Genomic DNA, 113,405 nt, shown 5'->3' with positions numbered 1-113,405 from the left:
CATCAGCTTCCTCGTCACCGCCGACGCCTTGGGCCGGTGGGCCTGGCATTGCCACCTGATGTTGCACATGGACGCCGGGATGTTCCGCGAAGTGGTGGTGGCCTGACCCTAACCGATATGCACATGGAAAAACCAACAAGAACAGTACTTGCCGCCGTGCTTGCTTCCGCTGGCATGAGCGCAGCTTGGGCCCAGCACGCCCACACCGAAGCGGTTCCAACGCAAACTTCGTCGCCCGCCGTCGCGGAAAAGGCGAAGTCCATTCCGAAAGCAAAGTCTTCGGGCAAGGTTGGCGGCACCGCTGCCACCGACGGCCAGATGCAAGGCATGGACTCGATGCAGGGCATGGACCACAGCCAGATGCAAGGCATGGACTCGATGCAGGGCATGGACCACAGCCAGATGCAAGGCATGGACTCGATGCAGGGCATGGACCACAGCCAGATGCAGGGCATGGACTCGATGCAGGGCATGGACCACAGCCAGATGCAGGGCATGGGTTCGATGCAGGGCATGGACCACAGCCAGATGCAGGGCATGGGTTCGATGCAGGGCATGGACCACAGCCAGATGCAGGGCATGGGTTCGATGCAGGGCATGGACCACAGCCAGATGCAAGGCACGGGTTCGATGCAAGGCATGGATCATGGCGACATGCAGATGCAAGGGGGGAGCGCGCCCGCGGATGCGCGCGACCCGCACGGTTACTCAGGGGGCTATCAGCTCGGCGTGGGTCAATACGCCATTGGTCCGCACCGTTCGCTGCACATGGCAGACGAACACCTATTTGCCTCGGTACTCGTTGACCGGCTGGAATGGGTCAAGGGAAATGAGAGCAATGCCGCTGCCTATGAGGCGCAAGCGTGGATTGGCAGCAGCTTTAACCGCCTCGTGATCAAGGCCGAAGGCGAATCCGAGAGGCGCAAGATCCACGAGGCGCGGACCGAATTGCTGTGGGGTCATGCCATTGCCACCTATTGGGACACGCAGCTGGGTATCCGCAACGATGCCGGCTATGGCCGGCCAACCCGAAACTGGCTGGCCTTCGGTATCCAGGGCCTGGCGCCATACTGGTTCGAGGTCGACGCTACTGGCTATATCGGCACCGAAGGTCGCACTGCGCTGCGCCTGTCAGCCGAGTATGAATTGCTAATTACCCAGCGCCTGATCCTGCAACCCCGAATCGAGGCCAATCTTTATGGCAAGAACGATCCCGAGGTCGGCGTGGGCAGCGGGCTTTCCAGCGGTGCCGTGGGTCTGCGCCTGCGCTATGAGTTCAGCCGTCAGTTCGCTCCCTATATCGGCATTGAACGGTACCAAACCTTTGGCAATACCGCCGACATGGTTCGCACCGCCGGCGGCCGAAGTGGCGAAACCCGTTTTGTAGCGGGTGTTCGCATGTGGTTCTAACCACGTATTTCAATCCACACTCATATTTGGAGTTCACCATGCAAGCGCCCCGCTTCACCATTCGTGCCGCTCTGGCAGCCGCCGCTGTGCTGGCTAGTACTGCAGCCTTCGCCCATCCAAAGCTGGTATCGTCCATGCCCGCCGACAAGGCCGAGGTGGCGGCGCCGCAGAAGATCGAGCTGAAGTTTTCAGAGAACCTCGCGACCCAATTCTCCGGGGCCAGCCTCGTCATGACCAGCATGCCCGGCATGGCCAACCATGCGCCGATGAAAATTGCCGCCAAGGTTGCCGGCAGCGACGACCCCAAGACCATGGTGATCACCCCGGCCCAGACGCTGGCGCCTGGCAGCTACCGCGTCGATTGGCGTGCAGTGTCGTCCGACACGCACCCGATTAATGGCAACATCGCGTTCACCGTGAAGTGATCCGCCGATGGACTGGGCAACTGTTGCAGTGCGTTTCGCACTCTATTTCGACCTGACTGCACTGTTTGGTCTGCCGCTGTTTGGCTTGTACGCACTGCGCCGTGAGGAAATGGCGTCGCCAACGGGTGCGCGCTTTTTGACGCTTGGCGCGGCGGTCGCGGCCCTGGGCATCGTCCTGTCGCTGGCCAATATCACCATCATGGCCAAGGGCATGACCGGTGCCGCATCCTACGCCGAACTGCAAGGCCATGTCTTCGAAATGATTGTGACAGGCACCGCGTTTGGCGCGGCCTGGGTCGTGCGACTCGTTGCCCTGGTCCTCTGCGTGCTGGTCGCGTTGTTTGTCCGCAAACGGCCAGAACTTCAATTCTGGGTTCTGGCTGCAGCGGGCGGCGTCGCGCTGTCCACGCTTGCCTGGGGCGGCCATGGCGCCATGGATGATGGCATTCGACGCTACATTCACCTTGCCTCGGATATCGCGCATCTAATGGCCGCCGGCGCATGGGTCGGCGCTCTGCTCGCGTTCGTGTTGTTGTCGCATCCCTCTGCCACACCTGCCAAGGTTGCCCTACTGAGCCGCACCTCAAACGGCTTCGCTCAGGTGGGTATGATCGTTGTCGCAACCTTGGTCATTACCGGCGCAGTGAACTATTGGTTGATTGTCGGTCCGGTCTTGCCAGAACTGTCGCTGAACTCATACGGTGGACTGCTGGCGTCCAAGCTGGCGCTGTTCGGTACCATGCTCGCCCTTGCCGCGGCTAACCGTTTTCATCTGAGCCCGCGCCTGGAGCATGCCCTACGGACGGGCGACCATGCCGTCGCCGTTCGTACCTTGCGGCGCAGCCTGATGTTCGAGACCAGTGCGGCAACGCTCATTCTAGCTCTTGTCGCCTCGCTCGGCATCCTATCCCCCGCGGGCATGTAGCCACGTTTTCACGAACCGCGCAGCAAGGCTGCGCTTGTCTTGCTCTCAAACAACCGCCAAGGAGATGCCATGAAGACGCTCAAGTCGTTGCTGCTGGTGTTGGGGCTGTCGCCGATGCTGGTGTGGGCTGCCGGCAGCATGGAGGGCCATGCGAGCCCAGCTAGCGCCAGTAAGTCCGCTGCCGGTCAGCCGGGCAAGCCGGCCAAGGTCTCACGCACGGTTAACGTGACCATGAGCGACACGATGCGGTTCGCGCCCGACTCGATTCAGGTCAAGCGCGGTGAAACCGTGCGTTTTGTCGTGCGGAATGTCGGCAAAGTGGAGCACGAAATGGTGATCGGTACCGCCGCTGAGTTGAAAGAGCACGCGCAGATGATGCGCAGCATGCCTGATGCTAAGCACTCTATCCCGAACCAGATTATGCTCGCACCTGGCAAACAAGGCACACTGGTGTGGCAGTTCGACGGTCCTGGGACCGTCGACTTCGCTTGTCTGGTGCCGGGCCATTTCGAAGCCGGCATGGTCGGCAAGGTGGCCGTCAAGTAAAAAGCGCGACGACGGGTGCGTCCGGCGGCGAACAAAACGGCGCACCGATGCTGAGGGTTCGACAGCGTAGGTTGGGTCATGGTGCCGCCGTGGCGGACCCGTTTTCTTGCGCGTGATCCTCCCCACTTGGAAGCGTTGACTTGTGGGGCATGACGTGGACCACATTGTTACCTGTCCAGAATGTAACGTTTGGGCAACGTTATCGTTGGAATGCCCTGATTAGACTAGATCGTGCGGCAACTCGCGTTTGGGTGCCGGTAGCCTTGCCAGTTGCCCACAGATCAGCGCAGCACCAAGCTGCGTGCGTCCTTGGCGCGGGTGGAAGTCGGGTTGTCGCAAAGGCGGGTCCGTTAGACCTTGCCGCACATCGACAGGGAGTCTCATTATGACTACCACGCAGGCTTTACGGATCGCACTGGCACTCTCTGCCTTCGGCATGGCGTCGGCGTGTGCGCCTTTGCCACCTGCTAGGGCCGATTTGTATGGTACCGTCGCTGCCGTCGAGACGGCGACTCGGTCGATCACGCTGCGGCCAGGTGCGCGATACGTTAATGTCACCTCTGGAGAAACCGTTGCTTTCCGGGGCGCCAACCGCACGGTGGCTTGGACCTTTATGACCACAAGTAGTGGACGATCGGCAGTTGCGCTGAACTTCCTTTTGCCGGATCTGCCGGAAGCCAAAGGCATCACGGCCATCATCGCGCCAAGCCCGCTCTATCGGGGCAGCTCATGACGTATTGGTTGCTTACTGGACGCTGTGCCAGACGACCACTTCGACAGCCCTCCCCCACGCCGCATCCGGACCAGTAGGCGGTGGAACGTCCGCCTTGGTCCGCTGACTTGGCGCTTGCAGACCCGAGGGGCACCGCCGGGTCTAGCCATATCGCGGCATACTGCGCAACGCGCAACGCATAGCCTTCAGTGCGCAAGTGCGTTTGCAGACCAGCCTAATGCAATTTAGCGAGAGCATGCAAAAAGTCACTGCCCCGCGGCGTGATGTGCAGACGATCGCCGTAAGCCAATTTTTCCAGATGCACCAGCTGCCGCTCAATCAATGCCTCGATCGACGCGTGATCGAGGTCGGCGAGATTGGGGGCTGCGTCGTCGATCAGCATAAGGGTGGCCACTTCATGTGGTGTCAGCATCGTAGTCTCCAGGACCCCTAGAAGTGAATCGGCGGATGGTTCCGCTCTCGTGGCGACGCGTTTCAGCATTCATTCAATGACCGCCGTGCAGACACGTCAAGGTAAATCACCGGCGCTGGGTCTACCATATGGCAATGCTCGACTTTCCATAACGGCTATGAGACTCGTCTTTCACCGGCGAGGCCATCCAGACCAGCCCCTGCATGGCATGCGCTACTACTCGATCATTGGGGCGGCGCTGGTCGTGCTTGGGCTTTTGTATCTCTTCTGGACGACGTAAGGGGATTAGTGCGGCGCAGCGTTCGCCGATCTTCGCCCACGACGAGTCATCGGCGTAGCGGCACGCGTGTTCGAGCCGTTTCGACGGCGCGCGACCGCTGCTCGCATACAGCTGTGTGCCACGCGCGAGCGGGCAGGCAGGCAAGAGACAGAAATTACCAGGCGCGATCCAAGCGCCTGAATACCAGCAAGCCGGCCGCTCAACGCGACATGTTCGTCAGCTGTGGCGTACACACCGCGACAGCTCGTGCAGGGTCACTGCAGCAGCCCAGGCTAGGCTCGAAACGGACGTAGGCGCCATCGCTGACCGGAGCGCCTGCTTGCGGTGTTTGCTTGGGTCGCTACTTCGGGCTCGCATACTGCGCGGTCGCTTCGCGCTGCGCTACTGCCATTTTCTCAGGCCAAGTGCTCTTGATGTACGCGAGCACGGCAATGATGTCGTCATCCGACATCGACTGGCCGAAGGCTGGCATGTCACTGACATAGCCTCTCGGCGCGGTCACGCCGGCAACGAGCCCGTTCTTGGTGATGGCAAACAGCACCGCGTCCGCATGGTGCCAGGTATGACCCGATGCATCATGCGGGGGCGCCGGCATCCGGCCATTTGCGAGCCGCTCGCGCCAGTTAGGCTGGCCTTCGAGCTTGACGCCATGGCACGACGCGCAGGCCTGTGCGTACAGCTGCCTGCCGCGACCGAGCTGCGCGGCATCCGTGGCATCGATGCGCAGTTGGCGCCCTTCCCTGAGCGTCTGCGGTCCACCGGAGGGTGGCTCCAGATAGCGTTTCGCCTTGAGCGCGACCCCGGTGGCCGCCGCGGCGGCCACCACCAACACGCAGGCCACGATCCAGCGCGACTGAGTTGACTCTTCCATGTCCTTTGTCTGGCAGTTCTGAAGTTCTGGCAACGCTTACCCGCGCAGCCCCGCTGCAGTCCTAGTCTTTCGAGAATGGCTTGCCGCTAAAATCCACTGTCACAAGCTTTCCGTCCATCTGCCCCATGCCTGGCGAGTTTGCCGGCATGCCGGGCACTGCGACCCCTTTCAAGGTCGGCTTCGCAGCGAGCTTGCGCACCGCTGCTGCCGGCACGTGCCCCTCCACCACCTGCGCGCTGCCATCGATCACCGCGGTATGGCAGGAGCCGAACTGGGTCGGGACGCCGAGCCTGGCTTTGACCGCCGTCATGTCGGACGAATCAATGACCTTGGTCTGGATGCCGGCCTGGTTCACGTGTTTGACCCATTCTGCACAGCAGCCACAACTGGGATCCTTGTACACCGTTAGCGTCGGCGAGGCCGCTTGCGCGCCGGTGGCGGCCGCGAGCAATGCGGCAGTGGCCAAGAAATACTTCATGGATTCTCCGAAAAACATCATGTCAATAGACAAGTCAGCACCGGTCGAGTGCCTCATCGCCAGCTTAAATCTCTGCCTGCCGCAGGCGTAGCGCATTGGAGATCACCGAGGCCGAGCTCAGGCTCATTGCCAACGCGGCAATCATAGGCGAAAGCAGCAAACCGGTGAACGGGTACAGCACCCCTGCCGCTAACGGTACCCCGAGCGCGTTATAGATAAACGCGAAGCCAAGGTTTTGTTTCATGTTGCGAATGGTTGCCTCGGATAGCTCGCGTGCGCGCGCAATGCCACGCAGGTCGCCTTTGACCAACGTCACCTGCGCACTGTTCATCGCCACATCGGTGCCGGTGCCCATGGCGATGCCCACATCCGACTTGGCCAGCGCCGGGGCATCATTGATGCCGTCACCGGCCATGGCGACCACCGCTCCGCTTTGCTGCAGTTGGCTCACCAGTTGAAGCTTGTCCGCGGGCTTCACTTCGCCGTGGAACTCCGCAATGTCCAGCCTTGCGGCCACCGCCTTTGCCGTGGCCACGCCGTCGCCGGTGGCCATGACCACGCGGATGCCCTCGGCCTTCAGGGCCGCCAGCGCTTCGGGCGTTGAGCCTTTGACGGGATCCGACACCGCCAGCAGGCCGGCCAGACGGCCCTCGACGCCAAGATACATAACGCTCGCGCCTTGTGCGCGCAGCGTATCGGCTTGGGCGCGCAGCGCCTCGGTGTCGATGCCGTCGGCTTGCATCAGCGCCGTGTTCCCAATGGCGAGTGTCTTCCCACCGACCGTACCGCGCACACCGATGCCCGTGCTCGATTCAAAGTCCTGTGGCTTCTCCAGCGCCAAGCCACGAATGCGGGCCGCCTCCACCAGCGCCGCGGCCAGCGGATGTTCGCTGCCCTGGTCCAGGCTCGCCGCCAGCCGCAGGACCTCGTCGTCGGCATAGCCATTGGCGCCAATTGCACGCTCGAAGGCTGGCCGCCCCTCGGTCAGCGTACCGGTCTTGTCGACGATCAGGGTGTCGACCTTGCGCAGGTTCTCGATCGCGGCGGCATCGCGGAACAGCACGCCATTGGTGGCGCCCTTGCCGCTGGCAACCATGATCGACATCGGCGTGGCCAGCCCCAATGCACAGGGACAGGCGATAATCAAGACCGCAACTGCATTGATCAGACCGAACACCCAACTCGGCTGTGGACCGAACAGGCCCCAGGCAAAGAACGTCACCACGGCGACGCCGATGACGCCGAGCACGAACACGCCCGCGACCTTATCGGCCATGCGTTGCATCGGCGCCTTTGAGCGCTGCGCCTGCGCCACCATCTGCACGATCTGGGAGAGCACCGTTTGTGCGCCAACCTTCTCCGACCGGATGATCAGGCTGCCTGAGGTATTCATGGTGGCGCCAATAACGCGGTCGCCTTCGCGCTTGGTGACCGGCATCGGTTCACCGGTGATCATCGATTCGTCCACCGAACTGCTGCCTTCGGTCACGATGCCGTCGACGGGCACCTTTTCCCCGGGCCTGACGCGCAATAAATCGCCGACATGCACATGAGTGAGAGGCACATCCTCCTCGGCGCCATCGCGCCCGATGCGGCGCGCCGTCTTGGGCGCGAGCCCGAGCAACGATTTGATCGCCGCGGAGGTTTGCGATCGCGCCTTGAGTTCAAGCAGCTGGCCGAGCAGCGTCAACGAGATGATGACGGCCGCGGCCTCAAAGTACACGCCGATGCGGCCGTGGGCGGCAAAGGTCTGCGGGAACGCATCCGGTGCCACGGTTGCGACCACGCTATAGGCATAGGCCGCACCCGTGCCCAGACCGATCAGCGTCCACATATTGGGGCTGCGATGCAGAAACGACTGGATGCACCGCACGAAAAAGGGCCAACCCGCCCACAGCACCACCGGCGTCGACAGGACCAGTTCGACCCAGCTCTGCGTCGCCGCCTCCATCCACCCAAATCGATGCCCGAGCATGGCCAACACCGTGGTCACCACCGTCAACGGCAGCGTCCACCAAAAACGGTGCCGAAAATCCACCAGCTCCGGATTCTCGGTCTCGTCCAGGTCCGGCAACAGCGGCTCCAGCGCCATGCCGCATTTCGGACAGTTGCCGGGATGATCCTGCCGGATCTCGGGGTGCATCGGACAGGTGTAGATCGTGCCGGGAGGCCCCGATTCCGCATCGGGGGCGGCTGAAGGGGCCGCGGTAGGAGCCGCCGGAGCCGCGGCGTGCTTGGCCGGGTCCGCCTCGAACTTGCGCTGACACGATGCGCTGCAAAAATAATAAGGGTTGCCAGCGTGTTGGGTCTGGAATGCCGAGTCAGCCGACACCACCATGCCACAGACCGGATCTTTGGCCGTGCCGACACTTGACACAGGGCTCTCGTGCGGCGCACCGTGGCCATGGGAATGGTGCTGGTCAGCATGCGCGCCATGACCGGGGCTTGTTGCGTTGTCATGGTGGCCCGCTTTCGGTGGGTGGCGCTGGCTGCTGGGTTCATTCATGGAAGGCCTCCTGTTAGTCGTGGCGCTGTCCGTCCACTGGATCGCCGCCCTCTTTCGAAGGCGCGCTGCGCCCGTGGCCGCCATGGAATAGATGCATCAACGGGCACAATAACACTAGCGCAAACGGCAACCAGGAAGCAACCGCACTCCAACGCGGCATCCCGAGCGCGATGGCGGCGATCATTGCCACGGCAGCAAGGACGATCCCCCAACGCAGCGACCAGCGAAACCGACGGACTTGGCCGGCGTTGGTGCCGTGATGCGTCGATGGGGAATGACATGCTTTCATGACAGACTCTTTACTTGACCATGACGGGAAGCTGACCGGCAGTCAATCGCCGCGCCCAGCTTTCTTGTGATAACGGTAGAGCTTCCGATAATGGGAAGGTCAAGCCGGTTCGCGTCAACATTGCGCCAGGTCAAAAGGCCTCACGGTGATACACTGCCCGGCAAAAATGCACACCATGACCGACACCATCCGCATCCTCATTGAGCGCTGGAAGACCGATCCCGCCGGCGCCTATCAAACCTGGTTTCTTTGGCCGGAGCGGCTGAAGAATTTCCGCTCGATTCGGCGTGGCATCGGCGCGGTGGTCGACGAGATCCAGGCCGGTACATTCGGCAACGCGTATCGGGGGTCATCGCTCGAGACCGTGGTGTCTTCAATCGCAGAGCAACGGCAGATTTTCAAAGGCGCGGATCACGCCTTTCTGTGGAAGCCAAAACTGCGCATTCCAGACATCTATGAGCATGCCGACAATCAGCGTGCTTTTGCCAGACTGCTCCATACCTGCAACTGCTGTGACACCGAATCCGAAGTCCTTGATGCGATTCGCCAGCTGAGCAGCCTCGGCATCAAGGGTCTCGGGCCGGCGGCGGCCAACCTGCTGTATTTCATTCATCCCACGCTGGTGATGCCATTCAATACCGCGATTGTCAATGGCTATAACGCCCTGACCGGATCGGCGGTCAAGCTTGGCAAATGGGATCACTATCTGGCGATGCGCGAGGGGGTGCTCGCCCTGAATCAGCGTTATCGGGATTTGCTCTCCAATGACCTTGGCGCGATCGCGGGCCTGCTGTTTGACATCGGCATGCAGCGCTATCCGCTGCCACCGCGGCAAGCGCAGGCCCACGATGTGGCCGTCTGGCAGCAGGAACTGGCCAAGGTGCGCGAGCAGGCTGCCGCGCTTGCCAGGCAGATTCAGCTGGGGCAGGCCGAAGACGCCACCCATACCGAAGTGCAGGGATGGCTGCGCGATCTCGGCAAGTCGCTCGGCTTTGCCGTTTGGATTGCCACGAACGACCGAAGTCGGCTGTACAACGGCGAGCCCTTGAGCCAGGGCTGTCTCTCAACGTTGCCGCCGGCGCTGCTGGTGGCGGGAGGCGATACCGTTCCATGGATTGACACCGTCTGGCTAAATGCCACCACCCTTGAGGTCGAAGCCGCCTTTGAAGTCGAACATACCACCTCGATCTATTCCGGTATCGTGCGCTTGCTGGATCTGGCCCTCGGCTCCGACCCGTCCGCCCGCAAGCATCTGTTCCTGGTCGCGCCGGATGATCGCGAAGACGACGTGCGCGCGCAATTGAGCCGCCCGGCTTTTAGCCGCGTCTCGGCACTCAATATCCGCTATGTCCCCTATTCCAGCCTGCGCGAGCATCGCGAAAGCATTGCGCGCTTTGGCAGTGGCTTAAAGCCGATCGAGGCCATCGCGAGACAGTTGTGAGTCCGGTCCTGGCGGTGGTCGGCGACGGCGCGAGCAAGCTTTCGGGCCCTGGTGCGGCGCGGCGCTGCCTAGCCGCACGTCGGCCCGCAGCCCCCACGCGAGTAGCAAGCTGACCGCCCACGCCACCCAGAGGGTTGCGAGCGTGTGCGACAGGAAGTGCGCGCCCTGCGCCATGCGCGCCGCGCCAAGCGTGCCGCCCAGCAGCAGTCCGCCAGCCAGCCCAACCCACGCCCAGCGACGGCCGGCAGGACGCAATGCGATCCCCCAGACGACCCAGAGAAAGCCGGTGGCCGCATGACCGGCAGGAAAGCATTGTCCCGGCTTGACGTCTGCCGGCAGCGGATCCAGCAACCGCATATAGGGCAAGCTGCCGCCGAATTGAGCCATGTCCCAGGGACAGTGGCGTCCCGTCATGAGCTTCAGGAGCGTGACGCTCAACGGGATCACCACCATGCCCGCACCGGCAAGCAACGCATTGCGACGCGGCAGCCAAGGCAGACGCCCCCGCCAGCCCAGCCAGCAGACACCCATGGCCGCGGCTACGGCGACGTAAGTGAGCCACTTCGCGCCCTTGTGGAGCACCGCTTCAAATAGCCAGTGCTGGCGCAACGGGAAGACCGTCCGACCGACATCGTAGAAACGGCCCTCGAGCCAGAGGTCGAGTTCGGTGCGCTGGAACACGTAGGCCAGCACCAGCGCGGCCGATGCCAGCATCCACCATTGCTGGCGCAGCCAACGCTGACTGGCGGGCGTCTGAACCAACGGCATTTCTCTCATGGGGGCATTATCCGTTGCGGCAGCGTGCCGACAAATCCATGGTGGCATCCCGGGTCTGGGTGCGGATATCCAGCAGGCCCAAGACCGTGGAGAATAAGTGGTCATGCGTGGCGGGTTCGCGCGCACGCGCCCGCAGGCAGGAGACATCGAGCCGCATGCGCTGGGCGAATGAGGCGGAGAACCACATCACCATCGGTACCTCGGTCTGCTCCCGCGGAGCAATCGCGTAAGGCATGCCATGCAAGAACAGTCCGCGCTCTCCCAGCGACTCGCCATGGTCTGATACATAGATCATGGCCGTGTCATAGCGCGCCTCGAGTTGTTCGAGCCAGTCGATGGTGCGTGCGAGCACATGATCGGTGTACAGCAATGCATTGTCGTACGCGTTGCGAATTTGCTCTGGGGTACAGCGCGAGAGATCATCGGTGTCGCAAGTCGGACCGAACTGCGCGAATCGGGCCGGATACCGCCGGTAGTACGCGGGACCATGATTGCCAAGTTGGTGCAGGACCACGACCAAGCTGCCAGGTAGCTGGTGCCGCAATGCTTCCGCCCCGGCTAACAACACTTCATCCAGGCAGCGGTCGCGATCGCATAATGCCGACATAGCCTGAGGATCCGGCTGCCACGTGGGCACACCTGTACAGACGCCTTTGCATCCTGATTGATTGTCTGCCCACCCCACCTTCATTCCCGCTCGTCCGATGACGTGTAGCAAAGACTCGCTGGCCTTGATCGCATCTTCGTCGTAATTGCGCCGTCCCTGGGGCGAGAACATACAGGGCAACGAGACCTCGGTATTGGTGCCGCAACTGGTGACTTGAGCGAAATTGATCACAGCGCGCTGCGACAGGTTCGGCGTCGTGTCATGGGGCGACCTGCCACTGAGCCCCCAGTCCGCCGCTCGTGCGGTTTCTCCCACGACCACGACGAAGAGCAGGGGCTTGTTGTGCTCGCTCCAGCTAGCGCCGAGCCGGGCGTCGGTGCCAACCGGCCGGCGCGGCCGGTTCGCGGTACTGGCATCGCGTGCCAGCGCCCCGGTGAAGGCGTACACCACATTGACCGGCGCGAGCAGATAGCGGATCTCTTTATGATTGCGCATCTGGGCTGCGAAGTCCTTAAACACCAAGGACAGCGTCCCCACGCCGGCAACAATCGCCACCAAAATCGCGACCACGCGCAGGCCGACGCTTCGTGTCAGTGAGCGCTGGCGCAGCGTCACCCAGGGCAACAACAACAATGGTGGTAGTGCCAAGAGCGCGATGCTGCACATCATACGCAGCGTTAGCAACTCGCGAGCTTCCGCCACGTCGGTGCGCAGCACATTGCGGGCCATGCTGGGGTCAAGGTAGATGCCGTATTGACCCATGAAATAGCTGGCACCGGCGGCCACTACGACCAAAATTGTCAGCAACGGTTTGGCCGTCCAGCGGTTTATGAACGGCGCCAGCAGCACAAAATGCGCCGTGACCAGCGCGGTGCCCACTGCCACGCCGTAGCCCAGATCACGGAGCCCGCTCAACGTCCGTTCGGCGAATAGCGCCCGCCAGAACGGACCGTTCAGGACGAGAACAAAGTATAGGCAGAAGCCGAGTAGCAAGGTCTCGACGCCGACCTCCAGACGCCAGGGGCGACCCACCTTTGCGCGCGCGCCGCTTGGTGGTGTGTCGGGCGAAGCCGGGTCACGGCGCGACCGGTTTAGATTCGGTTCCATCATTGGCGCATGGCGCGAAAGGCGGGACATTACCAGCCCCAGGCGTTGCAGTACGCAACGCTGTGTTGAGCCAGTGGTGGACAAAAAGAATCGCGCCGAAGGCGCGATGATGACTCGCTGGGCTGGGTGCGGTCCGACCGCTGCAGCCTATGCCGTCTGCCTAGATCAGGGCCTGGTCCGACCCGAGCCGGCGCATCGGCAAGGCTGAATCTCGGCGCGTGCGCAAGCACGATAACGGGTATCGGGACAGTTTCCCCGATACCCGCCCCGCGTCAACGCACCGGCCCACCGAGCGGCCCATCGCCCCGGCGAGTCGGCGCGTTGCCGAGATTTAGGCGCCGTCGCTGAACGTGTCGCGAGGGCCTACGGCGTGGCTACCGTCTGTGAACGGGTCCCGCGTGCCCATGGCGTGACTGCCATCGGTGAACGGATCGCGCGTGCCCATGGCGTGCCCGCCGTCGGTAAAGGGGTCTCGCGGCGAATTGACGCCAGCATTCGCGATGCCCGCGACGCCACCAAGGGTTGCCACGGTCAATGCCACCAAGGCAGTCTTCTTCAATGTACGCATTCTATTTCTCCTTGTTTCGATAGTGGCTCAGTGAGCCTGCACTTGCAGTGTAGAAAGATGTACCCCACCAGGGCCTGACGACAAAATTACAAATGTGTCATGTTTTCACTCCTGGCAAACCGGCCTTTCTTAGCCACCGGTATAGAGCTTGCTGCGCTCGATATAGACGCGCACGCCTTGGGCGTTGGGCATCGCTGGGAACAGGACGCCAAGATCCACGGATTTTCCTTGAACAAGCTCGGCGAATGTCCAGGTGGCTTCCTGCGCGCCGCTGCGAAAAGTAACGGTGTCGCCGGAGGCCACATTGACAGACTTCAGGCCGGGAGCGAGCGTCACCGCGCGTGCAGCCGTGTTCGCTGGCGCCAGGCTACCGAAGAGCGTCGCCTGCGGCCCCAATGGAGTAGCAGCCTGCGCTATAGCCATCGCGCTGGGCACTGTGAGCGGTGCCGATGAGCTGGCTTGGTCGGCGGCTTGCCGCCGCACGTGCTCCGCCCAGTTGTCGCCCGCATTGGTTCTGGTCTGGTCCGCACTCCACGCCGGTGAACTGGATAGGACGGAGAGGGCCGCCAGCGCCAATGCAGTCAAAGCGGTCAAAGCGGTCTTCTTGGTGTTCATGATGCGCTCCATAACGTTTCGAGGCATAACCTCTTAGGTGTCATGGTAGGCGGCTGGGACTCACGACGACGTTACTCGCGAATTACATCCCCGTAAGCTTTCCCGCATCCATCTGCGTTGCAGAAATGGGTACGTCGTCGCGGTTAACGACCTGGATTGTCAGTCGCGAGGGCCGCGCCTGCGACGCTTGCCCTGACGGCAGCGCGAGCCAAGGCATTCCGGAAGAAGGTCCGCTCTTGCGCACAGACGAGCCTGGCGAGCGCTTGAGACGCGGCCCGCGGCGTCCTCGTCGTTGACGCTAAACGCCGCGATGGGCCCATGCGTGACTGCGCTCTCTACAAAGAACATCCCTTCTTCCTGGCCACCAGCAACAGCGAGCCGCCTGCCGGGAAACGCAAGCCGGCCCGTATTAGGTTGTGCTCGAGGGTGCAAACACACCCGAGCGTGCCGTTCATGGCCGCCCCAATGCGAAACCCGTCGTCCATGGCATCGCCGGGCGGCTTGGCGCGCTGCCACAACCGGGAGATGGCCATCGCAGGCAGCAGCAGCGTCATGAAGGAGGTGACGTCCACGATTTCGAATCCGGCCGCCTCCACTTTCTTCACCAGTTCTTGGCGGGTATAGCGCCGCTTGTGCTTGGCCGCATCGTCCATATGGCTCCACAGCGACGGATGCTGGGGCACTGTCAATACGATTCCCCCATCATTCCTGCAGGCACGGTACATCTCCGCTAGCACTTGGGCGTCGTCGTCGACGTGTTCGATGACGTCAAACGCCCCGAGGACATCGAAGGCGTCGCTGTAGGGAATTGCGCGGGCATCCATCTGCAACAACTGAGCTTTGCATTTGCGCTGCCCCTTCATCAGTGCGCGCAACGAGGCCTCGCCGCCGACCAGGCGTGCACGCGGGAAGCGGGCCTGGACTGCGCGCAGGTTCTCCGCGGTCCCGCAACCGACGTCCATGAACGAGCGCAAGGCCGGAAAGTAGCGCTGCAGTGCGTCCAGGATCAGTTTGCGGCGATAGACGAACCAGAAGTGCGTCGCTTCGAGCTTCTCATACTCGACAAAGAGCGGTTCGTGAAACCCATCATGGTCGACCATCATGGCAGGTGCCAGGCAGAGCACGCCGGCGAGAACACGGGGCTGCCAACCGCACGCGGTGCACGCCCACACGTCAATTTTGAGCGGGGCCTTACATTGATTACAGATGCGCATCGCTGTCTCCAATATCGTGCTGCGCGCGCGACCGCCAGGCGACATCGCACGCCGCACCATAATTGCCCTGCCTTGCTCTCGCACAGGGACGAGCGCAGGCAGGTTTGTTTCGTCTTCGGTCAGGCCGAAGGACGACATCTACGAAGGTGGAGGTAGCCAGCCCAGGAGTTGCGTGGGCGGCGTCAGAGATGGCGGGAAGGCGGGCGCAGCAACGTCTCAGGCGTTGTGCTGGCAAATATCCACAGAAGAGACGCAGGTAGTGCGCCGTTCATGGGCAACGCTTGGGTCCCCAAGAAGGCAAAGATGGCAAGTGGCGAGGCGGCCGAGCAGGCAGAACACGCCTGACAACCGCGCGCCTTGCCGCGCGCTTTGCTTGCTGGACAGTGATGCGACCTCGGATCGCAGTGTGCGTCGGCCTCGTCGGCGCTCGCCTCGTCAGCGACGTCGATGGTGGCAAGGGTGGCAAAGAGACCGGCGCCCTGCCGCAGCTCGGTCAGCTCGCCGCACGAAAGAGTAGCCGCTGCGCCGACGTTCTGCATCGGCAATGCAAATACAACGAGCCAAAGCAATAGGTGGCGCAACAGCCTTCTCATCCGGCGGCATCAAGCATCAATTGAGTCGGGAGTCTATACGAGCCGCCTGTCAGTAGAATGACGGGGACATGACAGACGCAGCGCTTCCCCTGACTTTTTCCAACGGACGCCGGCGTCACTACCGGCGTCGGCACGCCTGCGGGCAATCAATATGACAGGCGAGTGCGTCAGTGGCCGCGTGAACCGTGAGCGGCATTGTGCCGGCGGCGCTCAGGCTCACGTCGCCCATGTTCGATGCCGTGGCGCGGCTGGCGATGCGCCTCGCGCAGCGCAGTGCCATGCCCGTACGAGGGCTGCGCATCATGTACCACCGCAACCGCGGGCACGACGTGCACAGCGGCAGGCGCCGGCCGTGACGGGTAGAGGCCTGCCCGACCATAGCCATCATGCGTGTAGACATGCGTCTGCGCATTGGCGTAACTGAACCCGATGACCAGCGCGGTGCCGACCAGGATTGGAAGCTTTTTCATGTTTTCTCCTTTGCATGTGTAGAGGGTGGGAGCATACGACTTCTGCATTGCCGGCAGTGTTCGCGTTTCCCTACAAATGTGAGCGCTTGTAACGCTATTGCCCTGGCAATGACGCGCGAGTCGAATTTGATGACTGCCGCGTAATGCTCGGGTAATGATGGCGGCAATTTCCAAACGGAAACGCTTGCTGCCAGGCCAAGACAACACAGAAAAAATTTCCTGCACGTAATGGTCGCGTAATACGAGCTGGTCGTGAATGTCAGCCGAGGAACATCATTGGGACGAAAGCCCAACCGAACATGGATGACCAGCTTGAAATGGTTGGGTAATTGCATAGCAATCTGAAGTAAGGTCGCTGAAAGATGGCCCGCAGCGGGCCATTCTGCAAAGGCAGATCTTGGTGCAAAAGCAATCAGAACCTAGATTCACGATAACGGCATCGCCGTTTGCACACCGCTTCGCTGGTTCCCGGTCGTGTCGCGCCCTGGACCACCGCAACGGACTCCCTTCATCTAGGAGCAAAGGAGAAATTCATGCGTGTCTTATTACTCATTACCGTCATGTTGTCCGGGTGCGCGACCGTCGCTGAACGTACCGCGCACGCCGAGCGCGATATGGAGACCTCATTACGCGTTGAGGGGCCTGCTTGCGAAAAGCTCGGCTATCAGAAAGACTCGGATCCGTGGCGTGACTGCGTGTTACGCCTCAGTGCCGGAAGTGGACCGTGTATGCATCGACGGTTTTGAAACGCATGCGCCGCGAATGCCGGGGCGATTCACGGCGGGTTCGCTCTCTACACCAGCCTGACGCCTAGCGCCTGCGCATGGGTGGCGCTTACCGGTCGTCTTCAATCGACGCGCGACGCCAGCCTACGCACTGCTTGACCTTACCCCCGTGGGAAGGTCCATAGTGCAAATGAGGACGGCATCGCGGCGATCACGCCTTGGCCGAACCACGCATCCAGCGGGGAATGCATGACGACTGCAACGCCAACGTTATTTGATGACGTGTTCGCCGCGTTCCGTCTGGCATGCGCACAGCAGCAGTACGGCGTGGCCGAGCACCTCCTGGCTGCCCTGGAACAATTGGCCGGCGACAAGCATCGCATGCTCGACGAGGTCTACCTGTCGTTCGCGTCGAACTGCCCTGCGGGCAGCGCCATGTCGGACTCAACCGTGTCTCGCGCAAGATGAAGTTCCATACTCAATATGGTTCCCGCGACGGCGCTACCGCACGTCGGCTCGGAGGGGCCCAATGTGTAAGCCCATGAATCGCCTTTGGCGTCTCGTCGTGCTGCTGACCCTGGCGCTGGCTTTGCCCCTGCGGGCTCAGGCCGGGCCGTTGGACAGCTGCTGTATCGCTGGCATCGCTCAAATGCCAGCACACATACCTGCTCAAGCGGCGCAAGCCAGTGTCGAGAGCGGCAGTCCCCATGACTGCGTCAGTCAATTCAGTTGCGCCGATGACCGACATGTCAGCGGCCCATCTCGTCTTCCCTGCACGATTTCCGCTTGTGCAATCCTCGCGGGCACGCCGTTGGCCACCGCCGCCGCCACGGATGCATGGACCAGCGTGTTGGTCGCGCATCCGGAGTTCGCATATCGCTCCGTCGTTCCGCCTCGCCTCGAGCGCCCGCCCAAACGGTTCTGTCTGTAGGGCGGTCCCGCACGGCAGGGTGCCGCACTGGGTGCCATCGCACCAACGTGCTCCTGTCTGATTTCGACATTTGCAGTGTCGCCTGCCGCTCGCTGGTGGGTTTAGGCGGCGCGCTGCATACCCAGAACGAGGAACATCATGAAATTCTTTCTTCACGCGCTAGGGGGCGCCGTCGCCCTGGGGCTCTCGCTGTCAGCGGTCGCCGGTCCGGACTGGTATGTGATCGAAAAGGCTCGTAATGCCAAGCGGGCTGAGGCGCAACAACAAAAACAGCAGACGGAGGACCACGCGGCGATGATGCAAAAGTGCCGCGAAATGTTGGGGCAGCCCAAGTAACCGAGCCTGGAAACCGGCGAGCTAGTTTGCGTGGCTCGCCGGAACGCTCCCCGGATGGGCTACCCCGTCTGCATTTGATCTGCGGCAAACGGCCGCGAGGGCAAAGTGCCGAAAGCGGCCAAACGCTGCTACCATTCGGCTCAAATCGGACATCTTCAACGTGCGTACCCGTTTTCGCCGGCTTTGGCTTGCCGCCTTCCTGCTGAGTACATTCCTGACAGTTCAGCTGGCAGCGGCCGCCTACGCCTGCGCGGGCAGCCGGTATTCGATGGACGGCATGGCGGACATGGCCGGGATGACGGAGTCCTGTCCCGAGATGACGCAGAAGGCCGAAGCGCCGGCTGCCCATGATGGCTTGTGCCTGGAGCACTGCCAGCTTGGCTCCAAGTCGGCCGACCACCCCAGCCCGCAGATTCCTGCGTTCCAGCCCGTGCTTGTCAATCTGGTTGAGCCGGCGATGGTGCCGATATTCGTCAGCCAGCGAGCGGTCTACGCCGACGCGGTGCCGCGCGCGCCCCCTCGCCCCCTGCCCATTCTCCACTGCTGTTTCCGAAACTAGCCTCCGAAGCAATGCTTGCTATCGTGCCCTGAAACCATGGTGTTCAGGGTGGTCGTTGCTTAGCGGAGGCTTTATGCATTTGCGTTTTCCCTTTGCGTATGGGTGCCATCTGACGCTCGCCCTTACGCTGTTCGCCGCTGCCCATCCCGGATGGGCGCAACCCGCGGCCGCACTCTCCTTGCAGGAAGCCGTGGCGCTCGCGTCTTCCCACTCGACGGATGCCGAAACATCGCACTCGGCGGTCCAGTCCGCCATCGAGATGGCGGTGGCTGGCCGGCAGTTACCTGACCCAGTCCTGAAGGTTGGCGTCAATAACGTGCCGGCGAACGGACCCGACCGGTTTTCCCTCGGCACGGAATCGATGACGATGCGCTCGATCAGCCTGATGCAGGAGTTCACGCGATCGGCCAAGCGTGAGGCTCGCGCCCAGCGCTTCGAAGCCGAGGCGTCTTCGGCAGAGGCCCAGCGTACGGCGGCGCTGGCGACGGTGCAGCGCGGCGCCGCGACGGCCTGGCTGGACCGCTGGAACGCCGAACGTGCCTACAGCGTGCTCAATGAGCAAGCGCAATCCATCAAGCTGATGGTAGACGCGGCGCAGGCCGCCTATCGCGGCAACCGCGGCTCCCGTGCCGACATCCTGGCCGCCGAACTGGAGCTCCGTCAACTGCAAGATCGCGAAGACGAGGCCCGCGCCGCACTGGTATCAGCCCGAGCGATGCTGCGACGCTGGGTGGGCGAGGCTGCAGAACTTCCCCTGGCCGAACCCCCTGGCTTTGAGGCGCCGGCCTGGCTCAATACCTTGGATGCCGGCGGCGTGGCGCAACTGCCGGAGGTGGCGGCGGCCGAGGCACAGGTTGGCGTCGCCGAGGCGGAAAGCCGGGTCGCTCGGGAGAACAAGATCCCGGATGTGAGCGTGGAACTGATGTACAGCCAGCGCGGCCCCGCCTACTCCAACATGGTTTCGCTCAACGTCTCACTGCCGCTTCCCTGGGACCAGAAGCATCGCCAGGATCGGGAACTGGCCGCAAAGCTTGCGCAGGCCGACGCCGCGCGCGCGCAAGCCGAAGTCGTACGCCGCGGCTTGCTCGGGCAGTTGCGCGGCAAGCAGGCAGAGCTGGCGCTCAGCCAGGCGCGGCTCGAGCGCTATCGGAGCACCACGGTGCCGCTGGCCAAGGCACAGACCGAAGCGGCCCTGACTGCCTATCGAGCGGGTGCCGGCACCCTGACCGCCGTGGCCGATGCCAGCCGCAAGGCGCTCAATATTTCGCTTGAGCGCCTCAAACTTGAGGCCGCCACCGCCCGACTCTGGGCGGACCTGACCTTCCTGATGCCGTTACCCACCGCAGTCCAGCCCACGTCACTGCAAGGAGCTCAACCATGAACAAGACCACGATTGCACGGACGGTGGCAGGCCTGATGGTGGTGGCAAGCGTTGGGGCTGCCTATTACCTCGGTCAACAGCAAGGGCGCCAGCAGTCGCCCGCGTCGGCAACCTCTGGCAGCAGCGCCAGCGGTGCCGCCCTCAAGGCTGGGGACATTGACCCGAAAACTGGCAAGCGCATTCTCTACTGGCACGACCCGATGGTGCCCGGACAGCGCTTTGACAAGCCGGGCAAGTCGCCGTACATGGATATGCCGTTGTCGCCGGTGTACGAAGAAGCCAGCGGCGGCGCGGCCGTCACCATCGACAGCCGCGTGACACAGAACCTTGGCATCCGCACGATCGAGGTGAAGACCGGCCGACTCGAGGCCGCACTTCAAGTGCCGGGCAATGTCGCGTTCAATGAACGCAGCATCGAAGTGCTGCAGGCCCGCACCAGCGGATTCGTGGAGCACGCGTACGCTCGGACCACCCTCGATCCGGTCAGCAAAGGTCAAGCGTTGGCGCAAATCTATGCGCCGGAATGGGTCGCGGCGCAGGAGGAATATCTGGCCGTGAGCCGGATGGACGGCAGCCTCCAGCGCGAGCTGCGCGAGGCCGCCATTGCGCGCATGCGTCAGGTGGGCATGACCGAGAGTCATATCCGGTTGGTGCAGTCCACCGGCAAACTGCAGCCGCGGCTGACGGTCACCAGTTCGGTCGACGGCATCGTCACCGAAATCGGTGCGCGCGATGGCATGACGGTTTCGCCGGGAACGACCCTGTTTCGCATTGCGAGCCTAGCAACCGTTTGGGTGATCGCCGAGGTGCCTGAGAGTCAGGCCGCCCCGTTGCGGCCCGGCCAGACCGTGTCGGCCACCGCGGCAGCCTTGCCCGGCCAGACGCTGTCGGGCAAGGTCGACGCCATCCTGCCAGATATCAGCGCCGGTACCCGCACGGTCAAGGTGCGCATCGAATTGCAGAACAAGGCCCGTCAGCTCTTGCCCGGCATGTTTGTCTCGGTGCGCTTTGACGCCGCTCCTGGGCCGGATCGCCTGCTCGTGCCCACCGAGGCGCTGATCCGTACCGGCACACGCACGGTCGCGATGGTGGCATCCGGCCAGGGCGGGTTCAGCCCCGTGGAGGTCAAGACCGGCGCGGCTGCAGGCGGCCAAACCGAAGTCATTGAGGGCCTCAAAGCGGGCCAGAAGGTGGTCGTGTCCGGACAGTTCCTGATCGACTCGGAGGCGAGCCTGCGCGGCACCGCGCAGCGCATGACCGCGCCCACGGCCGCCTCTGCAGCCGGCGCGTCGGCGCCTGGCGCCGCTGCAGCGCCCGGGCCGGAACATCAAGGCGTCGGCCGGATCGAGACCGTCACCGAGCAGAGCATGACGATCTCCCATGGCCCCATTCCGTCGGCGCAGTGGGGCGCCATGACGATGGAGTTTGCCGCGCCGCCAGCCGGCATGCCCAAGGGATTCAAGCCAGGGGATCAGGTCCGGTTCCGCTTCGGACTGGACAAGGACGGCGTGGCGACCCTGTCCGCGGTCGAGTCGGCCGCCGCCGTTGCAGGAGCGAAGCCATGATTGCCCGGCTCATCCTCGCCTCCATCCGCAATCGCTTCCTGGTGCTGCTCGCCACGGTCATGGTGACCGCCTGGGGGCTTTGGGCGGTACAGAGTACGCCGCTTGACGCGCTGCCAGACCTGTCCGACGTGCAAGTGATCATCCGCACGCCCTTCCCTGGCCAGGCGCCGCAGATCGTGGAAAACCAGGTGACCTATCCGCTCACCACGACCATGCTATCGGTGCCCGGCGCCAAGACCGTGCGCGGCTACTCGTTCTTCGGTGACTCCTATGTCTATGTGCTGTTCGAAGACGGCACGGACCTGTACTGGGCGCGCTCGCGCGTGCTCGAGTACCTGAATCAGGTGCAGTCGCGGCTGCCGGCGGCAGCCAAGCCCGCGCTCGGTCCCGATGCAACCGGCGTCGGCTGGATCTATGAGTATGCCTTGGTGGACAAGACCGGCCAGCATGACCTCAGCCAGCTACGGGGGCTGCAGGACTGGTTCCTGCGCTTCGAGCTCAAGTCCCTGCCCAACGTCGCCGAAGTGGCCTCGCTCGGCGGCATGGTCAAGCAATACCAGATCGTGCTGATGCCGGATCGACTGCGCGCCTATAACCTATCGCAGGCCAAGGTGCTGGCAGCGCTCAAGGGCGCCAACCAGGAAACCGGCGGCTCGGTGCTGGAGTTGGGCGAAGCGGAGTACATGGTGCGGGCGACCGGCTATCTGAAAACGCTGGACGACTTTCGCCAGATTCCGCTGGTCACCAGCGACGCCGGCATCCCGGTACGGCTGGGTGACGTTGCCACTGTGCAGCTCGGCCCCGAGATGCGGCGTGGCATTGCCGAGCTGAATGGCCAGGGCGAAGTGGCCGGCGGCGTCATCGTGCTGCGCTCGGGCAAGAACGCCCTGGAGACCATTGAAGCGGTCAAGGCCAAGCTCGCCACCCTACAGAAGAGCCTGCCCAAGGGCGTCGAGATCGTTACGACGTACGACCGCTCGGCACTGATCAAGCGGGCGGTGGCCAATCTCACCACCAAGCTGATCGAGGAATTTGCGGTCGTGGCGCTGGTCTGCCTGGTGTTCCTGTTTCACCTGCGCTCGGCGCTGGTGGCCATCGTCTCGCTACCGCTGGGCGTGCTGGCCGCCTTCCTGGTGATGCGCTACCAGGGCGTCAATGCCAACATCATGTCGCTGGGTGGGATTGCCATCGCCATCGGCGCGATGGTCGATGCCGCGGTGGTCATGATCGAGAACGCGCACAAGCATCTCGAGCACTGGCATGCCGACAATCCGCAGCGCGAACTCAGCGCCCATGAACACTGGCGCGTCATCGGCAAATCTGCCGCCGAGGTTGGGCCGGCCCTGTTCTTCTCGCTGCTGATCATCACGTTGTCGTTCATTCCGGTGTTCACGCTGGAGGCGCAGGAGGGCCGGCTCTTCTCGCCGCTGGCCTTCACCAAGACCTATTCCATGGCAGCCGCTGCCGGATTGTCCGTCACCTTGGTACCGGTGCTGATGGGTTACATGATCCGCGGAAAAATTCCGTCGGAGCAGGCCAATCCGCTCAATCGCTGGCTGATTCGCGGCTACCAGCCATTGCTCGGCAAGGTGCTCACGTATCCGAAGACCACGCTGGCGATCGCCGCCGTGCTGCTGATCGCCACCGCGTGGCCCATTATGCGCATTGGCGGCGAATTCATGCCGCCCCTGGATGAAGGCGATCTGCTCTACATGCCCTCCGCGTTGCCAGGTCTCTCTGCAGGCAAGGCCTCCCAGCTCCTGCAGCAGACTGATCGGCTCATCAAGACAGTGCCAGAGGTCGCGACGGTGTACGGCAAGGCGGGCCGCGCCGATACCGCCACCGATCCGGCGCCGATCGAGATGTTCGAGACCACCGTCCAGTTCAAGCCCAAGGACCAATGGCGTGCCGGCATGACCACCGACAAGCTGGTGGAGGAGCTCGATCGGGTCGTCAGGGTGCCAGGGCTGTCCAACATCTGGGTGCCACCGATCCGCAACCGCATCGACATGCTCGCCACCGGCATCAAAAGCCCGGTGGGGATCAAGGTCGCCGGTACGGACCTGAAGGAAATCGATCGACTGGCCACGCGCATCGAGGAGGCCGTCAAGTCGGTTCCCGGAGTCACCTCCGCGCTGGCCGAGCGGCTCACTGGCGGGCGGTACATCGACGTCGATATCGACCGGGCGGCTGCGGGCCGGTATGGCCTGAACATTGACGACGTTCAGGCGATCGTCTCGTCGGCCATCGGTGGCGAAAACGTCGGCGAAGTGGTCGACGGGCTTGCGCGCTTTCCGATCAATGTCAGGTATCCGCGCGACTATCGGGACTCCATCGAGCAACTGCGCAGACTACCGATCGTGACCGACAAGGGGCTGCAAATCACGCTGGCCGACGTTGCGCGCATCCAGGTTGTGCAAGGGCCGCCCATGTTGCGCAGTGAAAATGCGCGGCTCTCCGGGTGGATCTACGTCGACATTCGCGGCAGGGACCTGCGCTCTGCCGTGCAAGACATGCAGGTGGCAGTCGCCAGAGCCGTCCCGATGCCAGCCGGGTACTCCCTGAGCTGGTCGGGACAATTCGAGTATCTCGAGCGCGCCACCGCGAAGCTGAAGGTAGTGGTCCCGTTCACCCTGCTGATCATCTTCGTCTTGCTCTACCTGGTATTCGGCCGGCTGGATGAGGCGCTGCTCATCATGGGCACTCTACCGCTGGCCTTAATCGGCGGCTTCTGGCTACTCTATCTGCTGGGATACAACCTGTCGGTGGCCGGGATTGTCGGCTTCATTGCACTGGCCGGGGTCGCTGCGGAATTCGGCGTCATCATGCTGCTCTATCTGAAGCATGCCTGGCAGGAACGGCTCGAGGATGGGCAAAACAGTCTTGCGGCCCTGCTCGATGCCATCCAGGAAGGCGCCGTGCTGCGTGTGCGCCCGAAAGCGATGACCGTAGCTGTAATTCTGGCCGGCCTGCTTCCGATCATGTGGTCGCACGGAACCGGCTCAGAAGTGATGCAGCGCATCGCTGCACCGATGGTCGGCGGCATGGTGACGGCGCCGCTGCTGTCCATGTTTGTGGTCCCGGCGGTGTATCTGCTGCTACGCCGCCGTCAGATCAAGCAGGCTTCCCTTTCCCCCAACCTCACACCTCAGGAGGAATCACAATGAAACACCTCAAGACCCTCGCCGCCGCCCTGGCCATCATTGCCGCGCCGGCCGTGTTCGCCGCGGGTTCGATGGACGGCATGGACATGAAGGCGCCCGCCGCCTCGCAACAGGCAGCTCGGCCGGTGCCCGCAGAAATCAAGAAGATTGATGCGCAAACCGGGAAGGTCACGCTCAAGCACGGCCCGATCGAGAATCTGGGCATGCCCGGCATGACCATGGTGTTCCCGGTCAAGGATCGCGCCTCGCTTGGCAAGTTCAAGGAAGGCGATGCCGTGTCGGTGACATTCGACAAGGTGGATGGCGCGCCGACGGTCGTGGATATGCAGCGCAAGTAATCGCCCCATGCGCGCACGGGTTCGCCGCCGGCGGCCGTGCGCGTCACGGCATGGCCTAGCAACGTCACGCTGGCAGCCATGGGCGCCACTGCGCAACGATCCTGGCAAGCCAACTCCGAATCGAATCAGACCGTGCGCCACAACCCTTTTGATCTGCCCCACGATGTCCTCGTCGTCGTCCTGAGCTCACTGGCCATCCTCCTTTGTATGCTCGGACTGTTTGCTTGGTATCTGCGACGACGGCACGGCCCCCGGCGAATTCGCGACCAGCATGGCACGGTCTCGCGCAAGCGCACCAGGAAGTCGAGCAGACGGAGCAAATAGCGGTCGGAAAGGGGGCGTCCACTGGTTACCTCCTTGCAATGGCTCGCACGGCTGGGGGCTTCCATTCCGGTGCCCAGGCGCCGCTACGTTGCTTACCCGGACTAGCAACAGCTCAGACCGCCCATCATGCGCTGATGCATCAAAAGCATCCCTACCACACCAAGGATGGCAATCACGCCGACGGCGGCGCACACAATCAAGATGACTTTCCAAATTGACGATTTGTTCATACTCTCGCTCCTAGCGGCCTGTGTACGCTTTCGCGCCAATTGATGTGCCGCACCTGGTGCTGATCGTCGCCCCTGATTTCCTTGACAAGGATCTTTTGTATGACTGTTTGGTAAGCGGTCTTTTGAGGGCGTCCCTTGCGGCCGCCGGCGGTATCCGCTAGGCGTCTGAGGACTTGAGCGTCCAGGGCAGCAGAGCCTCGTAGTCGTCGGCGGTCTGTGCGTGTGGCAACGCCTTGAACAAGGCAACGAGATACTGATACGGATCGACGTCGTTGGCCTTGCAGGTTTCCACCAGTGAGTAAAGACTTGCGCTGGCGTTGGCACCGGCCACGGTGTCGCAGAAGAGGAAGTTTCTCCGTCCGATCACGAATGGCCTAATCGCGTTCTCGCAGGGATTGTTCGAGATCGGCCAAGTTCCGTTCTCGATGTAGCGCACGAGCTTTGGCCACTGCCCATGCAGGTAGTGCAGCGCCTTGCCGAACAGGCTTTGCGGCAGTACGGTATGCAGGTGTTGCAGCAGCATCGTTTCGATCTCGGCCAGCAGCGGCTGGCTTTGTTCGGCGCGAACTTGCTGCCGTTGTTCCGGCCTCATCTCGAGCGTGTGGCGTTCGATGGCAAACAGCTTGCCGATGCGCTGCAGGAATCCGGTGACCGTGTGGTCGGCGCGCTTGTCCTTGGGCAAGGCTTGCTCCGCCTCGACCAGGTAGCGCCGCGCGTGCGCCCAGCATCCGAGGTGCACCAACTGATAGGTGTTTGCGACGTCGTCGTATGGTGCATAGCCGTCGGTCATCAACACCGACCCAGGCTTGATGCCGGCATAGAGAGCCGTAGCCTGCTTTGTCTCGCGTGTGGGGCTATAGGCAAACAACCGTACCGGCGGGCCCGTGCCATTCATCTGCGCCCATAGGAAGCTCTTTCTCTGGGCAGGCCTGCCGGACTCCTTGAGCACCTGTACCGTTGTCTCATCACCGTACACGACGTCTGCTTCCAGCAGATGGTCACGCAGCAGGTTGATGATTGGCTGCACCGCTTGGCCTACTCGCACTATGCTTGCGGCCAGGGTGCCGCGAGAGAGGTCCCCGCCGAAGCGATGCAGCAGCGCTGCCTGGCGGTACAGCGGCAGGCCATCCTGATACTTCGAGGTGATGCACCAGGCCAGCGCCGATTCGGTAAGGAGTCCCTTGGGAATAATGCGTGCCGGTGCCGGCGTCGTCTTGATGCCGCCGTCGCAGCATGGGCAGGCGTACTTGACCCGCTGGTGCTGGATCACGCGGACCTGTTGCGGCACGATGTCGAGCTGTTCGCTGACCTCAACGGCAATCTCGACCAGAGTCTGGCCATCGAGGGGGCAGACGCGTTCCGATTCGGGTAGTTCGTGACGAACCTCGACACGGGGCAGCGCCGGGTCGAGCGGCTTACGGCCACGCTTCTTGCGTGTGTGCCCGGCCACTTCGGTCTCGGGCGTACCTTCTTCTTCCTGCGCCGGCTGCGCGGCCGCTGCCGCCATGGCTTCGGCCTCATTGAGGAACAAGTCCTTCTGCTCCGAGCCTCGCGCCTCGCTCTTGGCGGCGAACAGCTTACGCTGGAACGCCTTGAGCTGTTCCAAGAGCAGGTCTCGCTGGACCGTCATCACACGCAGCTCGCCCTTGATTGCCTCGCGTTCCGCGAGTATTGCCTTGAGCTCGCGCTCGGCGTCTCGCAACAGTTGCAGCTCGGCGGCGGTAACGGTGACGGGCGTGGATGGCATGGCGGGTTAGACCGCTGCCGCCAAGCAGCGTTCACGCAGCGCGATGGTATTCTCGGTGCGGGTGCCGGCGCATCGCCTCGATGTCGATTCCCTCGAGCAGCCAGTGCAACTGTTCGACCGTCAGCGTGGCCACCGACGCCTCGCGTGGCCAAGCAAACCGGTCCGCCTCCAATCGCTTCAACAGTAGCCAGAAGCCGTTGCGATCCCAGCCGAGAATCTTGATGCGATCGGCCCGCTGGTTGCGGAACACAAATACAGCAGATGCAAACGGATCCAGCCCGAGCGCCTGCTCGACCAGCAGTGCCAGGCCGTTGATGTTCTTACGGAAGTCCACAGCGTCGCGATGCAGGTACACCCGCAGCCCAGCGTCGAGGCGGAACATCAATGGCCTCCATTCAGGGCTTCGATCATTGCCCTTACGAGCGCCACGTGTCGCTCGTCGCATTCGAGCTCGAGTGATACCCCGTTGGGTAGCTTCGCGCTCAAGAGTGCCAGCGGTAGCGCTCGCTGCGGTGGCGAATCGGCAGTCGCTGAGGCCGCTTCGCGGCGAGGCACCACGACCTTTGCAGGTGTCTCGATCGGCCGCGAATCCAGAACCTCCTGGACAACCGGCACGAATGCCGGCAATGCACCTCGCGCCTGCGCTGAATCTCGGTACTCCCGAATCCATTTGCGCAACTGATTAGCGTTGATGCCAGCCTTGAGAGCCGTGCCCGAAACCGATGCTCCCGATTGAAGGCAGAACTCAATCAGACGCCGCTTGGCCGCTGGCTCGTAGTCGCGCTTCCCATTGGAGCGGACTCGCACCGCCTGCAGCGGAAATAGGTCAATCTCGTCTTGGATCATGTTTGCGTCCGCAAAGTCTTTGCGGACGCAAGCCTGCCAACGTTCAGCCTTCAATACCAGACGTCGTCAATTGAGCGCTTACACTGTTTGCCTGGTATCCGCGACGCCCACAAGCCCGACCGAAGGCTGCCCAATCAATGCGGCGCCGACTCACTGGCGCGCACCAGAAAGTCAGAAAAATAGCTGCAATTTCCTACACCAACCTCGACTGTACACATCTGATGATGTCCGAGCTTGTTCGCCTGCCATGCCCGACAGGCAATGTACTGCCAGTTGATCGCATCGCTGCAAGCGGAAAAAGTGCGCCGAAGGGCCTAATGGACGCGGCTAAGTTGCTCCGGCTATCGTACTGACTTTTGTCCTGCTGCTTCGTCGGAACCGGCCTCACATGCGCCGTCTCGACGCGCAAGCGACCTAGCCGAGTCAGCTATCGTCGCGAGGGCGAAGCGGCTCCAGCGGGCGCAGCGCTTGAACGGCGCGCTTGAGCAGCAAGATCCAGTCATCCAACTCCTCTATGATGGCCTCGGTTTCGTCCACGAGGGTCGGGCCAGTGGTTGGATACGACAATGCGGCGCCGTTGATCAGAGTATGTGCCATGCCGTGCAAGCGCAGCAGATCGTCGCGCAGTCCGGCTGGCTCACAGCAACGCGCGCGGATCGCATCGAGTTGTTCCACCACGCGCAGGATGGTGGTCGTGTCGAACGTGTCCCGAAGCGCTTGCAACGCCTCAGCGTCGACCCTGCCGTAAGGTGTATCGGTATCAGGCATGGCGAGGCTTGCGGACGGAATGGGCGGGAGCGGCAAAGAGGCTGTCGCGAATCCAGGCTTCCGGCACCCGCTCCAGGTTGAGTTTATAGTCGCCGAAGCGCTTGATGTTGCTAGTGAGGTAGGGACTCAGGAAGCCGATGTCGGCCACGTCGACTTTGATCCCTTCCTTCACCATCGCGCGCAGGGCCTGCATCATGTCCGCCGTGTTCTGAAGAATCACGGCCGAGGCGATCAAGTCGTTGTAGCGCAGACGCTTCTGCTGCTCATCGGGATCGTTCTCGGCCAGCACATCGCCGCCGAACGAGAACCATTTGGCAAAGCCATTGTAGGACTCGATCTTGTTGGTGGTGGCGGTGATCTCCTGGCGCAACTCGCGGCTGCCAATCCATTCGAGCAGGAACGCCGTGCGCACGACCTTGCCGAGTTCCTGCGCCGCCAGAAACAGGCGGTTGCGGCGGCTTTCCGAGCCGAACCGGCGCAGCAGGAGCGGCGAGGAGATTGTTCCGGCCTGAATCGATAGCGCCACCTGCATCAGGTCCTTCCAGTGGAAGGCGATCAGGTCCCAGTCCACGGTGTCCGAGAACAGCCGGTCGATGTGCTTGTATTTGATGTTCGCATCGGCACGGTAAAGCTTCAGATCCTGCCAATTGCGGATGCGCGGCATCAGGTTGATGCCCAGCAGATGCGTGAAGGCGAACACCGCGGCCGACTGACCCTGGGTGTCGGCATGCACGGTATCGGCCTCGACGCTCAAGCCGGCCTTGAGCAGACCCTCGATCACGTAGATGGCTTCCCACACGCCGGGCGGAATGAAATGCCGGAACACCGCGATGTAGTTGTCGGCCACATGCCGGTAGGCCACCGCGCCCATCTTGCGGTACCGAAAGTGGTAGCCGGCCAGGAGGTTGTTGTCGTAGAAGTCGTACTGGGTGCCGTCAGCCGCGACGGTCTTGCCATCCCCCCAGTGCTTGGGCAGGTCGAGCCGCAGATACAGCTCGATCAATTCCCGCTGCGCGGTTTCGAGACGCTCCAGGCTCAGATGCCGGCGGTTGACGAACGACATCATGTGCGGCGTGACCCGTTCCCCCATATGGCGGGCCGCCTGGGTGGGTCCCAGGTTGCAGCCCATGGCGAAGATGGTCAGCAGGTAGCGCTCGGCCGCATTGCGGATCTTCGGGTCGCTGCCGGAGAGCGGGCCGAAGTGCCGTGTGAAGCGGGTCCAGTGCTCGATGTTGGCCAGCACGTCCAGCAGGTTGCGCGTCGGCATACGTCGGATCAGCGCCTGCTGCAAGGCAACGGCGCTGGCCGGAATCTCCCGGGCGACGGTGCGCTTGAGCACCGGCTCGCCATCCTGGCCGATGGTGACGTGCTGGCGCTTGTCGGGAAAACCGGCATCCAGCGTGCGCGCCGTGTCGGCGAGCCACTGGCGCAGATACACCACGAAGTCCTGCGCGTTGGCTGGCATGTCCAGCTTGGCGCAGTATTCCGGCAGGCGCCGTTCGCATTCGCGCCAGGGCAGCAGGTGCGCACGGTAATCGGCAAAGGCATCCGAACCCACCACGCACAAGTCGCCGGATCGCAGCTCGTTGACCATATGCGAGAGCACGCACAGTTCCAGGTAGCGCCGGTTGGTAGGGGCGCCCTGGTCGTGGGGGCGACGCACCAGCTTTCGCCAACGTTCCGAGGCGAAGCTCACATCGACGTCGGCGGCGATCCATTCGCGATGCAGGGATTCATTGTCCAGCACTACCGCAAGTGCCGCCAGCAGCGTGCGCGACTGGCTGGTCGACTCCCATTCCAGCACCTGCGCCAGGCGCAGCATGACGGAGCGATGCGCGCGGAAATGCCGCCATAGTAGTGGCAGGTAATTGTTGCCGCTGAAGGCCCGCACCTCGGCGCAGCTCTCGCGCAGCGGCTCCAGATCGCCGGACGGCGCGAGGAAGCGGCGCACCTGCCGGCCGATCAGCGCGTCGTCCTGGCCATCGGCGACGATATCGACCACGCCGTCGAGCAAGCTGACCAGCTTCTCCATCTGGGCGCGCTGACGGGACTGGATGCGCTCCATCTCGTCGCGCGCTCGCTTGTGGATGGAGCCCATGCGACGGATGAACATTTCCGCGAGATCGTCGCGGGTGGGCACGCGCATATGGTTGAGCAAGGCAACGATCAGCGTGTAGCGCTTCTCAGGTAGAATCTCCCTTAGATTGGCCGCGTCCAGGCTCATGGCCTGGCTGGCCAGCGAGCGCAGCTTCGAGGCTGGCACGCCTGCGATTGCGCGAGAGAAATCGCCAAGCCCGTCAAGTAAGGTCAGGTGTTCTATGAGTAGGTTGAGATGCTTGCGTGATGGACGGCGCGCGTGGCGCTTGATGTTGTTGTAGGCGGTAAGTCGGTTGGTGAATTCCCGGGTGAGAAGCCGGTCCAGCCGCTGCCGTTCCTCGTCCGACAAACGCCTTGCAACGCTTCGAAACAGTGCGGTCTGCGTGCGGGTGTGAATCTGCTCGGCAATGTTGTCTAGGGTGGAGAACGCTGGCAACTCGACCTGGCGCAGGATCAGCGCATCAATGGTGGCATTGATGATGTCCACTTGCTGGTCCATAGTTTCCGCGGCTTCGCGCGCGGCGCGGATCGTGACCTCGTTGCCATCGGTGCCGATATAGGGCTGGACGCCGAGAAATTCGCGTACCGCCGTGTAATGCCGGTACAGCGTGGGGGATAGCTTGCGGTCATAGCCAAATGCGGCATCTGGCGCCAGACCAGCGCTGGCGCGCACGTGGTCAATCACGACGACGGGAATGCTGTCCAGGTTGGGGAAGTAATGCAGTTGCTGGAAGACCTTCAGCAGCACCAGCAAGCCAAGTCGCGGCACTTGTCCACGTGTTGAGCGGGTGGCCCACTCCAGTTCCTCGGCATCCGGCGTGTAACACGCCTGTAGCTCCTTAGTGGAGAAAACCTTCGGGAAACGCGGGTAGGCGGTACGCTCGACGGTGGCCATACAGGATCTCGACAATCTCTGAAGGGCCAGCCAGTCTAGCCGAGGACGATGGCAAAGTTCTAGACCAAAGTTATAACTAAAGGGAATGTTTCTTCTTGTTTATATAACCCAGCGGCTTATGATAGCCGATTGCCCGAATCTTGGCATGACCCCCGACTGGAACACTTTGAGGCGTTCGATGTGCTCGCGCATGTAGCGGGAATTGGGCTTGAGCGGCGACTGGCGGAGCCACACGAGCCAGGTAATGCTCATGTCAGGCGCGACGTTGAGCAGGTTGTCCAGGGAGCGCTTGTGGTGGCGCTCCAGCGGCTCGATCAACGTGCGATAGAGCCGCCGGTTCGCCCTCGTCACGGCCTCGGCGCAGGCGCGCTCGATGACGGTCAACGCCGGCAGAATGATGCGCTTCTGGCGCAGCGTTTCGAGGGAATGCGCAGCCAGGATCATGGCCTTGTCGGTCTGCATGGCGAGGTCAGCCAGGCTGTGTACCAGCTTGCGGAAATCAGGCAGGCCAAACACGGACAGCCCGAGGTAAGCGCGCAGCTCGTGCAGGTGCTCGTTGCGCGTTTTCTCCCGTCCGCCATATTCCGGCCAGGCGCCGGCGTCGCCGCGCACCTGCTTGGCAACCCAATGGATCACAGGATCTGGCAGCATGGTGTCGCTGGCCAACGCGTAGCCAGGGTAGCGCAGCAGGCACATCTGCACGGCGAAGCCGAGGCGGTTTGCGGCGCCACGGCGTTGCCGGATCAACGCCAGGTCGGCGTCCGTGAAGCTATATTGTTGGATCAGATCATCCTGACTTTCGGGCAACACGAGCAGGCTGTCGCGTTCAGTATCGGAAAGCAGTGAGCGGCGTGGCATTTGTTCGATTTCTTGGAAATCTGATGAAAGAGAAGCACATGGAGCAGAGAATCCGGGCTCAGGGCTGTCCGATCATGAGTGCATGAACGTTCATACGGTGCGCGTTTTTAGGTACTGGTAGAGGGTTTCTCGACTGATGCCAAGGTCGCGGGCCACGACCGCTTTCGGCTCGCCGGCGGCGACCCGAGTGCGTAGCTCAGTCACACGCTCGGGCGCGAGCGCTTTTTTGCGGCCACGGTAGGCCCCACGTTGCTTGGCCAGCGCGATCCCCTCGCGCTGCCGTTCACGGATCAGGGCGCGCTCGAACTCGGCAAAGGCGCCCATGACCGACAGCATCAGGTTCGCCATTGGCGAGTTCCTCACCGGTAAAGGCCAAACACTCCTTGGCGAACTCGATGCGTACGCCGCGCCTGGTCAGGCTCTGCACAAGGCGCCGGAGGTCATCCAGGTTGCGGGCCAAGCGGTCCATACTGTGCACGACCACGGTATCCCCCTCGCGCACGAAGCCCAGCAGCGCTTCCAGCTGCGGCCGTTGAGTGTCTTTGCCCGATGCCTTGTCGGTGAATACCCTGTCGACTTGTGCATGTTCGAGCTGCCGGTCCGGGTTCTGGTCGAAACTACTGACCCTGACGTAACCGATTCGTTGGCCCTTCAAGGAACCTCCTTGTTGTGAATGTCAGGCTGAAATCTATGAGCCTTCCGGTCAGGTGTCAATAAAATGTTTATATGACTCTATCCTGACGCATTTTGCAGGGCCCTCCTGACGCCTAATTGGGGTGTAGCCTAAGCTCACATGCTTAGGTGACGGCGAAAATGCGAACGGGGTTTCTTAATGCTGTTCTACGAACGAGTGATTCTCTGGCCAAGAGAGCCAGCAGGAGCATATGGGTTGTGTTATCGATCGTTTCCTCTACAGTGATTTAAAAGTCATCATTGCAGCGACCCCGAGACATATCACCCCGAAAGCAGCTTTCAGATACTTTTGCGGAAGCCGCGAGGTGAGCACACTGCCGACTCCCATCCCGACTATGCTTCCTGCTGCGAACGGGAGCGCGACACCAAGGGGAAATTTTCCTGTAGATAGGCTGGCCGCTACGCCAGTTAGCGAAACAAGTGCGATAACACCGAGCGAGGTAGCGACGACCGATTGCACCGCTAAATCCGTGAAACGCTGCAAGGCCGGCACCATGACGAACCCGCCGCCTACCCCGAGCAAACCGGACAGAATGCCCGCAATGGCACCTGCGATCGATAAGGCGCCGGCGCACTTGCTCGTCCAGATAAACCGTCCACTCATGTCGTCCCGAATGCAGGGTCGATCCAGAGTAAGAGAGGTGGACTCGACACTGCGGCCGACGATTTCACGGAAGATTTTATATGCGACCCAGGCGAGAATAGCGGCAAACAACAGGCTGAGCAGTCGCGTGTCCAAACGGTGAGCCAACCATACACCGAGTGGCGCGAGCAGGATGCCAGTGCCGGCAATGAGCACGGTCGCGCGGTAGCGCACAATCCCAGCCTTTAAGCCCATCAAAGCACCTGCTGCGGCAGAAACACCGACGGCGAGCAGGCCAACGGGGCCGGCTTCGGCGATCGTTAAGTGCATGCCGAAGACAAGAAGTGGGACCGCGAGAATGCCTCCCCCAGCTCCTGTCAGACCCATGACAATACCTACCACCGCCCCCAAGAGAAGACCCGTAATCATCACAGCCCCGGTTACGCGGCCGGTGATGCGGCTTTGGCTTTTGCTCGTTCGAGCAGTTCAAACAACGCCATTCCGACCAGCATGGCGATGAAGAACAGCAAGGGTTTGGCGCCGCCTTGTGCGAGCGATGCGAGCGCAGGACCGGGACAATAGCCGGCCAGGCCCCAGCCGACGCCGAACGCGAGTCCGCCGAGCACGAGACGGCGGTCAATTTGCGTAGCCGTCGGCAAGCGCATGGCGTCGCCCAGGATCGATCTCGGACGTTTGGCCGCGAACGGAAACACCAGCGCGCCGACGACTACAGCGCCGCCCATCACGAACGCAAGCGACGGGTCCCAGTTTCCGGCCAGGTCCAAAAAGCCGAGCACCTTCGCGGGGTCGCTCATGCCGGACAAAATAAGCCCCAAGCCGAACAACAGGCCGACCAACAGCGACATGAAGATTTTCATTTTTGCTCCCTTAGCCGACAAGATGGCGAACAACGTAGACGGTCACGAATCCGGCGGACATAAAGGCTACGGTAGCCACCATCGAACGCGGGGAGCGACGCGACAGCCCGCACACGCCATGTCCGCTAGTGCAGCCCGAACCGTAACGGGTACCGATCCCTACCAGCAGTCCGGCCAGGATCAAGACCGGGTAACCGGCCTCGATGTGCACTTGGGGCAGGGGAGCGATGCTTGAAAACACGAGAGGAGAAAGCACTAGGCCGCCCACGAACGCAAGACGCCAGGCGATATCGCCCCTTGCGGGCGTTAACAGGCCACCCACGATGCCACTGATGCCCGCAATTCTTCCGTTAAATACCAAGAACAGTGCCGTGGCTATTCCGATCATCAGCCCACCCGCCAGCGACGTCCAGGGCGTGAAATTGTTCCAGTCAATCATCATTACAGCCTCCTATTACGTTGGGCAGTAAAGTTGGTACAACACCTGTAGCACTGCCAGTGCCTCACTACTGGAGATGCTGTAGAAGATCTGCTTGCCCTCACGGCGCGTATTCACTAGTCGCTCTTCGCGGAGCACGGTCAGCTGCTGTGAAAGCGTAGGCTGCAAGATCCCAGTGATGGTTTCCAGCTCTTTGACCGAGAACTCGCCCTGCGTCATCTGGCATAGCAAGAGCATACGGTCGGGGTTGGACAGTACCTTCAGAAGCTTGCTAGCCTCCCCAGCTGCGGCATGCAGTTTCACTAAATCAATTTGCTTTGGCATGGCCACGTAGATCCGTTTAAAAGTAACACTTTACACGAACATTATACCATAACATAATATATTAAACGTAGAGACGATGATCCATGTGTCGAACTCTGATCACGACGACTATTAAGGAGCGCCCATGATTTTTAGACAACTGTACGAACCCCTGTCGAGCACTTATACCTATCTGCTGGGGGACGAGGACACGGGACAGGCAGTCCTCATCGATCCCGTGATTGCGACCATGGATCGGGATCTGGCCGAGGTGCACAGGTTAGGTCTGACCTTGGCTTACACGGTCGATACCCATATCCATGCCGACCACATCACCGCAGCTTTGGAAATGAAGCGTGCCGTGGGTAGCAAGATTGCCGCGCCTGCCTACGATCAGTTGTCATGTGCCGATGTCGGCATCGAAGAAGGCAGGCCATTTCAGGTCGGGGGTATTACTTTGCAGCCCCTGCATACCCCCGGCCATACCGACGGGCACTTTGCCTATCTTTTAAATGACCGCGTATTCACAGGCGACGCCTTACTTATCGAGGGGTGTGGCAGGACTGACTTTCAAAACGGTGATGCCGATGCGCTCTACAAAAGCGTGCGAGAGAAGCTGTTTGCTTTGCCCGACGAAACCTTGGTCTACCCGGCGCACGACTACCAGCAGCGTTTTGTCTCCTCGATCGCGCAGGAAAAGAAGCGTAATCCCCGCCTGGGCGGGGAAAAGACGCTCGAAGAGTTCAGGGACATCATGGCCAAGCTGAACCTTCCATACCCTAAGTTCATTGACTACGCTGTCCCGGGGAATAAGCAATGTGGCGTCTGTCCCCCAGACCTGCCAGAGAACTTGGCCAGCTATTGCCGCCAGATGACCCAGAGCCCGCAGGGCTGACGTGCCGCTAACCAACGGAGAAATTGAAATGACAAACTTCAAGCAAATAGGGGATGGCCTGTTCATCGGTCCCCAGCCTTCGGGGCAGGATTTGGTGGAGGCGAAGCAGCAAGGCATTCACACCGTAATTGACATGCGTACGCCTGGGGAAACGGCCACCTCGAACGCCGAGTTGGTCAGGAACAGTGGACTGGATTACTTCAATGTACCAGTCAACAAGACAGCCCTGTCAGAGCAGCAGATTGACGAGTTAAGTCAAGTAATGCAGAGAACACAAGGGCCGCATTTACTGCATTGCGCCACTGGCACGAGGGCCGCGTTGCTGCTCGCGCTTAGTCGTGCAAAGCAGAATGGGTGGACAGCGGAACGCACGTTCGAGGAAGCGCAAACCATGGGGTTCAACCTTCAGGGTTCCGCTGATTTCGCCAGCTTCGTCAGGCAAGTCACGGCCAAATAGATGTTCATTCGCAACTAGAACTGCAAGTTAAAGTTCACAAATTTCGATTCAGGGAGCCACTTTTTGGATGCTGTACGATTTGGGCCGCTCGTCGTCCCTGTACAAGTAGCACTACTCTTAGCAGGCATAACGCTTGCCCATTCTGTTGCCGCGTGGTTCCGCACGAGGCGCGGTGTCGATCCGGGCCCCGTTCTTTGGAAGATGATCGTGTTCGGTTTCCTCGCCGGACGCTCGATCTTCGTATTAAGACATCATGAGATTTATTCCAATGCTCCATTGTCGATCATCGACTTTCGTGATGGAGGCTTCGACAACCTGGCCGGTTTCGCGACGGCCGTTTTGGTTGGCATGGAATTGTCACGGCGCTCGACGACACTACGTAGGCCGCTTCTGACTGCAACCTTGACGGGTTGCTTTGTCTTTTTCGGAGGAAGTGCGCTGAATCATGCCCTTACGCCGGTGGGTGTGCCTGTCCCGACAATTGAGGTACGCCGCCTCGACAACACAACTGTGCCGCTCAGTGCCTTTGTGGGCCGCCCCTTGATTATCAATCTTTGGGCAACTTGGTGTCCGCCGTGCCGACGTGAGATGCCTGTATTAAAGGCTGCACAGCTAGCCCATCCAGAAATCCACTTCGTGTTTGCGAATCAAGGAGAATCAGCAGCAACCGTACAAAGCTACCTCGACGCGAATGGGTTACAAATGCCAAATATCGTTCTCGATCCGGCCAAGCAGGTAAGTGCCCGAACTGGTTCGTCTGGTTACCCCACAACGCTGTTCTATGATGCTCAAGGCCGGCTATACAAGCGGCATATGGGTGAGCTTTCGCGCGCAACACTAACCGAGAAAATCGACAGCTTCTTCGGCTCTCGCTGAGCACTGGGATACCGCTGCTGTTTTATGTCAGCTCTGATGTTCGAGATGATGACATGGCCAGGCTGCCGCCGTTACTGCATGAGCACATCAACATGCTTGGCCAGTATTCCTACTCTGTGTTGGAAGCAGTAGCCAAGGGCTGGCTGCGGCCAATGCATAACCCAGCAAGCAACGAAAAAGTCAGGAGTGGCCTTAACCTGGTTTGCCGTTCCGCTGCACCTCGACCCCTCATTATGTCTTAGCGCCTGATTTTTTCCGTTTTCCCTCTTCACCCCTCGGAAGCCGACAAGCGAGCTTTGGTCGCATACGAACAGCTTGCAGCTCTTGTGCCAATTAGCAGGATGTCGGACCAGCAAGCATGGGCAACCATGCCCACGTATGAGCGTTGGCTGAACGGAGAACGGATGCCGAATCTCATTCCGACGGTAAGGTGAATCGAGGGTCAAGGCGTCCTGACCTGAGCGAGCGGTGCGACTGGGCCACCTCAGAGGTCATCTGCTCGTAACCGCGCGGCCATGGATTCAGCGAGGATCTGTGCCAGCTTCATTTCGAAGGAAGTTCTATGCCACGCAAGCTGCAAGGATTTCATACTGCCTACCCTGACATGGTGTCCAACCCTAATGGGCATCCCCATTCCGACCTCGTAGCTTGCCGGGTCTGCGGAATGTGGATCGCCATGAGCGAGCCGAAGGACATCCGGGCGCACGACGCCGAGCATGAAGCCTTGTCTCACGGTGGAGCACCCCTGGTCGTGCGTGAAATCCTTAAGACAGTGGGCTGGAATCTGGCACATCAGGATCGCCCATTGGATCTCGTCCGTTACACGTCGGATGATGGCAAGCTAGCCGTTGTCTATGGCTGGTGGATGCGTGCGCTCTATCGCGGGGTACCCCACACCGATTTTGATGCCTACATGGCTGAGCATCTACGCCTTGTGGACTCGATGGTCGCGGGCACCGATGGTGACCTAACGCCCCAGCGCCTCGCAACGAAGCGCTGGGAAAGGTATGCAGGTTGATCAGTTGTACGTCCGTGCTTACACGCGTGCGCTGCTGCACGGGTACGCAGCACTAAGGCGATGTCGGCCCTTCACCAGAGGCGGGCGGCGAACGCCGCCATACCTTGCAGAAGCCAGTCGCTGCCGCAAAGCAATACCAACATACCGGCCACAGCAATAGAAGGACCGAACGGAAAAGGAGCGTCGCGGTCTAGACGGCCCAGGAGTACGAACGCCAATGCACAGGCTAGACCGCAGAGCGATGAAATCAGCAGTAGCGCGGGCAAGGCCTGCCAGCCGAACCAGGCGCCCAGCGCTGCCATCAGTTTGAAGTCGCCGTAACCCATACCCTCCTTGCGCCGCAGGAGCTTGAAGAGCCAATAGCCGCCCCACAGCATCAAGTAGCCACCGGCTGCGCCGATAATGGCGTCCTTCGCCGGCACGAAAAAGTCGCAGACGTTGAGGAAGAGTCCAAGCCATAGCAACGGCTGCGTCATTTGGTCTGGCAGCACAAGGCTTTCCGCGTCGATCAGCGCCAGCGCCAGTAGCGACCAGCCAAGCACCATGCCGGCCAAGGCCTGCCAGGTCGTCCCTAGCAGCCACAGTGCAGCCATGGCAACCGCTGCACCCGTCAGCTCGACCGCCAGGTAGCGCCAGCCAATCGGCGCTCTGCAGGCCCGGCATCTACCTCGCAGCAGCAGGAAGCCGATAACGGGGACATTGTGCCAGGGTGCCACGGGAAGGTGGCAATGTGGGCAGTGGGAGCGCGGCACCGCTAGATCATAGGGGGCGGGATAAGGCAGCGGTTCGTTGCGTAGCGACGCAATATAGTTGGCCTCACTCCGTTCCATCATGAGAGGCAAGCGATGGATCACGACGTTGAGAAAACTGCCGACTACCAGTCCGAGCAGCGCGGCCCCGACGAACACAAGCCATGGCGGCAGCGCCGACAGCGCGGAAACGTCCCATGTCCCGTACGCGCCAGCGCCTGGAAAATGTATATTCACCACAATAGGAACTACACCTTCATGCGCGGGCGAGCGCGAGTGTTCGCCACTCCCTCTTCCTCTTGCACAACGGGCTCAGAAATCTGTAGCGGCGGATCGCCATAGACCCGAACACCGCAGCAAGGGTCGAAATCCGGATCGTCGGGCCCTCGCCCACAGGCATCAACAGTGCACGTGGTGTATGCGTACATTTCCGCGCAGTCGCGGCGAAGTCTGTCCAGCGATAGCGTGGGATCCTCCGAGACCGGGTCATACCCGACGGTGTCCACATACCAAGCCACGCATTCGGCCTGGCTCATGGTTGCGAAGTCCGGATTGCTCATTGGTGCTGCTCCTTTACATCCTCAAGGCAGGCACGTCCTTGGTCGCGTCCTTCCAGAACGCACTGAGCTTGCTGAGCTTCTCCTGTGCCGTGCGACAGAACTCACTGAAGTCCCCGGGGGAATGCGCCTCCAGGCGGTCCACATCCACGCGCAGGCGGACGACACCCTGCTCGAAAGCTTCCCGAATACCTTTCATCACGCCGTCGATGGCGCTTGAGGTGTCGTGGCTGATGACACTTGCGGCCTTTGCGCCGTCCTGGATCTCCTGGAGGGCGCGGAAACTGGCCACGAAGGCCTTCACCAGTGCTCTAACGGACGAAGAAGGCGCGCGCTCCCCGGAAACGGAGTGATCCACCACTCTGGCAAAGGCCTGAGTTGTGGCCGCTATCGCATCGACCGCCGTCTCCACGCGCCAGAGGCGAAACGCCGCAATCGCATCGGCCGGATCCGGCACAACACTGTTTGACACACCGGCTACCAGACTATGGTTGCTCTCTTCGGCAGTTTTCATGTTGCTTAGGTCCATTGGCCTATCGGGCATTCGTACTCTGAGCGCGCAATAGCTGGGCCTCGATAGACGGGCGCATCTCTACTCGTGTCTGGGCCGCCAACAGCTGGCCAAGAGCTACGCCAACCTTCTCCATCATTCGCAGATTCTGCAGTTGCAACTCGTTGGAGTAGGCCTGCATGAAAACCATCTCGCGCTGCAGCTTCTCCGGGCTCGCCTCCGCTGCCATGGCGATTACCCAGTAGGGGTTACGGAAGCGCCGACCCGACTCGAAGTCCATCATCTCCGCGAGGCTCATCGCGCCATTCTTGGCTTGCTTGGATGCGGTCATGTCGAAGTACTTGGCGGCGTGATCTGCCTTCTTGATCTCCTGCACCAACTGGTTGCTGCCGGGGAAAGGCATCCGAGAGGCGATCAAATCGAACTGGATCTTTTCGGCTGCGCTCATGTTCGCCTGATACATCTTCTGCAGGGCGATATAGCTCTTGCCCTGCTCGCTGGCCGCCTCGGCTTTGGTTATGTTCTGCGGAGGGTGTGGATCGAGCGACAGCCTGGCGTAAGCGCGTGCCGCCTCCTCCTGTTCCGCCGAGAATGTCAGCTCAGGATCCTTGCCCGGCTTGCCGGCCCCCGTGAGGATCGATTCGACGTTCGCGTCGGCATCTGGCATGGTTGAAGCATTACAGCCCGCGTAACCCAAACGCTGTTCAACTGCGTTGCAGTACTTCGCCATATGGATGGCGTGCGACTGCCTACGTGCAACCTCGGGCGACGGGAAAGGATCGTTCAGCGCTTTACTAAGCACGGGGCTCGTTACCGCGGCCCCCCCGCCGCGCTTGTACCCTGACGATTTGCCACCCGTCGCAATCGTTGCCTGGCCCGCGTAGTTACCGCTCGAGTTCGAACATGGGTCAATGGGCAGCTCCGTCTCCCGTTCCACACGCTCCTTCTCGGCTCGTCGGCTCACCTCGACCTCCAGTTCGCGCTGCTGGTTGGCCGATTGCACAACAGCGTCGGAAACCTTCGATCCCACATTCGCCAAGTTGGTACTGAGCAGATTGATGGCATTAGTAATTGTTGCCCCAAGTGAGCTTGACGTACTAGTGATCGTCGTAGAAATCATGGTACTTGCCGCCTGGACTGCACCAACGACGCAGCGGGCGGCACTAGGTAGTCCTCGAAGTCCTTGAACTGGCGCGACCCCTGTAAACCATCGAGTTGTACCCAATGTTCGAGTATGCATGGCTGCCTCCTGAACAGCGTTGTCGCGCCAGCTGGCGGCCGACGGCATTCTAGGTGCAGACGACGGCGCCTCCATGCGGCGAGCGGCCCATGCGGCATAGTCGGCTACGTAATCGGCAAAGCGGGATTGATCCACGCAGGCCAGCACTTTGTTTTCGTTCTTCATGATCGTGTCTCCTATCAATGGCCCATCAGCATGTCGTCGGCACCGTCTTTGTCATGCACGGCGAACTTGTCCACCAGTGTGGCGCTGGCTTCGTTCAGGCCGATGACTTCGACCTCGGTGGCTTCACGGCGGAACTTGATGACCACCTTGTCCAAGGCGCTGACGGCGGTGATGTCCCAGAAGTGGGTGCGGCTCACGTCGATACGCACCTTCTCGATGACTTCTTTGTAGTCGAAAGCATTGATGAAGCGTTCCGACGAGGCGAAGAACACCTGGCCGGTGATGGTGTAGGTGCGCACGCGGCCTTCGTCTTCCGTGCGAGAGGTGACGCGCAGAATCTGGCCTACCTTGTGCGCGAAGAAGAAGCCCGACAACAACACGCCGACCAGCACGCCCTTGGCCAAGTCGTGGGTGCCGACCGTCACCACCACGGTGGCCAGCATCACCATGCTGGAGCTTTTTGGGTGCTCGCGCAGATTGCGGATAGAGGCCCAGTTGAAGGTGCCGATGGACACCATGATCATCACCGCGACCAATGCGGCCATCGGAATGCGGGCCACCCAGTCACCGATGAACACCACCATCAGCAGCAAGAACACGCCAGCGGCCAGCGTGGAGAGACGACCACGGCCACCGGATTTCACGTTGATGACCGACTGGCCGATCATGGCGCAGCCCGCCATGCCACCCAGGAAGCCGGTAGCAATATTCGCCACGCCCTGACCCACGCATTCGCGGTTCTTGTTGCTGTTGGAGTCGGTCAAGTCATCGACGATGGAGGCCGTCATCATGGATTCCAGCAGGCCGACGACCGCCAAGGTGGCCGAGACCGGGAAGATGATTTTGAGCGTTTCGAGGTTCAGCGGCACATCGGGCAGCAGGAACACTGGCAGGCTGTCGGGCAGTTTGCCCATGTCGCCCACGGTGCGAATGTCGAGGCCAAGGAAGATTGCCACGCCGGTCAGCACGACGATGGCGACCAGCGGCGACGGCACGGCCTTGGTGATGTAGGGGAAGCCGTAGATGATGCCAAGGCCTGCCGCCGTCATGGCATAGACATGCCAAGTCACATTGGTTAGCTCGGGTAACTGCGCCATGAAGATCAGGATGGCCAGCGCGTTGACGAAGCCGGTGATGACCGAGCGAGAGACAAAGCGCATCAATGCACCGAGCTTGAGCCAGCCCGCGAGAATTTGCAGCACGCCGGTCAGCACCGTGGCAGCCAGCAGGTATTGCAGGCCGTGGTCTTTGACCAGGGTCACCATCAGCAGCGCCATCGCACCTGTGGCCGCAGACACCATGCCAGGGCGACCGCCTGCAAAGGCAATGATCGCGGCAATGCTGAATGAGGCGTAAAGGCCGACCTTGGGATCGACGCCTGCAATGATCGAGAAGGCAATTGCCTCGGGGATCAGTGCTAGCGCGACGACGATGCCCGCTAGTAAGTCGTTTCGGACATTGGAAAGCCAGTCCTGGCGTAAGGATTTCATCATTCTTCTATTCCGTGTGGTTGCCAGCCAGTGGTGGCAGTTGGGGCGAACGCAAGCGCGTCTTACCGGCCAACGGAATAGAGAACGAACCCCGAGTGATCCGGGGCCAGCAAGACGCAGTGAATCGGACGTGCAGCCTCGTGCGAGCGTGTGTGTATTTGAAGCTGGCTCGCAGCGAGAAAGAGGCTTACACGGGTAGGAACTCCGATAGTCGGTTTGCTGGTTCTTTTGGGAGGGGACATTTTACCTTCTTTGCGGCGGTGCAGCAACAATAATGTCAGTCTGAGCTATGCCTCAATCTGACGGTAGCGAGTCGCAGGCGTTCGGATCGGCATCGGTTTCGTTCCCTGTCTTGGCACGCGCTTCGAAGCGTTGATAACACTCCAACCCGCAGAAGTGCTCGACGTATTCCGCGCCTTCCGGGGTGAAGGCGGCATCGAGCGGGATTTCCTTGCAGCACACGCAGCAACTGGTGGTGGTCGAGTCACTTGCATTCATGGTGGCACCCCTCCATTGACTGACGAAGACGGCGAATGCCGCCGCCGGCATTGGCTTCGCGAACAGGAAGCCTTGTCCTGTGTCGCAGTCCGCTTGTCGCAATAGATCAAGACTCGCCGATGTTTCCACGCCTTCAGCCACCACATCCATGCCCAGCCCGTGCGCAAGCTGAATCACGGTGTGCACGATGGTTTGGTCGCGGCGGTCGTTGGCGAGCCCGGCGACAAACGATTGGTCGATCTTGAGCGTGCTGATTGGGCAGCACTTCAGATGTTGCAGACAGGAATACCCCGTCCCGAAGTCATCGGCGGCGAAGCGCACACCGATCTGCCGCAAGGCGTCCAGGGCGGGGAAGATCGCCGGATCACCAAACGCGACCGATTCGGTCAGCTCGATTTCGAGATACTCGGCGGGCAACTCGGCATCAGCCAGCACGCCCTTTACCCACCCGTCGAAGTCCGGTCCCACTTGGCTCGCCGAAACATTGACGGCCAGCCGGAACGGTCGCCATGCCAGCATTCGCCAGTCACGCATCTGGCGGCAGGCTTCGCCCAGCACCCAAGCGCCGATTTCAGGCATCAGGCCGGACGATTCGACCACGGGCAGGAACTGGCCCGGTGGCAATAGTCCAAGCGTCGGATGACGCCAGCGCAACAGGGCTTCCGCGCCGACAATCCCACCACTGCGCAGATCGACGACGGGCTGGTAGTGCAGTTCAAGCTGCCCGCGCTCGACCGCTTGGGCCAGTTCCGGCGTCGTCCATCCATCCGGCCGGAAAGCGCTCATTCTCTTTCCCTGAATGCCCGCAACGCCCGCGACAGGGACAGAAGGAACAGGCCGGTCAAACCGAGCGCCGCGATGACCCAATGCTCGCCGAGGAAAGCACCGGCGGTTGTGCCGGCCAGCACGACAGCGAGGATGGGCAGGTGGCAGGGGCAAGTCAGCACAGCCAGTCCGCCCCACAGGTAGCCGGTGATCGGTTTGTGCGTCTCGGACGGCAAGCGCTCGGGGTTGTTCATGGCAGACTCTCCGCGTGCTGTGCCGGCTCGGTCGGCAGGGTGGCCAACTGCACTTCCAGATCGGCCAACGCTTCGCGCCGACGCTCGACGAACTGACGCAGCAGGGCAAGCTGCGCGGCCGCTTCGTCGCCGTCCGCCGCATCCAGCGCCCGGCACAGCCGCGCCAGCGCGTCGAGGCCGATGCCCGCCTCGAAGGCCGCCCGCACGAAGCACAGCCGTTGCAAGGCGGCGTCATCGAACAAGCCGTAGCCGCCTGGTGTGCACGCCACCGGGCGCAGCAATCCGCGCAGCAGGTAGTCGCGCACGATATGCACGCTCACCCCGGCATCAAGAGCCAGCCGGGACACCGTGTAGGCGTTCATTGAACACCTCCTTTTTCTCACCCGGCGCAGCAGGAAAGCTGCTTCACATCCTTGTTGAAGGTCTGCGCCGCGAGCTTCAACCCCTCGACCATCGTCAGGTAGGGGAACAACTGGTCGGCCAGTTCCTGCACCGTCATGCGGTTGCGAATGGCCAGAGCCGCCGTCTGGATCAGTTCACCCGCTTCCGGCGCGACCGCCTGTACGCCGATCAGCCGATGGCTGCCTTCCTCGATAACCAACTTGATGAAGCCGCGTGTGTCGAAGTTGGCGAGCGCACGCGGCACGTTGTCCAAGGTCAAGGTGCGGCTGTCGGTCTCGATCCCGTCGTGGTGGGCTTCCGCCTCGCTGTAGCCCACGGTCGCCACTTGCGGATCGGTGAACACCACGGCCGGCATTGCGGTCAGGTCGAGCGCCGCATCGCCGCCGGTCATGTTGATCGCGGCACGGGTGCCGGCCGCTGCCGCCACATAGACGAACTGCGGCTGGTCGGTGCAGTCGCCGGCCGCGTAGATGTTCGGGTTGCTCGTGCGCATGCCTTGGTCGATGACGATGGCACCTTGCGCATTGACAGTGACCCCCGCTGCGTCCAGCGCGAGGCTGCGCGTGTTCGGTGTCCGACCGGTGGCAACCAGCAGTTTGTCGGCGCGCAATTCACCGTGCGTGGTGGTCAGCACGAATTCACCGTCCATATGGGCGACCTGGCTGGCTTGCGTGTGCTCCAGCACCTCGATGCCCTCGGCACGGAAAGCGGCTGTCACCGCCTCGCCGATGGCCGGGTCTTCACGGAAGAACAAGGTATTGCGCGCCAGGACCGTGACCTTGCTGCCCAGCCGGGCAAAGGCTTGCGCCAGCTCCAGCGCCACCACCGACGAGCCGATTACGGCAAGGCGTTCGGGAATGGTGTCGCTCGCCAGGGCCTCGGTGGAAGTCCAGTAGGGTGACTCTTTCAAGCCCGGAATCGGCGGGACCGCCGGGCTGGCACCCGTGGCGACCAGGCAGCGGTCGAACATCACGACGCGCTCGCCACCCTCGTTCAAACGGACGGTAAGGCTCTGGTCGTCCTTGAAGCGCGCCTCACCGTGCACAACGGTGATGGCCGGATTACCGCCCAGGATGCCTTCGTACTTGGCGTGCCGCAGTTCGTCGACGCGGGCCTGCTGCTGGGCCAGCAGCTTACTGCGGTCAATCGTAGGCACAGTTGCCGCAATACCGCCATCGAACGGGCTTTCCCGGCGCAGATGGGCGATGTGGGCGGCGCGGATCATGATCTTGGACGGCACACAGCCGACATTGACGCAGGTGCCGCCGATGGTGCCGCGCTCGATCAGCGTGACCTGCGCGCCTTGCTCGACGGCCTTCAGCGCCGCCGCCATCGCGGCTCCACCGCTGCCAATGACCGCTACCTGCACCGGGGGCTCGTTGCCACTGTGCTTTTCGGCGGCGGCCATCCATCCCCGCACCTTGTCGAGCAGTCCGACGCGGTTGTCCGCCAGTGGCGCATCGGCTAGCGTTGCCTTGTAGCCCAGTCCGGCCACGGCGGCAGTCAGCGCGTCCGGCGATGTGCCCGGCACGATGGCGAGTTGCGCTGTGCCCTTCGGATAGGACACCAGCGCCGACTGCACGCCTGGCACTTTTTCCAGCGCTTCCTTGACGTGCGCCGCGCACGAGTCGCAAGTCATGCCGGTGATTTTTAGATGGGTCATGCAACAGATCCTTTATCGTTTGTGGCGCCAGACAATGACGTCCGTTGTGCTGCGGTGCCGTTTTCAGTGACTCACTGCTTGACGCTGGACGGATAGCCCGCGTCTGCGGTTGCCTTGGTCAGCTTCTGCACGCTGGTCTTGGCATCGTCGAAGGTGACGACCGCTTGGCGTGTCTCGAAAGTCACGTCAACTTTGCTGACGCCTTCGACCTTGGAAATCGCCTTCTTGACAGTGATCGGGCAGGCGGAGCAGGTCATGCCCGGTACGGACAGCGTGACGGTCTGGGTGGCGGCCCAGACGGGGGCAACAACGGCGGCGAGGGCGAGGGAGGCAAACAGTTTCTTCATGGTGAACTCCGATCAGTAGAAAAATGGCATGACGTAGGGAAATCCGAGCGCGACCAGAACCAGCGCGGCCACGATCCAGAAAATGAGCTTGTAAGTAGCTCGCACTTGGGGAATCGCGCAGACCTCACCCGGTTTGCAGGCCGCTGCCTGCCGGTAGATGCGCCGCCAGGCGAAGAACAACGCCACCAGCGCCACGCCGATAAAGATGGGGCGATAGGGTTCCAACACCGCCAAGTTGCCGATCCAAGCGCCGCTGAACCCCAAGGCGATCAGAACCAACGGCCCGAGGCAGCAAGCCGAGGCGAGGATGGCGGCAAGCCCTCCAGTGAAGAGCGCGCCGCGCCCGGTTTTTGGTTCAGACATGCGCTTGTCCTTTCGAATTGAAATTGGATAGCGTAACCTTACTTCCGTACTCATGTACGGAGTCAAGCGATATGGAAAACAATTTGGAGAACCTGACCATTGGCGTTTTCGCCAAGGCGGCCGGGGTCAATGTGGAGACCATCCGTTTCTATCAGCGCAAGGGCTTGTTGCTGGAGCCTGACAAGCCCTATGGCAGCATCCGCCGCTATGGCGAGGCGGATGTAACGCGGGTGCGCTTCGTGAAATCAGCCCAGCGGCTGGGCTTCAGCCTGGATGAGATCGCCGAGCTGCTGCGGCTGGAGGATGGCACCCATTGCGAGGAAGCCAGCAGTCTGGCCGAGCACAAGCTCAAGGACGTGCGCGAGAAAATGGCTGACCTGGCGCGCATGGAGGCCGTGCTGTCTGAGTTGGTGTGCGCCTGCCATGCGCGAAGGGGGAACGTTTCCTGCCCGCTGATCGCGTCACTACAGGGTGGAGCAAGCTTGGCAGGTTCGGCTATGCCTTAGCGTGCTTTATTTTCCGTTTTCTGAGACGACCCCCTGACGGCAGCCCGGCGCTGGGTACAGTGGCGTAACCCCTTGCTAAGCCCACCGGAGGCCGGGATTGCCGCTGACGGCATGAGCGCGCTTGCCCCGCTTGGCAACGGGGGCACGGTATAGTATCGACGGGGTGGCAACGTCGGGAGCATCGGATGCGAACAAGAATACGGAAGTCGGGCAAGGGCGCCTCGCTCCGGCTCCCGGCCGAGATCGTGGCAGCGACCAGGGATGAGTATGACGTAGAGGCTCTGATCACCGGCATCACACCTGAAAACCGCCACGGTGAAGTGGATTTCGGCCCGGCCGTGGGCCAAGAACGGCAGACATCCGGCCATCAAACGACGTCTGCCAAGCCCCATTCACCGAGCAGACGCCGGCCATGATGGCTGCGGGCACAGCGGCTCCTCTTCCAGGCTGCTATACAATCGATGCATGAAACCCGTGGATGGCTCGCGCATACGCTATGGCGACCAAGTGCGCCTTGCGTTGATTGATGGCCATCACTATTCGATGGCTGAGGCGACGCGCGCTTGTGGTTTGTATGGTCGGCTGATTGAAACAGGGCACCGCCTCGCCAGCCCGGCGTCACTCGTAGCGGTGCAGATCGCGCGCCGCGACCGCGCTGCCGCCAGTGCCCTGCAGCTGGAACGGCGCGTCAAGGCGCCTCCGCGTCGACCGTTTTAGCCCGCCTGCCGTCACAGGCGGCTTTTTTGTCGCCCCACCGTACCGGCAGCCGATCGGTGCGCTTCATCCCTGGCCGCACCAGCCTACTCGCTACGGCCGGCTGTCCCAGAACATCCGCGGAACGCGACCACGATGCCCAACTGATAGCTGCCGGCCCGGTCGGTGCCCTGATTTCGGGCTGGGATTTGACCGTAGAGGGTTGGCGGCCGCCGGCGGTCCCTCGTGCGCCCGGCCCGCCAGCGCCGCCCCCTCACCCTCGAGCCCGGTGGTCGGCCGATCGCCAATGCAGAAGCGAGGCTCCCTGCTCATCACTGCGCAAGCGCACACAGTAGAGGGGATCCTGGCGGTGGGAAGGGTGGCTGCCGGCTTCAATATCGTCCAACCAGCGCGTGATGGCGCGATGCTCGCTGTCGATCTCCCAACGCGCGGCAGTTCGGAACAGGTCAAGCAATGGGGAGTCCCGATTCCATTCGCAGCAGGGCCATACCCGTTGCATGAGGTAAAGATAACCGTCCGGAGACACCTGCGCTCCCTCCTTATAGGAGAGCACGCCAGCATCGCGCATCGCGTGCGATTCCTTCAGAAAGCGATACATCTCTTGCTGCGCGAGCCGCGACGGCAGCGCCCTGCCCCGGCGTCCCCAGTCCAGCTCCAGGTCCTGCAATGCCACTTCAAACGGACACTGCCGTGATGCTTCGCCCAACTCATCACGTTGGGTCTTGATCCAAAAGACCTCGCCGAACCCGGCCTTGACGCGCTCCCACCGACACCCGCAGGTGCCATGGCGCTGCCGGATCTGCTGCTGGACGGACTGGCAGTACCACGCTGGCGAGCCGTCGGACGTATCGCCGCTGTCCTTGTAGAACGCAAACAGGGCGTCAAACCGCAAGCCACGCTCGCCAAGGCGCGCCAGCTCGCGACTGACTGCGCGCGGAAAACGCGCCTGATGGACGACCCAAGCGTCACCGCGGTCGGCAAGCAGTGGCTCGAGCGCGGTGGGCAGGGGGGCAAGCGTGTGCAGCTGGCCAAGGGCCTGCGCCACCGTGACTGCGCCACGATGCGTCCCTGCCTCGGACCGCCACAACTCGCCTGCCTGCATCCGCTTGGAAGCGTCGCACGCGTCGTGCACCCACGCTGCCAAGGTCAGCAGCGCCCCGGGCTCGCGCGTCGGAAATCCGTCCGGGGCGAAGTGCGGCCAAGCGGCGCAATGCCCCTGCATCAGGCGCTTGAACGCCCCCAGGCGGCGCTCACCTATGTTCCCGCTCCGATTGGCCGGCACGGTGGTCAGCGCTGTCAGGTGGACGGGGCACTTGGTTAGCCAGGGCACCTCATGCAGGTAACTGTGATAGCCCTGTTGCGCACAGGCTGCGCAATACCGGACGCTCGACCCCTGACTGTAAGCCGGAGGGGGCGCATAGGTGCCGCACTGCCGAAAATCGAGGGCGTGCTGGAGGACATCGGCCAACCGAGCCGGATCCTCGCCCAAGAGCGATGACACCCGCGCGACGTCATCATCAGAGATGAATCCCGGATGGCGTGGCTCGACTCCCAGGAACGCGGTGCCGGCCCGCGCGGGGACGCCATTGAGCGCACAAAACCTGGCGACGAACGACAGCGCCGACTCGTAGGGGCGCAGATTGCGTGGCCACCAGTTGACCGAAGGATAGCCCGCCACTGCTAACTGCCCGCGGCGATGATTCTCATGTGGTCAGAGAAGTTGGTCTTGGCCAATTCTCTGAGCCAATTCTCGTAGCAGGTCGCCTCGTCCCAGTCCATGCCGCGGGCCAGTTGGAACAGCACGCTCTCGGTCGCCTTGGCAACGTGTTGCATCGGAAACTCATGCCGCCGTCGCGCCTGCTGCGGTGACAACTCGACCAGGGCGTTCCAGAGAAGCTTGGCGCTGCCGGCCAGCCGGCGCCCGCGGGCAAAGTCCTCTGGCGCAAAATACGCCAGAAACGGCACCCCGCTGTCGACGGGCCATTCGGAGTCGACGTCATAGCCGTTCAGCACATACTCGATCTCCTGCACCGAGCGCAGACCGTGAAAGCGCGCATGGGCTGCCATGAAGCGGGCGGCCACATGCGCGTTGCCGGTGCTGGCCATGTATTCATGTCGATAGTTCAATTGATGCGTGCCGACCGAGAAGACGCTGAGCAGGTAACCGTCGTAATCGAGATCGTTCTGCAGGCCCACCAGCCACTTCCACTCGCGCAGCGTCAAATCCTGCGCTTCGTCAATCAACAAGACGACATAGTTGCGACACGCATTGTTGGCGATGGCAATGAAGCGTTGCCGACAGAGATAGGCCGCCTCGACCCGCTTGGGCACCTTGGCCGGGTTGACGAACTCGAAGTGCGACGCCATCAGAATCTGATGCCAGAACGCCGCTTCGTTGGAATGACTGTCGGGGCGTCGGCTCCATACCACCAGGGGCACGACTGCGCTAAATCGCTCCTCCAGCACCTTGCCGACATACCACTGCACGCAACGCGACTTGCCGAGCCGCGACGCACCATAGATATAGCCGCCCGGGCGCTGCTGATCGATCCATTCGCCCATCTGCTCGATCATGGCATGCATCGGCGGCGTGTAGATCGCATACTGCTTGGTCACAATGCAGTGACGCGGATCGATGCGCTCGGGCAGCGAGAACGACACGTTCTACTCCGTTCGCGCCATGCGCCGCGGGGGAAGCTCACCCTTCCCATCCGTGCCCGGGTCACCGGTTGTGTCAGCCCGTGTCACGGCCGGCGCGACCTCGGGCGCCTCCCCACCTCGGGATGACCCGCCGCGACCGCGCTCCAGCGCGGCATCAAGCATCACGGCGCCAATGGAAAGCTGGGAGGCCGCCGCCAAGATGCGCCTGGCTTCCAGGTACGCCGGATGAACCGGGAGCTTCTTGTGCGGCTGCATCTCGACGTACTGGATGAAGGCTTCGATCGCATCGCCGCCGGGGGAAATCGCAAACTGGCCTCTGGCACAAGCGCGGCAGATGGCCGCGCGTACCGCCAGGCTATGCGGCGATAAGTGCCATGGCGGCGCTGCGCGCAGCACCCCCAACGGCACACCATCGAGCGTTGAGGCCAGCGCAACGCGGCAATCGTCCTCTTCATGGCAGATCACCCAGATCTCGGTGCCCACCAGATCCTGCCGGTTGTGCAGTACCTCGTTGCTGTAGCGGCCATAATGGAAGTTCACGTACGGTGCCCGCCCCACCGCCGCGCCGCCCCTGACCACACAACGCCTTCTCACGCTAAACAAGCCTTGCATGGCGGCGGCATCCACCCGGCGCCACGTCTCGCCGCCATGCCGATGCAGGAAGGCCGCATACTGCAAGGGCGTCCGGTTGCCAATGCCGCGGTGAGGGGTAGCGTTATAGTTGGCGATCAGCACGCCCAACAGCTCTTCGGCATATTCGTATTGGAAGCGGCTGGCCAGCGCCACGCCGTCTGGCTCACGGCCCTGCCGATCTTGCGGCTTCGCCCCGGTCGTGTTCGTCAAGCGCTGAAAGCCACGTCCGGCGAGGTTGCGGAAAAACGACTCAATGAACGGGCGATCGTCTTTGCTTCGTCGTGCCGCGAACGAATTGCGCGGCTCCAGCAGTGTCGAACCCACGGCCTGTTGGAGCGCAGCGCGAACGTGCTGGCAGGTTTCCGCCAGTGCGCCGTCGACGCTGGTTTCATCCCAACACAGCCCCACAAAGTCCTCGCCGAGCGAGCCAAGCAGCCCTGCGCCAGGCAAGTATGGGGTGTCGGAAAAGGTCACGGGACGCAGCTTCGGCCGGCTCAGTCCGGTCTTGATTGCCCGCAGGACATCGTCTTTCGAGACTTCTCGCCCGGTGCTGAAGTAGTAGCCAACCACCGCGCGCGAGACCACCTCGAGGATCACAATCACCCAGAGCCGGTGCACGATCTTCTCCGTGAAACCGCCGCCGGCGAGCGGCAGCGACACGCAGAAGCGACCGTCCAGTTTGTGCGCGTCCATTTCGACCCGCTGCATGAACCGCAGGGCCGGCCGACCGGATCCATCGCCGGCCTTCAGCTTGCGCACCAGATCGGCTCCCCCGATGCTGGCCGCGAGCGATTTCGGGTCCGAGGACAGCACCTGTTCAACGAAGCGACAGATCGTGAAGTAAGCGCGAGTCGATGTATTGAACGGCCAGTCGCCGCGCGCCTCATAGCCGCGCTCGCGCAGTTGGTCAAGAAACCACAGCCAATGCCGTCGGGGCGATCGCTTGGCCTCGGATAACCGTTTGGACGATGGGCTGGAGCGAATCCGGGATTCGAATGACAGGCGCAGTTCCGGGTGCGCATCCAGCGTGGCTTGCAGCGCTCCGGCTGCCCCGCCGCCGAACCGGTCGACACGGATTTTCGTGCGGCGGCGGTATGGCCGTACTCTTAGCCACGGCACCAAGCCACGCCAACCATACGGCTGGCCATCTGGATGCGCCTGAAGACAACGCTCGGAAATCAAACGATAAACTTGCTTGTCACTGAACGAGGTCAGACGCTTGATGGTGTGGGCGTCGGCGCCGGAAAGATAAAGCTGGACCGCGTGTTTTCTGGAAAAGTATAAGGCGCGCCGCGGATCGTCGAGCGCGCCCTCGTCTGGCGTTGGCCAACCCGACGTGTCGACGCGTTGGCCACGAACGACTCGCCCGCCGCCGTAATGTTCATCGTTGCCTGGATCCATGAAGCGGTCCTCGACTTGGCAGGACGGGCGACATTGCCTAGGAAAACGTTTGAACGATAGAAGGCTTGCACGAGAATGCAAGCGACGCATCGGGCCAGGGCTGACACGCAGTCAGGCTAGGCGCGTCTCACAGGAGAAGTCCGTAGTGAACTTGCTACAGCCTTTCCCACCCCGTCTGCCGACCGTCGCTGCGGTCCTCTTCCCGACAGTCGCGCGAGGCTGGCAAACTTCCCCAGGACACCAGCAAGCGAGCGTCGTGCCGGGCGGATACGCCCAGTTCATCGCCTGCCGCTCGATCTCTGCACAGATTTGTTACAATTTTTAACTCGATGAGCCAGCCCTCTTTTCATTGTGAGCGGCAATGGGAAACCCCGACGAACTAAGCAGAGAAGAGCTGTTGCTCCGCCTCATCGAGCGCTACGTCATGATTGGTGGCCGTTACTACCGTGACATACCGGCGGAGCAACAGGCGCAATACCTACCCGACGTCTGCGAGAGCGAATCGTATCGATGTGAACGGTTGCGACAGCTGCTATATGAGCACGGCGCATTTCGAGGAGTGCCCTTCCGAAAGGGACCGATCGAGGTGATGGACGCCTTTATCGCCGAGGGTCCGCAGCGGCTTGCGGCAGAGCGCGAGAGACAGCGCGCCAGTGCCGAAGAAGACGAGCAAATGCGGAACCGACTTCTTGCACGGCAAAGAGAGCGCGAACCTCAGATTGACAAGACCGCAGACAAGCACCGCCGGCTGAGCTGGCTACCTTATGAGTCGGGGCCCGAAGGCCAGATTCTCGACCTCGTCAGTGCAAGCGTCAAGAAGTTGCACGCGGTCCAAATCGCCAAGCAGCTCGAGATGGAAGTAGCCGATGTTCTGGAAGGACTGGCGTCGCTGATCAGGTCAGAACGCATTATTGCGAGGGGCGACGGCACGTTTAAACTGGCAGACGAATAACCTGCCGGGGAGACACGCCCCTTCGCACGCTACCTGACAGACTGAAGATGTAACATGGCCGCCGTACATCCAAAGAACACTTTAAGTTGAACCGTTCAACGCAGTAACAATTTTCTGCAACGTTTGTTCAACTAAATTTGTTACTAGGCAAGCGACAAGCAGCGTCACGCCGTCAGTGCGTGAGTAACAAAATTACGCAAAACAACGGTTGGACGCAGATATGCTGGCTACCGCCATAGGGACTCCAACCGCGCACGATACCGAGCAGCGCCGACAAAGTTTGTCCGGTAAAATGCTCAAAAGCGCCAATGTTGTCTAGAATACTGAACATGCCATCCTTCACCGATACCACCTCTGTTCTGGAACGTCACTTGCTGTTGCAGCTCGGCGATCGCATCAAACGCTTGCGCAAGGCACAAGGCGTCAGCACGGTCGAGATGGCAAAGCGCGTTGGCATCTCCCGGACCACTCTCGCGGCCGTTGAAGCGGGCGACCCGGCGCCTTCCATGGGCACGTATCTTCGCGTCATGTCCGTTTTGGGCGTGGCCGCCGATCTTGCCCTGTTGGTTAGCGATACGTTCCAGCCGCCACCGGAGCACTCCGCGGCCGCGTCATCCAGGCGTCCTGCGCCACAGGTCGAAGTCCGGGTCCGGACGGACTCCAGCCGTCACGAGGCGCAGGACCTCCAAAGCATGGCGCTTCACAAGGAAGCGATCCGGCTGATACAGGATGACCCCGCTCTACTAGCTCGGGCTCAGGAAGTCCTCCAGCGATGGCGCGCACAGGGTGGGTCACGGTCCGATTCACTGTGGTCCGAGTGGGAATCGATCCTTGCGAAGCGATCCTGGCGCAAAGCGCTTGGCCGGACGCGGCGTGCTCAGGAACTCCGCCAGGCCTCTCCTCTGCCCACGGTGTTACCAGACGACGTGCGGCGCAATGTGTTAGCGCAGGTCCAAGCATTGAAGACCGGCGTTATCCTCGGAGAGACGCATGAACCGTGAAGATCTGGAACACATCATCCGAGCGGCTGCCGACATCACGAACGAGTACGAGTTCGTCGTTGTTGGCAGTCAATCGATTCTGGGCCCGATCCCTAATCCCCCGGCGATTTTCACCATGTCGGCGGAGGCTGACATCTACCCGCTCAATGCTATCCACAAGGCGGATGAAATCGATGCCGCCATCGGCGAAGGCTCCCGCTTTCACGAGACTTACGGATACTACGCGCAAGGAGTCGGACCAGAGACAGCGTGTCTGCCGGCCGGATGGCAGAGCCGGTTGCAGCGCATCCAGACGTCCGGCACCAACGGGCGCGTAGCCTATTGCCTGGACGTCCTGGACCTTTTTATGGCCAAGGCTGCCGCGGATCGCGACAAAGATCGCGTCTTTTGCATGGCCTTGATTCAGCACGGCTATGTTTCGCCGGACGCCGCTATCAATCGCGTCAACGACATGCCGATGGAAAGGGCTGCTCAGGGACGGCTACGTGCCCGCATCAAGCGCTGGACAAAGGCCTTGCGCGAACAAGGTCATGAGATTCCCGGCGACGCCGCCTAGATTCCACCATCAGGCAATGCGCTGTGAACAAGTGCGGCTTCGCGCCGGCGCTCCGAGGCCGGCGCAATGGGCAAGCAACATGCTTGTCCCGTGCTGACGTGTGGCGCTACCGCGGACGTTGATGCCGGCGAACGGGCGGGCCAGGACGCAGCGCTGCTGCACGAGCCATCGGAACATCGCACCGGGGATCGACAATGCATTTCATCAGCGCCGCTCATCCCCGCGCCGCTCATCCTCCTCCCGCCATTGCCGGCGCTGCCGCCGCAGTCGCCTCAACGCCGGCATGCCAACCCGCCATGCACGCCGGGCCTGCGCTCCGGGATGGGGATCGACCAGCAGGCTTAGCGCGCGCGCGTAGTCGCGCACCAGACCGGGCGTCCATGCCATGGTCTTGGCCCGCTTGCGGATCTGCGCGGCAAGCCACAATTCGGGCGTCAGCATCGTCTTGAGCAGCAGGCCCCAGCTGTGGCGATGGCCGTGCCGGCGCATCAGCGCGCCCTCCAGGGCCGCTTCCAGCCCCCGTGCCACGCTGACCGCGCAGTTGCGATATGTCAGGTTGTAGGTCGTGTCCGAGCGCCACGCATTCCAGAATCGCTCCAGCCGCGCCGGATCATAATTGCGCAGGTGCACGCGCGCTGTGGAATCGCCGCGGCGAGCCGATTCCGTGGCGTAGTCAGGTTCGAACCGCCCTGGCACATCGTTGTCGCTGGACGCACGCAGCGCTTGCGCGACGCGGTCGGGGGTACGGTTCAATGGCGTGGCCGGATCGAAGCTGATGTAGATGCCTTCCGGCGATTCCAGCGCGGCATGGCCGGTCCAGATCGCGCCGTTGGCGTCGACGGCGGCGATATAGCGGTCAACCACCGGGCGCCGCCGCAGCGGACGCTCGACCGAGCCGGATGGCGTCCAGACATGGACCGTCAGTGCGGGGCCATCCTTGGCAGGAAGCGTGGCGGATGGCTCGGGCTGCTGAAACAGCAGCGTCTTCGTGACCTTGTGCACCGGCTCGTGCGCCGCGCCCGTACGAACCGGCGGAGAACCGGCTTTCGTCCTACCGCCCTCCTCTGCCCCGGCGCGCCGCCGTCGCGGACCATGCATGAGGCTTTCGATCGTTGCGCTCTCGGGAACGCGCATCGCGCGGTAGGCCAGCATGACCATGCCCCAGCCGCCGAACAACAGCCACAGCGACAGTGCGTAAGGCACGGTGCCCCGATAGTTCGTCGGATAAGGCTGAAAGAAGAACATCGCGATCAGGATCTCGATCGCCCCCATGCCCACGGCGATGCGCCAGCGCGGAAACCGCACCACGCTCGCCGAGACGCATTGCAGCAGGCCATCGAGCAGGAACAGCGTGCCGAAGAGCATCGACAGCCAGAAGTGGCCATGATGATGGCCTGCCAGAACAAGGGAGGCCGCGATTATCAGGGACAGTCCCTTGAACACGCGCATGCTGCGCATGCCGCCCGCGCCGACGAACGCGACCACCAGCGTACCGATGCCGCCGGCCATCAGCAGCAGCGCAAACAGCTCGAGCGGAAAGTAGACGGCGCCGTCCAATCCGTCGATGAACAGCACGATGCCGGCCAGTAGAAAGGCGATGCCGAGCCAGAACATTCCGCGTGCCCGTTGGCGCAGATAGTCGAATCCCAGCATGATCAGCGCGAGCCGGATCATCGTTCCCCCAAGGACGATATGCTCCACGGGGATTCTAGTCACTATGTTGCGCCTGCGCGACCTTGTACTACTATCCTCATCGACGCATGCCGGCCGCGTCCGCGGCCCGCTCCGGCAGGGATTCGGATCTATGGGGGATACCGATGCAGTCTGCAGGCACCCGCTTCATCGTCGTGGCGATCCTCGTCGCCATTGCCTATCTGGCCGTGGGCATGCTGTCGCGCGCCATGGCCGCGAGCGATACGCAGGCTGTCGCCGTATGGCTGGCTGGCGGCGTCAGCTTCGGCGCCTGGCTGGTGAGCCCGCCAGGCATGCGGGCGGCAATACTGGCCGGTACCGTCGTTGCCGCAGCCATCTGGGGAATCGCGGGACACGCCCTGCCCTTCGGCGCCGCGCTCGCATTCTCCGCGATCGAGACTGCCAGCATTGCGATCGGCGCCTGGATCGCCTCCCTTCGCCAACAGGCCGCCCGGCCGCTGCAGGCCGCGGCGCTGCTCGTGGCAGGCGCCATCGTCACCAGCGTGGCAGGCGCGACGCTCGCCGTGGAACTCTGGCGCTGGCTGCAACCGGGGGGCGCTATCGATCTGGCTCGGGAATGGCGCGCCTGGGCGTTTTCCACGATCGTCGGCATCCTGCTCGTCGCGCCCGTGATCGTCGGCTTCAAGGGATTTGCCGTCAAGCGTTCCGGCGGCATGCCGATGAAGCAGTTCGGCGCCGGTGCGGCCATGTTCGCGCTGTTCCTGCTGACGACCCTGATCGTCTTCGATCGCAGCGTGCATCAGCGCTTCGGCGACGTGGCGGCGACGCTCACTTACCTGCCGATGCCGTTCCTGCTGCTGGCATCGATGTTCTGGGGCCCGCGCGGCGGCGCCGTTGCCACGCTGGTGGGCGCGCTGCTGATCATCTGGCTGACCGCGCACGGCGGCGGACCGTTTGCGATCCGCGAAAGTTTTCCGGGCGAGTCGGTGGTGGAGGTGCAGGCTTATGTCTGGGTGTGGGCAGTGCTGCTTCTCGCCGGTCGCGCGCTCAACGAGGCGCGACGAACCGCGCTGGCCAAGGCACGCGACTGGCAGCTGCGCTACGAGCGGACGCTGCAGGCCAATGGCGTGGCAAGCGTCGAGTTCGATGCCGTCACCGGCGTCGCGTGGTGGGGAGAATCGGCCGAAGCCGTACTCGGCGCCGAGGCGGCGCAGCTGCGCAATATCCGCGACTGGCTCGACCGCGTCGACGATGCCGACCGGCCACTGGCGCAGGCGGGCTGGGAAGCCGTGTCAGCCGGCCATCGCGACATGAGCACCGATGCGTATGACATCCGGCTCGACGGACGCGATCTGCATGTGCAGGCGCGCCTTGCACCGGTAAGGGGGCCGGATGGCGGCGTCGAGCGCGTGGCATGCCTGCTGCGCCTGGTCACGCCCGTGGGCGCGGAACGCCATGCGTGAGCCCGGCGTCTTCCTGATCCACGGTCTGGGCGGCACCCAGTACGACCTGGGCTCGATGCACAAGCGGCTCAAGAACGCGGGATTCGTCACGCATTCGCTGACCTTGCCGGGTCACGGCACGAAGCCGGAGGACCTCGTCGACGTGCGCGCGGAGGACTGGCTCGAAGCGGTGCGGGCGAAGTACCACGAAATCATCGGCCAGCATGACGTGCTGCATCTGATGGGCATGTGCATGGGATCGCTGCTGGCGGTGGAAACCGCCAAGCGGGAACGCCATGCCAAGGGGAAGCTCGTGGTGCTGGCGCCGCCGGTCTACATCGACGGCTGGGCCACGCCTTGGTATCGCGGTGCGCGCAGCCTGCTCTATCGCGTACCGGGCGTGCCGGCGCGGATGAAGGTCATGGAAGAAGACCCGTACGGCATCAAGAACGAGCAACTGCGCGCCATCGTCAAGGCCAAGTTCGAACGCGGCGAGAATTTCCACTATGGATGGGTGCCGCTCGCCTGCATCCGCGAAGTCGACCGGCTGCGAGGCTTCGTCATGACGGGCCTGGACCGGATCGCCTGCCCGACGCTGGTTGTCCATGCGCGCGAGGACGAGCTGACCAGCCTGCGCTCGGCCACTTACCTCGTCGAACATATCGGCGGCAGCAAGCGCGCCGGCCTGGCCCGCATGGTGGTGCTCGAGGACAGCTACCACATGGTCTGCGTCGACAACGATCGCGAAATCGTCGCCCGCAACGTGCTGGAATTCTTCGATGTCACGGCCGCGGCCTCGCTCGGCATGGGACCGGTGGACGCGGCCATGACGCCCGCCGAGGTACTGGCGCTGCTCGAAACCGCCCGGCGCCTGCTCGAATCCGGAGACTTCGCGGGCCTCTACGCCGCCGGCATTCCGGACTTTGCGTGGCTGCAACCGGGTGCGAACCGCGCGACGGGCGTCTATCGCGGCGGCAAAGGCCTCGCCCGGCTCAAGGGCTGGGCGATGGGCGAGCCGCCGTTGCGCTTCGGCGCCTTCGGCATGCCGAGCCTGAACGCCGGCGTGGCGGTGTTGCCGGCCACGCTGATGGCCGGCGAGGCGCTTGCATCGCCCGGCGTGCTGGCGCTTGCCATGCGCGCCGGCAAGCTGCTGGAGGCGCGCTGGTTTCCCGACGATGTCACGCTGGAAGACCGCTTCTTCGGCGGCGAGCCGGTTCCCGAGGGCCCGAGCCCGCAGGAAAAGGCGTTCTCGGAAGCGGCGGCACTGTCAAAGACGCTGCGCCAGGCGCCGGACAACGACACGCTGCTGGCCCTCTACGCGCTCTACAAGCAAGGCAGCATCGGTGACGTGGTGGGCGAGCGCCCCGGCGTCATGGATGTCGTGGGCCGCGCCAAATACGATGCCTGGGCCGCGCGCAAGGGCATGACGACGCAGGCGGCCATGCAGGCCTACGTCAGCCTCGTGCAGGAGCTGCGGGCCAGGGAGGAGGCGGCGGTGTCGTAGCGGATATCCGTGCATCGAGTTGAACTCGCCTCTCGACAGATTCAATCCTTCAGCTCCTCTCTCAACTTCGGCTCGCCGGTGCGAGGATCCGTCACGGTGACATTCTCCAGCGCCTTGATTCGCCAATCGCCCTCCTGTCGCGTCAGCACCGCAAGGATCACTGTATCCACAGCATGCGGGCCCGCTGGATGAGCCGTTCCAGCCGTCAGTCGACTCCAAAAATGCATCACCACCGCTTCGGGGCCGATGGTCACCACGTGTATCAGTTCGTTTTCGAGCGTGGAATCACTGTAGATCGTTGCGTGAATCGGAGCGTGCATCTCGACAATCGCCTCGACGCCGCGCACGTAGCGCCCAAACCGGTTCACGAATGTCGCATCCTCATGGAACAATGCTGCGAAGGATTCCATATCGTGCCGATTCCACGCGTTCTGAAACGCGTGCAACGCTTCTTCTGGGTGTTTCATATCGCTGGTATCGCGGAACGTTGTAGCGGTTTTTTCTGGCCATTTCATGATAGCAGTCAGCGAAAATCCACGTCGTGATTACGCAACCTGCCTCCGCGCCCCGCGCAACCGCCGAACAAGAAACGGAGCAATCAACATCGTCCCCGACGCCAGCAGCAGCCCCGCCGAAATCGGGCTCGACCACAACACCGCCACGTCGCCATTCGAGATGGACAAGGCGCGGCGCAGATTCTGTTCCAGCATTTCGCCCAGCACGAAACCGAGGATCAGCGCGGACATCGGGAAATCCATCTTGCGCAGGATATACCCGAACACGCCAAGCACCGTCATCAGCACCAGGTCGAAGGTGGTCGCATGCACGGCATAGACGCCGATGGCACTGATCGCGGCGATGGCTGGCACCAGCATCCACATCGGTGTGGACAGTGCACGCGCGAACAGATTGACCAGCGGGATATTCAGCACCAGCAGCATCACGTTGCCGATGAACAGCGAGGCGATCAGGCCCCAGACGATATCCGGCTGCTGGGTAAACAGCATTGGGCCGGGCGTGATGTTGTACAGCGTCAGCGCGCCCATCATCACCGCGGTCGTACCCGAGCCGGGCACGCCGAGGGTCAGCATCGGCACGAAGGAGCCGGTCGCCGAGGCGTTGTTGGCCGCCTCGGGCGCCGCCACGCCGCGAATATCGCCGTGGCCGAAGGTTCCGTTGCTGCCGTAGATGCGCTTCTCGGTCATATAGGTGATCGCGCTGGCAATGGTGGCCCCCGCTCCCGGCAGCACGCCGACAAAGAAACCGATCACCGACGAACGAACCGTGCACCACCACGTCTGCGCGGCCTCCCGCGCATTGAACATCATGCGGCCGGTGTTCTTGACCAGTTGCTGCCCTGTCTCGGTATGCTGCTCCAACATCAGCATCAGCTCGCTGACCGAGAAAAAGCCGATCACCACCACGATGAACTGGATGCCATCGGACAGGTGCACGTTGTCGAAGGTGAAGCGGTACACGCCGCTATTGGCGTCGACACCGACGGTGGCCAGCGTCAGGCCGATCAATGCCGCCAGCAATGTGCGGACCGGCTTGTCGCCAACCATGCCAGCCAGGCACGCGATGGCAAAGATCATCAGCGCGCAGTATTCGGCGGGACCGAAGGCCACCGCCCAGTCGGCAAGCACCGGTGCGAAGATCACCAGGCCGAGGGTGGCAATCACCGATCCGACAAACGAACTCCACGCGGAGATGGACAGCGCCACGCCGGCCAGTCCCTTGCACGCGATCGGGTAGCCGTCGATCGCCGTCATGATGGCACCGGCGTCGCCCGGCACATTGAGCAGAATCGACGAGATGCGGCCGCCGTACTCGCATCCCATATAGACGGCGGCCAGCAGAATCAGAGCGGTCTCCGGCGGCAGCTTCATCGCATAAGCCAGCGGCAGCAGAATGGCGACGCCGTTGATCGGACCCAGCCCCGGCAGCATGCCGACCAGCGTTCCGATAAAGGCCCCGATCGCGGCCACCAGCAGGTTCGACCATTGCGACGCAATGCCGAAACCATGCAGCAGATGTTCGAACGCGCTCATAGCAGGCCCTCGATCAGGGTGCCGATCGGCAGCGTGACTTCCAGCCAGCGATCGAACAGGAAAAACAGGCTGATGCCCATCAGCGCGCCGGTCGCCACGCAGGCCATCCACCCGCCGCCGAACAGCCGGCCCAGCACGATCGTCAGCAAGGCGGTGGCAATGGCAAAGCCGAGCCACTGGAACACCAGTGCATACGCCAGCAGTGCAGCCACCATGATGGCCAGCCGGAAGGCGCCGCCGCGCTGGGGCCAGGCGACCTTGGGCCCCGGAAAGACAAGCAACCAGATACTGCACAGTGCCATCAGCACGCACAGCAGCAGCGGGAAGGCCCGCGGCCCCACCGGCTCGTAGCTGAACTCGGCGGTAAATCCCGTGGCCACCCACGCGGCGGCGGCGCTCAGCAGCAGCCACGCGATGGCGAAAACGCGATCACTATTCATCGATATCTCGGGGTGTTGGAGGTGGCCGCGGGCGCGGCCCAAGGGAGATGCCGGGCGTCCCGGCGGCCCGCTTTACTTCATCAGGCCAAACTCGCGCGCCAGCGTCTGGTAGCGGGCGACTTCGGCCTTCACATAGCTGTCCAGTTCCGGGCCGGTCTTGGCAAACGGAAAGAGGCCCCTGGCGTCGAGCGCTTCGCCAAACTGGCGTGAGGCCAGCAAGTTCCGGAACGCAGTGCTCCACCATTGGAACTCGGCATCGGGCACCTTCGGCCCCATATAGAAGCCGCGCACGATGGGCCATTGGACATCGAAGCCCTGCTCCTTCGCGGTCGGAATCGCCGCCAGCTTGCCGGGCAGGCGCTTGTCGGCCAGCACCGCGAGCACGCGGATCTTGCCGGCCTCGAGCATGCCCGCGACCTCGCCGATGTCCCCGGGCACGACCTGCACATGGTTGCCGAGCAAGGCCGTGATGGCCTCTCCGCCGCCCTCGAATGCGACGTAGCGCATCGTGCGATGCTCGACGCCGGCCTGCTTGGCAACGAGCGCCGCCTTCATCCAGTCCTGGCTGCCGACCGAACCGCCCGCGCCAAACACCACCTTCTGCGGATCGGCCTTCATCGCGGCCATCAGGTCCTTCAGCGTCTTGTACGGCGAGTTGGCGGCGACCGCGACCATGCCGTAGTCGGTACCGATGGCGGCCAGCCACTTGACGTCGTCCGGCCCGTATTTGCCGAACTTGCCGTGGGCCAGGTTCAGCAACGAGCCGCTGGAGAAAGCGACGATGGCCTGGCCATCGGCCGGCCGCTGTGCCACGACGGCGTTATAGGCGACCGCGCCGATGCCGCCCGGCATATAGGTCACGCGCATCGGGCTCTTCAACTGGCCGCCGTCCTGCAGCGCGGTTTGTGCCAGCTTGCAGGTCAGGTCAAAACCGCCCCCGGGCTTGGCCGGCGCAATGCATTCGGGGCGCGATGGCTGGGCCTGGGCGTTCGTGGACAGCATCGCCCCGGCGGCGAGCATGGCGACGACGAGCTTGGGAATGGCGGTCATGGGGTCTCCTGGTCCGGTCGTTGTTATGGCGCGCGAACACGAATTGACTTCGGCGCGATTGGCCGTATCGTAGAGCCCGATGCTGTCGCGAGCCTGTCATCGCGACTGTCACGGCCTAGCGTTTACCCTATTCCATGCGTTTATTGCTGATCGAGGATCATCAGGAGCTTGCTGCCTGGATGGTCAAATCCTTGCGGGCGGACGGATTCGACATGGATCATGTCCCCGATGGAGAAACTGCCCTGACGATGCTGCAGGAGCAGCCTTACGGTGTGATCCTGCTCGACCTGTCATTGCCCGGCATCGATGGCCTGGAAGTCCTGCGCATTGCCAGGGCCCGCGGCGTCGGCGCGCCTATCCTGATCCTGACCGCGCGCACCGAAGTTGCCGACCGCATCAAGGGCCTGGACCTGGGCGCCGACGACTATATCGCCAAGCCCTTCGACCTTGGAGAATTGAGCGCGCGCATCAAGGCCCAGTTGCGGCGCACCCATGGTGGCCAGCCGGTGACGCGCTTCGGCGATCTCGCCTTCGACTCGGTCGAGCGCATCTTCCTGCTGCGCGATGCGCCGCTGATGCTGTCGCGGCGCGAACATGCGGTTCTGGAAGCGCTGTTTATCCGCGCCGGCCGCGTGGTAACACGCGAAAGCCTGCTCGGCCGGGTGTTCTCGCTGGATGACGAAGTCAATCCCGAGGCCATCGAGCTCTACGTATCCCGCGTACGCAAGAAGCTGCGCGACAGCAAAACGACCATCACCGCCGTCCGGGGCATTGGCTACCTGCTCGAATCGAATCATGGCAGCGACTGAGCGTCGGCACAGCCTGCGCCGCCGTCTGCTTTGGCGCTTGACCATCCCGCTGGTCGCGGTCGGCATCTTTACCGCTTTCACCTCGTATCGCACCGCGTTGTCCGAAGCCAATCAGGCCCATGACCGCACGCTGCTGGCTTCCGCGCGCGCCATCGCGGAGCGGCTCGACTATCGCAATCACCAGTTGGTGGTGGACGTTCCCTATGTCGCACTGGACACCTTCCAGGTCGATATCCGGGGCCGCATTTTCTATCGGGTCCGCGATCCGGCGGGGCGTTTTGTTTCCGGTGACCGGGATTTGCCGCCGATGCCCAAGGACGTGCCGCGCAGCGACCACTACCCTGCCCTCGTGCATTTCTACAATACCGATTACCTCGGCACGCCGCTGCGCGTCGCGGCATTATGGCAACCGGTCGCGGGCGCCGGCGATGGCGGCATCGCCCTGGTCGAAGTCGGCGAAACGCTGGAAATGCGCGACGACATGGCGATGCGGCTGCTGGCCACCACGCTGTGGCAGCAGGCGCTGTTGATCGCCGCCTCGCTTGCGCTGATCGCACTGGCCGTGCATGTCGCACTGCGGCCGCTGAAGAATATCGAGGCCACGCTACGGGCCCGCGACACCGCCAGCCTGGATCCGATCGACGTTCCCGAACTGCCGCGGGAAATCCATCCCCTTCTCGCCTCGTTGAACAGCTATCTGGACAGTCTGCGCGGCATGGTCTCGCGGCAATCGCAGTTCCTCGACGATGCCTCGCATCAGTTGCGCACCGCGCTCGCGCTGGTCAGAACGCAGGCAGACCATGCCGTGCGGACCTATCAGGCCAAGCCGGAATGGCGCGAGATCCGGGACGCCATTGACCGCACCATCCGGCTGACCAACCAGCTGCTGGCGTTGGCGCGTACCGATGCCCAACCGCCGCATGCCGCGCAGGGCGCCGCGCTGCAACGGCTGGACCTGACGGCGCTGTGCCGGGCGGTGTCGGCCGAGTGGTATCTCGCGGCGCGCGATCGGCAGCTGGACTTTGGCCTGAGCGCCTCCGACCAGATGCATGCCTACGTCAACGGCGACGAAGGCATGCTGCGCGAGATGCTGGCCAATGTTCTCGACAATGCCGTGCAATACACGCCCGCGGGCGGACGGGTGGAAGTGACCGTGATGGCGGGGGCCACCACGCATCGGGTGCTGGTGGACGACAGTGGCCCCGGCATTGCGCCGGCGATGCGGACCAAGGCATTCGAACGATTCGCGCGCCTCGGCGGCTCGCGTTCTCCGGGCAGTGGACTCGGTCTGGCAATCGTGCGGCAGATCTGCGAAGCGCACGGCGGACGCGTGCTGCTGGAAGACGGGCCGGATGGACGAGGACTTCGGGTCCGTATCGAATTGCCTGCCGCCAGCGCGCACGGCCGTGTCAGCGGATCGCTACCGGATTCACGTTGACCTGCGTCGAGCCGACGTAGCGTGGCTGGCCTAGCACGAACAGGAATTCCCACGCCTTGTCACGCACCAGTGCGCGGCTGTCGATCAGTTCGAGGTTATAGATGCCACGCTTGGCCAGCATGAACTGATTGACCGGAAACTCTTCGCCGCTCGGATTCGGGTACACCTCGGACGCCCAGGTGTCGCCGCCGAACGCCACGATGCCCTGGTCGGCGAGCCATCGCGCCGCTTCCATGCCGATGCCCGGCTCCACGTCGAGGAACTGCTTGTTGTCCTTGCCGATCAGATCGAGCCATCCGGTGTGGAACAGCACGACATCGCCCTTGCGCAACGTGACGCCCTGGCGCTTGAGCACGGCCTGGATATCGGCAACCTTGAATTCCGTTCCGCCCGGCACGATGGCCTTGCCATAGTGAGCGGTCATGTCCAGCACCACGCCCCGCGTGACGATCGGCGGTACCTTTTCCACGCCCAGCTTCTTCACGCCCTCCACCGTGACGATGTCCGCGGCGCGATTGCCGTTGTAGTAGACGTTGTCGATACCGATATGCCCGATGCCATTGAGCTGGGTGCCGACGCCGGTCCACGCCACGGCGAGCTCATCGTTGAACGTAAAACGGTTCGGCCCCAGGGTCTGGCCGGCCTGCTCCCCGGGCTGGATGTTGTACAGCTTGAAGCTGCGATGCCGGAATGCCGGCAGATCCTTGCTGACCGGAACGCCGAGCGCATAGGTCTTGCCGGTCTTGACCAGCCCGGCGGCCTGCCGGACGACGTCGGGCGTCAACAGGTTGGCCGCGCCGATTTCATCGTCCGGTCCAAACTGCGAGGGATACCAGTCGGCCGCCCATGCTCCGTGAGCCGTTGCCGCCAATATCACCGCCATCGCAATTCCGTGCTTCGCTTTCATCGTGTTCTCCGCTCTCTGACGATCGAATCACGATTCTGCTGTGGCGCTTGACTGCGAAAAACCGGCCCGGCTGCGAAAGACCTTTGAATCGTACGCAAGGGTCGATGGATCGGTCAGCTCGGCAACCGGCTAGTTCGACCGCGGCAGGATCTCCATCGATTCACACTCGCTCCCCCGGCACCAGGCAATGATCTGGACCTGGCCGATGTCCCATTCCAGAGTGAATGCGCCAAAATCAAAGGAGCTATAGCGGCATCGGTCCCCAAGGACTTCCTTGAGGCGGTCCACCGGCTGCCCAGCGTAGCGACTCACGTCGACGAGCGCGGTGAGGATGCGCGCCTCCTCTTCAGCCTTGGCGCGCGCATGCCGGGCTCCCGCTCGCCGGGACCAGGAGACGAGCCAGAGTCCGAGCATTGTCAAGGCAAACAGCAACAGTGCGGAGGCGGTGGAGAGCATGCGCAGCCGGGGAGTTCTGGACGGCAATACGGTCCGAATGGGTCTTGACTCGAAAAGTCGATCTCGAATTGTACCGACCATCCGGCCAGAGCGACGCGCCGGCAACCAGCGTTGGAATCGGAATTGGCACGCGCAAGGCGCCCCGCATGGGCCCAGATCGCATTCAATGCGCCGCGACACCCCTCCCCCGCTGTATTCGCCTCTGCAGACTGTGCGCAATGAACGCCGCCATCGTCCCCAGCGTGGCCGCCGAGGCCAGCATCGTGAACGCGGCCACCGATGGCGGCTGGTGCGACGCAAAGTAGGCGACCAGACCGAGGAAGAAGCCCAGCAGGTTGTTCAACGCGGGTGCCTTTGCCAGCGACAACGCGATGCCGGTGATTGCAAACACGACCGCAGTGAGCGTGTATTGCCCCAGCAGCGGCGTCAGTGCCGCCATGGCAAGCGCCGTGCCGATACCGAGCGCCACGCCGATCAGCACGCAGCCCAGATTGATCGCGCCCTGCTTCAGGTTCATACCGCGTGTGAAGAATGAAATCCAGCCAACGAACATGGCCCATACCGGCACGTCCAGCGCGGTCACGCTCAGCGTGGCGGCCGACGAGGCAACGATCGACTCGGCGATGACCACCTTCAAATGCGTGGGAAAGGAGCGATCAGCCATGGCTCATCTCCGCTGACTGAGCGGCGAGGAGAGGCGACAACAGGTCCGCCAGCCCGATGCGCCGCAGGAAATCGGCACGGATCCGGTCGGCGACTGCATTGACCACCTCGCAGCCATCGTCCGAGGGATCGACATGGACGCGGAAGGGCCGCTTGCTGTAGGGACGCCCGACGATGTCGACAATGGCCTGGGCCACCGCCGAAACGTCGGCATCGGGCGGTTCGCACGCGGCCAGACTCTGGAGAACCTCCTGCTCGAAGCCGGCATAGGCGCCGGTGGCATATTCCTGCTCGCGGGCGGTATCGGCCGGGCGGCCGCTGTGCGCGAAGTGATTGGTGCCCTTGGTGAACGCCCCGGGTACGATGATCGACGTCTCGATGCCCCAGCGGGCAAGCTCTCCGGCATAGCTGACCGCGACGGCATCCATTGCCGCCTTGGCGGCGAAGTACGGCGCCAGGTAAGGCGGCGTGCCGCCACGGTGGCTGCTGCTCCCGACCCACAGGACCAAGCCCTGCCCCTGCTTGCGCATTTGCGGCAAGACTGCGCGGTTCACGCGCTGGGTCCCCAGTACGTTCACGTCGTACAGATGCGCAAATTGCTCCGGCGTGAAGGCTTCGGCGGGACCGAATGCCATGTGGCCGGCGTTGTGAATCAGTACATCGATCCGCCCCTGTTCCGCGACGACGCGATCCACTGCGGATTGCGCGGAACTCTCGGACTGCACGTCCAGTTCGACGGCATGCAGGTTCACCTTGTTGTCGGCGGCATATGCCAGCAGCGCGTCGACCTGGGGCGCATTGCGTCCCTGCGTGTCGCGCATTCCCGCATAGACGGTGTGGCCCGCCGACGCGAGCGCTCTGGCGCTCAGGGCACCGAAGCCGCTGGAGGCGCCGGTAATCAGGATGGTCAGACTCATGGTTTGCTCCTCGCTCGTAGATGGCACTTCGCTGAGGCATTGCGTTGCGTTGCGTTGGGGAGAGCATCGTCTGCCCCGGTACTGGCGTCGTGCGCCGTGATGAACGCGATCGCTTTGCCGAAGGGACGCTCGGATTGGATTGCGCGTCCCATGGCGACCATCTTGGCGGTTGGCGAGGATGGGATAAAGGTGGCCGGCTTGGCGGGTCAATTCAACGCGGCATAACAATGCGGTGGAATCGAATCTGCCGCAGCAGCGAAAACGGCGACGGGTGCACCCGCCGCCGCGTCCTCCTTGTCCCCGGTCCGCAGTCTTCCAAGCCCAGAGCAACAGGAGGAGTTATCCGGCTTTGTCCGGATCTCCACACGCCGGCAGGCCGCCGGCGCAGCGCGCTTACTTCCTTGCTGCCGACGGAACGGCCTCTCCTCGTTCCGCGCCATAGGTCTTCACCAGGTAATCGACGATAACGGGTATGTCCTCGTCCTTCAGCGGTGCGCCGAAAGGTGTCTTCATCTTTTTGACGGTTGCCTCCCAGTACTTGCGCGGCGAGGAAGCCGGCTGCGTCGAGACGTACTGCGCGGAATGGCAGGTCATGCAATTCTGCAATGCAAGCGCGTATCCCGGCAGGCTGCTCGGCTTGTACATTGCCGTCTCTTGAGGGAGCTTGATTTCAAGCGCCATTGCACTGGATGTCGCCGCGAAAGCAACGATGGCAGCAAGGGCGGATCGCATCTGGTTTTTTCTTTTCATGGCGCCCTCACCTGACGATCACGCGCGTGGATTCCACCACGTTGCGCATGTATCCAGCCGGATTCCAGTTCGCGGTCAGCGGCTGCGTCTCGCCCGAGCGGCTTTTCGCCCGAACGCGCAAGTCGTAATTGCCCTTCCTGGCCGGACGGAACGCAATGCTCCATTCCCGGAACGAGTACCGGCCCAGGTCCTTGCCCAGCAACGCCGCGCGCCAGCTGGCGCCGCCATCGTCGGAAAACGCCACCTCCTGGATCCCATGCCCGCCGTCGAAGGCAATGCCCTTGACGACGACCTGCTGCCCCATCGGCACGATACTGTCCTGCATGTGGCTCGTAATAAAGGACCGCACATTGAATCGGCCAATCGGAACGGTGCTGGTGGGCGCGGTACCTGGAGAGACGCAGGCGCAGTCATTGGCCGGAATCCGATAGGCTGAGTTCATCCAGAATCCGTCGAACGGTTTGTCCAGCACCTGGATATGCGACAGATGCTTGACCCAATACGTGCCGTAGTGTCCGGGCACGACCAGCCGCAACGGATAGCCGTTCAGGAACGGCAAGTCCTTGCCATTCATCGCCCAGGCCAGCATGACCTCGCCATCCATGGCGTGATCCAGCGTCAGCGCCTTGACGAAATCGGGTCCCGTCTCGAGCGGCGAACGATCCAGCCCATCGAAACTGACCTGGACCGCCCCGGCCCTGACACCGACCCTTTCCAGCAATGCGCGCAGCGGAATACCAGTCCAGCGCGCATTGCCCATGGCGCCATTGCCAAGTTGCCCGCCATTGACGCGCGGGTCGAAAAACCCTCGGCTATTGCCGGAGCATTGATTGACGGCAACGAGATCGACGGGCTCGGCAATCTTGCGCAGTTCCCGCAATGACAGCTCCATGGCGTTGGCGACATGGCCATCGATCTTGAGCCGATACTTGGCAGCATCAATGTCCGTGGGAATGCCGCTCCAGTGATAACGCACGAAAAAGGCGTCATTGGGGGTGATTGCGCCCTCGCGAAACACTTCAAAAGGCGTCTCGAGCTGCGGCGGGCGGCTGGTCAGCAGAATCAGCGGCCGCTTCTGCGGAAATGCCACCAGTTCGCGCTGGCCGTTCTCGAATGGCATTTCGATGGTCCGGCTTGCGGCCAGCACCGCCGGTGCCGCCAGTCCGAGTGTTCCCTGAAGGGCGATGGCCGCGCCGCCCTTCAAGATGCTGTGACGGCCGTAATCGGCGCCGTCGGACTTATGCCGTCCCGCCATTCCTGTCTCCTGGTCTTTTGATTAATTGATGGCGAGCAGCGTAAAAGAACGACGCTTATAAGTAAAACCGGTAATTTTGGTATCCCTTACCGGGAAATTGAATTCCCCCCGACGCGCCGCCCTGGCACGCCAAAATCCGGCATCGCTACATCAGCAAGCCCCTGCAAAGTACCGACAAGCCGCTGAGACAGAGGAAGAGCAATAAATATCGACGCACGGCATTGGGCGATATCCGCCGACGCAGTCGCGAACCGATCGCCAGCCCAATGAGTCCGAACGGCAATGCAAATGCCGCGCTGCGCAGCAATTCGGTCTGCTGCAGCAATCCGCTGCCGGCAAACGCGGCCAGCCGTGCCAACGCGCTGACGAGTATCACGGCGGCAATCGTCGAACGAAATTCGTCGATCTGCGGAAGCCGCCTGGACAGGTACATCGTATAGATTGGCCCGCCCGTTCCAAACAGCGCACTGAATACGCCGCCCACCACGCCGGCCGGCACCGACCACCCCTTGGCCGCGTTCTCTGCCGGTCCCGACGACGCCATCAGCGCCCGGCCCGTCATCACGAGCACGAACAGGCCGAGCGCGACCAGCAGCCAGCGGGACTCGACCTTGGCCAGCACGGTCGTGCCGAGCGCCACGCCGACCATCATGAACGGGATCAGGCGCAGCAACTCCGGGCGGGAAACCGAGCTGCGGTTGCGCAGGCCGACCAGCGCTGTTGTCACGAGGTCGAGCAGAAGCAGCATCGGAACAACGAACTGCAGCGGGACGAACTGCACGAGGATCGGTACCGCGACCATCGCGGCGCCGAAGCCCGTCAGTCCGAATACCGTATAGGCCGCCGCGATCGTCGCGCCCAGCACGGCGTAGTGTTCAGTTCCCATCAGGCGCTCGCCGAAGAAAGGCCTTCTCCACCGCTAGTTCGCCGATATCTTGCGCTTCGCCACAAGCGGCTTCCAGCGGCCGAATTCCTGGGCGATTTCCTCGCGCAGCGGCCCCTTTGGCGTCAGCGTCCGGGTCATGCCTTGCGTGGCGAGATAGCGTTGCATGCCTGGTTCCGCCGTTGCATTCTCGAGGTCCGCGTACATTTTCGCCGTCAATTCCTTCGGCGTACCGGCCGGCGCCATCAGCGCAAACCAGCCATGGAAGGAGAAGCCCTGGAGACCCGCTTCAGAGGCCGTCGGCACGTCGGGAAGCAGCGGGGATCGCTCCTTTCCGGTCACCGCAAGGGCACGCAGGCGGCCGCCTTTCAGCAGGGGAGAGATCGCATTGATATTGCCCACTGTCATGTCGACCGTGCCGGCCATCAGGTCCGAGTATGCCGGCCCTTCCCCCTTGTACGGTATGTGCACGACGTCGATGCCAGCCGCTTCGGCAAAGGCTTCGCTGGCGATATGGACCTGGCTGCCATTGCCCGCGGAGGCGAAGGTCAGCTTTCCCGGATTGCCCTTGGCGTAGGCAATCAGTTCCGTCATCGTCTTGGCCGGAACCTTCGTGTTGATGGTGACCACCATGGGACCGCTGGCGACCTTGCCGATCATCTCGAAACTCTGTTCCGAGTAGGGCAGCTTCTGATAGATCAGCGGGTTGACGGTGAACATGCTGCCGGAGGCGAGCAACAGCGTATAGCCGTCCGGCGCCGACTTGGCCACGACTTCGGCGCCCACCGCCCCGCCGGCGCCGGGCCGATTGTCCACCACGACGGGCTGATTCCACTGCTTGCCGAGCTCGAGCGCCACGGCGCGTGCCAGCAAATCGGTCGCGCCGCCCGAGGCGAATGGGACCACCAGCCGGATCGGCTTGCGGGGCCACTCCTCGGCATGCGCCGGCGCCACGGACAGCGGTGCGACAGCAAGCGCGAGCATCGCCACGGCGGTCGAAGCGCGGGCGCGCGGTGCTGGCACATTGCCGCGCGGCTGGATCGCAATCGGATGGGATTGCGGCGCGCGCAACCGTTGGAGTCCTTGGAACCGTTGGAACCGATGCAGCCATTGCTGTCCTGCGGCGATCCAGCCGTGAATGCGCCGTTGCGTGCCATGTGAGTTCATCGTTGTCTCCTGCCTGGATTTCGTTTATCGGAACGATCTTGCAGTTGCTTGTCATCGATTCGGATGGTGAGCATTGCTTTCCCGGCAACAAAATATGGAGCGCTCACATCGATCGATTTAGTGAGTTATGTTTTTTAAGAACGAACGCCCTCCTCCCGGTCATCAACGGGTGAATCCATTTCCCGGCGATAGAAAAAGCCGCGCTGCTATCCGGATCGATATGGGCGGAAGAATTCCGGCATCGATGCGAAAATCGGTCAGCCTTTGCGCGCCAGCTTCGGACGGCCTTCGCTCGGCGTGCTGGCCGGTGTCGTCACGGCGGTCAACGCATCGAGCAGCAAGCGCGAAAGATGCGCGCGCGGATTGTCACGGGGGACCAGAATCCCGAGGCGACGCATCAGCGGGGGCGAGCCGAACGGAATAGTCCGGATCGTCGGCGGAAACTCGTTTTCGACGCCGCGTCCCGGCACCACCGACGACCCCAGGCCATTGGCCACCATCGCGATCACGCCTTCGAGCGTGTCGATCTCCATCGTCGAGCGCACCGCAATCTGGCGCCGGATCATTTCTTCCTGGACCAGCAGGCCAACCCGGGCCGTGCGGTTGAATCGCACATAGGGCGTGGTTTCCAGCACGCCCTTGTCCGAGTCCCCTCGCGTCGTGACGTGCGTGATGACGACGAACTCTTCGTTGAAGAACGGCAGGAACTCGAGATCGATCCGCGGCACCTCGGGCTCCGTGACCACGGCGACATCGAGTTGCCGGCGATACACCGCCCGCTCGAGGTCGTGCGTCAGGCCCGTGGTCAGGTGGATGTCGATGCGGTGCCCCTGCTGCTGGAGCCGCTTCAGGGCCAGCGGCAATACGCCCGAGACGCAGGTGTGGACCGATCCCAGCTTGAGCACGCCACCGGCGGCTTCCCGCCTGAGGGCCGCGCTCATGCTTTCCCAATGGGTCAGCAGGTCGCGCGCGCGATTGGTAAAGGCGAGTCCCGCGTCGGTCAGCACGGGCGGCCTGCGGCTGCGATCGAAGATCGTCATGCCGAGTTCTTCCTCCAGCGCGCGCATTTGCATGCTGACTGCCGATAGCGACAGTCCGATCGCATTGCCCGCTTCGGCAAAGCTTCCGCGATCGGCGATGGCTACCAGTGTGTAGAGCGTCTTGACGTCCATGTCTGACAGTTCGGTTTGCGGTTTGCGGTTTGTGGTTCCACCCGCCAGCGTGCGTGCCATCGTTCCGCCGAATGGACGCGCGCGTCGCGCTAGAGGCCGAGCAGGCGACGGGCATTGCCGCCCATCACCCTTTCCATGTTCTCCGGACGAATCGGCAGCGTCTCGAACCACCGCTTGTAGTCCTTCACCGGGCAGAACGGGAACGAACTCGCGTACAGCATCCGATCGGCCAGGAAGGAATCGGCCGCCTTCACATACTCCTCGGATCCCGGCATTCTAGAGAAATACATGTCCGGCGACAGATACAGGTTGGGGCGGCGGAAGGCGATATGCAGGATCTCGGTGACCCATGGCCAGCCGCCGTGGACGACGACCACCTTCAGCCTTGGAAAGTCGGTCAGCACGCGATCGGTTCGCACGGGATCGGAGTAGCTCAGGTCCGGGCCCGCGGTGCCGCCCACCATCAGGATCACGGGCACGTCCAGGTCTTCGCAGTGCGCGTAGATTGGATACAAGCAGCGGTCGTCCGCGTACATGGGAATCGGGTAGGAGCCCGGCTCGATATTGATCGCCTTGAAGCCGTTGGCCACCGCCTCCGAAATGGTCTTGCACGCAGCCACGCGGTTGGTCGGATCGATCGACGCGGCCCCGATGAAGCGGCCCGGGTAGTCCTGCACGATGCGGGCGACGTCCGCGTTGGACACGCTGCCGAGCGTTCCTGCCAGCCGTCCCACTACCACGCCCTGGTCGACGCCAGCCTCGTCCATCTCCTGCAGCAGCAAATCCATCGATTGCCGCTGCGCGGCCGCCGAGGGTTCGAAACCGACGGTCCGGGTAAATCCGTCGCGGCGCTCCCCCGCCGAATACATCAGCGTATCGAGAAATCCGCCGAGCGGCGGGCGCAGTCTGAAATCGATGATCATGTCGCGTTCCTGGCTGTGGTTCCTGGCTGGTTGCTGCGGTATTGCCGATTGCCCTACATCACCTCGTTCTTGCGGTCGTCGGTCTCGCCGTACCGGTGCAGTGCCGGCGGCTTGAGGCCGGCATAAAGTTTCTCGATGCCGGCATTGATGACCTCGGCATGCTGCGCAAACAGCGAATTACCCTCCAGGTCGCTCTCGACGATGAACGGGCCGAACTTCTCGACCTCGAACATCCACATCGCCTGCGCGATCCCCAGTTCGTCGAGCCAGAACACGTCCTTGACGCGCTTGATGCCTCGGCCGAGCAGCGCACCGGTGCCATAGCCGACAGTCGTCAGGTAGATCGCCCCAGCGGGCGCCAGCACGCGCTTGTAGTCGTCCGCCGGCATGCCGCCCTTGCCGATGAAGATCCGGCATCCCGTCTTCTCCAGCCACTTCGGGATCCATTTGGAGAACCGGAAGCTTGCGGTCGCGGTCACCGCGCCCACGTTGTAGCTGCCGTCCTCATTCGGCGCCGCGGCCGGCGAGCAGTGGAAGTTGACGTTGCTGAGGCCGTGCAGCGCGATCGGCAGCTCGACACCGTCATCGAGCACCTTCTTGTAGACGCCCTCCCGCGCGGTATAGACCACGCCCGTCAGATAGACGGCCGCGCCCAGTTCGAGCCTGGCGATGTCTTCCGTCGAGGCCGGCAGGTTGAGATGGCAGACCTTCAGCTCATCGTCTTGCGGATTTACCATTCGACCGTCTCCCTGCGCAGATAAGGGGTGAACCACTGAGGGTCCGTTCGATATTCGATGTTGCCGTCCGCGTGAAGGCGCGCGGTGGCGCGCCGCGACGACAGGCAGAAGGTATGCAGGCTGATCGGCATCCCACCGGTGTGGGTGTGGCCGACCTCGATATGGCAGTCGACCACCATCGAGGACCCGACAAAGCCCATGGCACCCATGCCGATGGAATTGCCCAGCTTCATCAGTTCGAGCTCGAGCTCGGCAATCTTCGGGTCGGGATTGCGATCGCCGACGACACGCAGACACGCCGCCTGCTTGCCAAGCTGCATGCAGGTGTCCTTCGACCCGCCCAGGCCGATTCCGACGATCGCCGGCTGGCATGCCAGCCCGCGCTTGCCGAATGCGATCAGCGTATCGAGGACGAATCGCTTGATCCCGTCGATGCCATCGCCGGGAAACAGCATCCGGTAGTCGGTGCCGAACAGCCCACCCTTGTGCACCGTGGTGATGTCGACCCAATCGGCGTCCGGCTCGAACGACCATTCGATCTCTGGCGCATTGATGCCGACGTTGTTGTTGTTGTCGGTCCGCCAGAGCGGATGCACGCGATTCGGACGCAGCGGAATCGCCTGCGTCGCGTCCGCGGTCGCCTTGCGCAGCGCACGCTCGACCGCGACGAATCCGCGCTGCACCGAGGCGTCGTTGCCGACCTTGACGTAGTACCGCGGCAGACCGGTATCGGCGCACATTGGCCGGCGGTCCTGGTCGGCGGCTTCCCAGTTTTCCTGCATCGCGTGGATGACGAAACGCGGCAGTTTGCCGGTCTCGGTCTTCTGCAATGCCTGGATGCCTTGCCTGTAGTCGTGGGGGATCTCGATCGCGGCGCGCTTCATGATTTCGAATGCGGCTTCCTCGACCCGATCGATGGAGATGGTCATCGTAGCGTCCTTTATGCGGCGACTTTCGGGGGTTGGCCGGCCTCGCCGGTAATCAGCGACTGGCCGGGCTCGACGATGTCGAACTTCACCGGGACCATGTCGAGGCGGATAGCGTCGCCGTCGGCACTCACGCGGGTGTATCGGCTGCCGTGCAGATCGCCGGGCTCCGGGAAGTCTTCGCGGAAATGCGCACCGCGGCTGTTTTCCCGCGCCAGCGCGGAAACGGTGATTACGCGGGAGATATCGACCAGGCTCTGCAGATTGAGCCAGTCGTGCCAGGTCACGTTGTAGCGGCGGTCGCCATCGGACACGCCCATCGCCATCAATGCGTGCCGGTGCGAACCGATGGCATCGAGCCCGCGGCGCATCGCCTGTTCGTTGCGCAGCACGCCCACGTCATCCCACATCGTCTGCGACAGCGCATCCCGCAGCGCATGAATGGCGCCCGGCGGCTTCGAGAAGGGATATTCGGCCCGCTCGATGCCGGCGTGGATGACCCGTTTGTCGGGCTCCTTCCATTGCCGCACGCCCGAGACATAGGCGGCCATCGAATCGCCGGCGATACCGCCAAACACCGTGGAGTTGGCCACACCGTTGCCCCCGAGGCGGTTGGCACCGTGGACGCCGCCGCAGTCTTCGCCCGCCGCAAACAAGCCCGGCGAAGCGGTGCTGCAGTCGACATCGAATTCCACGCCGCCCATCAGGTAGTGGGCGGTCGGTACCACCTCCACACGGCCGCCGGCGAGGTCGAAGCCGCAGTCCTTGCAACGGTTGACCATGCCGGGGAAGGTCTTTGCGACCTTTTCGGGCCCGAGGTGGCTCATCTGGATATAGATGCCGCCCATCGGGCCGGTACGGCCGGCACGCATCTCGGCATAGATGCCGCGACTGACCACGTCGCGCGTCGCACGCTCGCCGCGCGCGTCGTAGTTGGTCATGAAGCGCTCGCCGTCGCCGTTGATGAGCCAGCCGCCGGCGCCCCGCAGGCCCTCTTCCAGCACGGTACCGGTCATGCGGGTATCCGGGCCGCCGAGCAGCCCCGTCGGGTGAAACTGCACCATCTCCATGTCGCGCAGGCTCAGGCCATAGCGCATGGCCATCGCCAGGCCGTCGCAGGTCTTGTCGCCCGAGGGCGTGTGGTAGCGGTACATGGTCGGGCCGGCGCCGGTGGCCAGCAGCACGGCTTTCGCCTGCACGAAGCGATAGGTGCCGCGGCGCATGTCGATGAACAGAACGCCGGCGATACCCGATCCGTCCACGGCCGGGATCAGCTCGATGGCGCGATGCTCCTCCATTTCCTCGACGTCGAGCGCCCGCACCTGTTCCATCAGCCGGTTGATGATCTCGATGCCGGTCAAGTCGGCCTTGTGAACGGTACGATCGAAGCTCTGCCCTGCAAAGGCCTTCTGGTGCAGCGTGCCGTCCGGATTGCGGTCGAAGAAGCAGCCGATCTCGTTCTCGAGCTCGCGCACGCGTTCGACCGCCCCCTGCACCAGCCGCCACGCCAGGTCCTGCCGCGGCAGCCATTTGCCGCCCTCGATCGTGTCCATGAAATGGCGCTCGACGGAATCGCCCGCGGACAGTGCCACGTTATAGCCGCCCTGGACCATGCGGGTGCAGCCGCATTTTCCGAGCAGGCCCTTGACGGCCACCGATACCTTGAGCGCCGGATTCGCCTTCTTCGCATGCAGCGCGGCGAACAGCCCGGCGCCGCCGGTGCCAAGAATCAGGATGTCCGTTTTATGGTTCTCGACTTGCATTTCAGATGACCCCCAGGGCAAAGATCACGCCGACGAACAGGGACAGCGCACCACCCCAGCTGATCCACGACAGGCGCGCGTCGCGGGCGGAGCTCCATGGCAGCAGTTCAAGCGCCAGCAATCGCAGGCCGAAGCACATGTGAATGGACAGCAGCAGCACCAGGCCCCATTCGCCGAACTTGACGGCGCCCATGTCGGCGAATTTCAGGAAGGCGTCCATGCGCGCGCGTTGATCGAGCGCGAGGCCGAGCACATAGAAATGCGCCGGCAAGAAGATGCCCAGTGCGAGCCCGGACAGGCGATGGCCGAGAAAGGCCCAGTACGCGCGATGGTTGCGGGGAGACTTCATGACATGAAACCTCCGACCGCCGCGACGGCGCGCAATCCCATCCACATCAGCAACAGCCCGAACAGCAGGCACAACACCGAAGACGCGCCACGGCTCAGGCGGGCCCATTCGATCAGGATGTTGCGCAGGCCGATGGGCACGTGGACCGCGACGCTGACCACGAACAGCGAATAGAACGGAATCCACAGCCAGCTTCCCTGCGTGCGGGACAGGATTTCGGCGGCGGTCAGGCCGCCGCGTACCGCATACAGAATGACCGCGAGATGGACCAGCACGAATGGCGCCATGACCATCGCGCTCAAGCGCTGGAGCGCGAACAGACGCTGCTCCATGGTCAGCCCCCTCCCTTCAGGAACTGCAGCAGCGCGTTCTTCTTCAGCCCCGCAATGCTGCCGGTCGGGCTCAAGCTCACCGGGCAGTGCGTCATGCAGTTGCCCTGCGTATGGCAGGCGTTGCAGCCGCTGCCGGACGTCGCCTTCTTCAGCACGTCCTTCGGGTCCGCATGGCGTTCGTCGTTGAAGAGCGTCCAGGCGCGATTGAGCGCAGCGGGGCCGAGATAGTCCTTGTCCCACGACACCACGTCGCAGGCGGCATAGCAGACGCCGCAATTGATGCATTCGATCGCGGCATCGGCCATCTTTCGCTTCTTGCTCGTCGGCGAGACCGCCGCGGGCGGATCGTGACGCGTCGCCGTGCCGACAAACGTATTGCCGGCCTTCTTCCATTTATCGAAGAACTCGGACATGTCCACCACCAGGTCCTTGATGAGCGGCATATTGCGCAGCGGCTCGATGACGATCACGCCATCCTCCTGCACGCGGCTGACGTGGGTGCGGCATGTCCAGCGGGGCTTGCCATTGACGGTCATCGCGCAGGACCCGCATACGCCGACCCGGCATGCGAAGCGATAGGACAACGTGGAATCGATGCGGCGCTGCACTTCGGTCACCACGTCGAGCACCGTCTGGTTCTCGCGCCATGGCACTTCATAGGTCGCGAAGTTGCCTTCCTCGGTGCCGCGAGAAATGCGTACCGTCAAGGTGCGCTGCGCGGTCTCTGTCGCCTCCATCGCTGTCTCCGGTGTCTTTTGCGCTTGGGATGGAAACGAGTTTAAGTAATCGGTATTTCTGAATCAATAATATATAACTTGATATTTTTTGAATTTAAGGCGGAAATATAGCGGATAAGACGCTTGTTAAATACGGATGCCGGTTAGGCGAACCCCAGCGGCAGAGCACGGCCACCCAAGTTTTTGGTTGACATGCAAACAATCTCCGCGTCAGAATAGTTTGCATGCCACCCATCCCGCCCTCCCGGGCATCGCATTCCATCCCTGTCGAACCCTCCCCTGCGCGTCTCGGCCGCCTGATCGGCGCGGTCTATCGCCGATGGCGAAGAGCCGTCGACCAGAGCTTTCGCGAGCTGGGCCTGACCGATGCGTCCCGCGCGCCGTTGGTGGCGCTCTATGAATCCCCGGCGCCGAGCATGCGCCAGGGCGAGCTCGCCGACCTGCTGGCGCTCGACAAGTCGTCGTTGGTCAGGGTGCTGTCGCAGCTGCGCGAGATGGGCCTGGTCGAATGGGAAGCGGACGAGGCCGATCGGCGCGCCAAGAGCATTCGGCTGACGGCGTCAGGCCGCGCCATGGCCAGGCGCATGCTGAGAAAAAGCCTGGAAATCGAGGCGCAGATCCTCGAAGCGCTCTCCCCCGAAGAATTGCAGACCACCCGCTCCGCCCTCGAGAAAATCGCACGCCGCCTGACCGAAGTCTGAGGCGGCCCCCATCATGCAGTCCTCCCAACAAGCGATTTACCCTTCCGTCCGCGCTCCGATGTGGTTGCTGGTGCTGGTGACGCTCAGCGGCACCATGGCGATGCACATCTTCGTGCCGGCGCTGCCGTTGGCCGGCACGGACCTGCAGGCCAGTGCCGCCGGCATGCAGCAGACCATCACCTTCTACGTATTGGGACTGGCCTTCGGCCAACTGATCTACGGGCCGGTATCGGACACGATCGGGCGACGCCCCACGCTGCTGATCGGGCTGGGCCTGTACCTGGTCGCCAGCATCCTCGCCCTGTTTGCGACGTCGCTGACCTGGCTGCTGTTTGCGCGGCTGGCGCAGGCGCTCGGTGGCGCGGCGGGCATCACGCTGGGCCGGTCGATCGTGCGCGATACCGCCGCACCCGGGCGCGTCACCAGCGATCTGGCGCTGCTGAACCTGCTGACGCTGGTGGGCCCCGGCCTGTCGCCGGTCGTGGGATCGTTTCTGGCCGATCAGTTCGGCTGGCGCGCGATCTATGTCTTTCTGGTGGGTATCGCCGGCGTGATGGTGTATTGCGCCTGGCGCCTGCTGCCGGAAACGAATCCCGAGCGCCGATCGCTGGAGGTGTTCACGATCGCGCGGGATTATGGCCGCCTGCTGCGCCACCGGCGCTATCTCGGATTCATGCTGGGCGGATCCTGTTCGACCACCGCGCTCTACCCGTATCTGGCGACCTCGCCGTACATCGTCCATGAGCAATTGGGCCTGCCGGTCTGGCAGATCGGCTGGTTCGCCACGGTGACGATCGTGGGCGCCAGCCTTGGAACGATGATCACGAAGCGATTGGCGGGCCAGGTTCGGGCGGAGGTCTTTCTGAATGCGGGCGCGGGCCTGAGCCTGTCGATGGCGTCGGCACTGTTGCTGGTGCAGATCGGCGGCTGGCTGACCGCGCCGCTGCTGATCGCGATCACCTTCATGCTCACGGTCGGCGCAGGCCTGGCCAGCCCGGCGGCATTGTCGCGTTCGATCTCGGCCGTTCCCGGCCTGACCGGCGCGGCGGCCGGCCTGTACGGCTGCGGACAAATGGCAATCGGCGCGCTGGGCACCAAGCTGGTCGGATACGGTTCGACGCCCGCGACGGCGTGCGCCGTGGTGCAGATCCTGATCACCGGCGCGGCGTTGGGCGCGTATCGGGTCGCGGCGCGAGCAAAGAGCGTCTGATCGCGCATCGCACTGGCTGCGGCCGGCAGTCCGGCGCCATTCGGCCGAACTCCAAAGCCGGTCAGACGTTGCCCGATACCACAAGTCTCGCATTCCGCGTACAAGGAATGGCGCGCGCCAAATCGCGCAACCAACCTTGTGGAGGGCCTCTTGCAATGGATTGCAGACCACAGCCAGTTGATCTCCGCGCTCACGGGTGTCGGCACCCTGCTGGTATGGGTCATCTACCTGCAGGTATTCGTCAGTAGTTACCGGCGGCAGCTTCGTGCCACGCTGCTGATCACGCGCGGCCCCGGAGACGGGCTCGCCGCGCGCTGTTTCGTGACGAACATGAGCTCCGGCCCGGTTTATGTGCAGAGCGTGATCGTCGCACTGGAAACGCCCGGCGGAATGGTGGTGATGCCTGCGACCGAGACGCAGGACGCCGAACAGCAGGCCTACTCGCGGCCATTGGAGAGAACGCGGCAAGGACCGCTGCAGCCGGCGGCGATTCGGGACATCGGCTCGTTCGAGCATCTGATGTCGCCCGCATTGCAGGAGGCCCGGCCCGAGACGGTCCAGGCCGTGACAATCGTCGTCCTTGGGGTCTATGGCACCGAGGACTTGCCGATCGGCGCGCGGCGCCGCTTCGTCGTGACGCCATCGGGCGCCCGGCTTCGCCTGCACGGCGCGACGCTCGACACGGAACAGATCAGGAAGAAGAGCGAGCGCCGAAAGTTGCTGGCCGATCTGCAGCGCGATCAGTAGATGACTACTCCGCCGCGATCTTCATCGTCTTGATATCCCGCTCCCAGCGCATCAGCTCGTCGTTGATGCGCGCGCGGAATGCCGCCGGCGTGCTGCTCTCCGGTTCGACGCCCTGCTGCGCCAGCGCCGCGACCACGTCGGGCTTTGCCAGCGCCTTGGCCGTTTCGCGCGCCAATTGCTCGATGATGGCCGGGTCGGTGCCGCCGGTGGTGAACAGCCCGTACCAGCTGGAGAAGTCGTAGCCCGGCACGCCGGCTTCGGCCATGGTCGGCACATTCGGCAGCGAGGGAATGCGCTTCTTCGTGGTGACCGCCAGGATCTTCGCCTTGCCGGTCTTCAGTGCGGCCATCGCGACCGGGACCGAGCCGAACACCATGTCGACGTTGCCCGCGTACAGGTCGTTCATCGCCGGGCCGTTGCCCTTGTACGGGATGTGCAGCAGGTCGATGCCGCCGAGCTTTTCCATCAGCGCGCCGGATACATGCAGCGTGGTGCCATTGCCCGACGAGCCGTAGGTATAGGCGCCCGGTTTCTGCTTCGCGCCGGCGAGCAGCTCCTTGACGTTGTTGAACGGCAGGCCGGTCCTGACCATCAGCACGTTGGCCGCCTCGGCGACCAGCGACACCGGCGCCAGGCCGGTGCGCGGGTCGTAGGGCATCTTGCGGGTCAGGGCCGGCATGATGGTCTGCGCGCCGGCGCTGCCGAGCAGCAGCGTGTAGCCGTCCGGTGTCGCCTTGGCGACCGTGTCGGAGCCGATCAGGCCGCCGGCGCCGCCGCGGTTCTCGACCACGACGGACTGGCCCATGCTCTGCTGCAGTTCCTTGGCCAGGATGCGGGCGATGGTGTCGTTCGCCCCGCCCGCCGCAAAGGCCACGACCATGCGAATCGGCTTGGACGGGTACTTGTCCGCGGCGGCAGCCAGCGACGGCATGGCGCACAACGCGGCGATTGCGAACAGGGTACGGCGGCGAACGGTATGGCGGACGGCGGGCATGACGAGTTTCTCCTCCTGATGGTCGCCCGATCTTAATGGCCGCCTCAAATAAAGAAAATTAAGACTTTATTTGCCGTCTCAAAAGAAAAACTTAAGACCGCTATCCACCGCTATTCGCCGCTATGGCTTGTCCCGCCGATGCACTCGGCTGGGGAACAATGCCCCGCGCCGGTGCCTCCGCCGCGTTCGCCCTGTCGCTCGACCACCCACCGCCGAGTGCCCGGAACAGCGACGCCAGCGCGCTCTGCCGCTGTGCGGCCACCTCGATCAACGCGGTCTGCGCGGCATAGTGGCTGCGCTGCGCCTCCAGGTAGCGCAGATGGTCGTCCACGCCGGCGCGGTAACGCGCCTCCGACAGCCGTAGCGTCTGTTCGCTGGTCTGCGCGACGGCACGGCGGGCGATCTCTTCGCGGCGAAGCGTATCGGTGGCCGCGAGCGCGTCCGAGACTTCGCGGAACGCGGTCTGGATCGTCTTCTCGTAGTTCGCCACGGCGATGTCCTTGCGCGCATGGGCGAGATCCAGGTTGGCGAGATTGCGCCCGCCGGAGAAGATCGGCAGTGTCAGCTGCGGGGCGAACGACCATACCGTCTGGCCCGCGCCGAACAGGTTGGACAGCTCGCCGCTGGCGCTGCCGAACATGCCGGTCAACGTGATGCGCGGGAAGAACGCCGCGCGCGCCGCGCCGATGTCGGCGTGGCGCCCGCGCAGCCGCTGCTCCGCGGCCAGGATGTCGGGCCGATGGATCAGCAGTTCGGACGGCGTGCCGGGCGCCAGCGTCTGCACCAGCAGCACATCGTCGCGCGGCGCCTGCGGCAACTGCGCGGCAATGTCCGGCACGCCGACCAGCAGCGCGAGCGCATTGGTGGCCTGGCGGAACTCCCGGTCGGTGCGTTCGAGGTCGGCACGCGCCTGGTCGGTCAGGCCGCTCGCCTCGTAGAAGTCCAGCGCGGTAGCGGTGCCGGCCTGGCGGCGCTGCGCGATCAGCCGCAGCGACGATTCGCGCGTCTGCAGCGTCTGCGTGGTCAGCAGATGGCGCCGCTGCGCGCTGTCCCGCGCCAGATACGCCTGGATGACCTCCGCCACCAGGCTGATGCGGGCGCTGCGCGCGGCCGCCTCGGTCGCGAAGTACTCCTGCAGCGCCGCTTCGGAAAGATTGCGCACGCGCCCGAACAGGTCCAGCTCGAATGCCGGCACGGCAATACCGGCGTGCGTGGTCTGCTGGACCGAGCCCATGCCCGGCTGGCGCAGGTCTTCCGCAATCCGCTGCCGGCTGCCGCTCGCCTCGGCCTGCACGCCCGGCACACGGTCGGCGCGTTGCACGCGATACATCGCCCGCGCCGCGTCGATATTGAGCACCGCCTGCCGCAGGTCGCGGTTGTTCGCGAGCGCGAGCGCCACCAGTTCGCGCAGCTTGTCGTCGACGATGAAGCTGTCCCACTGCAGCACGGCCGCCGATGACGGCGCGGTCCGCGTATCGTCGGCCGCCATCCCGCTCGCCTGTCCGGACGTCCATTGCGTGGGAACCGGCGCCGCCGGCCGCTCATAGACCGGCGCCAGCGAGCAGCCCGCGAGGACGGCGCCCGCGCCCAGCAGCAGGCACGGCAGCGTCATCCGGGATCGAATCGATTTCATTGCGCGCCCTCCGTCGGCGTCGTTGCAGTCGTCGTGGTCGCAGTCGGCGTGTTGGTACGAGCGCTGTCCCGGTAGCGCTTGAAGCGCGACAGCACCCAGACGAAGAAGACCGGGGCGAACACCACGCCCAGCGTGGTCGCCGTCAGCATGCCGCCGATCACGCCGGTGCCGATGGCACGCTGGCTGGCCGCGCCCGCGCCGGTGGCGATGGCCAGCGGCACGACGCCGAGGATGAAGGCCATCGAAGTCATCACGATCGGGCGGAAACGCAGCCGCGACGCCTCGAGGGCCGCGTCGATCAGCGGCATCCCCTGCTCGCGCAGCGACTTGGCGAATTCGACGATCAGGATCGCGTTCTTGGCCGCCAGACCGATGATCGTGATCAGCCCCACCTTGAAATAGACGTCGTTCGGCATGCCGACGGCATTGACGGCCAGTACCGAGCCCAGCGCACCGATCGGCACGATCAGCATCACGGCCCTGGCGATCGCCCAGCTCTCGTACAGCGCCACCAGCAGCAGGAAGACCACCAGGAAGGACAGCCCCAGCAACAGCGGTGCCTGCGCGCCGGCCTGCCGCTCCTGATACGACAGCCCGGTCCATTCGTAGCCGATGCCCGCCGGCAGCGTGGCGGCGATCCGTTCGATCTCGGCCATGGCCTCGCCGGTACTGAAACCGGGCGCGGCGTCGCCGATGATCTTGATCGTCGGATAGCCGTTGTAGCGCGACACCTGCACCGGGCCGATCTCCCACTCCGGCGTGGCGAACGCGCTCAGCGGCACCTGCTCGCCGCGCACGTTGGGCACGTTCAGCGACAGCAGCGCTTCGGGCGTCATGCGGTCTCGCACGTCGGCCTGCACCACCACCCGCTGCAGGCGGCCGACGTTGGCGAAGTCGGCCACGGTCGCGGAACCATAGGCGCTGGAGAGCGCGGTGTTGATCGCCTCGAAGCCGACGCCCAGCGCCTCGGCCTTGTCGCGGTCGATATCGAGCCGAAGCTGCGGCGCGTCCTCCAGGCCTTCCATCATCGCGTACGCCAGCACCGGCGACGTGTTGGCCTGCTTCAGCAGCGCATCGCGCGCCGCCACCAGCGCGGCGCGCCCGAGGCCGCCGCGATCCTGCAGACGCAGCGCAAAGCCGCTGGCATTGCCCAGCCCTTCGATCGGCGGCGGATCGACCGCCATCACGCGCGCCTCCTTCAGTCCCGCGAACTGCGCGTTGAAGGCCGCGACCTCGTCGCTGGCATGCTGGCCGCTGCCGCGCTCGGACCAGTCGGTCAGCGTCGGAAAGCCCAGCGCCGCGTTCTGGCCGCTGCCCGAGAAGCTGAAGCCCAGCACCATCGTGGTCGATTCCATCGCCTTGCGGCCGAGCAGCCAGCTCTCCAGCTCCTTGACGACGGCCTCGGTGCGCTGGTTGGTCGCGCCCGGCGGCAGCTGCACGTCGACGACGAAGTAGCCTTGGTCCTCGATCGGCACGAACGATTCCGGCAGCCTCGTGTACAGCAGCGCCAGCAGCGCGACCACCATGCCGTAGACGATCATGCAGCGGCCGGCCCGGCGCAGCAGCTTCGCGTTCAGCGCGGTGAACCGCTCGGTCAGCCGGCCAAACCTGCGGTTGAACCAGCCGAAGAAGCCGCGTTTCTCTTCATGGTGACCTTGCGGAATCGGCTTGAGCAGCGTCGCGCAGAGCGCGGGCGTCAGCGTCAGTGCGAGGAAGCCGGAGAACAGGATCGACACGGCGAGCGACAGCGAGAACTGCCGGTAGATCACGCCGACCGATCCGGACATGAAGGCCAGCGGGAAGAACACCGCGGCCAGCACCAGCGTGATGCCGATGATGGCGCCCGAGACCTGGCTCATCGCCTTGGCGGTCGCCTCCACGGGCCCCAACCCTTCCTCGGCCATGATCCGCTCGACGTTCTCCACCACCACGATGGCGTCGTCGACCAGGATGCCGATCGCCAGCACCATGCCGAACATCGTCATCATGTTGACCGAGAAGCCGATCGCGTACATCACCGCCAGCGTGCCGGCCAGGCACACCGGCACGACGATGGTCGGAATCAGCGTGTAGCGCAGGTTCTGCAGGAACAGCAGCATCACCAGGAACACCAGCACCACCGCTTCCACCAGCGTGTGGATGACCTTCTCGATCGCGACTTCGACGAAGCGCGAGGTATCGTACGGCACCGAGTATTCGATGTCGTCGGGGAAGGACTTCGACAGCTCTTCCAGCTTGGCGCGCACCGCGCGGGCGGTTTCGAGCGCGTTCGCGCCCGGGCGCAGCTGCACCGCGGCACCGACCGCGCGCTTGCCGCTGGTCAGCATGTCGAAGTTGTAGTCCTGCAGGCCGACCTCGAGCCGCGCGACGTCGGCGAGCGTCACCTTGGAACCGTCGGGATTGGCGCGCAGCACGATGGCGCCGAACTCGTCGGTGGTCGTCAGCATGCCCTTGACCGCGATGGTCGCGCTCAACTCCTGGTCCGCGCTGCCGGGCGGGCTGCCGAAGCTGCCTGCCGGCACCTGCACGTTCTGCGCGGCGATGGCCTCGTTGACGTCGGCCACCGACAGCCCGTAGCCGAGCAGCTTCTGCGGATCGATCCACACGCGCATCGCCGCTTCGGCGCCGAAGAACTGGACCTTGCCCACGCCCGGCACACGCCGGATCTCGTTGTTGATCCGGCGCGCCGCATAGTCGGCAAGCGTGACCATGTCCTTGCCCGCGTCGTCTCCCTTGAAGTTGATCGAATAGACCATCAGGAAGCCGGCGCTGACCTGCTCGGTACGCAAGCCCTGGCGCGTGACGGCAGCCGGCAGGCGCGCTTCGGCCTGCTTGATGCGGTTCTGCACGTCGACCTGCGCCAGGTCGGGATCGACGCCGGGCGCGAACGTTACGGTGATTTCCGCGATGCCGGCGGAGCTGCTGGACGAGTCGTAGTACAGCATCCCCTTGGCGCCGTTCAGCTCCTCCTCGATGACGCTGGTCACCGAATCGACCAGCGTGGTGGCGGACGCGCCCGGGTACATCGCCGAAATCGCGATTTGCGGCGGCGCGACGGTCGGATATTGCGAGACCGGCAGGGACGGCATGGCGAGCAGTCCCGCCAGCACGATGAAGATCGCCAGTACCCAGGCGAAGTTGGGCCGATGAATGAAGAATCTTGGCAGCATGATTTGTTATTCAGTGGCGCGGCGCCTGCGCGCCTAGCCTCGTTCCGCCGGAGGACTGTTCGAGGGCGCGGCCTCGCGCTCATGCCCGGCCTGGCCGCCCTGGCCGGCTTGCCCGGCCGCCTGCCTGGCCGGCGCCGCCGGGGCGATGGTGACCTTCTGCCCGGGGCTTGCGTCGCCGCCGACCACAATGCGCTCGCCGGGCTTCACGCCCTCGAGGATTTGCCACTCGGCGCCCTGCATGGGGCCGGTACGAACCTGCCGGGTCTCGGCCACGTCGCCCTTGCCCACCACCAGCAGCTGCGCCTTGCCATCGGGATTGCGCCGCACCGCCCGCTGCGGCACCAGCATCGCCGCGGGATCGATCGCGTGCGTGACATGCACGCGCACATACATGCCGGGCAGCAGCAGGCTGTCGGCGTTGGGCAATTGGCCGCGCAGCGACACCTGCCCGGTGCCGCGGTCGACGGAAATGTCCGAGAACAGCAGCCGCCCTTCGCGCTTCTTGTCGGTGCCTTCGATGGTCGCCACGATCGGAACGCCGCCTTCCGGCGCCTGCTGCAAGCGGCCCTGCTCCAGCGCCTCGCGCATGCGAAGGACGTCGGCGACCGGCTGCTTGAAGTCGACATAGACCGGGTCGAGCTGCTGGATGGTCGCCATCGGCGTCGCCTCGCCCTGCCCGACCAGCGCCCCTTCCGTGACCAGCGCGCGGCCGATCCGGCCGGAAATCGGCGCCCGCACCGTCGCGTATTCCAGGTTCAGGCGCGCGGTCTTGACTTCCGCGGCTGCGCTGCGGCGCGCGGCCTGCGCGCTCTTCAGCGTGGCCTGCGCCGCATCGAAATCCTGCCGGCTGACCGCCTCGATCTCGACCAGCGGGGCATAGCGGCGCACCACCGCATCGGCGTCGGCCAGCACGGCTTCCGCGCGCGCAAGCTCGCCCTCGGCGCGCGACAGCGCCGCCTGCAACGGCGCGGGATCGATCTGGAACAGCGCATCGCCCGCCTTGACGTCGCTGCCTTCCTTGAAGTTGCGCTTGAGCACGATGCCGGCGACCCGCGCCCGCACCTCGGCGACACGAACCGGTTCGATGCGGCCGGGCAGCTCGCTGCTGACCGCCATCGGCCTGGGCTGCAACGTCAGCACCTCGACCGAGGGAGCCGCCGGCGCGGCCGGCTGTTCCGCATTGCCGCATGCCGCCGTGACGATGACCGCCGCCGCCATGGTCAGCGCGCGCCACCCCCGCTTTGGAAAGTGCTTCATGTCTACCTTCTCGAATGTTCGGCAAAGGAGCGCATGGTACGCGCATTCATCATATGAATCAATAAAGATTCATATGGTGTGGTGGCAGTCGTTTTTGCCGGATAATCCGGGTCGCAGGCGCAACGCGTTACCCCGCAAAAACCACATAAAGTGCTTCTTGAGATACAAAACATGGATTTCACCCCGTCATGACGGCTGTCACTGCATCGAATGAAGACCACAGCCGCCTTCTCGCCGCCCTGGCACTGGCGCTCGTCGACCAGCCTCGCGGCACCCTGCAGGACCTGGCCAAGGCCGTCGGCATCAGCAAGGCGACGCTGTACCGGTTCTGCCGGACACGGGACGAACTGATTTCCCGCCTGATCGACCACTGTGTCCGCGTGCTGGCCAACGTCATCCAGTCCGCCGGATTGGACGATCCCTCTCCCCTTGACGCACTGCGGCGCCTGAATGCGAACATGGTCGAACAACGAGAGGTGGCGGCGTTCCTGATCTATTACTGGCGCGAGGTCGTTTCCGGCGTCTCGTCGGATTGGCAGACCGACTGGGAGGGCAAGCTGGACGCCTTCTTTCTGCGCGGCCAGCAGCAGGGCGTCTTTCGCATCGACATCACTGCGCAGGCGCTGACGGAAATCTGGGCGTCGGTGCTGATCGGCCTGCTCGACGGAGAACGGCGCGGACGCATCGCGCGAGCCGGCCTGGCGGGGCTGGCGGAGCGCGCCTTCCTGCAGGGAGCGGGGGCGAGGCCCGCCTGATGGCGCAAGGCCGTTGGGGCAAGCGGGTTGCTCCAACGGCCGGTTTCAGCGCCCGGCATGGCGTCGATCGAGCTACGTAGCTCCAGCGGCTACGCGCCGCAGAATCCCGGCAGTCCGATCTGCGATCCTGCCAGCGCGCCGTTCAGCACCAGCATCAGCCTGGCCGACGCGTAGAGGCCAAGGCCAAATACGCCGTGCGTGACGACGCTGCGCAAGCGCGCGACGCCGGGCTTTGGCGTACGGCGGGCCGCAATGCCGGCGCCCATGCCGGGCTGCATCAGCAGGAAGGGAAACACCACACTGGCGAGACCCACGATCAGCGCGGGGCCGATGGTCGGACGGCAGGCCCACTGCGGCCCCCATACCGCCAGCAGCACGGCGGCGAACACGATGCCGGTCACGTAGTGCGCGGTCCAGCCGATCAGGCGTTCGGCCGGAATCGCCGGCGCCTGTTCGATGGCCTCGTGGCGGAAGCGGCCGCGTGGCATGTGGCCGAGCCAGCGGCCGACCATGCCGTAATCCAGCGGCTTCATGCCGAGCCAGTGCTTTTGCGCGAGGCCCCAGAGATCCATCGCCAGCGTTGCGCCGGCGCCGATGGCCACGGCCAGCAGCAGCAAACGGGCAGCGTCATGCATGGGCACCCTCCTCATTCATCGTCGGCTCCTCGCAGTTGCATTCCAGGTCCATGGAAGCCATCATGGCACTTCAAGTCAACTTGAAGTCAAGGGCCGCGGAGATGGACATTGCCGAAGTGGCGCAACGATCTGGCGTTCCCGCCTCCACGCTGCGCTTCTATGAGGAAAAGGGACTGATCGTGTCGGTCGGCAGGCGCGGATTGCGGCGCGTGTTCGAGCCGGCCGTGCTGGACCGGCTGGCGCTGATCGCGCTCGGGCAGGCGGCGGGCTTTTCGCTGGACGAGATCGGGTTGATGTTTGCCAGCGACGGCCGGCCGCGCATCGACCGCGCGCGGCTTTCCGCCAAGGCCGACGAACTGGACCGGACGATCCGCCGGCTGACGGCGATGCGGGACGGGCTCCGGCATGCCGCGGTCTGCCCGGCGCGGAGCCATCTGGAGTGCCCGACGTTCCGGCGCATGCTGCGCGCCGCGGCGGCGGGCGCGCTGGGAAGCGGCACGGCGACAGGCCCGGCGCGCGCGAGGCCCGTCGCTATCCGTTCAGGGTCCGGCAAATCGCGGACAGATAATGCGCGTACTGCTGGCGCGCGTACTGCTGGCCCGCGTACTGATCAGCCGCGCACAGCCAAGGCACGTCCAGATAAGGCTCGCACAGACACGGGCCGCACAAGCGGGCGCCGGAACGATCGCTGAGCCGATTCAATGCGCCCGCCTGGCGAGCACCTCGTCGCGCGGCCCGGCATCGACGACCTTGCCACTCTCCATCACCACGATCGAATCGAACCGCGCAAGCAGGCTGGGCCGATGGACCGACGCGACGATGCAGGCGGATGGAAAGGCGGCATCCATGCGATCGAATACCCTGGCCTCGGCCTGCGGGTCGAGCGCGCTGGTCGGCTCGTCGAGCAGCAGCAGCGAGCTTCCCTGCGCCGCGAGCGCGCCGCGGGCCAGTGCCAGCCGCTGCCGTTGACCGCCCGACAGGTTCCCGCCGCGCTCGTTGATGGCGCTGGCGAGGCCGTCGGGAAGGCGGTGCAATACCTCGTCAAATCCGCCCGTATGCACGGCGCCGGTCAGCGCCGGCGGGTCCACCGGCAAGCCGAAGGTCAGGTTCTCCTCCACGCTGGCCTCGAAGACCTCGGCCTCCTGCGGAATCAGCGTGGCCAGCGTACGCAGCTCGGTCCAGCCCACCGCCGCGCCATCGCGCCGCAGTTCGCCGTGCTGCGGGTGATAGAGCCCGGCGAGCGTCCGCAGCAGCGTGCTCTTGCCACCGCCGCTCGGGCCGATCAACGCCACGCGCGCGCCACGGCGCAGCACCAGGTCGATGCCATGCAGGCCGCCGCGCGCCCCATCGGCGTAGTGCACCGTGGCGCCGCGCAGCTCCAGCGTCTGCCACGGGGCATCGGGCACCACGGCCGGCACGGCGGCGTCCGGATCGCCGGGCGCCTCCCAGATCGGCTCGGCACTGCCGTAGTCGGTATGCATCCGCGCGAAGCTCTGGAAGTTCGCCGCCATCGAGCCCACCACGGACGCGGCCTGCTGTGCGTACTGGTAGATCATGAAGACGGTACCCAGCGGCACCGCCTGCCCCGGCGAGCGCTCCTGCAGCACGTACATCACCACCAGGATCCAGGTCAGCCCCATGCCGAGCAGGTCCACCGCGAACCATTTGCCCTCGTTGACCATCACCGCGCGGCGCAGCGGCGCCATCACCGCCGCCATCCGGCGGCCGAGCAGCATGCGCGACGCGGCCTGCAGGCGCAGCCCGATCACGGTGCCGGCGTTGCCGACAAAGTCGAGCAGCGCGGAGGCATAACGGCGCTCGGCGTCGTTTTCCGCGCGGGCCAGCTGCATCAGCGTGCGGTCGAAGCGCAGGATGATCAGGGCGATCACCACGTAGCCGGTGACCGCGATCAGGCCGCTGGTGCGCGAAAGCATCGTCAGCGCGACCAGCGGGCCGACGAAATTGAAGGCGTTCTGCAGGTAGACGAACTGGTTCTGCGCGAAGTCCGACAGCGCGCGGCTGGACTGCACCACGCGGTGCTGCAGCTCGCCCGAATGCCGGCCATCGCGCCAGGCCAGCGGTGCCGCGGCGATGCGCGCATAGAGCTGGTCGCCCAGCCGCTCGCGCACGCGCACACCCACGTTGCGCTCGAGCACGCGGCCCGGACCGTGCAGCAGCCACGACAGCAGGTAGATGCCGACCAGATAGACGATCCAGCGGCCCGCCTCGGCGATGTTGTCACGCTGCAGCGCGTTGATCGCCTGCGCGGCGAGCCACGGCATGGTCAGCCGCAGCAGCTGCGCGGCAGCCAGCAGGCCCGAAGCCCCGACCAGCTGAACCCGCACGCCGCGGGCGTGATGCCATAGCGCCCGATAGAGATCGCGCGCCGCGCCGGCAAGGCCGATCGCTGGTTTACGGGGGGTGGAATTCGACTCCGTCATCAAGCCCTCATCGTTTTTTGTTCGGTGCCCTCAGGCGTGAACCGTCCTGGATCGACGGCCCGGACGAAGGATACCGCCCCTGTATCGCCAGGCCAGGCATGACCCTTGACTCTCGCGCAAGAATCATTTGCCCGTGACCGGGTGTTTCCACACGCATGCGTTCCCCACAATGGCTGCATCGCACATCGGCATGGCCCGCCGCCACGCCGGTCCGCCACCGAAACCGAGAGGAACCCATGCTGTTTACGCCCTATCGCCTTGGCAACCTGACCACCGAGAACCGCATCGTGATGCCGCCGATGACCCGCTCGCGCGCGGGCGACGGCGGCGTGGCGACCGACCTGATGGCCGAGTACTACCGGCAGCGCGCTTCGGCCGGCCTGATCATTTCCGAAGGCACGCAGATCAGCCAGCAGGGCCAGGGCTACGCATGGACGCCGGGGATCTACACGCGGGAGCAGGTTGCCGGCTGGCGCAAGGTCACCGACGCGGTGCACGGCGCCGGCGGCATCATGTTTGCCCAGCTCTGGCACGTCGGCCGTGTATCCCACACCTCGCTGCAGCCGGGCAATGCGGCCCCGGTGTCGTCGTCCGCGCTGGTGGCCGAAGGGGTCAAGGTCTTTATCGATGTGGAAGGCAAGGGTCCGGCCGGCGGCGCCGGCGAGATGGTCCAGCACTCGGCGCCGCGCGCGCTGACGATTCCGGAGATCCACGGCATCGTCGCCGACTACGCGCAGGCCGCACGCAACGCGCTCGACGCGGGCTTTGGCGGCGTCGAGCTGCATGGGGCCAACGGCTACCTGATCAACCAGTTCATCGATTCGCAGGCCAACGCGCGCACCGACGAATATGGCGGCTCGCTGCACAATCGCCTGCGCTTTCTGAAGGAGGTGGCGCAGGCCGTGACCGACGTGGTCGGCAAGGATCGCATCGGCGTGCGCCTGGCCCCGCTGACCACGCTGCAGGGCGCGGTCGACGACACGCCCGAAGCCACCTATCTCGCCGCCGCGCACGCGCTCGGCAAGATCGGCGTCGCCTATATCCACATCGCCGAGGCCGACTGGGAAGACGCGCCGGTGATGCCGCCCGCCTTCAAGGAGGCGCTGCGCGAGGTCTATCCCGGCACGCTGATCTATTCGGGCAACTACAACAAGGCGCGCGCCGAGGAAGCGCTGGCGAAGGGCTGGGCCGACCTGATCGGGTTTGGCCGCAGCTTTATCGGCAATCCTGACCTGCCCTACCGGCTGCGTCACGACCTGCCGCTGAATCCGGGCAATCGTGCCAACTATTTCGGCGGCGGCGCCGCGGGCTATACCGACTACCCCGAGTACGCGGCAACCGCGGCTAGTGCTGCCGCCTGACGCGGCCCGTCATCGGCTCAGCATCAGAGGCAGGCCCGCGCGCCTGCCTGGAGAATCTGTCATGTCATCGGCATTGGAAACATTGACTTCGGGCGGCTTCAGCATCGGCGTGGAGCTGCCGCTCGACAACGACTGGTCGCCCGCGGGCCAGGCCGCGCGCCAGCGCGACGGGCGCCTGCCGGGCGAGCCCGATCTGTCGGCGCATCGCGCGCTGGCGCAACTGGCGGACCGCGCGGGCTTTCGCGCGCTGTGGGTACGCGACGTGCCTTTGTACGATCCGCACTTCGGCGACGCTGCACAGGTCTTCGAGGCCTTTTCCTACCTCGGCTATCTGGCCGGCATCACCGAGCGCATCCTGCTCGGCACGGCGGCCATCGTGCTGCCGCTGCGCGATCCCTATCTGACGCTGAAGTCCGCCACGACCATCGACCAGCTCAGCAACGGCCGGCTGCTGCTCGGCGTGGCCAGCGGCGACCGGCCGGTGGAATACCCGATCTTCGGCCGTGACTTCGACAACCGCGGACAGAATTTCCGCGAGCAGGTGGCGCTGCTGCGCAACGGCGGCGCCGACCTGCCGAGCGGGATCGCGCTGTTGCCGCGCCCCACGGGTCCGCTGCCCCTGCTGGTGGCCGGGCTGGCGCAGCAGACGCCGAGCTGGGTCGGGCAGCATATGGACGGCTGGCTGGCCTATCCCGGAACCCCGCAGGACCATGTCCGCCGCAGCGCGCTATGGCGCGAGGTCGCCGGCGACAAGCCCTACATCAGCTTCATCCATCTGGACCTGCTGGCGGACCCGGATGCGCCCATGCAACGGCACCGCTTCGGCGGCGCGGTCGGGCGCCACGGCCTGATCGAGGAACTGCACGCCATGCGCGAGGCCGGCGTGCGCCATGTCGGCCTGCATTTCCGCCGCAGCCAACGGCCGGTCAGCGACGCGATGGAGGAAATCGCGGCCTACGTGCTGCCGCATTTCCATGCGGAGGCCGATCGGCAGGGGCCCGGCGCCATGGCGGCATGACGGCATGACGGCATGGCGCCATGACCAGCATCGGGCTATGGATGCACCGGCCCCAATCGAACCAGTTCCGGCGCGGGCAGCGGATTGCTGACCCGCGTATTGGTGACCGATCGGAACAGATTGAACAGCTGCCCGCGCAGACGAATGTCCTGGGACGATGCACCGACCAGGACGTCGAACGCACCGGGGTCCGTCACCCACGCATTGCGGGCGGCATCGTAGTACGCCAGCGAGCGCTGGTCGAGATAGACGGTCACGCGCTGCGTCTCTCCCGGCTGCAGGAAGACCTTGGCAAAGCCCTTCAGCTCCTTGACCGGACGCGGTACGGCAGAGCCGGATTGCGCGACGTAGACCTGCGCCGCCTCCGCGCCGGCGACCTCGCCGGAATTGGTGATATCGAACGACACCGCGACGCGCCCGCTGCCGGCGGCAATGCCGGGCGACACGCTCAACGCGCCGTAGTTGAAGCGGGTATAGGACAGCCCGAAGCCGAACGGGAACAACGGCCTTCTACCGCTGCGCTCGAAGCCCCGATAGCCGACGAAGATGTCCTCGGTGTAGGTCATCGCGCTGAAGTTCAGGTCGTTCGATGCCTGCGGATAATTCGCGTAGGTTGGGTTGTCCGTGATCGACCGCTCGATCGTGATCGGCAGCTTGCCGGAGGGATTGACATCGCCGAACAGGATCTCGGCCAGGGCCTGGCCGCCGTTCTGTCCCGGATACCAGGCGTGCAGCGCCGCGCCGACCCCATCGATCCAGCCTTGCATGTCGAAGCCGGTGCCACCGTGCAGCACCGCGATCGTGCGGGGATTGGCGCGTGACAGATTGGCGATCAGCTCGTCCTGGAACTCCGGCAATGTGAACGGATGATCGAAGCCCTCGCCCTCGTATTCGGCGCTGTGGCCGGCCGCGACCACGACGGCATCGAAGCCGGACAGGTTCGGCGGCGCCTGCAGCGACGCCCAGCTGAGCTGCGCGCCCAGGAAACCACCGAACACGGCGATATATCCGGGCCTTGCCGAGTAGTCGAATTGCACGTTGTAGGTCTGGCCCGCCTGCAGCATCACCCGCGCATTGACGGGAATGGTCGGCGGGATGACATTGCCGGGCAGCGGATTGCCGTCGCCGTTGTCCATCACCAATTGCCCATTGATGTAGAGGCGGACGGCCCCGTTCGCACGCGCCTTGAATACGTGCGCACCGCTGACGGTGGGCCGGATGGTGGCGGTCCAGCGCACCGACGCCGGCTGCGCCGTGCCGCCACCGCCATAGACCGGACCGCGGTAATCGCCGCTCTGCGGCGCCCCGCCGGACGTGTCCAGATTGATCATCGGTTCGACGCGGGTAAGAACCGGCGCGCCGCTCCAAGTCGGGTTGGCGTAGTACTGTGCCTGCACGCCGGATGCGCCGCTGGGCGTGGTCCATGCCGAGCGCGCGGGATCGAGCGTGACGGCATCGAGCAGCACGATATTGGCGCCCGTGCCGGCGATCTGCCGCAGGCCGTCGATTTCGCTGATATACCGCGCCGCCGCAATATGGGCACTGCCGAAACCGGTCGGCGGCGCGCCGGTGGCGAGCTTGCCCACCACCGCGATATTGCGTGCCGTCTCGCGGCGCAGCGGCAGCAGCTGCCCCTCATTCTTCAGCAACACGATGCCTTCGCGCGCCACGTCCAGCGCCGCCCGTTCGGCAAACGGCGGATGCGATTCGCCGGTTGCCGCCGGCACGCCGCCAATGAAGCCATAGGCGACCAGACGGCCGAGAATGCGGCGCACCTTGTCGTCCAGCGTCGCCTGGCTCAGCTGTTCGTTCGCCAGCAGCGCGCCAAGCGCGCCCGGCGAGAAGATGTTGGCGGACGGCCGCTCGATATCGACGCCGGCCACTGCCGCGGGCAGCGTGTGCTTGAGCGCGGCATAGTCCGATTCCACGAAGCCCTTGAAGCCCCACTCGTTCTTCAGCGTCTGTTGAATCGCCGCATGGCTTTCGCAAACCGGATTTGCACCATTGAGGCCCTGGAATCCACACATCACGACGGCAACGTTGGCGTTCTTTACCGCCGACTCGAACGGCACCATGTAAATCTCGCGCAGTGCCCGCTCGCTGACCGTTTCCATCAGGTTGAAGCGATTGACCTCCTGCTCGTTCGCGATGTAATGCTTGGCGTCGGCCCAGACGTTCTGCGACTGGATGCCGTTGATCTGCGCGGCACCGAGCACGGCGCCAAGGAAGGGATCCTCACCCGCCAGATACTCGAAGGCGCGCCCCGAGAACGGCGTGCGATACATGTTCAGCCCGGGGCCGGCGATTTGCTGGAAGCCGCTCAGACGCGTTTCGAGGCCGAGGCCCACGCCCATCTGCTTGGCGCGATCGGCATTGAAGGTCGATGCCAATGCCGGGCCCGCGGGATAGGCAACGCCCACAGGATTGCTGAGCCGCACGCCCAATCCTGCATCGCTTGCCTTGATTTGCGGCAGCCCGAGACGCGGCAACGGTTTGATGTCCCACGCGCCCGTGCCGCTGACGTATTCGAGCTTCTCGGCCAGCGTCATCTGCGCAAGGATCGATTGCACGATCGCATTGATCTGCGCGTCGGTGGAAGGCGCTTGCGCAGGCACCGAATGCGCAGCGAGGACGCCCGCGCCGATCAGCGCGGTCATGAGGAAACGAGCACGCATGATGCCTCCCTTGCGCAGCGATGCCGCGGCATTGAAGGGCGCCGAGAAACGGCGCTTAGGGAGACGGTAGTGCGCGCTGCGCGAAAGAGAAGATGCGTAACGTTCCGTTACAGAATTGAACTTTTACCGCGCGGGCTTTGTTGCAAGACTGGATTGGCGCGCGTCGATGCCGTCCTTCTTCGCGTCGATCTATCAGGCAACGAAGCGTGCAGTCCGCAAACACGTACGCCAATTCGTACGCCAACACGTACGCAGGCACGTACGCAGGGACGTACGCAAGTTTGATTCGCCTTATCGAGCCGCAAGCCGACACCGCGGCGCACGCAGTGCGAACATGATGCGAGCAGCGTGCGAACGCTGCTCGGAAGCATCCTCGATGCCATATCGCAGGAGGTAGAGATGGCTCTGCATCGCAGGCGCAGAATCCGCACGGTATGTCGTGCCCTGGTGCGGAAAGGCAGTATCGCGGCGCTCGCCTTCGGTCTGTCGTTCGGTCTTGCCGCATGCGGCGGCAGCGATTCCGGCGATTCGTCGGTGGGCCTGAACCAGGCCCCGGCCGCGACCGGCAGCAGCGACGGCGGGACCGCAGGCATTGGCGCCAACCCCGCCGTCGATCCCTCGCAACTGGTATCGCCCGTCAGCCAGGCTCCGGTGGGCCAGCAGACGGTGCGGCCGACGGAAACGCCGCCGGGACAGGATCGCAATCCGCCAAGGCATTGAGGCATTGAGGCATTGAGGCATTGAGGCATTGAGGCATTGAGGCATTGAGGCATCGATGCATCGAGGGCATTGAGGCACCGCCTTCAGTCTTCGGCTCCCGCCATCGCAGCGCCGATGCGTTTCACTCGATGCGTGCCAGCGGTGCGCCCGCGGCCAGGAACGTACCGGCCGGAGCCTGCCAAGTCAGCCGGCCCGTGCGATGCGCGTGGACCTGCATCTCCATTTTCATCGCCTCCATCACGGCGATCAGATCGCCTTCCTTGACCTCGTCGCCGATCGCGACTTTCCACGCCTGCACAGTGCCGGCGATGGGCGACGGCAGTTCGGCTGCGTCGGTGGCGTCGGTGGCGTCGGCCGCATTGGCGGCATTGATGAGGCCCGCCTGCGCGGCATCCATAGCGCCGTCGCCGGCCGGCGCATTGGCCAATCCGCGAAGCAGCTGAGCCGGCAAGCCCAGCACCATGCGGCGCCCGTCGATCTCGATGGCCGTGCGCAGCAGGCTGCCGTCGGGCTGGGGCTCGGCACGCGCGGCCGCGGCCAGCGGCTCGGCGAAGTCCGATTCGATCCAGCGCGTATGGACCTTGAAACCATCCGTGCCGACGAAATCCGCGTGATCGATCACGGCACGATGGAACGGCAGCACCGACGCCACGCCCTCGATCCGGAATTCGCGCAGCGCACGACGCGCGCGCGCCAAGGCCTGTTCTCGCGTCGCGCCGGTGACGATCAGCTTGGCCATCAGCGAGTCGAAGGTACCGGGCACGACCGAACCGGACTGCACGCCGGAATCGACCCGCACGCCCGGGCCTGAGGGCGCATCGAAGCGCTGCACCGGTCCGGGCGTGGGCAGGAAACCGCGGCCAACGTCCTCGGCATTGATGCGAAACTCGATCGCATGTCCCAGCGGCGCCGGGGTGTCGGTGATCGACAGCGGCAGGCCATCGGCCACGCGCAATTGCTCGACGACCAGATCGACGCCGGTGGTCTGCTCGGTCACGGGGTGCTCGACCTGCAGCCGCGTGTTGACCTCGAGGAACGAGATCGCGCCGCTGGCGCTGAGCAGGAATTCGACCGTGCCGGCGCTGGTGTATTCGGCCGCCGCGCAGATGTCGCGGGCCGCGGCGTGGATGCGCGCGCGCTGCTCCTCGCTGAGGAACGGCGCGGGGGCCTCTTCGACCAGTTTCTGGTTCCGGCGTTGCAGCGAGCAGTCGCGCGTGCCGACCACGACCACGTTGCCGTGCCGGTCTGCCAGGACCTGCGCCTCGATATGGCGCGGCCTGTCGAGGAACTGCTCGACGAAACATTCGCCGCGGCCAAACGCGGTGACCGCCTCGCGCACCGCCGAGGCATAGAGCTCCTCGACCTCGTCCATGCGCCAAGCGATCTTCATGCCGCGGCCACCGCCGCCGAATGCGGCCTTGATGATGATCGGCAGGCCGTGCCGTTCGGCGAAGGCCAGCACCTCGCTGGCGTCGACGACCGGCTCGGGCGTGCCGGCCACGAGCGGAGCCCCGACCCGCAGCGCGATCTTGCGCGCTTCGACCTTGTCGCCGAGCCGCGCGATCGTCGCCGGCGACGGGCCGATCCACGTCAGCCCCGCGTCGATCACCGCCTGCGCAAAGGCCTCGCTTTCCGACAGGAAGCCGTAGCCCGGATGCACGGCATCGGCGCCGCTGCGGCGAGCGATGTCGAGCAGCTTGGGGATGTTCAGATAGGTGTCGGCTGGACGGTCGCCGTCCAGGCCGTAGGCCTCGTCGGCCAGGCGCGCATGCATCGCGTCGATATCGGCGTTGGCATAGACGGCCACGGAGCCGACGCCATAGTCCGCGCAGGCGCGAACGATGCGAACGGCGATCTCGCCACGGTTGGCGATCAGGACTTTCTTCATCGCGAATCTCGGTACGGGTCTCGGTGCGGGTCTCGGTAAAAGAGCGCCCGCTCAGCCGGCGGACGGTTGCAGTTCTTCGAAGGGGCCGATCGGATTGAATCGCAGCCACGCCCCGACCGGAATCTGGCCGGCGCGATCCAGATGGTGAGGCGCCACGGCGCCGATCACCGGATAGCCGCCGGTCAGCGGATGGTCGGCGAGGAACAGGATCGGCTGGCCGCTGGGCGGCACCTGCAGCGCCCCCAGCGCGGTGCCTTCGCTGGGCAGCTCGCCGGTGATGGCGCGTTCCAGCGGCGCCTCGCCCGCCAGCCGCAGGCCCACGCGGTTGGACTGCGGCGTGACCTGCCAGCGCTGCGCGGCCAGCCGCGCGACCGACTCGGGAGTGAACCAGTCGGTGCGCGGGCCCAGCACCACGTCGAGCACGACGTCTTGCTCGATCGTGGGCAGACCGGTGGCGGGCTGCTCGGGCATGCCCACCACTGCGCCGGCCGGCGCAGGCAAGACGCCAAGCACGTCGCCCACCGACAACGGCGCGGGTCCGATGCCGGCCAGCGTATCCGTCGCGCAGCTGCCCAGCACCGGCGCCACGGCAAAGCCGCCGCGTGCCGCCACATAGCAGCGGGCGCCGGCGACCGGCTGGCCGATGCTCAGCGTGTCGCCATCGGCCAGGGCCACCGCCTGATGCGTCGGCACGCGCCATTGGCGGCCATCGGCGGTGCGCACGGTCAGCGGTGCGTCGGCGCCGGTAACGGCCAGCACGGTATCGCCGTCGCTCTGCAGTTGCAGGCCGCCGCCGACGGTTTCGAGCGCGGCGCTGTCGCCTCGATTGCCGACGAGGCGGTTCGCCATCCGCAGCGCCGCCCGGTCGAGCGCGCCCGAGGCCGACACGCCCTGCCCGGCCTGGCCGTGCCGGCCGAGGTCCTGGAATACGGTCTGCAATCCGGTGCCCTTGACCTTCAGTGCCGCGGCGCAGGCCGCACTGCCCGGCTCCTTGCGCAGCGCAGCCGCAGTCCCGGCGTCGGGCACAGGCGCGTCCACGCGCGCCGTCGCCATGTACGCCGCCATGTACGCCGCTGTGTCCGCCGCTCTGTCCGCCGCTCTGTCCGCCGCATCTTCCAGCGTCGCCATATCGACGAAGCGCACGCGAAATCCGGGCTGCAGCAGCGCCGGGGGCTCGCGGCCGAGATCCCACATCGCCACCGGCGTCGTGCCGATGATCTGCCAGCCGCCGGGGCTTGCCTTCGGATACACGCCGCTGAAGGTGCCGGCCAGACCCACCGCGCCGGCGGGAATGCGCGTGCGCGGCGTACGGCGGCGCGGCACGTCCAGCGACGGATGGCCGCCGCTGAGGTAGGCAAAGCCGGGCGCGAAGCCGGTGAAGGCCACCGTGTATTCGCTGCCGGTGTGGCGGCGCACGACTTCGTCGGGCGTGATGCCGAGCAGCTCGGCGACCTCGGCCAGGTCCTCGCCGTCATAGCGAACCGGAATCTCGATCAGCGTATGGCTGCGTTCGACCCGCTGCGACAGGTCGCGCGCGGCGATGGCGCGGACAAGCGCGCCTGCGCTGGTCGCCCACGGGCGGTAGTGCACGAGAATCGTGCGCGCGGCGGGCACCAGCTCCGCCACGCCGTGAAGCGGGTCGCGCTGCAGCGAGGCCAGCAGGGCCAGCGTCTGGTCCAGGTCGGCCAGCTCGACCAGCAGCGCATTCGAGGAAACGGGCAGGAAACGCAAAACAAGCTCCAGATCGGGCCTTCTGACTCAGGCGAACGCAGACACCTTGACGCCGTCGCGCTCGAGCGCGCCGCGCACGGCGCGCGCCATCTCCAGCGCGCCGGCGCTGTCGCCATGCACGCAGATCGATTGCGCTTCGACGCGCGCCACGCTGCCATCGATGGCGACCACCGTGCCTTCCCGCACGAGCCGCAACATCCGTTGGGCAACCTCGTCGGCGTCGTGCAGCACCGCGCCCGGTTCGCGGCGCGATACCAGCGTGCCCTGCGGCGTGTAGGCGCGATCGGCGAAGGCCTCGGCAATGACACGCAGGCCCGCATCCCGCGCCCAGCCCACCAGCGGCGAGCCGGCCAGCGCAACCAGCGCCAGTTCGGGATTGAACTTGCAGATCGCGGTGATCACGTCGCGCGCCTGGCGCTCGTCGCTGGCGATGGTGTTGTACAGCGCGCCATGCGGCTTGACGTAGCGCACCGCGGTGCCGACCGTCGCCGCCATCCCCGCCAGCGCGCTGATCTGGTAGAGGACGTCGGCGATCAGGTCCTCGCTGGCGAGATCCATGTTGCGGCGGCCGAAGCCCTGCAGGTCCGGATACGAAACGTGGGCCCCCACCGCGACGCCGCGCGCCTTCGCGGCCTTCAGCGTCCGCAGGATGCCGGCGGGATCGCCCGCGTGGAAGCCGCAGGCCACGTTGGCGCTGCTGACGATGTCCAGCATGGCGGCATCGTTGCCCATGCGCCAGGCGCCAAAGCTCTCGCCCAGATCGCTGTTCAGATCGATTTGCATGGCGCCGGACCTCAATGCGCGGGCTCGGCTTCGCCCAGCAGTTCGCGTCCGCGCGTTTCCGGCAGCAGCAGGCAGGCGACGACGACCAGCCCATAGGCGCCGGCGGCGAGATAGCCGATGGCGACGCCCAGCGACATCGTCGCGCCCATATGCCCGATCATCGCCGGGAATACCGAACCGACCGCGCGCCCGAAGTTGTAGCAGAAGCCTTGTCCCGAGCCGCGGATATGGCTCGGATACAGCTCGGTCAGGTAAGCGCCCATGCCGGAGAAGATGCCCGACAGGAAGAAGCCCAGCGGGAAACCGAGCACCAGCATCGCGGCGTCGGTGATGGGCAGCTGCGTGTAGCAGATCACCAGGATCGCCGCGCTGACCGCGAACAGCATGAAGCAGCGCCGGCGACCCAGGTGGTCGGACAGCCAGGCGCTGGTCAGGTAACCGGCGAACGAGCCGGCGATCAGCACCATCAGGTAGCCGCTGGTGTTCAGCACCGACAGGTTGCGCTCCATCTTCAGGTAGGTCGGCAGCCAGGTCGTCACCGAGTAGTAGGCGCCTTGCATGCCGGTTGCCAGCAGGCTCGCCAGCACGGTCACGCGCAGCACCCCCGGCTTGAAGATCAGCATGAAGTTGTTGCTCTGCCCGGTGACGGCGAGCTTGGCCTGGGTCTCGCGATACACCTTGGGCTCGCTGATGTTGCGGCGGATATAGAGGATGAAGACCGCCGGCAGCACGCCGATCCAGAACAGCACGCGCCACGCGTATTGCTGCTCGAACACCGCGTAGACCGCCCAGAAGGCAATGGCCGACAGGCCCCAGCCCACCGCCCAGCTGCTCTGCACCAGTCCGACGGCCTTGCCGCGATGGCGGGCGCGGATCATTTCGGCGATCAGCACGGAGCCGACCGACCATTCGCCGCCAAACCCGAGCCCCTGCAGCATGCGCGTCACGAACAGCTGCTCGGGCGACTGCGTGAAGCCGCTGAGGAACGTGAAGAAGCTGAACCACAGCACGGTCAGCTGCAGTACGCGCACGCGGCCGTACTTGTCGGCCAGGATGCCGGCCAGCCAGCCGCCGATCGCGGAGCTGATCAGCGCGCCCGTCGCGATATAGCCGGCCTCGGCCTTGGTCATGCCCCATACCAGGATGAAGGTGGGGATCATGAAGGTGTAGATCATGTAGTCGAAGGCATCGATCCCATAGCCGACGAAGGCGGCAAAGAGCGTCTTGCGCTCTTCCTGCGTTGTTTCTTTAAGCCACATGGTTGCGCTCACTCGGGATAACGGCAAAACGTGGGGATGCTCGTCGCGCGGTTTGATGACGCCGCGGCGACGACGTCGAGGCAGTGAGCGGGACCGCCAACCAGCCGCCCCTCCACCGCAGCGCTGTTTGGCAAGGCACGTGCCATGTTGATGTATATGCACGTATTGACTCAACCACCGTGGATGGATTGTTCAACAATCATTCGTTCGGATCGATTCTGGTATACACCTAGGCCTGCATGGCCGAGCCAAGTCGCACCAATCTGGCGCAGGTTGTTGAACAAAGCTGGGGTAACATCCCGCGATACGGGACACGGCTGATACCGGGCCGACCGATGCCTGGCCGAAGTCCCGTTCCCCTTGCAGCCGACATGACAACCAGTTCCGACGTAAGAAACCTGGCCGAACGGGTCACCGAGCAGATCCGCCAGCGCATCCTGCATGGCGACTTCGCGCCCGGGCAGCGCCTGTCCGAAGCCGCGCTCAGCGAAAGCCTGCAGATCTCGCGCAATACGCTGCGCGAGACCTTCCGCGTGCTGACCAAGGAAGGTCTGCTCAAGCATGAGCCCAACCGCGGCGTGGCGGTGGCCATTCCGAGCATTGCGGCGATCATCGACATCTACCGGGTCCGCCGCCTGATCGAATGCCAGGCGATCGCGCAGGCCTACCCCAGCCATCCGGCGAGAAAGCACATGCGGCAGGCGGTGGAAGCGGGATTGCGTTGCCGCGACAGCGGCGATTGGCAGGGCGCGGGCACCGCCAACATGGAGTTCCACATGGCGATCGTGGAACTGGCCGACAGCGAGCGGCTGAACGTGATGTTCTCCCACCTGCTGGCGGAGCTGCGGCTGGCGTTCGGCATGCTGCAGGACCCCGAATTCCTGCACGGGCCCTATGTCGAGATGAACCAGCACATCCTCCAGCTGTTCGAGTCGGGCAAGCTGGCCGAGTGTGCCGCGGCGCTGAACGACTATCTGGTGCAGTCCGAGCGCATCGTGCTGTCGGCCTGCGCCCGGCACCCGGTCTTCAAGGGGCGCTGAGCGCGGGCCCGGGAAGGTGCCACCGCGGCGGCAACCTCAGAAATCGATCGTCGTCGAGACCAGGAAGGTGCGCGGAGTGGCAAGCGTCAGACCATTGGCCGAGGCGGAGGCCCAATAGGACTTGTCGAACAGGTTTTCCACCGCGGCGCGCACGGTCACGCGCTTGCCGGCTGCCTTCAGCGTATAGCGGGCGCCGATGTCGATCCGCGTCCAGGCCGGTATCCGCTGCCGGTTCGCGGCGTCGAGATACTGCGACGTCGAGCGCAGTACGCGCGCCGACAGCGTCAGCCCCGCCAGGAAGGGCGTGTCCCACTCCACGCCCGCGTTCAGGTTGTAGCGCGGCGTGCCCGGGGCGACGTTGCCGTTGTTGGCCGGTTCCGCCGTTTCCCTGAGCCGGCCGTTCAGATACATCGCGCCGGCCAGCACCCGCACGCCCTGCACCGGTTCGCCGAACACATTCCACTCCAGGCCGGTATTGCGTTGCTTCCCGGCGACCGAAAAGACATTGGTGGCCGGGTCCGTCAAGCCGGTGGGCTGCTCGATGCGGAACGCACTGAGCGTGGTCGCGATGCTGCCGAAATCCACCTTGACGCCCGCCTCCAGTTGCCTGGACTTGATCGGCGCAAACATCTGTTCGGCGTTGGCCGCGGTACTGGGCGCCGTGGGCCCCTGGCTCAGGCCCTCGATGTAGTTGCCGTAGAACGAGACCTGCTTCCAGGGCCGGACCACCAGCGCCACCGCCGGCGTGACGGCACGTTCGTCATAGTGGCTGGTGACCTGCCCGGTGGCGCCGAACGAATCGGACTGGACGCGCTGCAGGCGCGCGCCCAGCGTCAGCTGGACCCGCTCGTCCAGCGCGGAAATCGTGTCGGCCAGCGCCAGGCTGGAAAGCTCGGTCTCTTCCGCCTTGGGTACATCCGAACTCAGGCCCGCGAAGGACGGCCGCGGCGCCACGACCGGGTTGTACAGGTTCGAGCGGATCGTGCCGAAGTTCTGCCGCAGATTGCCGGCCTCAAGATGAAACACCGAGGCGCTCACGTTCAGCTGGTGGCGCAGCGGTCCGGTGGCGAAGCGCGCGTGGGCACCGATCTCGCTGGTGTACGCGTCTTCCTCGCGCAGGAAACGGAACGGCGCGCTGGCAAAGTTGCCGGCGGCGTCGCGCGCGGCGACCGCCATGCGCAGGAACTCGTAGCGCCCGCGGCGGGCACCGAAGGCGCCATACACCTCGAGGTCGTCGCTCACGTCGTACTCGCCGCGCAGCGCCACGTAGCTGTCGCGCGTGTCGGCGAAGGTCCAGGGCTGGGCATAGTTGCGGTGAATGCGCGAGGCATCGGGCAGCGGCACGCCCGCCGCCGCGGTCACCCGCTCCTGCGGCGCGTCGCCATTCTGCTGCTGATAGCCGAAATCGGCCGACAGGCGCAGCCGCGTGCCACGGTAGTCCAGCCCGAGCGTTGCCAGGCTGCGCTCCAGCAACTGCGGATCGACCGAGGTGTCGCCGTTCTTGTACGCGGCGTTGAAGCGCACGCCGAACTCCTGCCGCTCGCCAAAGCGGCGCGCCACGTCGGCATGTCCGCCGAAGGTCGAGTCCGATGCGTAGCCCAGCGTGAACTGATTCACCGCCTCTGCCGGCGCGCGCTTGGACACCACGTTGATGGCCCCGCCCACCGCGCCGCTGGGGGCCATGCCGTTGAGCAAGGCGCTCGGTCCCTTCAGGATCTCGATGCGCTCGGCCGCTTCCACCGCCACCGCATAGGTGGGCAGCACGCCATAGAGGCCGTTGAGCGCGATGTCGCTGTTCAGCACCGGGAAGCCGCGGATCGAGAACTGGTCGAAGCGCCCGGCGCGCGGGTTCACGTTGCGCACCGAGGCATCGTTGTTGACGACATCGGCGATGCTGCTGGCCTGCTGCGCCTGGATCAGCTCCTGCGTGTACGCCGTCAGGCTGAACGGCGTGTCCATGATGTCGCGATTACCCAGCAGGCCCAGGCCGCCGCCGGTCGCGACCTGGCCGCCCGGGTAAGCGGGCGCAAGGCGCTCCGCCGTGGCGGAGGCGGTGACCGTGACGGGCTGGAGCTCGACCTCCGCCGCCGGCGCTGCCTGGCGCCGGCGCAGCGTGTACGCCCCGCTGCCGGTCGCGGCCAGCTCGAGGCCCGTTCCCTGCAGCAGCCGCGCGAAACCCGCCTGGACGTCATAGGTGCCGTTCAGGCCTTCGCTGCGCAGCCCCGCCACCAGCCCCGACGGGAACGACAGCGGGACGCCGGCCTCGATGGAGAAGCGCGCCAGCGTATCGCCAAGCGGTCCGGGCGGAATCGCGTAGCTGCGCGCGGAAGACGCGCCGCCCGGGGCAGCGGCCTGGGCCAGCGCGGCGTCCGGCACGGCCAGCGTGGCGCACAGGCTCAATGCGGTGCCGGACAGGGCACGGGACAGCGCCCGCGTCAGCACGCTTTGCTTGGGAGAAAACCGGGAATTGCAGGGGATTGCCACGAACATGTTCCTTTCCGACACCAGTGACCAGTCGACGATCGGACCGGTGCCCGCTGGGGCGGGACCAGCCTACAACAGGTACACCGGGCGAGAGGAAAAAAGGGGCCACGTGCAGCGAGCGCAAGGGGGGGCCGGGAACGCATGAAGCGGGCTGGCGGCGCATGGGCCGTGCCCGCGGCGCATGAGCCGTGCCTGCGGCGCATGAGCCGGGCTGGCGGCGCATGAAGGCGGGCCGGCTGGCTCGCCCCGGGCCTATGTACTATCGCGAGGCGCCGGCGTCGCCGGGCTCGAGCATGACCCAGTAGCGGGTCCGCCGGCGCACCCGGATGCCCAGCGTCTCGGCCAGCAGGTCCAGGCTGCGGTCCGTGTCCCGCAAGGGGAAGGCCCCGGTCACGCGCAGGTCGGCGATGGCCGGATCGCAGCGCACGATGCCGGGGCGATAGCGCGCCAGTTCCTCGGCCAGCGCCTCCAGCCGCAGATTGCGCGCGGCCAGCATGCCGTGCGCCCACGCCGCACCCAGGCCGTCGAGCGCGGCGCCGGATGCCGTCTCCCCGGCGCCGAAGCGCAGCCATTGCCCGCTGTCCACCCGCAGCGGCGCGCCGTCGCGGCGCAGCCGAACCTCCACCGCTCCGTGATAGACCTCCAGCTGGCTGGCGTCGGACTGCCGGCGAACGACGAAGCGCGTCCCGAGCGCGCGCAGCACGCCGTCCGGCGTCTCGACGACGAAGGGCCGGGGCACGGCGGCCGGGTCCGGCTCGGTGTCGATCAGGATGCGGCCCGCCCGCAGCTTGATCAGGCGCGTGCTGTCGGAATAGGACACGTCGATCGCGCTGTCCGTGTCCAGCGTGACCCGCGTGCCATCGGCCAGCCGTACCTCGCGGGTTTCGCCGACTGCCGTACGGATGCCGGCGGTCATCGCCTCCCACGGGGCGAAGCGCCAGGCCAGGCAGGCGGCCGGGGCGCCCACCAGCATCAGGGCGAGCTTGCGGGTGGCCCGGCGCCGCTGTTCGCGCGCGAGTCCCGCCAACGCCGTGCGCCGCAACGCGGCCGGCACGCTGTCGAACGTGCCGAGCACCTGCTGCGCCTGGTGCCAGGCCCGGGCATGCGCGGGACTGCGCGCGCACCAGGCGTGCAGTTCGGCCAGTTGCGCGGCGTCGTGCGGATCCGACTGAATGCGTACCATCCAGTCGGCCGCCTCGGCCAGGATGCTGGCGGGCACCGTCCCCGCCCCACGGTCGCGGCTCATATCGCCGACAGGCAGGCGAGAAAGGCGTCGCGCATCTGCCGCTTCACGGTTCGCAGCGAGATGCCTTGCCGCGCCGCGATCTCCGCGTAGGTCAGGCCGTCCAGCTGCGACAACAGGAAGATCTCGCGCGCTCGCATGGGCATGGCGCACAGCATCGCGTCGATCCGGTGCAGGGCCTCGAGCACCAGTGCCCGCGTCTCGGGCGAAGGCGCCAGCGCTTCAGGCAGCTGGGCGAGGCTGTCCAGGTAGGCCTTCTCCACCGCGCGTCGACGGTAGAGATCGACCACCAGCCCCTTGGCCACGTGGGTCAGAAAGGCACGCGGCTCGGACAGACGGTCGAGTGCGCGTGGGCCGGCATAGACCCGGAGGAAGGTGTCGTGCGCCACATCGGCCGCCTCGCAGTCGTTGCCGAGGCGCTTGCGCAGCCAGCCATGGAGCCAGCCGTGATGATCGCAATAGAGTGCGTGCAGTGTCGTGCTTCGGCTCGGAGCGGGCATGGGCGGAACAGGATGGGAACGGCCAGAAAACCGCGCAGATGATAATACATCTCATTTCCCGGCAGACGATTTCTTGCGCCGTGCCCTACATCACCCGTCCGAACCACCACAGCGACAGCAGCGCCGCACCCGCCGCCAGCACCGCGCCAAGCGCGGCGAACAGTGCGGTGATTTCCGCCTGCTCGGTCTTGCCTAGCGTCAGCTTGGCGTTGATCGCGCGATACACCTGCTTGAGCCTGGCGGCGTCCTCCAGCCGGAAGTATTCGGCGCCGGTGGTATTGGCCACTTCCTTCAGCACGGCCTCGTCGAGCTTGACGCGCGCCGACCAGCCGTCCGCCGACAGCACGACGCCCTGGGTCGTGCCCACGCCGACGGTATAGACGCGCACCCCATAGGAGGCCGCCAGTTCGGCCGCCTGCACCGCGGTCGGACCGGCGTTGCTTTCGCCGTCGGAGAACACGACGATCGCGCCGGCGGCATAGGAGCCCGGGGCGGCGGCGCCCTCTTGGTCGGCAGAGTTTTGTCCTCCTCCCTGGCCCGCGCCCGGGCTCGCTCCCTGCCCCAATCCCGCTGCGCCGAACGGGTTGCCGAGCGCGCCTCGTTTCTTCAGCGGCGAGGCATCGCCATCCATCAGGCGTCCGGCGTCCTCGGTCGCTTCCGGCCGCAACGCCGTCAGCGCGATCAGCAGGCCGTTGCCCAGCGCGGTGCCGCCCTGTGGCTGCAGGCGGTCGATGGCCGTGGCCACGTCCTGCTTCGTGCGGCTCGGCGCCTGCGCGACGGCCGATGTTCCCGCCATCGCGACCAGGCCGACGCTGACGCCCGCGGGCTTCGCCTCGAGCAGCCCCTTGGCGGCCTGTTGCGCGGCGCGCAGCCGGTTCGGTTGCACGTCCTTCGCGCGCATGCTGCCGGACAGGTCGATGACCAGCATCACGGTCTCGATGCGCGAGGGCAGCACCAGCAGCGCATGCGGCCGCGAGATCGCGACGATCAATGCGGTCAACGCGAGCAGGATCAGCACCGGGGACACATGCCGGCGCCAGCCCGCGACGCCGCGGTTGGCGAAGCCGACGGTCTTCAGGGCGGGATAGTGAACCGCCGCACGCCGGCGCCGTGCGTCCAGCCACAGGTAGGCGAGAGCCAGCACGGGGACCAGCGCCAGCAGCCACAGCATCCTGGGCCACAGGAAGCTGATGGCGGGCAGCCGGGTGATCGCCTCGCTCACGCCGTCCATGCGGCCCCCTTCTTCGCTTCCTTGCTTGCCCCTGCATTCGCGCCCGCACTTGCGCCCGCATTGCCCCCCGCGCTGGGGCCCGCGTTGCCGGCTTTCAGCGCCGTGCCCTTTGCCGTGCCCTTTGCCGTGCCCTTCGCCGTGCCTTGCCGATGACGACGCTGCCGCGAGAACTCCAGCAGGGCCAGGTCCAGCCGGGCATCGGTCGACAGCGTCAGGCAATCCACGCCGGCCCGGGCAAAGCCCAGCCGCAGTTCTTCCTCGCGCGCCTGCGCGGCCGCCACGAAGCGCTTGCGAAAGGCCGGGTCGTGCGTGTCGACGAACATCTGCTCGCCGGTCTCGGCGTCCTGCAGCACCAGCAAACCCAGATCGGGCAGCGCCTGCTCCAGGGGATCGACCAGCCGCACGGCCACCACCTCATGGCGCCTGGCCAGCATGGCGAGCGAGGCCTGCCAGCCCGGATCGCTGATGAAGTCCGACACCACGAACACCACCGATCGCCGCCTGGCGACCGCCCGTGCATGGTCGAGCAGGCCGCGCAACCGAGTGTGGCCCGGCGAGGCGGCCGGCGTGGCGTGCATGCGGTCGAGCAGGTGCAGCAATTGCCGGCGCCCGGCACGCGCGGGCACCACCGACGCGGTCATGTCGGCCGCCCCGTTGTAGAGCACGGCGCCGACGCGGTTGCCATAGCGCGTCAGCAGCAGCGCCATCACGGTGGTGAAATCGCTCAGCAGGTCGCGCTTGCGGACCTCGCCCGAGCCGAACTCGACGGAGCCGCTCAGGTCGAGCAGGAACCAGGCCGCGATCTCCCGATCCTCCTGGAACATCCGCACATGCGGCGTCTGCAGCCGGGCGGTCACGTTCCAGTCGATGTGCCGGACGTCGTCGCCGGCCTGGTATTCGCGCAGGTCGGCCAGGTCCAGCCCGAAGCCGCGAAACAGCGTGCGGTAGTCGCCCTGCAGCATGCCGTCGAGGCGGCGCACCACGGTCCATTCCATGCGGCGCAG

At 64.3% G+C, this 113,405-nt stretch carries 105 protein-coding genes and 3 pseudogenes (1 of these 108 running past the window's edge); 35 read left to right on the top strand and 73 right to left on the bottom strand.

The genetic code is table 11. From position 1 onward, the window contains the following. From AC6EI8_RS01150 to AC6EI8_RS01125, 6 genes are all read left to right on the top strand, one after another. On the top strand, positions 1-106 hold the 3' portion of the coding sequence (locus AC6EI8_RS01150; protein ID WP_053821776.1) for a copper resistance system multicopper oxidase. The gene continues 1,781 nt to the left of window position 1, outside the view; the window shows 106 of its 1,887 coding nt (coding positions 1,782-1,887); its start codon lies beyond the left edge, outside the window; it ends in the stop codon at positions 104-106. 17 nt (positions 107-123) lie between these two features. Next, positions 124-1,410 (top strand): copper resistance protein B, encoded by a 1,287-nt coding sequence (locus tag AC6EI8_RS01145; RefSeq protein WP_223819834.1) that lies wholly within the window; start codon positions 124-126, stop codon positions 1,408-1,410. Between the two features lie 38 nt (positions 1,411-1,448). Beyond that, positions 1,449-1,835, top strand: coding sequence for a copper homeostasis periplasmic binding protein CopC (gene copC / locus AC6EI8_RS01140; protein ID WP_053823086.1), 387 nt, complete (start codon positions 1,449-1,451; stop codon positions 1,833-1,835). Positions 1,836-1,842: 7 nt separating this feature from the next. Then, entirely contained in the window at positions 1,843-2,760 is a 918-nt protein-coding gene (copD, locus tag AC6EI8_RS01135) for a copper homeostasis membrane protein CopD (protein WP_053821775.1), read from the top strand. 69 nt (positions 2,761-2,829) lie between these two features. Continuing rightward, entirely contained in the window at positions 2,830-3,306 is a 477-nt protein-coding gene (locus AC6EI8_RS01130; RefSeq protein WP_053821774.1) for a cupredoxin domain-containing protein, read from the top strand. A gap of 385 nt (positions 3,307-3,691) precedes the next feature. Beyond that, on the top strand, positions 3,692-4,039 hold the full coding sequence (locus tag AC6EI8_RS01125; RefSeq protein WP_082371461.1) for a CzcE family metal-binding protein: 348 nt from the start codon (positions 3,692-3,694) through the stop codon (positions 4,037-4,039). A 214-nt stretch (positions 4,040-4,253) separates the two neighbouring features. Here the strand turns inward: AC6EI8_RS01125 and AC6EI8_RS01120 are convergent, their stop codons facing one another. The 5 genes from AC6EI8_RS01120 to AC6EI8_RS01100 all read right to left on the bottom strand — a co-directional run bounded on the left by AC6EI8_RS01120 (position 4,254) and on the right by AC6EI8_RS01100 (position 8,770). Next, positions 4,254-4,451 carry a hypothetical protein gene (locus AC6EI8_RS01120; RefSeq protein WP_082371627.1) on the bottom strand — a complete coding sequence of 66 codons (198 nt, stop codon included), beginning with the start codon at positions 4,449-4,451 and terminating at the stop codon, positions 4,254-4,256. Between the two features lie 620 nt (positions 4,452-5,071). Continuing rightward, entirely contained in the window at positions 5,072-5,602 is a 531-nt protein-coding gene (locus AC6EI8_RS01115; protein WP_053821772.1) for a c-type cytochrome, read from the bottom strand. A gap of 61 nt (positions 5,603-5,663) precedes the next feature. Beyond that, the gene (locus tag AC6EI8_RS01110) at positions 5,664-6,080 is read right to left on the bottom strand and encodes a DUF411 domain-containing protein (RefSeq protein WP_053823085.1); all 417 of its coding nucleotides are present in this window, start codon (positions 6,078-6,080) and stop codon (positions 5,664-5,666) included. Positions 6,081-6,144: 64 nt separating this feature from the next. Next, positions 6,145-8,586: a heavy metal translocating P-type ATPase gene (locus tag AC6EI8_RS01105; RefSeq protein ID WP_082371460.1), complete on the bottom strand. Its 2,442-nt coding sequence runs from the start codon at positions 8,584-8,586 to the stop codon at positions 6,145-6,147. A 13-nt stretch (positions 8,587-8,599) separates the two neighbouring features. Continuing rightward, a complete protein-coding gene (locus tag AC6EI8_RS01100) occupies positions 8,600-8,770 on the bottom strand; it encodes a DUF2933 domain-containing protein (protein WP_223819837.1) in 171 nt (56 codons plus the stop codon). Between the two features lie 280 nt (positions 8,771-9,050). Between AC6EI8_RS01100 and AC6EI8_RS01095 the strand changes: the two genes are divergently transcribed. After that, positions 9,051-10,316: a type II restriction enzyme NmeDI-related protein gene (locus tag AC6EI8_RS01095; RefSeq protein WP_053823084.1), complete on the top strand. Its 1,266-nt coding sequence runs from the start codon at positions 9,051-9,053 to the stop codon at positions 10,314-10,316. Here AC6EI8_RS01095 and AC6EI8_RS01090 read toward each other — a convergent pair. The 7 genes from AC6EI8_RS01090 to AC6EI8_RS01060 form a co-directional block, all read right to left on the bottom strand. Beyond that, positions 10,281-11,093: a phosphatase PAP2 family protein gene (locus tag AC6EI8_RS01090; protein ID WP_082371458.1), complete on the bottom strand. Its 813-nt coding sequence runs from the start codon at positions 11,091-11,093 to the stop codon at positions 10,281-10,283. The genes AC6EI8_RS01095 and AC6EI8_RS01090 overlap by 36 nt on opposite strands. Before the next feature lie 7 nt (positions 11,094-11,100). Further along, positions 11,101-12,837: a phosphoethanolamine transferase gene (locus tag AC6EI8_RS01085; RefSeq protein ID WP_115737204.1), complete on the bottom strand. Its 1,737-nt coding sequence runs from the start codon at positions 12,835-12,837 to the stop codon at positions 11,101-11,103. A 301-nt stretch (positions 12,838-13,138) separates the two neighbouring features. After that, positions 13,139-13,375, bottom strand: a complete 237-nt coding sequence (locus AC6EI8_RS01080) for a hypothetical protein (protein ID WP_252251971.1) — start codon at positions 13,373-13,375, stop codon at positions 13,139-13,141. 129 nt (positions 13,376-13,504) lie between these two features. Further along, a complete protein-coding gene (locus tag AC6EI8_RS01075; RefSeq protein ID WP_082371626.1) occupies positions 13,505-13,990 on the bottom strand; it encodes a CzcE family metal-binding protein in 486 nt (161 codons plus the stop codon). A gap of 335 nt (positions 13,991-14,325) precedes the next feature. Beyond that, positions 14,326-15,093, bottom strand: coding sequence for a class I SAM-dependent methyltransferase (locus AC6EI8_RS01070; protein ID WP_227311959.1), 768 nt, complete (start codon positions 15,091-15,093; stop codon positions 14,326-14,328). A 293-nt stretch (positions 15,094-15,386) separates the two neighbouring features. Then, entirely contained in the window at positions 15,387-15,785 is a 399-nt protein-coding gene (locus AC6EI8_RS01065; RefSeq protein WP_144200244.1) for a hypothetical protein, read from the bottom strand. 179 nt (positions 15,786-15,964) lie between these two features. Further along, a complete protein-coding gene (locus AC6EI8_RS01060; RefSeq protein WP_035862553.1) occupies positions 15,965-16,267 on the bottom strand; it encodes a hypothetical protein in 303 nt (100 codons plus the stop codon). Positions 16,268-17,241: 974 nt separating this feature from the next. Here AC6EI8_RS01060 and AC6EI8_RS01055 point away from each other — a divergent pair. From AC6EI8_RS01055 to AC6EI8_RS01025, 7 genes are all read left to right on the top strand, one after another. Further along, positions 17,242-17,460, top strand: coding sequence for a hypothetical protein (locus AC6EI8_RS01055; protein WP_116359815.1), 219 nt, complete (start codon positions 17,242-17,244; stop codon positions 17,458-17,460). A 601-nt stretch (positions 17,461-18,061) separates the two neighbouring features. Next, positions 18,062-18,259 carry a hypothetical protein gene (locus tag AC6EI8_RS01050; RefSeq protein WP_053821766.1) on the top strand — a complete coding sequence of 66 codons (198 nt, stop codon included), beginning with the start codon at positions 18,062-18,064 and terminating at the stop codon, positions 18,257-18,259. Between the two features lie 160 nt (positions 18,260-18,419). Then, positions 18,420-18,818 carry a copper resistance protein gene (locus tag AC6EI8_RS01045; protein WP_116359814.1) on the top strand — a complete coding sequence of 133 codons (399 nt, stop codon included), beginning with the start codon at positions 18,420-18,422 and terminating at the stop codon, positions 18,816-18,818. Between the two features lie 73 nt (positions 18,819-18,891). After that, a complete protein-coding gene (locus tag AC6EI8_RS01040) occupies positions 18,892-20,199 on the top strand; it encodes a TolC family protein (protein WP_116359813.1) in 1,308 nt (435 codons plus the stop codon). Further along, positions 20,196-21,764, top strand: a complete 1,569-nt coding sequence (locus AC6EI8_RS01035; RefSeq protein WP_053821765.1) for an efflux RND transporter periplasmic adaptor subunit — start codon at positions 20,196-20,198, stop codon at positions 21,762-21,764. The genes AC6EI8_RS01040 and AC6EI8_RS01035 overlap by 4 nt, the downstream gene beginning before the upstream one ends. Further along, positions 21,761-24,931 carry an efflux RND transporter permease subunit gene (locus tag AC6EI8_RS01030; RefSeq protein WP_053821764.1) on the top strand — a complete coding sequence of 1,057 codons (3,171 nt, stop codon included), beginning with the start codon at positions 21,761-21,763 and terminating at the stop codon, positions 24,929-24,931. Before AC6EI8_RS01035 ends, AC6EI8_RS01030 begins: the two co-directional genes overlap by 4 nt. Next, the gene (locus AC6EI8_RS01025) at positions 24,928-25,266 is read left to right on the top strand and encodes a copper-binding protein (protein ID WP_053821763.1); all 339 of its coding nucleotides are present in this window, start codon (positions 24,928-24,930) and stop codon (positions 25,264-25,266) included. Before AC6EI8_RS01030 ends, AC6EI8_RS01025 begins: the two co-directional genes overlap by 4 nt. Before the next feature lie 711 nt (positions 25,267-25,977). Here the strand turns inward: AC6EI8_RS01025 and tnpC (AC6EI8_RS01020) are convergent. The 11 genes and pseudogenes from tnpC (AC6EI8_RS01020) to AC6EI8_RS00970 form a co-directional block, all read right to left on the bottom strand. Beyond that, a complete protein-coding gene (gene tnpC / locus AC6EI8_RS01020; protein WP_034021473.1) occupies positions 25,978-27,567 on the bottom strand; it encodes an IS66 family transposase in 1,590 nt (529 codons plus the stop codon). A gap of 31 nt (positions 27,568-27,598) precedes the next feature. Beyond that, positions 27,599-27,949 carry an IS66 family insertion sequence element accessory protein TnpB gene (tnpB, locus tag AC6EI8_RS01015; RefSeq protein ID WP_017514072.1) on the bottom strand — a complete coding sequence of 117 codons (351 nt, stop codon included), beginning with the start codon at positions 27,947-27,949 and terminating at the stop codon, positions 27,599-27,601. After that, positions 27,949-28,413, bottom strand: coding sequence for an IS66-like element accessory protein TnpA (gene tnpA, locus AC6EI8_RS01010; RefSeq protein ID WP_017514071.1), 465 nt, complete (start codon positions 28,411-28,413; stop codon positions 27,949-27,951). The genes tnpB and tnpA overlap by 1 nt, the downstream gene beginning before the upstream one ends. Before the next feature lie 423 nt (positions 28,414-28,836). Continuing rightward, the gene (gene tnpC, locus AC6EI8_RS01005) at positions 28,837-29,181 is read right to left on the bottom strand and encodes a Tn3 family transposase post-transcriptional regulator TnpC (protein WP_053821762.1); all 345 of its coding nucleotides are present in this window, start codon (positions 29,179-29,181) and stop codon (positions 28,837-28,839) included. Then, on the bottom strand, positions 29,174-32,173 hold the full coding sequence (locus tag AC6EI8_RS01000; protein WP_053821761.1) for a Tn3 family transposase: 3,000 nt from the start codon (positions 32,171-32,173) through the stop codon (positions 29,174-29,176). The genes tnpC (AC6EI8_RS01005) and AC6EI8_RS01000 overlap by 8 nt, the downstream gene beginning before the upstream one ends. A 141-nt stretch (positions 32,174-32,314) precedes the next feature. Further along, positions 32,315-33,031 (bottom strand): annotated as a pseudogene (locus AC6EI8_RS00995) (DUF4158 domain-containing protein); the annotation flags it as partial. 90 nt (positions 33,032-33,121) lie between these two features. Beyond that, positions 33,122-33,686 (bottom strand): annotated as a pseudogene (locus AC6EI8_RS00990) (recombinase family protein). Positions 33,687-33,941: 255 nt separating this feature from the next. Then, positions 33,942-34,736, bottom strand: coding sequence for a sulfite exporter TauE/SafE family protein (locus AC6EI8_RS00985; RefSeq protein WP_498381028.1), 795 nt, complete (start codon positions 34,734-34,736; stop codon positions 33,942-33,944). An 11-nt stretch (positions 34,737-34,747) separates the two neighbouring features. Then, positions 34,748-35,185 carry a DUF6691 family protein gene (locus AC6EI8_RS00980; protein ID WP_053821758.1) on the bottom strand — a complete coding sequence of 146 codons (438 nt, stop codon included), beginning with the start codon at positions 35,183-35,185 and terminating at the stop codon, positions 34,748-34,750. Positions 35,186-35,195: 10 nt separating this feature from the next. Continuing rightward, positions 35,196-35,627: a YeeE/YedE family protein gene (locus tag AC6EI8_RS00975; protein WP_053821757.1), complete on the bottom strand. Its 432-nt coding sequence runs from the start codon at positions 35,625-35,627 to the stop codon at positions 35,196-35,198. A gap of 12 nt (positions 35,628-35,639) precedes the next feature. Further along, a complete protein-coding gene (locus AC6EI8_RS00970) occupies positions 35,640-35,948 on the bottom strand; it encodes an ArsR/SmtB family transcription factor (RefSeq protein ID WP_053821756.1) in 309 nt (102 codons plus the stop codon). Positions 35,949-36,072: 124 nt separating this feature from the next. Between AC6EI8_RS00970 and AC6EI8_RS00965 the strand changes: the two genes are divergently transcribed. From AC6EI8_RS00965 to AC6EI8_RS00950, 4 genes are all read left to right on the top strand, one after another. After that, positions 36,073-36,822 (top strand): MBL fold metallo-hydrolase, encoded by a 750-nt coding sequence (locus tag AC6EI8_RS00965; RefSeq protein ID WP_053821755.1) that lies wholly within the window; start codon positions 36,073-36,075, stop codon positions 36,820-36,822. Positions 36,823-36,850: 28 nt separating this feature from the next. Beyond that, positions 36,851-37,279, top strand: a complete 429-nt coding sequence (locus AC6EI8_RS00960) for a protein tyrosine phosphatase family protein (protein WP_053821754.1) — start codon at positions 36,851-36,853, stop codon at positions 37,277-37,279. Positions 37,280-37,480: 201 nt separating this feature from the next. Next, positions 37,481-38,155, top strand: a complete 675-nt coding sequence (locus AC6EI8_RS00955; protein WP_226994866.1) for a TlpA family protein disulfide reductase — start codon at positions 37,481-37,483, stop codon at positions 38,153-38,155. 562 nt (positions 38,156-38,717) lie between these two features. Beyond that, positions 38,718-39,173 carry a hypothetical protein gene (locus AC6EI8_RS00950; protein WP_144425790.1) on the top strand — a complete coding sequence of 152 codons (456 nt, stop codon included), beginning with the start codon at positions 38,718-38,720 and terminating at the stop codon, positions 39,171-39,173. 71 nt (positions 39,174-39,244) lie between these two features. Here the strand turns inward: AC6EI8_RS00950 and AC6EI8_RS00945 are convergent, their stop codons facing one another. From AC6EI8_RS00945 to merT, 10 genes are all read right to left on the bottom strand, one after another. After that, positions 39,245-40,159, bottom strand: coding sequence for a prepilin peptidase (locus AC6EI8_RS00945; RefSeq protein ID WP_053821752.1), 915 nt, complete (start codon positions 40,157-40,159; stop codon positions 39,245-39,247). Positions 40,160-40,495: 336 nt separating this feature from the next. After that, on the bottom strand, positions 40,496-40,993 hold the full coding sequence (locus AC6EI8_RS00940) for a hypothetical protein (protein ID WP_144425788.1): 498 nt from the start codon (positions 40,991-40,993) through the stop codon (positions 40,496-40,498). A gap of 19 nt (positions 40,994-41,012) precedes the next feature. Then, positions 41,013-42,110 (bottom strand): conjugal transfer protein TraW, encoded by a 1,098-nt coding sequence (gene traW / locus AC6EI8_RS00935; protein WP_208579254.1) that lies wholly within the window; start codon positions 42,108-42,110, stop codon positions 41,013-41,015. A gap of 299 nt (positions 42,111-42,409) precedes the next feature. Beyond that, on the bottom strand, positions 42,410-43,888 hold the full coding sequence (locus tag AC6EI8_RS00930; protein WP_238512085.1) for a SulP family inorganic anion transporter: 1,479 nt from the start codon (positions 43,886-43,888) through the stop codon (positions 42,410-42,412). Positions 43,889-44,179: 291 nt separating this feature from the next. Continuing rightward, positions 44,180-45,169 (bottom strand): DUF3330 domain-containing protein, encoded by a 990-nt coding sequence (locus tag AC6EI8_RS00925; protein ID WP_003132006.1) that lies wholly within the window; start codon positions 45,167-45,169, stop codon positions 44,180-44,182. Further along, entirely contained in the window at positions 45,166-45,402 is a 237-nt protein-coding gene (merE, locus tag AC6EI8_RS00920; RefSeq protein ID WP_003132004.1) for a broad-spectrum mercury transporter MerE, read from the bottom strand. Before merE ends, AC6EI8_RS00925 begins: the two co-directional genes overlap by 4 nt. After that, positions 45,399-45,764: a mercury resistance co-regulator MerD gene (merD, locus tag AC6EI8_RS00915; RefSeq protein WP_000995360.1), complete on the bottom strand. Its 366-nt coding sequence runs from the start codon at positions 45,762-45,764 to the stop codon at positions 45,399-45,401. Before merD ends, merE begins: the two co-directional genes overlap by 4 nt. Before the next feature lie 17 nt (positions 45,765-45,781). Further along, positions 45,782-47,467 carry a mercury(II) reductase gene (gene merA, locus AC6EI8_RS00910; protein ID WP_003156770.1) on the bottom strand — a complete coding sequence of 562 codons (1,686 nt, stop codon included), beginning with the start codon at positions 47,465-47,467 and terminating at the stop codon, positions 45,782-45,784. A 71-nt stretch (positions 47,468-47,538) separates the two neighbouring features. After that, complete coding sequence (merP, locus tag AC6EI8_RS00905; RefSeq protein ID WP_003131987.1) at positions 47,539-47,814, bottom strand: mercury resistance system periplasmic binding protein MerP; 276 nt, start codon at positions 47,812-47,814, stop codon at positions 47,539-47,541. A gap of 12 nt (positions 47,815-47,826) precedes the next feature. Beyond that, complete coding sequence (gene merT / locus AC6EI8_RS00900) at positions 47,827-48,177, bottom strand: mercuric ion transporter MerT (protein ID WP_003131974.1); 351 nt, start codon at positions 48,175-48,177, stop codon at positions 47,827-47,829. A gap of 71 nt (positions 48,178-48,248) precedes the next feature. On the opposite strand from merT, the gene merR reads away from it, so the two are divergent. Further along, positions 48,249-48,683, top strand: a complete 435-nt coding sequence (gene merR, locus AC6EI8_RS00895; protein ID WP_003131969.1) for a mercury resistance transcriptional regulator MerR — start codon at positions 48,249-48,251, stop codon at positions 48,681-48,683. Between the two features lie 967 nt (positions 48,684-49,650). Here merR and AC6EI8_RS00890 read toward each other — a convergent pair. Genes AC6EI8_RS00890 through AC6EI8_RS00880 form a run of 3 tightly spaced genes read right to left on the bottom strand, consistent with a single transcriptional unit; the run spans position 49,651 to position 54,092 of the window. Next, positions 49,651-51,075, bottom strand: coding sequence for a TniQ family protein (locus tag AC6EI8_RS00890; RefSeq protein WP_053821749.1), 1,425 nt, complete (start codon positions 51,073-51,075; stop codon positions 49,651-49,653). 2 nt (positions 51,076-51,077) lie between these two features. Continuing rightward, complete coding sequence (locus AC6EI8_RS00885) at positions 51,078-52,058, bottom strand: ATP-binding protein (protein ID WP_053821748.1); 981 nt, start codon at positions 52,056-52,058, stop codon at positions 51,078-51,080. 3 nt (positions 52,059-52,061) lie between these two features. Next, positions 52,062-54,092 carry a hypothetical protein gene (locus AC6EI8_RS00880; RefSeq protein WP_053821747.1) on the bottom strand — a complete coding sequence of 677 codons (2,031 nt, stop codon included), beginning with the start codon at positions 54,090-54,092 and terminating at the stop codon, positions 52,062-52,064. A gap of 361 nt (positions 54,093-54,453) precedes the next feature. Between AC6EI8_RS00880 and AC6EI8_RS00875 the strand changes: the two genes are divergently transcribed. The 3 genes from AC6EI8_RS00875 (at position 54,454) to AC6EI8_RS00865 (ending at position 56,601) form a co-directional block, all read left to right on the top strand. Continuing rightward, positions 54,454-55,044 (top strand): hypothetical protein, encoded by a 591-nt coding sequence (locus AC6EI8_RS00875; protein ID WP_053821746.1) that lies wholly within the window; start codon positions 54,454-54,456, stop codon positions 55,042-55,044. A 329-nt stretch (positions 55,045-55,373) separates the two neighbouring features. Continuing rightward, positions 55,374-56,045, top strand: coding sequence for a helix-turn-helix transcriptional regulator (locus AC6EI8_RS00870; protein WP_226105647.1), 672 nt, complete (start codon positions 55,374-55,376; stop codon positions 56,043-56,045). Further along, positions 56,035-56,601, top strand: a complete 567-nt coding sequence (locus AC6EI8_RS00865) for a DUF6036 family nucleotidyltransferase (protein ID WP_149320254.1) — start codon at positions 56,035-56,037, stop codon at positions 56,599-56,601. The genes AC6EI8_RS00870 and AC6EI8_RS00865 overlap by 11 nt, the downstream gene beginning before the upstream one ends. 204 nt (positions 56,602-56,805) lie before the next feature. Here AC6EI8_RS00865 and AC6EI8_RS00860 read toward each other — a convergent pair whose 3' ends face one another. Then, on the bottom strand, positions 56,806-58,275 hold the full coding sequence (locus tag AC6EI8_RS00860) for an HdeD family acid-resistance protein (RefSeq protein WP_255650664.1): 1,470 nt from the start codon (positions 58,273-58,275) through the stop codon (positions 56,806-56,808). A 143-nt stretch (positions 58,276-58,418) separates the two neighbouring features. Between AC6EI8_RS00860 and AC6EI8_RS00855 the strand changes: the two genes are divergently transcribed. Next, positions 58,419-59,717 carry an MASE1 domain-containing protein gene (locus AC6EI8_RS00855; protein ID WP_498381025.1) on the top strand — a complete coding sequence of 433 codons (1,299 nt, stop codon included), beginning with the start codon at positions 58,419-58,421 and terminating at the stop codon, positions 59,715-59,717. Beyond that, the gene (locus AC6EI8_RS00850; RefSeq protein ID WP_498381023.1) at positions 59,710-61,200 is read left to right on the top strand and encodes an acyl-CoA-binding protein; all 1,491 of its coding nucleotides are present in this window, start codon (positions 59,710-59,712) and stop codon (positions 61,198-61,200) included. The genes AC6EI8_RS00855 and AC6EI8_RS00850 overlap by 8 nt, the downstream gene beginning before the upstream one ends. Positions 61,201-61,241: 41 nt before the next feature. On the opposite strand, the gene AC6EI8_RS00845 is transcribed toward AC6EI8_RS00850, so the two are convergent. From AC6EI8_RS00845 to AC6EI8_RS00830, 4 genes are all read right to left on the bottom strand, one after another. Then, positions 61,242-61,715, bottom strand: a complete 474-nt coding sequence (locus AC6EI8_RS00845) for an SgcJ/EcaC family oxidoreductase (protein ID WP_498381021.1) — start codon at positions 61,713-61,715, stop codon at positions 61,242-61,244. A gap of 30 nt (positions 61,716-61,745) precedes the next feature. Continuing rightward, on the bottom strand, positions 61,746-63,251 hold the full coding sequence (locus tag AC6EI8_RS00840; protein WP_226106290.1) for a tripartite tricarboxylate transporter permease: 1,506 nt from the start codon (positions 63,249-63,251) through the stop codon (positions 61,746-61,748). Continuing rightward, the gene (locus tag AC6EI8_RS00835) at positions 63,248-63,691 is read right to left on the bottom strand and encodes a tripartite tricarboxylate transporter TctB family protein (RefSeq protein ID WP_226105656.1); all 444 of its coding nucleotides are present in this window, start codon (positions 63,689-63,691) and stop codon (positions 63,248-63,250) included. The genes AC6EI8_RS00840 and AC6EI8_RS00835 overlap by 4 nt, the downstream gene beginning before the upstream one ends. 72 nt (positions 63,692-63,763) lie before the next feature. After that, positions 63,764-64,741 carry a Bug family tripartite tricarboxylate transporter substrate binding protein gene (locus tag AC6EI8_RS00830; protein ID WP_265633946.1) on the bottom strand — a complete coding sequence of 326 codons (978 nt, stop codon included), beginning with the start codon at positions 64,739-64,741 and terminating at the stop codon, positions 63,764-63,766. A 134-nt stretch (positions 64,742-64,875) separates the two neighbouring features. Between AC6EI8_RS00830 and AC6EI8_RS00825 the strand changes: the two genes are divergently transcribed. Together AC6EI8_RS00825 and AC6EI8_RS00820 are read left to right on the top strand one after the other, a co-directional pair. After that, a complete protein-coding gene (locus tag AC6EI8_RS00825) occupies positions 64,876-65,550 on the top strand; it encodes a response regulator (RefSeq protein ID WP_149320259.1) in 675 nt (224 codons plus the stop codon). Next, positions 65,537-66,988 (top strand): sensor histidine kinase, encoded by a 1,452-nt coding sequence (locus tag AC6EI8_RS00820; RefSeq protein WP_498381017.1) that lies wholly within the window; start codon positions 65,537-65,539, stop codon positions 66,986-66,988. The genes AC6EI8_RS00825 and AC6EI8_RS00820 overlap by 14 nt, the downstream gene beginning before the upstream one ends. On the opposite strand, the gene AC6EI8_RS00815 is transcribed toward AC6EI8_RS00820, so the two are convergent. The 16 genes from AC6EI8_RS00815 to AC6EI8_RS00740 form a co-directional block, all read right to left on the bottom strand. Beyond that, complete coding sequence (locus AC6EI8_RS00815) at positions 66,960-67,895, bottom strand: cyclase family protein (RefSeq protein WP_149320260.1); 936 nt, start codon at positions 67,893-67,895, stop codon at positions 66,960-66,962. The two genes, AC6EI8_RS00820 and AC6EI8_RS00815, sit on opposite strands and share 29 nt — an antisense overlap. A gap of 129 nt (positions 67,896-68,024) precedes the next feature. Continuing rightward, positions 68,025-68,351, bottom strand: coding sequence for a hypothetical protein (locus AC6EI8_RS00810; RefSeq protein WP_150083958.1), 327 nt, complete (start codon positions 68,349-68,351; stop codon positions 68,025-68,027). Between the two features lie 163 nt (positions 68,352-68,514). Continuing rightward, a complete protein-coding gene (locus tag AC6EI8_RS00805) occupies positions 68,515-68,982 on the bottom strand; it encodes a DUF1097 domain-containing protein (protein ID WP_498381015.1) in 468 nt (155 codons plus the stop codon). A gap of 25 nt (positions 68,983-69,007) precedes the next feature. Then, positions 69,008-69,931 carry an SDR family oxidoreductase gene (locus AC6EI8_RS00800; protein WP_498381014.1) on the bottom strand — a complete coding sequence of 308 codons (924 nt, stop codon included), beginning with the start codon at positions 69,929-69,931 and terminating at the stop codon, positions 69,008-69,010. Positions 69,932-70,324: 393 nt separating this feature from the next. Continuing rightward, positions 70,325-70,681 (bottom strand): SorB family sulfite dehydrogenase c-type cytochrome subunit, encoded by a 357-nt coding sequence (gene sorB / locus AC6EI8_RS00795; protein ID WP_226105663.1) that lies wholly within the window; start codon positions 70,679-70,681, stop codon positions 70,325-70,327. A 7-nt stretch (positions 70,682-70,688) separates the two neighbouring features. Further along, on the bottom strand, positions 70,689-71,936 hold the full coding sequence (sorA, locus tag AC6EI8_RS00790; protein ID WP_498381013.1) for a SorA family sulfite dehydrogenase catalytic subunit: 1,248 nt from the start codon (positions 71,934-71,936) through the stop codon (positions 70,689-70,691). A 145-nt stretch (positions 71,937-72,081) separates the two neighbouring features. Then, a complete protein-coding gene (locus AC6EI8_RS00785; protein ID WP_226105665.1) occupies positions 72,082-72,822 on the bottom strand; it encodes a sulfite exporter TauE/SafE family protein in 741 nt (246 codons plus the stop codon). A gap of 33 nt (positions 72,823-72,855) precedes the next feature. Next, a complete protein-coding gene (locus tag AC6EI8_RS00780) occupies positions 72,856-73,803 on the bottom strand; it encodes a Bug family tripartite tricarboxylate transporter substrate binding protein (RefSeq protein WP_370639494.1) in 948 nt (315 codons plus the stop codon). 440 nt (positions 73,804-74,243) lie between these two features. Then, positions 74,244-75,158, bottom strand: coding sequence for a LysR family transcriptional regulator (locus AC6EI8_RS00775; RefSeq protein ID WP_322784970.1), 915 nt, complete (start codon positions 75,156-75,158; stop codon positions 74,244-74,246). A gap of 89 nt (positions 75,159-75,247) precedes the next feature. After that, positions 75,248-76,081, bottom strand: coding sequence for an amidohydrolase family protein (locus tag AC6EI8_RS00770; RefSeq protein ID WP_226105668.1), 834 nt, complete (start codon positions 76,079-76,081; stop codon positions 75,248-75,250). Between the two features lie 53 nt (positions 76,082-76,134). Continuing rightward, positions 76,135-76,818 (bottom strand): fumarate hydratase C-terminal domain-containing protein, encoded by a 684-nt coding sequence (locus tag AC6EI8_RS00765; protein WP_226105669.1) that lies wholly within the window; start codon positions 76,816-76,818, stop codon positions 76,135-76,137. Beyond that, complete coding sequence (locus AC6EI8_RS00760; protein ID WP_226105671.1) at positions 76,812-77,747, bottom strand: fumarate hydratase; 936 nt, start codon at positions 77,745-77,747, stop codon at positions 76,812-76,814. Before AC6EI8_RS00760 ends, AC6EI8_RS00765 begins: the two co-directional genes overlap by 7 nt. 11 nt (positions 77,748-77,758) lie before the next feature. Beyond that, the gene (locus AC6EI8_RS00755) at positions 77,759-79,507 is read right to left on the bottom strand and encodes an L-aspartate oxidase (protein WP_226105673.1); all 1,749 of its coding nucleotides are present in this window, start codon (positions 79,505-79,507) and stop codon (positions 77,759-77,761) included. 1 nt (position 79,508) lies between these two features. Continuing rightward, positions 79,509-79,856: a succinate dehydrogenase/fumarate reductase transmembrane subunit gene (locus AC6EI8_RS00750; protein ID WP_226105675.1), complete on the bottom strand. Its 348-nt coding sequence runs from the start codon at positions 79,854-79,856 to the stop codon at positions 79,509-79,511. Then, a complete protein-coding gene (locus AC6EI8_RS00745) occupies positions 79,853-80,188 on the bottom strand; it encodes a succinate dehydrogenase (protein WP_226105677.1) in 336 nt (111 codons plus the stop codon). The genes AC6EI8_RS00750 and AC6EI8_RS00745 overlap by 4 nt, the downstream gene beginning before the upstream one ends. A gap of 2 nt (positions 80,189-80,190) precedes the next feature. Next, positions 80,191-80,925: a succinate dehydrogenase/fumarate reductase iron-sulfur subunit gene (locus tag AC6EI8_RS00740; RefSeq protein WP_226105679.1), complete on the bottom strand. Its 735-nt coding sequence runs from the start codon at positions 80,923-80,925 to the stop codon at positions 80,191-80,193. Positions 80,926-81,149: 224 nt separating this feature from the next. Between AC6EI8_RS00740 and AC6EI8_RS00735 the strand changes: the two genes are divergently transcribed. The 3 genes from AC6EI8_RS00735 to AC6EI8_RS00725 all read left to right on the top strand — a co-directional run bounded on the left by AC6EI8_RS00735 (position 81,150) and on the right by AC6EI8_RS00725 (position 83,583). After that, positions 81,150-81,626, top strand: coding sequence for a MarR family winged helix-turn-helix transcriptional regulator (locus AC6EI8_RS00735; protein ID WP_226105681.1), 477 nt, complete (start codon positions 81,150-81,152; stop codon positions 81,624-81,626). A gap of 58 nt (positions 81,627-81,684) precedes the next feature. After that, positions 81,685-82,836: a multidrug effflux MFS transporter gene (locus tag AC6EI8_RS00730; protein WP_498381011.1), complete on the top strand. Its 1,152-nt coding sequence runs from the start codon at positions 81,685-81,687 to the stop codon at positions 82,834-82,836. A gap of 150 nt (positions 82,837-82,986) precedes the next feature. After that, positions 82,987-83,583: a hypothetical protein gene (locus AC6EI8_RS00725; RefSeq protein WP_150083953.1), complete on the top strand. Its 597-nt coding sequence runs from the start codon at positions 82,987-82,989 to the stop codon at positions 83,581-83,583. Positions 83,584-83,587: 4 nt separating this feature from the next. Here the strand turns inward: AC6EI8_RS00725 and AC6EI8_RS00720 are convergent, their stop codons facing one another. The 4 genes from AC6EI8_RS00720 to AC6EI8_RS00705 all read right to left on the bottom strand — a co-directional run bounded on the left by AC6EI8_RS00720 (position 83,588) and on the right by AC6EI8_RS00705 (position 90,637). Further along, on the bottom strand, positions 83,588-84,577 hold the full coding sequence (locus tag AC6EI8_RS00720; RefSeq protein WP_498381010.1) for a Bug family tripartite tricarboxylate transporter substrate binding protein: 990 nt from the start codon (positions 84,575-84,577) through the stop codon (positions 83,588-83,590). A 100-nt stretch (positions 84,578-84,677) separates the two neighbouring features. Then, a complete protein-coding gene (locus tag AC6EI8_RS00715; protein WP_498381009.1) occupies positions 84,678-86,210 on the bottom strand; it encodes an efflux transporter outer membrane subunit in 1,533 nt (510 codons plus the stop codon). Next, positions 86,207-89,377, bottom strand: a complete 3,171-nt coding sequence (locus tag AC6EI8_RS00710; protein ID WP_498381033.1) for a multidrug efflux RND transporter permease subunit — start codon at positions 89,375-89,377, stop codon at positions 86,207-86,209. Before AC6EI8_RS00710 ends, AC6EI8_RS00715 begins: the two co-directional genes overlap by 4 nt. Positions 89,378-89,413: 36 nt before the next feature. Further along, positions 89,414-90,637, bottom strand: coding sequence for an efflux RND transporter periplasmic adaptor subunit (locus tag AC6EI8_RS00705; protein ID WP_498381008.1), 1,224 nt, complete (start codon positions 90,635-90,637; stop codon positions 89,414-89,416). A 188-nt stretch (positions 90,638-90,825) separates the two neighbouring features. Here AC6EI8_RS00705 and AC6EI8_RS00700 point away from each other — a divergent pair, with 188 nt between their 5' ends. Further along, the gene (locus AC6EI8_RS00700) at positions 90,826-91,392 is read left to right on the top strand and encodes a TetR/AcrR family transcriptional regulator (RefSeq protein ID WP_149315907.1); all 567 of its coding nucleotides are present in this window, start codon (positions 90,826-90,828) and stop codon (positions 91,390-91,392) included. 89 nt (positions 91,393-91,481) lie between these two features. Here the strand turns inward: AC6EI8_RS00700 and AC6EI8_RS00695 are convergent, their stop codons facing one another. Next, on the bottom strand, positions 91,482-92,027 hold the full coding sequence (locus AC6EI8_RS00695; protein WP_226105687.1) for a DUF2938 domain-containing protein: 546 nt from the start codon (positions 92,025-92,027) through the stop codon (positions 91,482-91,484). Positions 92,028-92,128: 101 nt separating this feature from the next. On the opposite strand from AC6EI8_RS00695, the pseudogene AC6EI8_RS00690 reads away from it, so the two are divergent. After that, positions 92,129-92,521, top strand: a pseudogene (locus tag AC6EI8_RS00690) (helix-turn-helix domain-containing protein); the annotation flags it as partial. A 204-nt stretch (positions 92,522-92,725) separates the two neighbouring features. Here AC6EI8_RS00690 and AC6EI8_RS00685 read toward each other — a convergent pair. Then, positions 92,726-94,468, bottom strand: coding sequence for an ATP-binding cassette domain-containing protein (locus AC6EI8_RS00685; protein ID WP_498381007.1), 1,743 nt, complete (start codon positions 94,466-94,468; stop codon positions 92,726-92,728). 236 nt (positions 94,469-94,704) lie between these two features. Between AC6EI8_RS00685 and AC6EI8_RS00680 the strand changes: the two genes are divergently transcribed. Next, the gene (locus AC6EI8_RS00680) at positions 94,705-95,829 is read left to right on the top strand and encodes an alkene reductase (protein ID WP_498381006.1); all 1,125 of its coding nucleotides are present in this window, start codon (positions 94,705-94,707) and stop codon (positions 95,827-95,829) included. 61 nt (positions 95,830-95,890) lie between these two features. Further along, the gene (locus AC6EI8_RS00675; protein ID WP_226105693.1) at positions 95,891-96,847 is read left to right on the top strand and encodes a TIGR03571 family LLM class oxidoreductase; all 957 of its coding nucleotides are present in this window, start codon (positions 95,891-95,893) and stop codon (positions 96,845-96,847) included. A 35-nt stretch (positions 96,848-96,882) separates the two neighbouring features. Here the strand turns inward: AC6EI8_RS00675 and AC6EI8_RS00670 are convergent, their stop codons facing one another. Continuing rightward, complete coding sequence (locus AC6EI8_RS00670; protein ID WP_226105695.1) at positions 96,883-99,522, bottom strand: beta-glucosidase; 2,640 nt, start codon at positions 99,520-99,522, stop codon at positions 96,883-96,885. A gap of 399 nt (positions 99,523-99,921) precedes the next feature. Between AC6EI8_RS00670 and AC6EI8_RS00665 the strand changes: the two genes are divergently transcribed. After that, positions 99,922-100,242, top strand: coding sequence for a hypothetical protein (locus AC6EI8_RS00665; RefSeq protein ID WP_226105697.1), 321 nt, complete (start codon positions 99,922-99,924; stop codon positions 100,240-100,242). A gap of 121 nt (positions 100,243-100,363) precedes the next feature. Here the strand turns inward: AC6EI8_RS00665 and AC6EI8_RS00660 are convergent, their stop codons facing one another. From AC6EI8_RS00660 to AC6EI8_RS00645, 4 genes are read right to left on the bottom strand one after another with little or no spacing between them, the layout of a single operon-like run. Beyond that, positions 100,364-102,130, bottom strand: coding sequence for an acetyl/propionyl/methylcrotonyl-CoA carboxylase subunit alpha (locus AC6EI8_RS00660; RefSeq protein WP_498381005.1), 1,767 nt, complete (start codon positions 102,128-102,130; stop codon positions 100,364-100,366). Between the two features lie 51 nt (positions 102,131-102,181). After that, a complete protein-coding gene (gene pxpB / locus AC6EI8_RS00655) occupies positions 102,182-103,861 on the bottom strand; it encodes a 5-oxoprolinase subunit PxpB (RefSeq protein ID WP_498381004.1) in 1,680 nt (559 codons plus the stop codon). 27 nt (positions 103,862-103,888) lie between these two features. Then, the gene (locus tag AC6EI8_RS00650) at positions 103,889-104,644 is read right to left on the bottom strand and encodes a LamB/YcsF family protein (RefSeq protein WP_498381003.1); all 756 of its coding nucleotides are present in this window, start codon (positions 104,642-104,644) and stop codon (positions 103,889-103,891) included. 11 nt (positions 104,645-104,655) lie between these two features. Then, positions 104,656-105,903, bottom strand: coding sequence for an MFS transporter (locus tag AC6EI8_RS00645; protein ID WP_498381002.1), 1,248 nt, complete (start codon positions 105,901-105,903; stop codon positions 104,656-104,658). Between the two features lie 371 nt (positions 105,904-106,274). On the opposite strand from AC6EI8_RS00645, the gene AC6EI8_RS00640 reads away from it, so the two are divergent. Next, positions 106,275-106,943 (top strand): GntR family transcriptional regulator, encoded by a 669-nt coding sequence (locus AC6EI8_RS00640; protein WP_498381001.1) that lies wholly within the window; start codon positions 106,275-106,277, stop codon positions 106,941-106,943. A gap of 36 nt (positions 106,944-106,979) precedes the next feature. Here AC6EI8_RS00640 and AC6EI8_RS00635 read toward each other — a convergent pair whose 3' ends face one another. The 5 genes from AC6EI8_RS00635 to AC6EI8_RS00615 all read right to left on the bottom strand — a co-directional run. Beyond that, the gene (locus AC6EI8_RS00635) at positions 106,980-109,433 is read right to left on the bottom strand and encodes a TonB-dependent siderophore receptor (RefSeq protein ID WP_498381000.1); all 2,454 of its coding nucleotides are present in this window, start codon (positions 109,431-109,433) and stop codon (positions 106,980-106,982) included. A 253-nt stretch (positions 109,434-109,686) separates the two neighbouring features. Continuing rightward, positions 109,687-110,673 carry a FecR domain-containing protein gene (locus tag AC6EI8_RS00630; protein ID WP_498380999.1) on the bottom strand — a complete coding sequence of 329 codons (987 nt, stop codon included), beginning with the start codon at positions 110,671-110,673 and terminating at the stop codon, positions 109,687-109,689. Then, a complete protein-coding gene (locus tag AC6EI8_RS00625) occupies positions 110,670-111,170 on the bottom strand; it encodes a sigma-70 family RNA polymerase sigma factor (RefSeq protein ID WP_498380998.1) in 501 nt (166 codons plus the stop codon). The genes AC6EI8_RS00630 and AC6EI8_RS00625 overlap by 4 nt, the downstream gene beginning before the upstream one ends. Positions 111,171-111,255: 85 nt before the next feature. Then, positions 111,256-112,392: a vWA domain-containing protein gene (locus tag AC6EI8_RS00620; protein WP_150083997.1), complete on the bottom strand. Its 1,137-nt coding sequence runs from the start codon at positions 112,390-112,392 to the stop codon at positions 111,256-111,258. Continuing rightward, on the bottom strand, positions 112,389-113,405 hold a 1,017-nt coding region (locus AC6EI8_RS00615; protein WP_498380997.1), incomplete at its 5' end, for a DUF58 domain-containing protein. The genes AC6EI8_RS00615 and AC6EI8_RS00620, both read right to left, overlap by 4 nt.

The sequence above is a fragment of the Cupriavidus sp. R6-3 genome, assembly GCF_059772245.1.
This window is presented reverse-complemented; position numbering and strand designations above follow the sequence as displayed.

Excerpts from the sequence above, each read along its gene's own strand:
- AC6EI8_RS01145 (WP_223819834.1), top strand. The coding sequence starts at position 124 with ATGGAAAAACCAACAAGAACAGTACTTGCCGCCGTGCTTGCTTCCGCT.
- copC (WP_053823086.1), top strand. The coding sequence starts at position 1,449 with ATGCAAGCGCCCCGCTTCACCATTCGTGCCGCTCTGGCAGCCGCCGCT.
- copD (WP_053821775.1), top strand. The coding sequence starts at position 1,843 with ATGGACTGGGCAACTGTTGCAGTGCGTTTCGCACTCTATTTCGACCTG.
- AC6EI8_RS01130 (WP_053821774.1), top strand. The coding sequence starts at position 2,830 with ATGAAGACGCTCAAGTCGTTGCTGCTGGTGTTGGGGCTGTCGCCGATG.
- AC6EI8_RS01125 (WP_082371461.1), top strand. The coding sequence starts at position 3,692 with ATGACTACCACGCAGGCTTTACGGATCGCACTGGCACTCTCTGCCTTC.
- AC6EI8_RS01120 (WP_082371627.1), bottom strand. The coding sequence starts at position 4,451 with ATGCTGACACCACATGAAGTGGCCACCCTTATGCTGATCGACGACGCA.
- AC6EI8_RS01115 (WP_053821772.1), bottom strand. The coding sequence starts at position 5,602 with ATGGAAGAGTCAACTCAGTCGCGCTGGATCGTGGCCTGCGTGTTGGTG.
- AC6EI8_RS01110 (WP_053823085.1), bottom strand. The coding sequence starts at position 6,080 with ATGAAGTATTTCTTGGCCACTGCCGCATTGCTCGCGGCCGCCACCGGC.
- AC6EI8_RS01105 (WP_082371460.1), bottom strand. The coding sequence starts at position 8,586 with ATGAATGAACCCAGCAGCCAGCGCCACCCACCGAAAGCGGGCCACCAT.
- AC6EI8_RS01100 (WP_223819837.1), bottom strand. The coding sequence starts at position 8,770 with ATGATCGCCGCCATCGCGCTCGGGATGCCGCGTTGGAGTGCGGTTGCT.
- AC6EI8_RS01095 (WP_053823084.1), top strand. The coding sequence starts at position 9,051 with ATGACCGACACCATCCGCATCCTCATTGAGCGCTGGAAGACCGATCCC.
- AC6EI8_RS01090 (WP_082371458.1), bottom strand. The coding sequence starts at position 11,093 with ATGAGAGAAATGCCGTTGGTTCAGACGCCCGCCAGTCAGCGTTGGCTG.
- AC6EI8_RS01085 (WP_115737204.1), bottom strand. The coding sequence starts at position 12,837 with ATGTCCCGCCTTTCGCGCCATGCGCCAATGATGGAACCGAATCTAAAC.
- AC6EI8_RS01080 (WP_252251971.1), bottom strand. The coding sequence starts at position 13,375 with ATGCGTACATTGAAGAAGACTGCCTTGGTGGCATTGACCGTGGCAACC.
- AC6EI8_RS01075 (WP_082371626.1), bottom strand. The coding sequence starts at position 13,990 with ATGAACACCAAGAAGACCGCTTTGACCGCTTTGACTGCATTGGCGCTG.
- AC6EI8_RS01070 (WP_227311959.1), bottom strand. The coding sequence starts at position 15,093 with ATGATGGTCGACCATGATGGGTTTCACGAACCGCTCTTTGTCGAGTAT.
- AC6EI8_RS01060 (WP_035862553.1), bottom strand. The coding sequence starts at position 16,267 with ATGAAAAAGCTTCCAATCCTGGTCGGCACCGCGCTGGTCATCGGGTTC.
- AC6EI8_RS01055 (WP_116359815.1), top strand. The coding sequence starts at position 17,242 with ATGACGACTGCAACGCCAACGTTATTTGATGACGTGTTCGCCGCGTTC.
- AC6EI8_RS01050 (WP_053821766.1), top strand. The coding sequence starts at position 18,062 with ATGAAATTCTTTCTTCACGCGCTAGGGGGCGCCGTCGCCCTGGGGCTC.
- AC6EI8_RS01040 (WP_116359813.1), top strand. The coding sequence starts at position 18,892 with ATGCATTTGCGTTTTCCCTTTGCGTATGGGTGCCATCTGACGCTCGCC.
- AC6EI8_RS01035 (WP_053821765.1), top strand. The coding sequence starts at position 20,196 with ATGAACAAGACCACGATTGCACGGACGGTGGCAGGCCTGATGGTGGTG.
- AC6EI8_RS01030 (WP_053821764.1), top strand. The coding sequence starts at position 21,761 with ATGATTGCCCGGCTCATCCTCGCCTCCATCCGCAATCGCTTCCTGGTG.
- AC6EI8_RS01025 (WP_053821763.1), top strand. The coding sequence starts at position 24,928 with ATGAAACACCTCAAGACCCTCGCCGCCGCCCTGGCCATCATTGCCGCG.
- tnpC (WP_034021473.1), bottom strand. The coding sequence starts at position 27,567 with ATGCCATCCACGCCCGTCACCGTTACCGCCGCCGAGCTGCAACTGTTG.
- tnpB (WP_017514072.1), bottom strand. The coding sequence starts at position 27,949 with ATGTTCCGCCTCGACGCTGGGCTGCGGGTGTACCTGCATCGCGACGCT.
- tnpA (WP_017514071.1), bottom strand. The coding sequence starts at position 28,413 with ATGATCCAAGACGAGATTGACCTATTTCCGCTGCAGGCGGTGCGAGTC.
- tnpC (WP_053821762.1), bottom strand. The coding sequence starts at position 29,181 with ATGCCTGATACCGATACACCTTACGGCAGGGTCGACGCTGAGGCGTTG.
- AC6EI8_RS01000 (WP_053821761.1), bottom strand. The coding sequence starts at position 32,173 with ATGGCCACCGTCGAGCGTACCGCCTACCCGCGTTTCCCGAAGGTTTTC.
- AC6EI8_RS00985 (WP_498381028.1), bottom strand. The coding sequence starts at position 34,736 with ATGATTACGGGTCTTCTCTTGGGGGCGGTGGTAGGTATTGTCATGGGT.
- AC6EI8_RS00980 (WP_053821758.1), bottom strand. The coding sequence starts at position 35,185 with ATGAAAATCTTCATGTCGCTGTTGGTCGGCCTGTTGTTCGGCTTGGGG.
- AC6EI8_RS00975 (WP_053821757.1), bottom strand. The coding sequence starts at position 35,627 with ATGATGATTGACTGGAACAATTTCACGCCCTGGACGTCGCTGGCGGGT.
- AC6EI8_RS00970 (WP_053821756.1), bottom strand. The coding sequence starts at position 35,948 with ATGCCAAAGCAAATTGATTTAGTGAAACTGCATGCCGCAGCTGGGGAG.
- AC6EI8_RS00965 (WP_053821755.1), top strand. The coding sequence starts at position 36,073 with ATGATTTTTAGACAACTGTACGAACCCCTGTCGAGCACTTATACCTAT.
- AC6EI8_RS00960 (WP_053821754.1), top strand. The coding sequence starts at position 36,851 with ATGACAAACTTCAAGCAAATAGGGGATGGCCTGTTCATCGGTCCCCAG.
- AC6EI8_RS00955 (WP_226994866.1), top strand. The coding sequence starts at position 37,481 with ATGATCGTGTTCGGTTTCCTCGCCGGACGCTCGATCTTCGTATTAAGA.
- AC6EI8_RS00950 (WP_144425790.1), top strand. The coding sequence starts at position 38,718 with ATGCCACGCAAGCTGCAAGGATTTCATACTGCCTACCCTGACATGGTG.
- AC6EI8_RS00940 (WP_144425788.1), bottom strand. The coding sequence starts at position 40,993 with ATGAAAACTGCCGAAGAGAGCAACCATAGTCTGGTAGCCGGTGTGTCA.
- traW (WP_208579254.1), bottom strand. The coding sequence starts at position 42,110 with ATGATTTCTACGACGATCACTAGTACGTCAAGCTCACTTGGGGCAACA.
- AC6EI8_RS00930 (WP_238512085.1), bottom strand. The coding sequence starts at position 43,888 with ATGATGAAATCCTTACGCCAGGACTGGCTTTCCAATGTCCGAAACGAC.
- AC6EI8_RS00925 (WP_003132006.1), bottom strand. The coding sequence starts at position 45,169 with ATGAGCGCTTTCCGGCCGGATGGATGGACGACGCCGGAACTGGCCCAA.
- merE (WP_003132004.1), bottom strand. The coding sequence starts at position 45,402 with ATGAACAACCCCGAGCGCTTGCCGTCCGAGACGCACAAACCGATCACC.
- merD (WP_000995360.1), bottom strand. The coding sequence starts at position 45,764 with ATGAACGCCTACACGGTGTCCCGGCTGGCTCTTGATGCCGGGGTGAGC.
- merA (WP_003156770.1), bottom strand. The coding sequence starts at position 47,467 with ATGACCCATCTAAAAATCACCGGCATGACTTGCGACTCGTGCGCGGCG.
- merP (WP_003131987.1), bottom strand. The coding sequence starts at position 47,814 with ATGAAGAAACTGTTTGCCTCCCTCGCCCTCGCCGCCGTTGTTGCCCCC.
- merT (WP_003131974.1), bottom strand. The coding sequence starts at position 48,177 with ATGTCTGAACCAAAAACCGGGCGCGGCGCGCTCTTCACTGGAGGGCTT.
- merR (WP_003131969.1), top strand. The coding sequence starts at position 48,249 with ATGGAAAACAATTTGGAGAACCTGACCATTGGCGTTTTCGCCAAGGCG.
- AC6EI8_RS00880 (WP_053821747.1), bottom strand. The coding sequence starts at position 54,092 with ATGGATCCAGGCAACGATGAACATTACGGCGGCGGGCGAGTCGTTCGT.
- AC6EI8_RS00875 (WP_053821746.1), top strand. The coding sequence starts at position 54,454 with ATGGGAAACCCCGACGAACTAAGCAGAGAAGAGCTGTTGCTCCGCCTC.
- AC6EI8_RS00870 (WP_226105647.1), top strand. The coding sequence starts at position 55,374 with ATGCCATCCTTCACCGATACCACCTCTGTTCTGGAACGTCACTTGCTG.
- AC6EI8_RS00865 (WP_149320254.1), top strand. The coding sequence starts at position 56,035 with ATGAACCGTGAAGATCTGGAACACATCATCCGAGCGGCTGCCGACATC.
- AC6EI8_RS00860 (WP_255650664.1), bottom strand. The coding sequence starts at position 58,275 with ATGATCCGGCTCGCGCTGATCATGCTGGGATTCGACTATCTGCGCCAA.
- AC6EI8_RS00855 (WP_498381025.1), top strand. The coding sequence starts at position 58,419 with ATGCAGTCTGCAGGCACCCGCTTCATCGTCGTGGCGATCCTCGTCGCC.
- AC6EI8_RS00850 (WP_498381023.1), top strand. The coding sequence starts at position 59,710 with ATGCGTGAGCCCGGCGTCTTCCTGATCCACGGTCTGGGCGGCACCCAG.
- AC6EI8_RS00845 (WP_498381021.1), bottom strand. The coding sequence starts at position 61,715 with ATGAAATGGCCAGAAAAAACCGCTACAACGTTCCGCGATACCAGCGAT.
- AC6EI8_RS00840 (WP_226106290.1), bottom strand. The coding sequence starts at position 63,251 with ATGAGCGCGTTCGAACATCTGCTGCATGGTTTCGGCATTGCGTCGCAA.
- AC6EI8_RS00835 (WP_226105656.1), bottom strand. The coding sequence starts at position 63,691 with ATGAATAGTGATCGCGTTTTCGCCATCGCGTGGCTGCTGCTGAGCGCC.
- AC6EI8_RS00830 (WP_265633946.1), bottom strand. The coding sequence starts at position 64,741 with ATGACCGCCATTCCCAAGCTCGTCGTCGCCATGCTCGCCGCCGGGGCG.
- AC6EI8_RS00825 (WP_149320259.1), top strand. The coding sequence starts at position 64,876 with ATGCGTTTATTGCTGATCGAGGATCATCAGGAGCTTGCTGCCTGGATG.
- AC6EI8_RS00820 (WP_498381017.1), top strand. The coding sequence starts at position 65,537 with ATGGCAGCGACTGAGCGTCGGCACAGCCTGCGCCGCCGTCTGCTTTGG.
- AC6EI8_RS00815 (WP_149320260.1), bottom strand. The coding sequence starts at position 67,895 with ATGAAAGCGAAGCACGGAATTGCGATGGCGGTGATATTGGCGGCAACG.
- AC6EI8_RS00810 (WP_150083958.1), bottom strand. The coding sequence starts at position 68,351 with ATGCTCTCCACCGCCTCCGCACTGTTGCTGTTTGCCTTGACAATGCTC.
- AC6EI8_RS00800 (WP_498381014.1), bottom strand. The coding sequence starts at position 69,931 with ATGAGTCTGACCATCCTGATTACCGGCGCCTCCAGCGGCTTCGGTGCC.
- sorB (WP_226105663.1), bottom strand. The coding sequence starts at position 70,681 with ATGAAAAGAAAAAACCAGATGCGATCCGCCCTTGCTGCCATCGTTGCT.
- sorA (WP_498381013.1), bottom strand. The coding sequence starts at position 71,936 with ATGGCGGGACGGCATAAGTCCGACGGCGCCGATTACGGCCGTCACAGC.
- AC6EI8_RS00785 (WP_226105665.1), bottom strand. The coding sequence starts at position 72,822 with ATGGGAACTGAACACTACGCCGTGCTGGGCGCGACGATCGCGGCGGCC.
- AC6EI8_RS00780 (WP_370639494.1), bottom strand. The coding sequence starts at position 73,803 with ATGCTCGCGCTTGCTGTCGCACCGCTGTCCGTGGCGCCGGCGCATGCC.
- AC6EI8_RS00775 (WP_322784970.1), bottom strand. The coding sequence starts at position 75,158 with ATGGACGTCAAGACGCTCTACACACTGGTAGCCATCGCCGATCGCGGA.
- AC6EI8_RS00770 (WP_226105668.1), bottom strand. The coding sequence starts at position 76,081 with ATGATCATCGATTTCAGACTGCGCCCGCCGCTCGGCGGATTTCTCGAT.
- AC6EI8_RS00765 (WP_226105669.1), bottom strand. The coding sequence starts at position 76,818 with ATGGTAAATCCGCAAGACGATGAGCTGAAGGTCTGCCATCTCAACCTG.
- AC6EI8_RS00760 (WP_226105671.1), bottom strand. The coding sequence starts at position 77,747 with ATGACCATCTCCATCGATCGGGTCGAGGAAGCCGCATTCGAAATCATG.
- AC6EI8_RS00755 (WP_226105673.1), bottom strand. The coding sequence starts at position 79,507 with ATGCAAGTCGAGAACCATAAAACGGACATCCTGATTCTTGGCACCGGC.
- AC6EI8_RS00750 (WP_226105675.1), bottom strand. The coding sequence starts at position 79,856 with ATGAAGTCTCCCCGCAACCATCGCGCGTACTGGGCCTTTCTCGGCCAT.
- AC6EI8_RS00745 (WP_226105677.1), bottom strand. The coding sequence starts at position 80,188 with ATGGAGCAGCGTCTGTTCGCGCTCCAGCGCTTGAGCGCGATGGTCATG.
- AC6EI8_RS00740 (WP_226105679.1), bottom strand. The coding sequence starts at position 80,925 with ATGGAGGCGACAGAGACCGCGCAGCGCACCTTGACGGTACGCATTTCT.
- AC6EI8_RS00735 (WP_226105681.1), top strand. The coding sequence starts at position 81,150 with ATGCCACCCATCCCGCCCTCCCGGGCATCGCATTCCATCCCTGTCGAA.
- AC6EI8_RS00730 (WP_498381011.1), top strand. The coding sequence starts at position 81,685 with ATGTGGTTGCTGGTGCTGGTGACGCTCAGCGGCACCATGGCGATGCAC.
- AC6EI8_RS00720 (WP_498381010.1), bottom strand. The coding sequence starts at position 84,577 with ATGCCCGCCGTCCGCCATACCGTTCGCCGCCGTACCCTGTTCGCAATC.
- AC6EI8_RS00715 (WP_498381009.1), bottom strand. The coding sequence starts at position 86,210 with ATGAAATCGATTCGATCCCGGATGACGCTGCCGTGCCTGCTGCTGGGC.
- AC6EI8_RS00705 (WP_498381008.1), bottom strand. The coding sequence starts at position 90,637 with ATGAAGCACTTTCCAAAGCGGGGGTGGCGCGCGCTGACCATGGCGGCG.
- AC6EI8_RS00700 (WP_149315907.1), top strand. The coding sequence starts at position 90,826 with ATGACGGCTGTCACTGCATCGAATGAAGACCACAGCCGCCTTCTCGCC.
- AC6EI8_RS00695 (WP_226105687.1), bottom strand. The coding sequence starts at position 92,027 with ATGCATGACGCTGCCCGTTTGCTGCTGCTGGCCGTGGCCATCGGCGCC.
- AC6EI8_RS00685 (WP_498381007.1), bottom strand. The coding sequence starts at position 94,468 with ATGACGGAGTCGAATTCCACCCCCCGTAAACCAGCGATCGGCCTTGCC.
- AC6EI8_RS00680 (WP_498381006.1), top strand. The coding sequence starts at position 94,705 with ATGCTGTTTACGCCCTATCGCCTTGGCAACCTGACCACCGAGAACCGC.
- AC6EI8_RS00675 (WP_226105693.1), top strand. The coding sequence starts at position 95,891 with ATGTCATCGGCATTGGAAACATTGACTTCGGGCGGCTTCAGCATCGGC.
- AC6EI8_RS00670 (WP_226105695.1), bottom strand. The coding sequence starts at position 99,522 with ATGCGTGCTCGTTTCCTCATGACCGCGCTGATCGGCGCGGGCGTCCTC.
- AC6EI8_RS00665 (WP_226105697.1), top strand. The coding sequence starts at position 99,922 with ATGGCTCTGCATCGCAGGCGCAGAATCCGCACGGTATGTCGTGCCCTG.
- AC6EI8_RS00660 (WP_498381005.1), bottom strand. The coding sequence starts at position 102,130 with ATGAAGAAAGTCCTGATCGCCAACCGTGGCGAGATCGCCGTTCGCATC.
- AC6EI8_RS00650 (WP_498381003.1), bottom strand. The coding sequence starts at position 104,644 with ATGCAAATCGATCTGAACAGCGATCTGGGCGAGAGCTTTGGCGCCTGG.
- AC6EI8_RS00645 (WP_498381002.1), bottom strand. The coding sequence starts at position 105,903 with ATGTGGCTTAAAGAAACAACGCAGGAAGAGCGCAAGACGCTCTTTGCC.
- AC6EI8_RS00640 (WP_498381001.1), top strand. The coding sequence starts at position 106,275 with ATGACAACCAGTTCCGACGTAAGAAACCTGGCCGAACGGGTCACCGAG.
- AC6EI8_RS00635 (WP_498381000.1), bottom strand. The coding sequence starts at position 109,433 with ATGTTCGTGGCAATCCCCTGCAATTCCCGGTTTTCTCCCAAGCAAAGC.
- AC6EI8_RS00630 (WP_498380999.1), bottom strand. The coding sequence starts at position 110,673 with ATGAGCCGCGACCGTGGGGCGGGGACGGTGCCCGCCAGCATCCTGGCC.
- AC6EI8_RS00625 (WP_498380998.1), bottom strand. The coding sequence starts at position 111,170 with ATGCCCGCTCCGAGCCGAAGCACGACACTGCACGCACTCTATTGCGAT.